The sequence below is a fragment of the Pseudomonas sp. Irchel s3a18 genome (assembly GCF_900187535.1).
Taxonomy (GTDB): Bacteria; Pseudomonadota; Gammaproteobacteria; order Pseudomonadales; family Pseudomonadaceae; genus Aquipseudomonas.
Window position 1 is genome coordinate 57,672 of sequence record NZ_FYDV01000001.1, and the last position, 115,343, is coordinate 173,014.

Genomic DNA, 115,343 nt, shown 5'->3' on the forward strand with positions numbered 1-115,343 from the left:
GTTGTGATGGCGCTTGCAGCCTTGGGTGAATTTTCAGAGTCCGGTACTGCAAATGATTTAACTTTTGCCTGTACCTGTTAGTCCATTTCGCTTTACCGTTGTCGTCCCTATAACAGGAGTTACAGTATGAAGCTTGCCCTCATGATGAGCACACTGTGCATCGCCTCCCTGGGAATGGTGGGGTGTTCGAGCACTATCACCAAGCCTGAGGATTATTCCGGCTTTCTCAAGGACTACAGTCAGCTCAAGGAGGCCAAGTCGCCTTCGGGTGTGGACGTGATGCGCTGGGTCGACCCTAAGCTCGACATCAGTCAATACACCAGCGTTTACATCGAGCCCACCCAGTTCTACCCGCTGCCAAAGCCGACGGAAAAAATCCCTCAGACCACACTGTCGGGTATTACTGGTTACTACGACCAGGCGCTGAGGCGTGAACTGGCCAAGTCTTTGCCGTTGGCTAACGCGCCAGGTCCGGGCGTGGTCGTGGTGCGTGCGGCCATCACCGGCGTCAGCAGCAGCACCGAAGGCCTGAAGCCTTACGAAATCATTCCGATTGCACTGGTGGCGGCTGCCGTCAGCACCGCGACCGGTATCCGCGATCAGGAAACCGACCTGGCCACCGAAGCCGTGTTCCTCGATGGCGGCAACAACAAGGTCATCGCCGAAGTCGTGCGCAAAGGCACCGGCAAGTCCCTGGAAAATGATTCGCAAGTCATGACGGCCAACGATGTGAAAAACGTCATGGATGGTTGGGCCCATGACTTGAACCAGTCTTACGTGAAGCTCAAGGCCCAGTAAAAGCTTCGCGGGCAAGCCCTAATGCCAGTCAGTTAAGAAGGTGAAGTCGAATTTGTAGGAGCGAGCGTGCTCGCGATGAACTCAAGAGCAACGCGTTCAATCAGAAAACACGCGTTATCGTTAATGTCCATCGCGAGCACGCTCGCTCCTACAAAGGCTGGCGTTCGCTTAACTGACTGGCATTAGGGCAAACCCGCTCTCAAATAGTCCGCGTATGCAGTAAAGCCGCTCAATCCTGCGTGAACGCGGCCTCTGTGGCGAGGGAGCAAGCTCGCTCGCCACGGAGCAGGTGTCCGGCATCCCCTCACTCCCCGACAAACCACCGGTAGTACGGGTTGGCGCCATCCCCTCGCATCACCTCACGAATGTCCCTGGCCCAAGCCTCGCGGTCGCCGTCGTAGGCGTGCAGGCTGGCGCGATAGAACTGCATCAGGCGTTGTTGATGGGTATTCATTCGCTCGGTAAACGCGGAATCGGCATGAAGCAGCGGCGGCGGCTGACGCAGCGCCAGCAGGGCCGGCAACACGCGGGTGATTTCCCGGGCTCGGACCCAGGGGGCGTATTCGATGCGCGGCTGGTCATCGGTGACGGGCAGGGCCTGGCCGGCAAACTGTGTCAAACCCTCACGGTCGGTGACCCAGGTGGCCATCAACGCAGGCGCCGAACTCACGCCGACATCCTGCAAGGTGCTGCGTACGCTCTCTTGGGCAAAACGCTCACTGATGCGCGCGGCGTCCAGTTCGATCGGTTCCAGAGAACCTACCAGCAGCATTTCGTGGAACTCGCTAGTCCAGACGTTGGCATAGGGAAACACGTCGAGGAAGCTACGCACCAGCGCGCGTGAGTCATCGATATTCTGGGTGGGCAGCGGCAGCCATTGGGCGACCAGGCCGTTTTTCTCCAGGCGCCTGGCGGCCAGTTCGTAGAAGTCGCGCGAATACAGGTTGACCACGCCCGCGGCCGAAGGCGGCGGTGGTTCAAGGGTGATCAGGTCGTACTGTTGTTCGCTACGCAGCAATGCCTGGCGACCGTCGCGCAGGTGTACCTCCAGTGCCGGGTCGGTGACGGCATTGAAGTTGCCTTTGAACAGGGGCGCGGCCTTGACCACCGAGGGCAGCAGTTCAGCCACCACACGATGCTCGAGCCCCGGATAACGCAACAGCGCGCCGGCGGTGATGCCGGTGCCGAAGCCGATCACCAGGGCCGAGCGCGGTTCGCCGTTGTGGATCAGCAACGGCAGCAGGGCCTGGATACGCATATAGCGCAGCGACGGCATGGCATCGCCAGTGTTCGACACGCCCTGAATGTACAAGCGCTGGAATGTGCGCTCACGCTGCCCCTGGGTAACCACCGCCACTGTGCCGCCGCGACCTTCTTGATAAAACGCCAGTTCGCCATTGCGCGCCCCGGGCAGCAGGCTGGCGAGCTTGTCGACCGGGGTCAGCCACGCTACGACCAGGGACAACAGGCCCAGGACGATCACGCCTTGGCGTGTGCCTTTCTTCACGGCGTGGCCTCGGCTGACGGCGACGTAACCGACGGCGGCGGCGATGATCGCCAGCAGCCCCAGGGTGCGCACCAGGCCGAGCAAGGGAATCAACAGGAAACCGCAGAGCATCACACCGATAATGCCGCCCAGGGTGTTGAAGGCCACGACGGCGCCGACGTCCCGGCCGACACGATCACGGCCCACGCTCAGGCGCAATGCCAGGGGGAAGGCGGCGCCCAGCAGCAAGGTTGGAACAAACACAATGCTCAGGGCCGCGACGGCAAAGCGTACGCTCATGGCGCCCAGTTCACTGGCGCCGAGGGCCAGCGCGGTGGCTTCACCCTGGGTTTGCAGGTAGATCAGCCAGCGACCGAGCAGCGCCACTTCGAGCAAGGCCAGCAACCCGGCGCCCGCAATCAGCCCACCGAACAGCCCCCATGGATCGCGGACCCGGTCAACGCGCCGGGCCATCCACACGCTGCCCAGAAACAGGCCACACAAGTAGGTCGCCAGCACGACGGCGAACGCGTAGGTGCGCGTACTCATGAACTGCACGATCGATTGCGACCAGACCACTTCATAGCCCAGCGCGACACCGCCGGCGATCGCGTACAGCCACAGGGCCAGGCGTGCGGGGGCGGCTTGTTGCGTGACGTGAATGGAGGCTTCGATGGGTGTCAGTGGCTGGCGCTGGAACCACAACAGGGCCCCGGCGGCGGCCAGCAGGTTGAGCATGGCGGCGGCGATCGCACTGCCACGTACGCCAAGGGTGGCAATCAGTACGAACCCGGTGAGCAAGGTCCCGGCGATGGCGCCTGCGGTGTTCGCCGCATACAGATGGCCGCCAGCCTTGCCCAGGTGCCGGGGATCGGCCGCCAGGGCGCGCACCAGCACCGGCAAGGTCCCGCCCATCAACACCGCCGGAATGCCTACCAGGGCAAACGGCAACACCCAGGCCACCACACCGATGTGCTGCTCCAGCCAGGCAAACGGGCTGGCCGCCAGGCTCATGCCCACCGTGGCCCCGACACCCAGCAGCGCCACCAGCACTTCGAGCCCGGCGTAGAGCAGGACCGGGCGCTGCACGCGGTCGGCCAGGCGCCCGAACAGCCAGCCACCCAGGGCTAATCCCGCGAAGAATGCGCTGATGCCGGTGGTGATGGCATAGACCTCCACGCCAACCACCAGCGACAGTTGCTTGATCCACAGCACCTGATACACCAGCGCGGCTGCGCCGGAGACGCACAGCAGCAGGGCGGGGATCAGCAGCGCTGGGGCGCTGGCGTGAGGGGCGGGTATGGCCGACGACTTGCTGGCGACACGTGAGGACATTGCGGATTGCCTTGTGAAAAATCGGGTTGCGCACAACCCGGTAACCGACAAAAAGAAATAGGGCCGCTCACCCCACCAGGGGTGAGCGGCGGTCTTGCAGGAGTTACTGTGCCGCTTGTTGCGCTTTCATTTTTTCCGCGATTTTTGCATCCACGGCCGCACGAACCTGGTCAATGCTGAAGCTGGCCGGGCGTTGGCTAGGTGGGTACTCGATGAAGGTCTCCAGGAACTTTGCCGATTTCGTGGTCGCGACAGCGGCCAGGTAGACGTTTTTGGTCAACCAGTCGTAGTACTGATCGGACACCACGTCGGCGCGTTCATACGGGTCCATGCGCAGGTTGAGGATTTTCGGCACGCGCAGGCAGACGAAGGGTTCGCTCCAGACCCTGAAGCCTCCGGGCTGGCGTTGCTCGCAGAACACCGCTTTCCAGTTGTCAAAGCGCATCGACACCAGCATGCCGTCGTCGTTGAAGTAGTAGAACTCCTTGCGCTCGCCTTTGGGCTGTTGGCCGGTCAGGTAAGGCAGCTGGTTGTAGCCGTCCAGATGCACCTTGAAGTTGGTGCCGCCAGACGTCGGCGCCCAACCTTTGAGCAGCTTCTCTTTCACGCTGTTGTCACCGGCGACAGCCAGCAGCGTCGGGAACCAGTCCAGACCCGAGAACATCTCGTTGGAGACTTCGCCCGCCTTGATCTTGCCAGGCCAGCGAACCATCGCCGGTACGCGGTAGGCGCCTTCCCAGTTGGAGTTCTTCTCGTTACGGAACGGCGTGGTCGCCGCGTCCGGCCAGGAGAACTGGTTCGGGCCGTTGTCGGTGGTGTAGACGACGATGGTGTTGTCGGTGATCTTCAGGTCATCGAGGGTCTTGAGCAGTTTGCCCACATCGTTGTCATGTTCGATCATGCCGTCGGCATAGTCGTTGCCAGGCATGCCGCTCTGGCCCTTCATCGACTCGCGAACGTGAGTGAACAAGTGCATGCGGGTGGTGTTCATCCAGACGAAGAACGGTTTGTCCGCCTTGGCCTGCTTCTCGATGAACGCCTGGGCAGCCGCGGTGGTCTCGTCGTCGATGGTTTCCATGCGCTTGCTGTTCAAGGCGCCGGTGTCTTCGATCTTGCCGTCGGCGAAGCTGTGGATCACGCCGCGTGGCGAGTTGGCCTTGACGAATTCGGCATCGTCCTTGGGCCAGTACGGGCGTTCCGGTTCCTCTTCGGCGTTGAGGTGGTACAGGTTGCCGAAGAACTCGTCGAAGCCGTGGTTGGTCGGCAGGTATTCATCCCGGTCGCCCAGGTGGTTTTTACCGAACTGGCCAGTGGCATAGCCTTGGGACTTGAGGGCCTGGGCGATGGTGATATCGCGCTTTTGCAAGCCAACCGGAGCCCCCGGAATGCCGACTTTCGACAGACCGGTGCGCAAAGGCGTCTGGCCGGTGATGAACGACGAACGCCCGGCGGTGCAGCTGTTCTCCGCGTAGTAGTCGGTGAACATCATGCCTTCCTTGGCAATCCGGTCGATGTTTGGCGTCTTGTAGCCGACCACCCCCATGGAATAGGCACTGATGTTGGTCTGGCCAATGTCGTCGCCGAAGATCACCAGAATGTTGGGTTTTTCAGCGGCCCCGGCCGTTGCCGAAATCGCCATGACCGATGCTGCCACCAGGGCGAGTTTCGGTAGCCACTTGCGTATGCGAGTCATCTGACTTGCTCCTTTTTCTGACTGGAGTCGCGTTCTTGTTGTGCGACCAACGTTTATTGCAGTCCTGCGATACGTCTTCTACTTTTTTTGTTCGGTTGCGGGGGCGTCGAACGGGTAGATCCGGCGCCATTCGGTGGTCATGTCGACGACTGTCCACTTGCGTGTATTGGCTTCGTCCAGGGCCTTGTCCAGTCGACCGATCTTCGACTCCCGGTCGTAGGCCCACTCACGCTTTGCATCGGTGTGATGCACCAGCCCCATGAAGCGCTTGCCGGGCCCGGCGGCGGTCCACTGGAGCATTTGCAGGTCGCCGTCCGAGTTGCCGAAGGCCAGGATCGGTCGCCGCCCGATCACCGCCTGGATGCTTTCCGGTTTGCCCGGGCCGTCGTCGTTATGCGCAAGCTTGGGCAGGCGCAGGATCGAAGCATCGCCGTCTTTTAGCTGGAATTGGGTGACAAAGGTGGTACCGATCACTTGCTCCGGCGGGATGCCATAGACGTGCTCGGCGAAGGCGCGCATGAACTCGACTTCACCGCCGGAGACGATGTAGGTCTTGAAGTCCTGGCTGCGCAGGTAATCGAGCATTTCCAGCATCGGCTGATAAATCATCTCGGTGTAGGGCTTACCGGTTTTCGGGTGGCGGGCTTGGCTGAGCCAGGTTTTCGCGTTGTCCATGAAGGCCGCGGTGGTGATCCCGGTGTGGGTCGCGCCGACGATCTTCATCAAGCCTTCCATGCCACTCTCGGCCAGGGCCTTGTGGTCGTTCTCCAGCACGGCCTGGAAGGGTTGCTCGGTTTTCCATTCCGGGTGCTGCGGCGCCATGCGCTTGACTTCCTCCAGGGCGAACAGCACCTGGAAGTACATCGGTTGCTCACTCCACAGTGTGCCGTCGTTGTCGAACACGGCGATGCGTTCAGCGGGCTTGACGTAGTCCCTGGAGCCTTCGGTAGTCACGGCCTGGACAAACTCGATGATGCTTTTCTTCGAGGGGCCATCGTTCCACGAGGGCAGGGGCTCGGCGGCTTGAACCAGCAGCGGCAGGCTCAGGGCCAGGGTCAACAACAGCTTCATTCCGTGGAACTGACGCAGTGAAGTCAGGTATGTCATGACAAGTCCTTCCCGTGACCCGGGTTAAGAGGGCGCAAGGCCGATGATTGCGTATCGTTTCGCGGCGCGGTTTGAGCTTGCAGCGTAGACAAGGATTGCTTGAAGTGGGACAACGCCGCCCGTTGGCTCTGCTCCTGTGCGTAGCAACCGCGTAGCAGGGCCTGCACGTTTTCCCCGAGTCCACCGATCCGCCAACCGGGCCGGGTACGCCGGGCCCACAGGTACAGCGCGCTCAGTTGTGGCGGTTGCCTCTCCAGTTGCCCGGGAATCTGTTTCCAGGCGTAGTCGGCGGACGCCAGCGAGGCGGCATGCCGTGCCTGCCGACGGGTTTGCAGGGTATGCCAGGCACGCCGGCACCACGGCCTGGCCAGGTAACCAAGGCCCGCAACCAACAGCAGCACGACCGTCAATACCAGCCAGTACCGGGACAGGTGCATACGGCTCTTCTGGCCCAGTTGCCGGAGATCCTCGGCGATCGAGAAGACGGGTTGATAGCGGCCGTTGGCCGCGGCGTCGAAGGTGGCGGCGGGCACTTGGACGGTGCGGGCCTGGCGGGTGCCGGTATCCCACCAGCGCAGCTCGATAGCCGGCAGGCTGTGGCGGCCCTGGCGGTCAATCTGATAGGTCACGCTGTCGATGCGCTGGCCACCGTTGTGGTTGCCCCGGCCGTCGTCCAGGTTGCTGATCTGCGGGGTTTTCGGGTACCGGCTCAGGCCATCGACCTCGACCAGCACCGGGGCTGGCAAGGCCATCGCCAGCGCGCCATCGGCTTGCAGGGTGAGTTGGCGGGTGACGGTGTCACCGACTTTCAGCGGTGTCGAAGACTGGCTGATCACTTGGGTGAAGCGTACGCCCTGGGCCACCAGCACCGGTTCGCCCGGCTGGAATCCCGGCGGTTGCTGCGCCGTGAAGTGCTGGGGCTGGCCTTGGGCTGTGAGTACACCGCTGGCCTGGCCTGGCGTGGCCTGTACGGTCAGGGCGGGGATGTCGAATGCTATGGCCTGGTTCGGGGTGATCAGGTAGCTGTAACGCAGGCCGAAGAACGGTGTGCCCTCCAGGGTTTGCGTGGTGTGCTGGGCCTCGCCGTTGGGCGGCATGACCAGCGCGCCCGCAAGCTTCAAGTCAGGCAGGGTGGGAGCACTGGTAAACCAGCTGTCGGTCAGCACATCGACCTGCAACTGCACCACCGAACCGACCATCACCTGCTCGGCGGGCACTAGCCGGGTTTGCACACGCAGTTGCGGTTCAGCGGCGAAGGCGCTGACCGACAGCAGGCAGCAGGCCAGCAAACTGATTCTCATGGCGGGCTCCCGGCTTGAGCCGCGCGCTGGTCCTGCAGGCTGAACTTCTGCCGCAGGAATTTGGCGGGCGAGGTGGTCAGGTTCTGCAACCAGAGTTCATCCGAGGTGGCTTGCTGGGTCTCGACCGCTTTGCTCTGGCCCTTGCCCGAGGGTTTGTCGTATTTCACCTCGTCGGGTTTGACCTCGGGCGTGTTTTGCTCGGCGCTCTCGGTGTCTTTTTGCAGGGCCTTGGCCAACGCCAGGTTGGCGGACGCTTGCGGGAACTGCGGTTGCAGCTTGAGCGCCTGGGTGTAGGCGTCGATGGCCTGGTCGAACTTGAAGCGCCGCACGTAAATGTTGCCCAGATAAAAGTACGCCTGGGGGGTCTCGAGCCGGGCGAAGCTGGCCAGTGCCAGGTCATAGTCGGCGGCGTTGTAGGCGGCAATGCCTTTCCAGTATGGATCGTGGAACCGCTTGGCAGCGGCAGGGAAGTGCTGGTGCTCGAACGCCCAGCGGCCTTGTTGGTCGGCGGTGAAGAACGCATCGGTCAAGGTGTTGGCGCGGGCCGGTGCCGGTTGCAGTGCAAAGCCCAGGCCGAGTAGCAACGCGGCCATCCAGTTCAGGCTCCAGCCCCGACGCACACTGAAAAAGGCCAGCAACAGCAGCGGCCAGCACAGCCAGTAGCCGGCGTCTTTCCAGTGCAATTCACGCTGTTCGGCGCTGGCGCTCTGGAAGTGTTGCTGGGCATGCAGTTCGATCCAGTCCAGGTCGTCGTCGTTGAGGGTCAGGCTGCCCAGCGGTGCATCGGTGGCCGAGGCCAGTTGTTTGAGCGCCGCTGGATCGAAGCTGCCCAGCACCGGACGACCGTTGCGGTCGGTGCGCGGTTGGCCGCTGGAATCCTTGACCACCCCACCGTCGGTACTGCCCAGTGCAAGAATCAGCACTTGCAGCTGACTACCGTCCAGCTGCTTGCCCAGCCCCGCCAGCTGTGTCGTATCGGCACCGTCGGTGATCAGCAACAGGGTGCCAGGGGCTTTCTCGGCGGCCAGCAAGCGCTTGGCCTGGTCGATGACGGCGCCGACGTTTTTCCCCGGCTTGTCGATCAGACTCGTACCGAGGGCCTGGATGAAGGTGTCGAGCAGCGCCGGGTCGTCGGTCGGTGGCAGCACCAGGTGGGCGCTGCCGGCGTAGGCGATCAGGCCGGTGCGGGCGCCGCTGCGCCGCTGGATCAGGTCATGCACCTTGTGTTTGGCGGCTTCCAGGCGCGTGGGCGGCACGTCGCTGGCATCCATCGACGGCGACAGGTCGAACGCGATGATCAAGGGCGCGCGGTTCTCCAGGAAGTCCGGTCGATCCTGCTCCCAGGTTGGCCCGGCCGCAGCGATGGCGCCCAGCACCAGCAGGGCGCAGACCAGATGCACCGGGTGCAGGCGATGGGGATCGTCAGGGGTGATCAGCAGATGGGGCAGCAGGTGTGGGGCAATGTTGCCGCGCAGCCGCCGTTGCAGGTCGCGGCTACGGCGCCACAGCAGGGGCAGCAGCGCGCCGAACAGCGCCAACAGTAACCAGACCGGGCGCAGGAAGTGGAAGTCGCCGAGGTTGATCTCCATCTCAGGCCTCCTGCCGTTGACGGGTGCTACTCAGGCGTGGCCGGAGCAGGGCGAGCAAGTGGTACAGGGCCAGCAGGCCGATGGCCGCGCTCAGGGGGAGCCAGAACAGGTCGCGCTTGGGCTGGTGGCTGAAGGTTTTCACCTGATGCGGGGTGATCTTGTCGAGGGTTGCGTAGACCTGATCCAGCGCCTGCCGGTCTTCGGCACGGAAGAACCGGCCGCCGGTGGCCGTGGCGATCTGTTGCAAGCCTTGCAGGTTGACCTTGGCTTCGCCGCTGGCGTCGGGGTCGCCGATGCCGATGGTGTGAATCACCACCCCTTTGGCGGCCGCCATGCTGGCGGCGTGGTCCGGGGTGATCGCGCTGCTGGTGTCGTTGCCGTCGGTGAGCAGGATCAGCACTTTCTCCGGCTCATGGGCCTGGTCGAGCATCTTCAGGGCCAGGCCGATGGCATCGCCGATGGCGGTGTTGGGCCCGGCCATGCCGATGCCAGTGTCGTCCAGCAGCAGCGACAGGCTGGCGTGGTCCAGGGTCAGTGGTGCTTGCGGGTAGGCACCGCTGCCGAACACGATCAGGCCGAGGCGATCCTCCTTGCGTCGGTCGATAAAACCGTGGACCACTTCCTTGACTGCGGCCAGGCGGTCGATCTTCTGCCCGTTGGCGTCGGTGTAGTCGGTGGTTTCCATGGATTGGGAAATGTCGATCGCCAGCATCAGGTCGCGCACCGGTTGCTGGCGCTCGATGGGTTTTTCCACCAGCACCGGGCGCGCAACGGCCGCGACCAGCAGGGCCCAGACCATTGCGTTGAGCAGCAATTGCCAGCGGTTGCCGCGAGTGCCGGCCTGGCTCGGTACCTGGCCGACGGCGCGGCTCATGGCGCCGAAAAACGGCACCCGCACCGCACTGTGGGCTTCGCGGTAGTCAGGCAGGTAGCGATAGCCCAGCCAGATCGCCGGGAGCAGCAACCACAACCACGGGTAGTCAAACTGCCACATGATGATGCTCCACCCAGTGTTTGCAGGTGTTGAACAGTTGCTGGCGCTGTTCGTGCGGCAGAGCCCGCAGGGCGGCGTCCGGGGCGTAGGCCAGTTGGGCAAGTTGTTGACTGAAGTCTGGAGGGAGGGGCTGTGCACTGTGCCGCTGCAGGAAGGCTTGCCAGTCCTCTTTACCTAGCGCCGCAGGACCCGGTGGGAGCGGGTTTGCCCGCGATAGCGTCCGGTCAGCTGACACCAATTTTGAAGGTGACGGCCTCATCGCGGGCACGCCTGCTCCCACAGCGGTTGCGTTCGGCATCGAGAGGGCGACTCTCTTGAGCAACTCCGGTAATTCACGTAACGCATTCAGGTCATCGCTGCATTTTTGCAACTGCGTCAACCGCATCAATGCCTCGCGCCGATAACGATCACGCCGCCACTGCCAATAACGCCGCGCCCCGACCAGCAGCACCGCACCCATCAACACGGCCAGCAACACCCACCAACCCCAGGTTTTCGGCATGTAGCTGACCGGTGCCGGCAGCGCCAGCTCCTTGAGTTGCTCAATGCTCGGGACGTTGGGGTTCATCGCCGCCCCCCGGCCAGCTTGCCCAGTTCGGCGCGCAGTTGTTCCTGAGCATCGGTGGCGGTGCTGAACATCATCAATGGCACCTGACTGCGACGCAGCAGGGTCGCGACGTCCTTGAGGCGTCCGCTGAGAAAGTCCCCCAAAGGCTGATGAACCTGGCGCTGTTCCACGGCCAGCTCCACCTGCAACTGGCCTTGAGTCACCAGCAGGCGGCCGTTCTTCGGCAAGTTCAGCGCCATTGGGTCGTAGATCTGCATGGCGATCACGTCGTTGTGGGCACTGAGCTGGCGCATCAGTTGCAAGGTGCGCGGGCCCGCGCCGGCGAAGTCGCTGATGATGCAGATCAGGTGATCATGACCGGCCAATGCCAGGCATTGCTGCAGGACCTTGTCGAGTTGGTCTTCGTCTTCACGGTCGGGGTTGCGTGCGCTGAGCTCCTGATTCTGCCGGGCGATGCGGCTGCACAGCGCCTCGACGCGCTTGCGGCTGCGCAGCGGGGCGACGCTGTCGATACGCTGGTCGTTGAACACCAGGCCGCCGACCCGGTCACCGGCGTTGAACACCATCCAGGCCGTCAGGGCGCCGAGTTCGGCGGCAAGCGCCGACTTGAAGCTGCGCTGCGAGCCAAAGAACATCGACATGCGCTGGTCCACCAGAATCAACGCCGGGCGGTCCCGCTCCTCGGTAAAGGTGCGGACCACCGGTTTGCCGGTGCGCAGGGACGCACGCCAGTCCAGGTGACGCAAATCATCGCCAGGCTGGTAGCGGCGCAGCTCATCGAAATTCAAGCCGCGCCCGCGCAACCGCGAAGCGTGATTACCGGCCAGGATGCTGCCCCGTGGGTGGCGGGCGAGAAAACTCAGGTCATGGGCCTTGAGAGCCAACGCCATCAATTGCGCCAGCGACACATACACCAGGCCGTCCATTTCCTGAGTATCCATCGCTCAACCCTCAGGCCGGGATCGCGACGTTGTCGAGCAGGCGGTCGAGCACCAGGTCGGCGGTGACGCCGTCGGCCACCGCGTCGTAGCTCAATTGCAGGCGATGGCGCAACACCGGATGCACCACGGCCCGGACGTTGTCCGGCGTGACGAAGTCTTGCCCCTGCAGCCAGGCGTCGGCCCGGGCACAGCGGTCCAGGCCGATTCCGCCCCGGGGGCTGGCGCCAATGGCAATCCAGCGGCCGAGGTCGGCATCGTAGTTGGCGGGATGGCGGGTGGCGTTGATCAGGTCGATCAGGTAGCGGTCGATGGCCGGTGACACACTGACGGCGCTGACTTCGCGGCGTGCGGCAAAGATCACCTCCTGGCTCAGGGCAAAGCCTTGCACCACAGCGGTCCTGGCGCCCAGGGCCTGTTCTTCTTCGCGCAGCAGGCGCAGCACCTGGCTTTCGTTGTCTGTGCTCGGGTAATCGAGCAGTACCTTCATCAGGAAACGGTCCATCTGGGCTTCCGGCAACGGGTAGGTGCCTTCCTGCTCGATGGGGTTCTGGGTTGCGACCACGATGAACAGCTCCGGCAACCCATGGCTGTTGCCGGCGACGGTGATCTGCCGCTCTTCCATGGCTTCCAGCAAAGCGGCCTGGACCTTGGCCGGGGCGCGGTTGATTTCGTCGGCGAGGATCAGGTTGCCGAACAACGGGCCTGGCTGGAACTGGATCTGATTCTGTCCGTCGACCTGATGCAGCACTTCGGCGCCGGTGATGTCCGATGGCAGCAGGTCCGGGGTGAACTGGATCCGGCTCATCTTCGCGTCCAGGTGCTTGGCCAGCGCTTTCACGGTGCGGGTCTTGGCCAGCCCCGGCAGGCTTTCGAGCAGCAGGTGCCCGTTGGCCAGCAGGCCGATCATGATCTGGCGAATGACCTGCTCCTGGCCAAGCACCGCCTCGGCAATACTGGCTTGCAGGGCGTTGATGTCAGTGAGTGCTGTCATTGGAGCGGTCCTTTGCGTGATCGGGTTAAAACACGAACGACGGATTCACCAGGATCAACCATAGGCGCAAGTTCCGGCGCCTGCTAACAAGATCATCCGCGTGAATGTCCGGATTACCAGGCGTACTGCAAGCGCAGGGTCCAGGTGTTCACATCGGGCGAGCCGGTGCGTTCGGCAACGGTGTCGGTGTAGGCGATCAAGCCACCGAACTGCGGCGAGAGCATGAAGCCCATGCTGGCGCCCAGCAGGCCGTTTTCCTGTTTGTTGTCCTGCCAGTCGCCATTGATCCGGGTTTCGCCGCCCCGGCTGTAGGTGGCGTCCAGCGAAGCCCAGAGGGCGCGGTTGAAGGTATAGCTGTAGTGACCTTCGACGGCGTACAAGGCTTTTTGCTCAAGGGTGCCGTCGCCTTGGTAGTCGTCGTTGTCAGTGAACATCGACACATAACCGTTGATCTCCAGCCAGGTCGGGCCAAGGGGAGTGCCGAAGGCGATTTCCGGCTTGAAGGCCCAGCGGTTGGAACCGATGTTGATCACCCGGTTCTTGTCGTAGTCGCCGGTGGGCGCGGTGACCCACAGCGCGCCGGTGACGAAGGTTTCCGGGGTCCAGTTGGCGAACTCTTCCTGGGTCAGGGCCGGGCCGCCAAAGAGATTGTGCACCAGGACGAACTGGGTATCGGCCATGCCGCCGTTGTGCTTGGTGCCCTTGAAGAACTCGGCGTTGTCGAAGGAGGCCGAAATGTCCGCGTAAGGCTGCAGGATCTGGATCGCGCTGTTGCGCCCGTCCACGGAGAACGAGCGGGCGAAACGGGCGATGTACAGGTCCGCGTTGACCGACAGGCCGTCGATTGGCAGCGCGGTGTCGATCGGGGTGTTGGAATCGATCCGGTTGTAGTAGCCAAATACCATGTTCAGGTCGGTTGGCAGGTTCTGCCAGTCCCGGGCGTTGTCGGCGAAACCGAGCAGTGGCGTCAGCGTCAGTGTGGCGGCAACGACACGCCCCAGTGTTGTCGATGAACCCATGGTGTTGCTCCTTGCATTATATGGTTCGGCCGGGCCGCGGTGATCAGTTGATAGGGGTCAACGCCGGCAGCTTCCACTGGCCGTTGGCGACTTCAGGTTTGGGCAGGTACAGGCGCAAGATGGCGAAGAACGGGCCGTGGGGCGCCGGCAGCCAGTTGCTGCGTTGATCCTTGAGCGGCTCGGAATGCTGCAGATAGAGCGTCACGCCGCCATCGGCATCGCGCTTGAGGATGGGCAGCATGCGCGAGTTGATCAGGTAGCGTTTGGAGTGGTTGGCCACCAGCAGCTTGGTCTTGGCGTCATACAGGGTCAGCGACCAGAAGGCGTCGGCCGGTGGCAGCTGGTCCTTGGCAAAATGCAGGGTGTAGCTGTGCTTCGCGCCATTGACCGACTTGCCTGCGTTATCGACGAAGTACCCCATGTAGGCAGCTTCATCGGCGGAGTTGCCAAAGATCCCCATGTTGGCGCCGGCGTAGCGGTACAGGTAGTTGTTGTTCAGGTGATCGCGGGTGCCGAAGAAATCGCCACTGGTGACCTGATGGGTATCGACCTGGTCTTTCTTGAACGCGGCGAACTCGGCCTTGGCATCGCTGATGCCGTCTTCCAGCGCCTTGCGTTGTTCGGCGGTGAGGGCCTTGAGGTCGAACGGCTGGCCGGCAACGATGCCGATGGTGGCGAAACGCGCCAGCAGGTCTTTCTCGGAGTCCTGTGCCGGGGCAAAGGCGAGCATGAAGTTCAGGTAGCGGAACAGTTCCGGGCTGTCGGTCATGCTGGCGGTCGGTTTCGGCCAGCTGATCTTCGCCGGGGTGGCCGGTGCCGGTTGCTTGAGGTACTGGCTCAGGGTCTGGACCTTGTAGCCGTTCTGGATTTTCCTGACCTTTTCCAGGTCCTTTTCATCGAACAGCTGTGTGCGGTACAGCGCATAGGCGATATTGCTTTCGCTGCGCACCACGCGGTCGATGTCCACCGGCTGCTGACCTTTCCAGTCGGGCCCGACGACCATGAAGTGACCGCCACGGTTGCCGGTGCTACGGGTGCCCAGGTAGGCGAAATTCTGGGTGTAGAGGTCGATCAGCTGGACCGAGTAGTAACGCTCCTCGGCGATCTCTGGCAGGGTCAGGACCAGCGGTTCGGCGCGCAGGTCCATCCACACGAACGAGTAGGGGGTGTCCGAGTTAGGCGTGATGATCGCCGTGTCCTTGGGGGTGAACACCCGGGCGGTATTGCCGATGCGGTTGAACGGTGCCTTGAAGTTCGGCCCACCCTTGTCCACGGCCTGTGCGTATAACGTTTTGTACATCTCCACCACCGGGAAGCCATACAGATAGGCCTCCTTGGCAATGCCCCGTGCTTGTTCCGGGCTGGCGCTGAAGTCGGCCCAGGCGCCAGGGCTCAGTAGCAGGGCCAGGCCCGCGAGTAAAAGGCGGGTCGGTTTTACAAGAGTCATTGCACAGTCCTATGGCTAAGCACGTTGCGGATGTTATTTGCCAAACGTGACGTTGATACCGGCGAACAGGGTGAACTGCGGCAGGCCGTCGCCCTTGCGCGCGACCGTCCACTGCGGTTCGAGGAACGCATTGAGGATGTTGCTATCGGACTTCCACGCCTTGCCCGCACCGAAACCGATGGGGATGTAATGGGTGTCGTTCTTCAGGTCGAAGGTCCAGATACCGGTCGAGCGCAAGTACCAGCCCTTGGGCAGGTTATGCATGAAGAATGGCTGCAGGGTTGCGGTTTCAACGTGCTCCCGGTCGTGATCGCCGGCGAACGAGCTCTGGTACTGCACCAGCGCGCCGAGCAGGCCTCGTGGCGAGGCGTCGATGGCCACGGCGGCCAGGCCGGCCTGCCATTTGCCGGTCCCCAGCTCGTCCTGTTCCGCGGTGGGCGCGGTGAGTTGCGGGCCGATACCCAGCTGCACGCCTTCGGTCTTGAGCAGGAAGATATCGAACAGGTTCAGGTCACCCATGCCCGTGCTGTAGCCGTTGTGCGGATCGGGACGGGTGCTGATCGGCAGGGTGAGGCGCAGCAACTGGGGGACAGGGATCACGTCGTTGGCGGCCATCGGCAGGGCGCCCCGCAACAAGGCGTCATTGGTGTGGACGTTGGTGTCGTACAGGCTGGGGGTGTAGTAATCCTGGAGGTTGAGGCCGGGGGCAAGGCTCAACGGGTTGTTACTCTTGTTCGCGGTCTCGGCGTTGTCCGCCAACGCGCCAGCGGCAGGCAGCAGTGTGGTGGCCAGCAGCAGGACTTTGCGTGACATTCCCTTTGACATCGTTCCCTCGTATCCCTGGTGGCTCGATCATTGCTTCAGTGCTTGATGGCCGATTGCTTTGTAGTATTTATTCTGGAGAACCGTAGGGCGCGTCAGGTTACGTTAGCATTAAACACGGTAACGACCGCTCGTCGTCATTGGATATTTCAATGTGTGTCGCAGTTCAGCTAAATTTTTTTAAAGTAACTTGTTTTAATTCATTTGGTTAGGCGTGAAAGTTCCGGTAATGCCTAAGAGGCTGGGGCGAGGCCTTGGGTGCGTGTTCAACGGAAGTTGGGTGCAGATGCCGGTAATGGCATTTACGACCCAGTCCAAAGGGCGCACACCCGACGAGGTTCGGGATTTCTGCCTTGGGGGTCGCCACTTTCTGAAGATCTTCCCTGGAGAAGCACCCCTTTGGCTGATATCGACCCACGGAGCCTGATAAACGCCTCCGGGCGCCCGTTTTGATGGCTGCACGGGGTCTTTGAGGTGTGGCATTGGAATAGGGGGCGTCGTTGGATTGAAGCCTGCACTTACCTTAACCCAAGTCATCAGAGTGTCATTATGGATGACGTATGGATGCGTTCTGTAATGACGGAGTTGGCTCGGACAACCTCCGGAATGAAATTCCGCCTAGTTGATCAAGTGTCAATTAAGTGTCCTCAACGTTCAGCTGAGGAGCCGCTCCCGGCGCTGAATAGGGTAATTCGCTCAAGCCCCTCTCAGTGCTTGCCCGACTGCCAGAACCAGGCCGGCTGAAATCTGCTGAGATTGAACTTCGGTAAGTTCCCCTGAAAAGTACCCGTCAGAAGTGGAGTTTTCCCCTGGTCGGATCAAACGGAGAACTTATACCGCGCAACAGGATGTACGCAGTGATGAATTCGATGCTATCGAGATGTTCTGTAACTCGAAGCGCCGTCACAGTTTCAATAGTAAGTTGTCATTGGCGGGGCTCAAAAATCGCTGCAAAATTAACTTGCAAGGTATCTAGCGAGTTTAGGGTGATTCATGCTTCCAGCAAAAATATATCGCACTTTGTTACGCATCGTAAGTTGCGCTTTCGACAAGCGCACGCTCATTGTAGTGCTACCGGCAGCATAACGCTGTTGAAAACAAGGAGCGTTGAGATGGTTCGTAATAAAGATAATACAGTGACCAACGTTAGGGCATTACTGGAACGGAGGCAGCTCCTGCAGGGAGCCGTAGCGGGTGCGGCAGTTCAAACGAACACTGGGCTCGTCGACTCGAATGGCGATCCACTCATGCAAAGCCACGTGTTACCTTCCAGCATGCCTGAGCAATTCTATGATGCCCTGCGACACAGCATTCTCGGTGGGGTGAATCTTGTCCCTGTCGTCGGTGGACTTCTATCATACTTGGGCGCGCTATTCATACCAGACACCGGTGAGTCGCCGGAGCAGATGTGGGGGCGTCTGATCGATGCGAAAATTTCAGATGCATTGATGAGAACGGTTCAGCGGGATCTGGTTGGTCTTTCGAATGTGAGCAGGCTATACAAGACTGCTGTTGAAACCGGAAACAATCAGACGATCCTCGCACAGAGCATTGCGGCCAATACGCAGTTCACCGCCATGCTGCCGGGGTTTCAACTCAGTGGAGAGGAATCGGCACTGCTGCCCCTGTTTGCAATTGCCGCCACTCTCCATCTAGCCTTACTTAGAGACATGGTGCTAAAGGGTAAGGAAATTGGCCTCGAGGACGCGCATGTGGCCAGACTCGCAGACGAAATGATCGCCCTGATCAAACAGTACTCCACGTATGTGGACACTCATGTAGCCGCTGCAATCGACAAAACACGACGCGATAATCCGAACGGAGTCGGTTGGTACGGCAGGAACATGCCGCTGTCAGCCATGCTGGAAACAAAGGCTCACTATCAGATCACTGTCATTGATTTTCGAGATACATGGAGCGGGTTTGACCCGATTCGTTTTCCTGGCAAGTCTCTCATAAAGCTTGATCGCGAAGTGTACACGCCAGTCCTCGGTTGGTGGGACTCCAAGAATCGTGCTCCTGATGCGATCCCGGTATGGGAGCGTCCGCAGTCGCCCTTGAATGCGCTTAAGGTATGGGACAAGAGTCAATGGCGCACGCGTTTCATCTTCGGCTTCGAAGAAAGCTATGCGGACGGTAGCAGAACCAGTTCCGGCTCAAAGGACGGTGTTGTCCATGACGTTCCTGTTGGACGCTACATCGACGAGGTCGTTACGCAATCTACTGCAGGTGTCTTCCACATGAACTTTCGCAGCGCTGGACGCTGGACAGGGGTGGGAAGAGCCCCCGATGGGACCTCACCCCGCGTATTTCGAAGTGCCTTTTCCGGGCACAGGCTGTCCTCGGTTCGAGCCATAGGCCAAGGAGAAAGGGCGGCTGAAGGGGCTGTGAGTGGTTGCGTACTCGGATTTCAGTTGATCGATCAGGGCGCCACCTCGATATCCCTAGCAGCGTTCGACGCGATCGCTCCAAAGATCGCACCGCAGTTACTTGAGTGGATAGCTAGATGACAGGATTTGATCATCTGTCGCGCCGGACGATCGTGGCACAGACAACGTGACAATGCCGACGGTCAGAGGGTCGTTGGTGACCGCCTGACCGTCGGCAAACTCGCTCTCCCAGTGCAGGTCAACGCGGTCATTAATCAGCACCGTGCCGTGAGAAAGCGCTACCTGCACCTGGATCTTGATAGAGCCATTTATCAGTTCACACTGACATAATGCTCGACGGCGAAGTGCCGACATGCCGGGATAGGCTCGATGACGCATTCGTGGTTAACTTTGCGTCCTCGCACCACCAAGCGATGATTCATAATCACTCCATTCAAAAGGATACCGCTCATGGCTCAAGTCACCCTCAAAGGCAACCCGGTTCAAGTCAACGGCCAACTGCCTCAAGCCGGTACCAAGGCACCAGCCTTTTCCCTGGTGGCAGGCGATCTGTCCGACGTGACCCTGGCGAGCTTCGCCGGCAAGCGCAAAGTACTGAACATCTTCCCAAGCGTTGACACTCCGACCTGCGCCACCTCGGTTCGCACGTTCAACGCCCAGGCCAATGACGTGGCCAACACCGTTGTGCTGTGCATCTCGGCTGACCTGCCGTTCGCCCAGGCGCGCTTCTGCGGCGCGGAAGGCCTGGAAAACGTCAAGAACCTGTCGACCCTGCGCGGCGCCGAGTTCATCGAGCAGTACGGCGTGGCGATTGCCGACGGCCCGCTCAAAGGCCTGACCGCGCGCGCGGTGGTGGTGCTGGACGAAAACGACAACGTGCTGCACAGCGAACTGGTCAAGGAAATCGCTGACGAGCCGAACTACGCGGCGGCGTTGTCCGTTCTGAAATAATCGCGTTTACAATTGTTAACGGCCTGGCACTGCCCAGGCCGTTTTCATTTGTGCTTCAGTAATTTAGCAAACACTCGCAATCGTCAGCTGAAGGTAAATTGCCGGTAAAGGCGCTTTGCTTATAAGCCACTAGTGCTTATCGTTCAGCCTCCTGTATCAAGATGCCCACGCGCCCAATGGTTGATCACTCCATGCAATCCTCTGCTTCCCGTAATCCTCGTCGCTGGCTGTTCGGCCTATTGGTTCTGTTGGTCATTGCCGGCCTGTGCTGGATGTTCTGGCCAAGCGCGGCGACGCAAAAGGACGGCGCCGCGGCAAAAGCCGCGAACGGCCATGCCGGCAGGGCAGGCGGAATGCGCCCCGGATTTGGCGGCGCGACGGGGGCGGTGCCGGTACGGGTGGCCCCGGCGGTGCTGGGGGATTTCCCGCTGTACTACAAGGCGCTGGGCACGGTCACGGCGTTGAACACCATTAATGTGCGCAGCCGGGTCGGCGGCGAACTGGTGAAAATCGCCTTTGAAGAAGGGCAGATGGTCAAGGCCGGCGACCTGCTGGCCGAGATCGACCCGCGTCCTTATCAGAATGCCTTGCTCCAGGCCGAAGGGACCCTGTTGCAGAACCAGGCACAGTTGAAAAATGCCCTGGTGGACCTGGAGCGTTATCGCGGCCTGTATGCCGAAGACAGTATCGCCAAGCAGACCCTGGACACCGCCGCCGCGCTGGTGGGGCAGTATCAGGGCACGGTGAAGACCAACCAGGCGGCGGTCAACGACGCCAAGCTCAACCTTGAATTCACCAAAATCCGCGCCCCGATCACCGGTCGGGTTGGTCTGCGGCAGCTCGATGTCGGCAACCTGGTGGCCGCCAACGACACCACCGCGCTGGCAATCATCACCCAGACCCAGCCGATCAGCGTGGTGTTCACCCTGCCGGAAAACAGCCTGGACGTGGTGCTGGCCCGTTACCGCTCCGGCGCCAGGCTGCCGGTCGAGGCCTGGGACCGTGGCGACAACAAGCTGCAGGCCAGTGGCCTCTTGCATAGCCTGGACAACCAGATCGACACCACCACTGGCACCCTGAAGCTCAAGGCGCGCTACGACAACCGCGACCAGGCGCTGTTCCCCAATCAGTTCGTCAACGTCCGCCTGCTCGCCGACACCCTCAAGGGGGTGATCCTGGCGCCTTCGGCGGCCATTCAGTTCGGCACCAACGGCACCTTCGTCTATGCCCTGGACGGTGACAAGAAGGTCACCATCCGCACCTTGAAGATTGGCGCCAGCGACGGCGACAACACCGTGATCCTGGAGGGCCTGAAGCCTGGTGATCGGGTGGTCCTGGAAGGCACAGACCGCTTGAAAGAGGGCAGTGAGGTCGAAGTGGTCAACGACAGCGACACGGTACCGGCATCGCCGGCGGACAGCCTGCACAGCCAGGCCACTGATGGCGCCTCCGCACCCGCTGCCACCGGCAAGGCCCTCAAGGGCGGCGCATGAACATCTCGCGCCTGTTCATCCTGCGGCCGGTTGCCACGACCCTGAGCATGCTGGCCATTGTCCTGGCTGGCTTGATCGCCTATCGGCTGTTGCCGGTGTCGGCGTTACCGCAGGTCGACTACCCGACCATCCGGGTCATGACCCTGTACCCGGGCGCCAGCCCGGATGTGATGACCAGTGCGGTCACCGCGCCCCTGGAGCGCCAGTTCGGGCAAATGCCCGGCCTGACCCAGATGGCCTCGACCAGTTCCGGCGGCGCCTCGGTGATCACCCTGCGTTTCAACCTCGAGATCAACATGGACGTGGCCGAGCAGCAGGTGCAGGCGGCGATCAATGCCGCGACCAACCTGCTGCCCAACGACCTGCCGGCGCCTCCCGTGTACAACAAGGTCAACCCGGCGGACACCCCGGTGCTGACCCTGGCGATCACCTCCAAGACCATGCTGCTGCCCAAGCTCAATGACCTGGTCGACACGCGCATGGCGCAAAAGATCGCCCAGATCAGTGGCGTCGGCATGGTCAGCATTGCCGGCGGTCAACGCCAGGCGGTGCGGATCAAGGTCAATCCGCAGGCCCTGGCGGCTAGCGGCTTGAACCTGTCGGACGTGCGCAGCCTGATCGGCGCCTCCAACGTCAACCAGCCCAAAGGCAACTTCGACGGCCCGACCCGGGTGTCGATGCTCGACGCCAACGACCAGCTGACCTCGCCCAAGGATTACGCCGAGCTGATCCTGGCCTACAACAACGGCGCGCCGTTGCGGCTCAAGGATGTGGCGCAGATCGTCGACGGCGCGGAGAATGAGCGCCTCGCGGCCTGGGCCAATGAAAACCAGGCGGTGCTGCTCAACATCCAGCGCCAGCCCGGGGCCAACGTGATCGAGGTGGTCGACCGGATCAAGGCCCTGTTGCCGAGCATCACCGATAACCTGCCGGCCGGCCTCGACGTCGTGGTGCTGACCGACCGCACCCAGACCATTCGGGCCTCGGTCACCGACGTGCAGCACGAACTGCTGATTGCCATTGCCCTGGTGGTGATGGTGACATTCCTGTTCCTGCGTCGCGCCAGCGCCACCCTGATCCCGTCGATTGCCGTGCCCTTGTCGTTGATCGGCACCTTCGGGGTGATGTACCTGGCCGGGTTCTCGGTCAATAACCTGACCTTGATGGCCCTGACCATCGCCACCGGCTTTGTGGTGGATGATGCGATCGTCATGCTGGAAAACATCTCGCGCTACATTGAGGAGGGCGACAGCCCCTTGCAGGCAGCGCTCAAGGGCGCCAAGCAGATCGGCTTTACCCTGGTCTCGCTGACGTTGTCGCTGATCGCGGTGTTGATCCCGCTGCTGTTCATGGCGGACGTGGTCGGGCGGTTGTTCCGCGAGTTCGCCATCACCCTGGCGGTGGCCATCCTGATTTCCCTGGTGGTCTCGCTGACCCTGACGCCGATGATGTGCGCGCGCCTGCTCAAGCGTGAACCCAAGCCTGAAGAGCAGGGCCGTTTCTACCGGGCCAGCGGTGCGTGGATCGACTGGCTGATCGCAGCCTATGGCCGGCAGTTGCAATGGGTCCTCAAGCACCAGCCGCTGACCCTGTTGGTCGCCATCGCCACCCTGGGCCTGACGGTGGTCCTGTACCTGGTGGTGCCCAAGGGCTTCTTCCCGGTGCAAGACACCGGGGTGATCCAGGGTATTTCCGAAGCGCCGCAGTCGATCTCGTTCGCGGCCATGAGTGAGCGTCAACAGGAATTGGCCAGGGTCATCCTGAAGGACCCAGCGGTGCAGAGCCTTTCTTCCTATATCGGCGTGGATGGCGACAACGCCACGCTCAACAGCGGCCGCTTGCTGATCAATCTCAAGCCCCACCGGGAACGCGACCTGAGCGCGACCGAGGTCATCAGCCGCCTGCAGCCGCAACTGGACACCCTGGTGGGCATTCGCCTGTTCATGCAGCCGGTGCAAGACCTGACCATCGAGGACCGGGTCAGCCGCACGCAGTACCAGTTCAGCATGTCGTCTCCGGATGCCGAACTGCTCAGTCAGTGGAGTGGTCGCCTGGTCGAAGCGCTGGCCCGCCAGCCCGAGCTGACCGATGTCGCCAGCGATCTGCAGGACAAGGGCTTGCAGGTGTACCTGGTGATCGACCGGGACGCGGCCTCGCGCATCGGGGTGTCGGTGTCCAACATCACGGACGCGCTGTACGACGCCTTCGGCCAGCGGCAGATCTCGACCATTTACACCCAGGCCAGCCAGTACCGCGTGGTATTGCAGGCCAGGGATGGCGAGAAAATCGGTCCGCAGGCGCTGGAGCAGATCTACGTCAAGAGCACCGACGGCGGCCAGGTCCGACTGTCCAGCCTGGCCCGGATCGAAGAGCGCCAGGCCCAGCTGGCGATTGCCCATATCGGCCAGTTCCCGGCGGTGATGGTGTCCTTCAACCTCGCGCCCGGGGTGGCTCTGGGGCAAGCGGTGGCGTTGATCGAACAGGTCGAACAGGAAATCGGCATGCCGATCGGGGTGCAGACCGAGTTTCAGGGTGCGGCCCAGGCCTTCCAGGCTTCGCTGTCGAGCACCTTGCTGCTGATTCTGGCGGCCGTGGTGACCATGTACATCGTGCTGGGGGTGCTGTACGAAAGCTACATTCACCCGATCACCATTCTCTCCACCTTGCCTTCGGCCGCTGTCGGCGCCTTGCTGGCGTTGCTGCTCAGTGGCAACGACCTGGGGATGATCGCCATTATCGGCATCATCCTGCTGATCGGCATCGTCAAGAAGAACGCGATCATGATGATCGACTTCGCCCTGGAGGCCGAGCGCAATCAAGGCATGGACCCGGCGACGGCGATCTATCAGGCGGCGTTGCTGCGGTTCCGGCCGATCCTGATGACCACCCTGGCGGCCCTGTTCGGGGCGGTGCCCTTGATGCTCGCCACCGGTTCCGGCGCTGAACTGCGCCAACCCCTGGGGTTGGTGATGGTGGGCGGCTTGTTGGTCAGCCAGGTATTGACGCTGTTTACCACGCCGGTGATCTATCTGTATTTCGACCGTCTCGGTCGACGCTGGCGGCGTGCGCCTGAGCGTCTGGAGTCGGTAGAGCAGCCATGAACCTGTCTGGACCTTTCATCAAGCGCCCGGTAGCGACCATGTTGCTGAGCTTGGCAATCATGCTGCTGGGTGGCGTCAGTTTCGGCCTGTTGCCGGTGTCGCCTTTGCCGCAAATGGACTTCCCGGTGATCGTGGTCCAGGCCAGTTTGCCGGGTGCCAGCCCCGAGGTCATGGCGTCCACCGTGGCCACGCCGCTGGAGCGATCCTTCGGTGCGATCGCCGGGGTCAATACCATGAGCAGCCGCTCCAGCCAGGGCTCGACCCGGGTGATCCTGCAATTTGACCTGGACCGCGACATCAATGGCGCGGCGCGGGAAGTGCAGGCGGCGATCAATGCCTCGCGCAACCTGCTGCCCAGCGGCATGCGCAGCATGCCCACCTACAAGAAGGTCAACCCGTCCCAGGCGCCGATCATGGTGCTGTCGTTGACCTCCGACGTGCTGGAAAAAGGCCAGCTGTATGACCTGGCCTCGACCATCCTCTCGCAAAGCCTGTCCCAGGTGCCGGGTGTGGGTGAAGTGCAGATCGGCGGCAGCTCCCTGCCGGCGGTGCGCATCGAGCTTGAGCCGCAACTGCTGAACCAGTACGGCGTGGCCCTGGATGACGTGCGCAACACCATCGCCAACGCCAACGTGCGCCGGCCCAAGGGCTCGATCGAAGACGACCAGCGCATGTGGCAGGTGCAGGCCAACGACCAGTTGGAACGGGCCAAGGACTACGAGCCGCTGATCATTCGCTACCAGAACGGATCGGTGTTGCGCCTGAGCGATGTGGCCAAGGTCTCCGATGGCGTCGAGGACCGCTACAACAGTGGCTTCTTCAACGACGACTCGGCGGTGTTGCTGGTGATCAACCGCCAGGCCGGCGCCAACATCATCGAGACGGTCAACGAGATCAAGGCCCAGTTGCCCGCGTTGCAGGCCGTGTTGCCGTCCAGCGTCAAACTGAACCTGGCGATGGACCGCTCGCCGGTGATCAAGGCGACCCTGCATGAAGCGGAAATGACCCTGCTGATCGCCGTGGCGCTGGTGATCCTGGTGGTGTTCCTGTTCCTTGGCAACTTCCGCGCCTCGTTGATTCCCACGCTGGCGGTGCCGGTGTCATTGGTCGGCACCTTTGCGGTGATGTACCTCTACGGGTTCTCCCTGAACAACCTGTCGCTGATGGCGCTGATCCTCGCCACCGGCCTGGTGGTGGACGATGCCATCGTGGTGCTGGAGAACATCTCCCGGCACATCGATGACGGTATTGCGCCGATGAAGGCCGCCTACCTGGGGGCCAAGGAAGTCGGTTTCACCCTGTTGTCGATGAACGTGTCGCTGGTGGCGGTGTTCCTGTCGATCCTGTTCATGGGCGGGATCATCGAGAGCCTGTTTCGCGAGTTCTCGATCACCCTGGCGGCGGCGATCGTGGTGTCGCTGGTGGTGTCCCTGACCCTGACCCCGATGCTCTGTGCCCGCTGGCTCAAACCCCACACGCCGGGTCGGGACAACCGCCTGCAGCGGGGCAGTCGCAAGGCCAACGACTGGATGGTCAAGCACTACGCCAGCAGCCTGGACTGGGTGCTGCGGCATCCGCGACTGACCCTGTTCAGCCTGTTCATTACCATTGGCGTCAACGTCGCGTTGTATGTGGTGGTCCCGAAAACTTTCCTGCCCCAGCAGGACACCGGTCAACTGATCGGTTTTGTCCGGGGCGACGACGGGCTGTCCTTCAGTGTGATGCAGCCGAAAATGGAGATCTTCCGCCGTGCGGTGTTGAAAGACCCGGCCGTGGAAAGCGTCGCCGGGTTTATTGGCGGCAGCAACGGCATCAACAACGCCTTCATGCTGGTACGCCTGAAGCCGGTCAAGGAGCGCAAGCTGTCGGCGCAGAAGGTCATCGAGCGCCTGCGCAAGGAAATGCCCAAGGTACCCGGTGCCCAGTTGATGCTGATGGCCGATCAGGACCTTCAGTTTGGCGGCGGCCGCGAGCAACAGTCGTCCCAGTACAGCTACATCCTGCAGAGCGGCGACCTGTCGGCATTGCGCGAGTGGTACCCGAAAGTGGTGACCGCGCTCAAGGCGTTGCCGGAGCTGACCGCCATCGACGCCCGGGAAGGGGCCGGGGCGGCGCAGGTGACACTGGTGGTCGACCGCGACCAGGCCAAGCGCCTGGGCATCGACATGGACATGGTCACCTCGGTGCTGAACAACGCCTACAGCCAGCGGCAGATTTCCACCATCTACGACAGCCTGAACCAGTATCAGGTGGTGATGGAGGTCAATCCCAAGTACGCCCAGGACCCGATCACCCTCAATCAGGTGCAGGTGATCACCTCGACCGGCGCGCGGATTCCCCTTTCAGCCATTGCCCACTACGAAAACAGCCTGGAAAACGACCGCGTCAGCCATGAAGGGCAATTCGCCTCCGAAAGCGTGTCGTTCGACATGGCTGAAGGGGTGAGCGTGGAGCAGGGCGGTGCCGCGATCGAGCGGGCGATTGCCAGGCTCGGCCTGCCGGAAGAAGTGATTGCCAAGATGGCCGGTACCGCCGATGCCTTCGCCGCCACCCAGAAGAGCCAGCCGTGGATGATCCTTGGCTCGTTGCTGGCGGTGTACCTGGTGTTGGGGGTGCTCTATGAAAGCTACGTACACCCGCTGACCATTCTCTCCACCTTGCCTTCGGCCGGGGTGGGCGCGCTGCTGTCGATCTACGCGCTGGGGGGCGAGTTCAGCCTGATCTCCCTGCTGGGGCTGTTCTTGCTGATCGGCGTGGTGAAAAAGAATGCCATCCTGATGATCGACCTGGCGCTGCAACTTGAGCGCCAACAGGGCATGGCGCCCCTGGAGTCGATCCGCAGTGCCTGCCTGTTGCGCTTGCGCCCGATTCTGATGACCACGCTGGCGGCCATTCTCGGCGCCTTGCCGCTGTTGCTCAGCAGCGCCGAGGGCGCGGAAATGCGCCAGCCCCTGGGCCTGACCATCATCGGCGGGCTGATCTTCAGCCAGGTGCTGACGCTTTACACCACCCCGGTGGTTTACCTTTACCTCGACCGTTTGCGCCATCGGGTCAACCGCTGGCGTGGGGTTCGTACCGATGCTGCCCTGGAAACCGCGCTATGACTGACCGCTGCCCATTCAACCTCGACACCCTGTCGACCCGGCGCCTGGTCACGGCCCGTGGCTCGCGGTTGTTGAGCCTGTCCCTCAGTGCCCTGATGCTCAGCGCCTGCGCCATTGGCCCCGACTACCAGCGTCCGAGCGTCGCCTCGCAGGCCCACTACGAGCAGGCTGAAGGCTGGCGTCAGGCCACTCCGAGCGATGCGTTGGCGCGGGGTGCCTGGTGGGAGCTGTATGGCGATCAACAGCTCAACGGCCTGATCGACACGCTCAACCGTTCCAACCAGACCGTCGTGCAAGCCGAAGCGCAGTACCGTCAGGCCCAGGCCCTGGTGCGCAGTGCCCGTGGTGCGTTCTATCCGACGGTCGACCTGAGTGGCGGCAAAACCCGTTCCAGCCAGGGCTCCGGCAGCAGCAGTTCGAGCCTGAGCAACTCCAGCAGCGGCATCCGCAACACCTACAGTACGGAGCTGGGCGTCAGCTGGGAGGCCGATATCTGGGGCAAGCTGCGTCGGGGCCTGGAAGCCGATGAGGCCAGCGCCCAAGCGAGCTTCGCCGACCTGGCGGCTATGCGCCTGAGCCAGCAGTCGGAACTGGTGCAGAACTACCTGCAGCTGCGGGTGATCGATCAGCAAAAGCGCCTGCTGCAAGCCACGGTGGACAACTACCAGCGCTCCTTGATCATGACCGAAAACCAGTACCGCGCCGGTGTGTCCGGCAAGGATGCGGTGGCCCAGGCGCAAACCCAGCTCAAAAGCACCCAGGCCGACCTGATTGACCTGATCTGGCAGCGCGCGCAATTCGAGAATGCCATTGCCGTGCTGATGGGCTTGCCACCGGCGCAGTTCAGCCTGGCGGAAATCCAGACCATCCCGGCCTTGCCCCAAGTGCCGGTGAGCCTGCCGTCGCAACTGTTGGAGCGGCGCCCGGACATCGCCTCCGCCGAACGCTCGGTGATCGCCGCCAACGCCAACATTGGCGTGGCAAAGGCCGCTTACTATCCGGACCTGTCGCTGAGTTTGTCCGGTGGCTACAGCAGCAGTACCTCGGCCGACCTGATCAGCTTGCCGAACCGTTTCTGGTCGGTGGGACCGAAACTGGCCATGACCCTGTTCGACGGCGGTCAGCGAACGGCTGAAGTCGACCGTACCGAGGCGGTCTACGACCAGACCGTGGCCAAGTACCGCCAGACGGTGCTCGATGGTTTCCGCGAGGTGGAAAACTACCTGGTACAGCTCAAGGTGTTCGAAGATGAAGCGGTGGTGCGTCAGCAAGCGCTGGACGCCGCCCGTGAGTCGCTGCGCCTGACCCAGAACCAGTACAAGGCCGGGCTGATCGCCTACCTTGACGTGGTGGTGGTGCAGGCCACGGCCCTGAGCAATGAGCGCAGCGTCCTGAGCTTGCAGCAGAGTCGCCTGATCGCCAGCGTCCAGCTGATCGCCGCGCTGGGTGGCGGATGGGACGGGCAGTTGCAGGCCAGCGCAAGCAAATAGGCATCGATGATGGTGCAGCCCACCCCGTGGCGAGCAAGCTCGCTCGCCACATGAAAGCGCGATTTCGACCCCTTCTGGAACACACCCTTACATCCCGTAAGGGCATGTCTGGGCTTGTTACAGACTTTTCGTCCGACTACTGGCCTTTTGGCTACTTTGCAGGTGCGTTCGGCGACGGAATCAGTACAATCGCCCACTTTCGCCCCACGAGCACGGACGCAGCATGGTAGGGCTTTGTCGAGAAGTCTGATGCTCATCGGTAGCTATTCCCCCGCCCTGGTTCTTATCTCGCTCTGCGTAGCGATACTTGCGTCCTATACGGCACTGGACCTGACCGGCCGTATCGCCACGGCCAAGGGGCGGGCGGTCCACCTGTGGACGGCCGGTGGCGCCCTGGCCATGGGGATCGGGGTCTGGTCCATGCACTTCATTGGCATGCTGGCCTTCAGTTTGCCGATCAACCTGGGCTATGACTTCGCAATCACCGCGTTGTCGCTGGTGATTGCGGTGGTGTCCTGTGGCTTTGCCCTGTGGCTGGTTAGCCAGCCACGCCTGCCGGCCTGGCAACTGGCATTTGGTGCCTTGATCATGGGCGCCGGGATCAGTGCCATGCACTACACCGGCATGGCCGCCCTGCGCATGACTCCCGGCATCGATTATGACCCGACCCTGTTCGGTGCCTCGCTGGCGATTGCCGTCGGGGCATCGGCCGCGGCACTGTGGATCGCCTTCCGGTTGCGCCAGAACACCCCGTACGTGCGCTTTGCCCGGGCCGGGGCGGCGATCATCATGGGCATTGCCATCGTTGGCATGCACTACACCGGGATGGCTGCCGCGCAATTCGCCGACGGCAGCTTTTGCGGCGCCGCCCTCGATGGCTTGAGCGGCAAGGGCCTGGACAACCTGGTACTGGTCACCACTCTGGCGGTGCTGAGCATCGCGCTGCTGACCTCCATCCTCGATGCGCGCCTTGAGGCGCGTACCGCCGAGTTGGCCAATTCCCTGACCCTGGCCAACCGTGAACTGACCCAATTGGCCTTGCACGACACGCTCACCGGGCTGCCCAACCGCGTGTTGCTGGCCGACCGTATCGACCAGGCCATGCAGCGGGTGCAGGAGCAGGGCGGCTGCTTTGCGCTGATGTTCATTGACCTGGACGGCTTCAAGCCGGTGAACGACGCCTTTGGTCACCATATGGGCGACCAGTTGTTGTGCGAGGTGGGCGTTCGCCTGCGTGAGGATTTGCGCAGCCAGGACACCCTGGCGCGCATCGGTGGGGACGAGTTCGTCCTGTTGGTGCAGCTCGCCGAAGCGGACGATGCCTTGCGTCTGGCCGCACGGCAGGTGGGGCTGATCGCGCGTGCCTTCCGGGTCGGGGAGCACGATCTGCAGATCTCCGCCAGCGTTGGTATCGCGATCTATCCCGGTAATGGCACAACGCCGCAAGAGCTGCTGATGAATGCCGATGCGGCGATGTATCACGCCAAGGGCACCGGCAAGAACGGTTACCGGTTCTTCGATGCGTCGATGAACACTGATGCGCGCCGGCAGCTGCAGCTGTTGCAGGACCTGCGCAACGCGGTCGAGCACCAGCACTTCAGCCTCTACTACCAACCCAAGTTTGACGCCAGCAACGGTCAGCCGGTGGGGGCCGAAGCACTGTTGCGCTGGGAGCACCCGACCCAGGGCATGATGCTGCCGGACCGCTTCATCGAGCTTGCGGAAAAAACCGGGTTGATCATCCCGATTGGTGAGTGGGTACTCAACGAAGCCTGCCGGCAGATGCGTCAGTGGCACCTTCAGGGGTATGCCAACTGGCGCATCGCGGTCAACCTGTCGGCCTTGCAGTTCTGTCACGAAGGCCTGGTGCAAAGCGTTGCCAACGCCCTGGCGGCCCATGACCTGCCGGCAAACAGCCTGACCCTGGAAATCACCGAGACCACCGCCATGAGCGATGCAGACGCCAGCATGACGGTACTCCAGCAGCTGTCGGACATGGGGGTCGACCTGTCCATCGATGACTTTGGCACCGGCTATTCCAGCTTGATGTACCTCAAGCGCCTGCCGGCCAACGAGCTGAAGATCGACCGCGGTTTTGTCCGTGACCTGGAGCACGACAGTGACGACGCCGCCATCGTGTCGGCCATCGTCGCCCTGGGGCAGGCGCTGGGCTTGCGCATTGTCGCCGAAGGGGTGGAAACCGGCGTGCAACAGGACTTCCTCACGCAGTTGGGCTGCGATTCGCTGCAGGGTTATCTGTTGGGTCACCCGTTGCCGGCCGAGCGCTTCATGGTCGACATCCACCGCGCCGAGCAACGGGCTGCCAGCTGATCGCCGCGAACCTCGTCTGACCGGTGGGCGCTGGCTTGCCAGGGCAGGCAGCAGTGGGTTTTCCGCCCTCGGCAAGCCTGCCGGATACCGGGTTTGCCTGACCCAGGACATGCAAAAGCCGGCGCTGGCAGGTATTCTTGGCACGCAAGGCTTCAGCTCAGACCAGGGGGAGAGATCAGCATGGACAAAGTCATCGTCATCACCGGTGGCGGTCGGGGGATCGGTGCCGCCACGGCGTTGCTGGCGGCCAGGCAGGGGTACCGCATCTGCATCAACTACCAGTCCGACGAGCAGTCCGCACAGCGGGTGCTGGAGCAGGTGCGCGACCTTGGCGCCCAGGCCATCGCCGTACGCGCCGATGTCAGTATCGAAGATGAAGTGATCAGTCTGTTCCAGCGGGTCGACCAGGAACTGGGGCGCGTGACCGCATTGGTCAACAACGCCGGCACCGTCGGCCAGAAGTCGCGGGTGGAGGAGATGTCCGAGTTCCGCATCCTGAAAATCATGAAAACCAATGTCCTGGCGCCGATCCTCTGTGCCAAGCACGCACTGTTGCGCATGTCGCCCAGGCACGGTGGGCAGGGTGGCAGCATCGTCAACGTCTCGTCGGTCGCTTCGCGACTCGGCTCACCGGGTGAGTATGTCGACTACGCGGCCTCCAAGGGCGCGCTGGATTCGTTCACCATCGGCCTGTCCAAGGAAGTCGCCGGAGAAGGCATCCGCGTCAACGCGGTGCGCCCGGGCTACATCTACACCGACTTCCATGCCCTGAGCGGCGATCCGGATCGGGTCAGCAAGCTGGAGTCGGGCATTCCGATGGCCCGCGGCGGTCGCCCGGATGAAGTCGCCGAAGCGATTATCTGGTTGCTGTCGGACAAGGCGTCCTATTCCACCGGGACCTTTGTCGACCTGGGGGGTGGGCGCTAGTGTCCTGTCTCGCCAACCTTTTTGATGGCGTGTGTTGCCGCTCCGAGCCTGACATCACGGCTTGACGATTCGAAGTTATTAACTATGATTGAATTTTAATCATAGTGATGCGTGATTGCGCGGCATTGGAGTAATGATCATGGCAACCACTGCCAAAACCCGATCCGTGACGGCTCATGTCCCTGTCGAACTCGCCGAAAGGGTTGACGAGATCGCTGAGCGCCTGGAGCGTTCAAAGAACTGGATAGTCAAGCAGGCTCTGTCCGCCTGGATAGACCAGGAAGAAGAGCGCAGTCGCCTGACCCGTGAGGCCTTGGCTGATGTGGACGCTGGCCGCGTGATTGATCATCAGGCTGTCCAGGCCTGGGCCGATAGCCTCAGTACCGACTCCCCGCTGCCAGTTCCGCGCTGATGGAGTTGAAGTGGACCAGCAAGGCGCTTTCCGACATTGCCCGGCTGTACGAGTTTCTGGCCGCGGTGAACCAACCTGCTGCCGCGCATACGGTTCAACAGCTCACGGCTGCTCCAGCCACGTTGCTGGCTAATCCACGCATTGGCGAACGGCTTGAAGAGTTTGAGCCACGGGATGTGCGCAGAATTATCATCGGCCACTACGAGATGCGTTACGAGATACAGGGCTCCACCCTCTATTTGCTGCGCCTGTGGCATACACGCGAGGATCGATAGCCTGGACAACATCGAACCCTCAGAACGACCGTACGATCCGTCCCAGTGTCTCCATCGCCTTCTCAGAATCTTCAGTCCACGGGCTGCCGTAATTCAACCGGATGCAATTCCTGAAGCGCCGGGTCGGTGAAAAAATCGGTCCTGGTGCAATGCTGATGCCCTGTGCCAACGCCATCTGGAACAACTTCAACGAATCCATCTGTGCCGGCAATTCCAGCCATAGGAAGTAGCCGCCGGCCGGTTGGCTGACGCGGGTCTGGGCCGGGAAATAGCGGGCAATGGCGGCGAGCATGGCGCTTTGCTGCTCTTCGAGGGCATAGCGCAGTTTGCGCAGATGACGGTCGTAGCCGCCGTGTTGCAGGTAGTCGGCAATCGCCGCCTGGGCCGGCATCGAGGCGCACAGCGAAGTCATCAATTTCAGCCGTTCGATTTTCTGTGCGTAACGCCCGGCGGCGACCCAACCGATGCGGTAACCGGGGGCCAGGCTTTTGGCAAATGAGCTGCAATGCATCACCAGTCCCTCGGTGTCGAAGGCCTTGGCCGGCTTGGGGGCTTGCTGGCCATAGTAGAGCTCGGCGTACACATCATCTTCAATCAGCGGCACTTGATGGCGGCGCAGTAGTTCCACCAGCTCCTGCTTCTTGGCCTCGGGCATGGTCGCGCCCATGGGGTTCTGGAAACTGGTCATGCACCAGCAGGCCTTGATCGGATGGCGCTCCAGGGTTTGTGCCAGTACGCCCAAGTCGATGCCGTCACGGGGGTGCACGGGGATTTCCACCGCCTTGAGCTTCAGGCGTTCGAGCACTTGCAGGCTGGCGTAGAACGCCGGGGCCTCGATGGCCACCAGGTCGCCGGGCTCGGTCACCGCCTGCAGGCACAGGTTCAGGGCTTCCAGGGCACCGTTGGTAATCAGCAGTTCTTCCATGGGCAGCATCAAGCCGCCGACCATGTAGCGCAGGGCGATTTGCCGACGCAGTTGCGGGTTGCCGGGCGACATGTCGGTGACCACCATGCGCGGGTCCATCTCGCGACTGGCGCTGGCCAGCGAGCGTGACAGCCGTTGCAAGGGAAACAGGGTCGGGCTGGGGAAGGCCGAGCCAAAGGGTACGGTGTTCGGGTCCTTGATCGAATCGAGTACCGAGAACACCAGTTCGCTGACGTCGACTTCAGTGGACTCGTTGACCTGGCTGCTGATCACCGGCTCCGAAAACGGGCTCGGCGCGTGTGTATTGACGAAGTAACCGGAACGCGGGCGGGCGCGAATCAGACCGCGACGCTCCAGCAGGTAATAGGCCTGGAACACCGTGGAGGGGCTGACCCCGTAGGTCTGGCTGGCGTAGCGCACCGACGGCACGCGCTGGCCGGGGCCGAGCACCCCGGAGCGGATCAGTTCGGCAATGTCGTCGGCGAATTTTTCGTAGCGTTTCATCGAAAGCCCGATAGATGTCATTCAGAAAAAACGAGGTGTCTTCTTCGCGGGCAAGCCCGCTCCCACAGGTATTGCGCAGTTCTTGTGAGAGCGGGCCGGGCGGCGTTCCGCTTGCCCGCGAATGGCAGCACCGCAGTGTAAGGGATCAACGATTCATCGGCGCAACAAACCGGCTTTTCGCTTCGCTGTAGATCTGCGGCTCGTCACTGTCGGTGATCTTGAAGGTGATCTTCTGCGAACTGCTCTGTGCCTGGTCGGTGGTCATGGCCACCGACACCGGCACGTCGAGAATCTCACCTGGTGCCAGGCTCAGTTCGGTCCGGCCCTGCAACTGGAAGCCTTCACCCTCCACCAACGACAGGTGATAGTCCTGGCGCTGCTGGGTCTTGTTGATGACCTTGAGGCTGTAGATGTTCTCGATCTGCCCCTGGCTGTTCTCCCGGAACAGGCCCCGGTCCTTGCTCACGTCCAGCGACACCATGGGCCGCTCCATCAACGCCAGCACCAGCGCACCGATCATCACCAGCAGCACGGCGGTGTAGCCGATCAAGCGCGGCCGCAGCAGGTGGGTCTTGCCCCCTTGCAACTCGTGCTCGGAGGTATAGCTGATCAGGCCACGGGCGTAGCCCATTTTGTCCATGATCGAATCGCAGGCGTCGATACAGGCCGCACAACCGATGCACTCCATCTGCAAGCCGTCGCGGATGTCGATACCTGTCGGGCAGACCTGCACGCACAACTGGCAGTCGATGCAATCACCCAGGCCGGCGTCGGCCGGTTTCACGTCACGTTTGCGCGGGCCGCGGTTTTCGCCACGGGCCGTATCGTAGGAAATGGTCAGGGTGTCCTTGTCGAACATCACGCTCTGGAACCGCGCATACGGGCACATGTGCATGCACACCGCCTCACGCAGCCAGCCGGCATTGATGTAGGTGGCGCCGGCGAAGAACAGCACCCAGAACAGGCTCACACCGCCCATTTGCAAGGTCAGCAGTTCAGTGGCCAGCGGGCGGATAGGGGTGAAGTAACCGACAAAGGTCAGGCCGGTGAGGACGCTGATGGCCAGCCACATCGTGTGTTTGGCCGAGCGGCGCAGCAGCTTGTTCAGGCTCCAGGGCGCGGCCTGCAGCTTGATCCTTTGGTTACGCTCGCCCTCGGTGACCTTTTCGCACCACATGAACAGCCAGGTGAACGAACTTTGCGGGCAGGTGTAGCCGCACCACACGCGTCCGGCGAACACGGTGATCGCGAACAGGCCGAAGGCGCAGATGATCAACAGCGCCGAGAGCAGGATGAAATCCTGTGGCCAGAAGGTCGCGCCAAAGATGTGGAATTTGCTTTGCGAAAGGTCCCAGAGCACGGCTTGTCGCCCGCCCCAGTTCAGCCACACGGTGCCAAAAAACGCCAGAAACAGAAACCCCGCACCGCCAAGGCGCAAGTTGCGGAACAATCCGGTGAAGCTTCGGGTGTGAATCTGGTTGTCGCTGGATTTGGCCTTCATCTTTGGACGCGAAGGCTCGAATGTTTCTACTAATCGGACGGGGATTTTATCGCTCATGGTCTTTCGCTCATCAGCCTCCATCAGGCCCGTGAACTATGAGCGTCGAACTGTTTGCATAACAGACTCAGGTATTGGATTAAAAAGCGGATCAGATGGGGCGTCGAGCGGCCCCTGCGACAACTTGATGCACCCCGCCAGGCGCGGTAGCCGCGCCTATATCAAGGGGCTGCCGGTGTCCGTGATCTGCGTCAGGTAAATCACCGAATCACCGCCGCCGGGCTACAGGCGTCTGCGCTCGTCGACGGCGCCTGCTACGGTCAATGCGTCGGCTTCTGCTTCGGTGATGTAGAACCGCTGGCCATCGAGGTCGACCGCCGACATCAATGTCTGATCGTCGGTGATGAGGGTCACGTCGGGTGCCAGGCGAATCTCTTCGCCGTTTTCGGTGATGAAAAAACAGGTCTGATGGTCGATGCGTACCGTCATGGGATTCTCCGTTTCTTAGCCGATCTTATCCCTTGGGACGCACATCTGGCACCGTGGTTCGGTGCAGTCGATCAGTGGCCAGTGCCTCTTTCCGATGGCCGGTGCGCCGACATCGGATCGTCACCAGCGGTGCGGATAATCGGCCAGGCTTTTATGCCCTGGCGGGCGGCTCTTCACTCGGCGGGTCTCCCGCTGGCAGTTGCGGACCGGGTGGTACCGGATCCTCCTCGGGCTCAGGGGGTGGCTCGTCCGGCGGCAAGACGGGTTGATCAATGTTCGGATCAGGCGTTTCAGGCGGGATCGGAATACTCATCAGTGTGGCCTCTTTTGTGCTTGGCTTATTCGATGGACCATCGTGTCTGCGCATTGATTCCATCGAGGCAGGTGCGGATTCGACTGAACTTTGCCCGAGGTCCGATGCTCGGAACCTTAAGCAGGGTCCGCAAGGCAGGACACGACTGGCTACTAGCGCGTCCACGGGGCGTAGGGGGGATGCTCGATGACGACCGGGAAACCGACGGAACTGAACTACAACCCGCAACTGCCGCTGTCACAGGCGCTGTTGCTGCCACGCATTGCGATCGAGGACACGTCGCCCGTGATCGATGGCGGCCAGTTTGCGGTCAAGGCCATCGAAGGGCAGGTGGTGACCGTGACGAGCAAGGTGTTTGCCGACGGTCATGACCGGCTCGCGGTGCGCGTGCGCTGGCGCAATGACGCCGATGAGTGCTGGCAAAGCGAAGTAATGAGCAACCTGGGTAACAATAGCTGGCAAGGCCAGTTCAAGGTCGCGGCGCCCGGGTACTACTGGTTTTGTATCGAGGCCTGGCTCGACCCGTTCGCCAGTTTCTGTCATGAGCTGGAAAAGAAGCACCTGGGCGGGGTGTCGATCAGCCTGGAACTGCAGGAAGGCCGCAACCTGGTGCAGCACGCCTCGCAGCGCAGTGAAGGGGTTGTGAGTGAAGCACTTGTCGCCCTGCACCAGGAGCTGTCGGGCTTGCTGGAAGCCGAGCAGGTGGCGCTGTTTGTGCATCCGCGCAGCGCCGAATTGATGGCGGCGGCCGATCAGCGCCCCTACATCAGTCTCAGCCCCGAGTATCCGCTGGACGTGGAGCGCACCCGTGCGCAGTTTGCCAGCTGGTACGAGCTGTTTCCCCGCTCGATCACCGACGATCCCACCGGGCATGGCACCTTCGACGACGTGCACTCGCGCCTGCCGATGATCCAGGACATGGGCTTCGACGTGCTGTATTTCCCGCCGATCCACCCCATCGGGAGCAGCTTTCGCAAAGGCCCCAACAACGCTCTGGTGGCCGGTCCCGATGACCCGGGCAGTCCCTATGCCATCGGCAGCGATGAGGGCGGGCACGAGGCCATTCATTCGCAACTGGGCAGCCGTGAGGACTTCCGGCGCCTGGTGGCCGCGGCCGCCGATCATGGGCTGGAGATTGCCCTGGACTTCGCCATTCAGTGCTCCCAGGACCATCCCTGGCTCAAGCAACATCCGGGCTGGTTCAACTGGCGCCCGGACGGCACGATCAAATACGCCGAGAACCCGCCGAAGAAGTACCAGGACATCGTCAACGTCGACTTCTATACCCATGATGCAGTTCCCGGTCTGTGGCTGGAGCTGCGTGACATTGTGGTGGGCTGGGTGAAGGAGGGGGTAAAGCTGTTCCGGGTCGACAACCCGCACACCAAGCCCTTGCCGTTCTGGCAATGGCTGATTGGCGATGTGCGGGCGCTGTACCCCGAGGTGATTTTCCTCGCCGAGGCTTTCACCACGCCGGCGATGATGGCGCGCCTGGGCAAGGTCGGTTACTCCCAGAGCTACACCTATTTCACCTGGCGCAACACCAAGCACGAACTGGCGACCTATTTCACCGAACTGAACCAGTCGCCGTGGCGCGAGTGCTACCGACCGAACTTTTTCGTCAATACCCCGGACATCAATCCGCAGTTCCTGCACGACTCGGGCCGTGCCGGGTTTCTGATCCGCGCGGTCCTGGCGACTATGGGCTCGGGTCTGTGGGGCATGTATTCGGGCTTTGAGCTGTGCGAATCGGCGCCGGTGCCGGGCAAGGAGGAGTACCTGGACTCGGAGAAGTACCAGATCCGCGTCCGCGACTTCAATGCGCCGGGCAACATCATCGCCGAGATCGCCCAGCTCAACCGCATTCGCCGGCAGAATCCGGCGCTGCATACGCATCTGGGCCTGAAGATCTACAACGCGTGGAACGACAATATTTTGTATTTCGGCAAGCGCAGCGCGGACGGCAGCAATTTCATTCTGGTGGCGGTCAGCCTGGATCCGCATAACGCCCAGGAGGCGAATTTCGAGTTGCCGTTGTGGGATATGGGCTTGCCGGATGACGCGACCACCCACGGCGAGGACTTGATGAACGGCCATCGCTGGGACTGGCACGGCAAGTATCAGTTCATGCGCATCGAGCCCTGGCATCAGCCGTTCGGGATCTGGCGCATATCGGTTTGATGATCACTCATTGATGGGAGTTGCCCATGGCGAAGAAAACGAGGTCAGCCACCTTCAGCAATGACCCGCTCTGGTACAAGGACGCGGTGATCTATCAGTTGCACGTGAAATCCTATTTCGATGCCAACAACGATGGGATCGGTGACTTTCCCGGCTTGATCGCCAAGCTCGACTACATCGCCGACCTGGGCGTCAACACCCTCTGGTTGTTGCCGTTCTACCCCTCGCCACGGCGCGATGACGGCTACGACATCGCCGAATACCGGGGTGTGCACAGCGACTACGGGACCCTGGCCGACGTCAGGCGGTTTATTGCCCAGGCCCATAAGCGTGGGCTGCGGGTGATCACCGAACTGGTCATCAATCACACGTCCGACCAACACCCCTGGTTCCAGCGGGCGCGCAAGGCCAAGCCCGGTTCGGCGGCACGGGACTTTTATGTCTGGTCCGATGACGATCAAAAGTACGACGGTACCCGGATCATCTTCCTCGACACCGAAAAGTCCAACTGGACCTGGGACCCTGTGGCCGGCCAGTACTTCTGGCACCGCTTCTATTCCCACCAGCCGGACCTTAACTTCGATAACCCGAAGGTCATGAAAGCGCTGCTGTCGGTGATGCACTACTGGCTGGACATGGGCATCGACGGCCTGCGCCTGGACGCCATTCCCTACCTGATCGAGCGGGACGGCACCCACAACGAGAACCTGCCCGAGACCCACGAGGTGCTCAAGCAGATCCGCGCCGAGATCGACGCCCATTACCCTGACCGCATGCTGCTGGCCGAAGCCAACCAGTGGCCCGAGGACACCCGGTTGTACTTTGGCGACACTCATGGCGATCACGGTGACGAATGCCACATGGCGTTTCACTTCCCGCTGATGCCGCGCATGTACATGGCGCTGGCCCAGGAAGACCGCTTTCCGATCACCGATATCCTGCGCCAGACCCCGGAAATCCCGGCCCACTGCCAATGGGCGATTTTCCTGCGCAACCACGATGAGCTGACCCTGGAGATGGTCACCGACAAAGAGCGCGACTACCTGTGGAACTACTACGCCGCCGACCGTCGCGCGCGGATCAACCTGGGCATTCGCCGACGGTTGGCCCCCTTGTTGGAGCGCGATCGGCGGCGTATCGAACTGTTGAACAGCCTGCTGTTGTCGATGCCGGGCACGCCGACCCTGTACTACGGCGACGAAATCGGCATGGGTGACAACATCTACCTGGGGGACCGTGACGGGGTGCGCACCCCCATGCAATGGTCGATTGATCGCAACGGCGGTTTCTCCCGGGCCGACCCGGCCAGCCTGGTGCTGCCACCGATCATGGACCCGCTGTACGGTTATCCGTCGGTCAATGTCGAAACCCAGGCCGGGGACCCCCATTCGCTGCTGAACTGGACCCGGCGCATGCTGGCCATTCGCAAACAGTCCAAGGCGTTCGGCCGCGGCACCCTGAAGATGCTGTCACCGAGCAATCGACGGATTCTGGCCTATACACGCGAATACACTGGTGAAGACGGCAAGCCGGAAATCATTCTGTGCGTGGCCAACGTTTCGCGCAGTGCCCAGGCGGCGGAGCTGGACCTGTCGGCGTTTGCCGGTATGGTTCCGGTGGAGATGCTCGGCGGCAATGCGTTCCCGCCCATCGGCCAACTGAACTTTCTCCTGACCCTGGCGCCTTATGGCTTCTACTGGTTCGTGCTGGCCAGCGAGAACCAGATGCCCAGCTGGCACGTGGAGCCGGCGCAAAGCCTGCCGGACTTCACCACCCTTGTACTGAAACAGCGCATGGAGGAGTTGCTCGAGGCCCCTTCACGCACCCTTCTGGAGCAGGAGGTGTTGCCGAGTTGGCTGCTCAATCGACGCTGGTTCGCCGGCAAGGGCAGCCGCATCGACAGCGTGCACATTGCCTATGGTGTGCGCTTTGGCGATCCGCAGCATCCTGTGCTGCTCAGCGAAATCGAGGTCACCGGTAACGGGGTGAGCAGCCGCTACCAGTTGCCTTTCGGTTTCCTGGCCGAGGATCAGGTGGCGGCGGCCTTGCCGCAACAGTTGGCCCTGTCCCGTGTCCGCCGAGGCCGGCAGGTGGGGTTGATGACCGACGCGTTCAACCTCGACAGCTTTGTCCATGCCGTGTTGCAGGCGATGCAGACGCAAACCGTGCTGGCATTGGACGACGGCGAGATACGCTTCGAACCCACCCCGGGGCTGACGAAGCTGGGGCTGAGCGCAGAATCGCCGGTGCGTTACTTGACGGCCGAACAGTCCAATAGCTCGGTGGTAATCGGCGCCAGCCTGGTCCTCAAGCTGATTCGCCAGGTTTGCGCCGGCGTGCATCCGGAGCGGGAGATGGGGGGGTACCTGACGGCGGCCGGATTCCGCCATATCTCGCCATTGCTAGGTTCGGTGGTACGCCGCGACGGGCAGGGTCAAGACACGCTGTTGATGATCGCCCAAGGCTATCTGAGCAATCAGGGCGATGCCTGGGAGTGGACCCAGAGCAATCTGGAGCGGGCGATCCGCGATGAACTGGCCGATGCCGTGTCCGAACAGGAGCGACACTACAACGCGCTCGGCGAACTGAAAGAATTCGCCACTATGCTGGGGCGGCGCCTGGGGGAAATGCACCAGGTGCTGGCAGCGCCCAGCGACGACCCGGCCTTCGGTTCGCAGGTCAGCACGCACAAGGACCAAAAGGCGCAGGCCAAGGCGATTGCGCGACAACTGGACAGTGCCTTGCAACAGTTGGCACAGCACCAGGCCGCGCTGAGCCCGATGGATCGGGTGCGGGCGGGGCGTTTGTTGGGGCAGAAAAAGGCGATCCTCAAGCACATTCAGGCACTGGCGCAAAAAACTGTGGGGGGATTGCGCATGCGGGTCCACGGTGACCTGCACCTGGGGCAGGTGCTGGTGATCAAGGGCGATGCCTACCTGATCGACTTCGAGGGCGAGCCGGCGCGCCCCTTGCATGAGCGCAGGGGCAAGCACAGCCCGTACAAGGATGTCAGTGGCGTGCTGCGCTCGTTTGATTACGCGGCCGCCATGGCGCGCGGCGGGCAGGGCGTTGACAGCAGCGCGCACGCCGAAGGCGCGCGCCAGCGCGTGACGCAACGTTATGTGCGTGAATCCCGCGAGGCATTTGTCCGGGCGTACCGGCGCGCGACAGCTAGTCTTGAGCATGCCTGGCAGGATCCCGAGGCTGAAGACGCCGCGCTGGTGTTGTTCAGCCTGGAGAAGGCGGCCTATGAAGTAGTGTATGAAGCTGAAAATCGTCCCGGTTGGTTGGCCGTGCCGTTGCACGGTTTGTACGGGTTGTTGAGTGGCTTGGAACCCTTTTCTGAAGACGGTGCAGAGCTGTCATGAAGGAGCTGTCATGAAAGAGCGGGGACATATGAAAGAGGCGCTGCTTCCGGCGGCGCGGGACATCGAGGCGCTGGTGCGCGCCGAACACCAGGATCCGTTTGCGATACTCGGCCCCCATGCCGATGGCGCGGGCGGCCAGTTCATTCGGGCCTACCTGCCGGACGCCTTGAGCGTGCAGGTGATCGCCCGTGACTCCGGTGAGCAGCTTGGTAGCCTGGATACCACCGAAATTCCCGGGTTGTTCGTTGGCCATTTCGACCGGGCACAGGCTTACCTGTTGCGCACCCAATGGGCCGGCGGCGAACAGACCTCGGAGGATCCCTACAGTTTTGGTCCGTTGCTGGGCGAGATGGACTTGTACCTGTTTGCCGAAGGCAACCATCGGGAGCTCAGCGCCTGCCTGGGCGCACAATTGAAGACCGTCGACGGTGTGGACGGTGTGCGCTTTGCGGTCTGGGCCCCCAATGCGCGCCGGGTCTCGGTGGTCGGTGATTTCAACGTGTGGGATGGTCGCCGCCATCCGATGCGCCTGCGCCATCCGACCGGGGTCTGGGAGGTGTTCGTTCCGCGCCTGCAGGCGGGAGAAGCCTACAAGTACGAAATCCTCGGTGAGCACGGGATCCTGCCGCTCAAGGCCGACCCCATGGCGCTGGCCACCCAGATGCCCCCCGACACAGCGTCGAAAGTCGCCGCGCCCTTGACCATCGACTGGCAGGACACTGACTGGATGCAACGCCGCGGCGAGCGTCAGCGGTCGAGCGCGGCGTTGTCGATCTATGAGCTGCATGCCGGTTCCTGGCAGTGCGAAGTCGACGATGCCGGTGAAGTCGCTCGCCAATACAACTGGGCAGAGCTTGCCGAACGCTTGATCCCTTACGTGAAGACCCTGGGGTTCACCCACATCGAGTTGATGCCGATCATGGAGCATCCTTTCGGTGGTTCCTGGGGCTATCAGCCACTGTCGCAATTTGCCCCGAGCGCCCGCTACGGTTCAGCCGATGACTTCGCCGCGTTCGTCAATACCTGCCACCTGGCGGACATTGGCGTGATCCTCGACTGGGTGCCCGCGCACTTTCCCACCGATACCCACGGCCTGGCGCAGTTCGATGGCACGGCGCTGTACGAGTATGGCAACCCGCAGGAAGGCTTTCACCAGGACTGGGACACGCTGATCTACAACCTGGGGCGAACTGAGGTGCACGGTTTCATGCTGGCATCGGCGTTGCACTGGCTCAGGCATTTCCATGTCGACGGGCTACGGGTCGATGCGGTGGCGTCGATGCTCTACCGCGACTACTCGCGCAAGGCCGGCGAGTGGGTGCCCAACCGCCATGGCGGACGGGAGAACCTGGAGGCCATCGATTTTGTCCGCCACCTCAACGATGTGGTCGACCTGGAAGCACCGGGGGCCCTGGTGATTGCCGAAGAATCCACCGCCTGGCCGGGGGTCAGCCAGAGCACCGAACACGGCGGGCTGGGGTTCGATTACAAGTGGAACATGGGCTGGATGCACGATTCGTTGCACTACATCCAACAGGATCCGGTGTACCGCGCCCATCACCACAACGAATTGAGCTTCGGCCTGGTCTACGCCTGGTCCGAGCGCTTTATCCTGCCGATCTCCCACGACGAAGTGGTGCATGGCAAGCATTCGCTGATCGACAAGATGCCCGGCGATCGCTGGCAGAAATTCGCCAACTTGCGGGCTTACCTCGGTTTCATGTGGGCCCATCCGGGCAAGAAGCTGTTGTTCATGGGGTGCGAGTTCGGCCAGTGGCGCGAGTGGAATCACGACCAGCAACTCGATTGGTACCTGTTGCAATACCCGGAGCACCGTGGCGTGCAAAAGCTGGTGAGCGATCTCAACCAGTTGTACCGGCAGGAACCGGCGCTGCATGAACAGGACGACGTGCCACAAGGCTTCCAGTGGTTGATCGGCGACGATGCGATCAACAGCGTTTACGCCTGGCTGCGCTGGAGCAAGGACGGGTGCCCGGTGCTGGTGGTGGCCAACTTCACCCCCGTGCCCCGGCCGGCTTATCGGGTAGGGGTGCCGTTCGCCGGCCGCTGGAATGAGCTGATCAACAGCGATGCGGGGATCTATGCCGGTTCCAACTACGGCAATGCGGGCGGTGTCGTGGCCGAAGAGGAGGGCAGTCATGGCCAGGCCCTGTCGCTGGTGTTGAACCTGCCGCCACTGGCGGTGCTGATCCTGCGCCCGGAGGGTGAGTTCGCCCCTGAAGTACAGGGGTGAAACACAGGTGAAACGTCCACAGGCCCTGCCGGCATCCATGATGACCGGCAGGACCGGACGGTGCCGGTTCACCAGCGCATCCGCACGCCAAGACTGCCAATCAGCCCGTTCAGGTCATTGTCGTCCACGTCACTGCTGTAATCGGCACTGACATACAGACTCACGGTGGGTGTCACTCTGGCCACCAACCCCAGGCCCAACTCAACGGTCGATGAGTTGCGACTGCTGCTGATCTTGTCGACTTGGTCCAGGGTAACCGTGGCACTGGTATTGACCGTGTGCCACAGGTTGGTGCGCACGTAGGGTTCGACCGGCAGGCCATTGATGTCATAACTACCTTTCAAGCGTGCACCGACGCGGCCGCTCCAGGAATTCAGGTCACTGGAGGGGGCATCGTTGCCGGCGTTGCTGGCATCCAGGCTGATGCGCTGGTTGATCAATTGTGCCTGGGGCTCGATCACCCAGTTCTTGCTGATGCCGATGGGAAATCCACCCTCGACCGACAAGGTCACTGCCCGGCCTTCGGTGGCTTGTCGGTCACCCTGGCTGTTGCGGCTGTAGCCGCTGACCCGGCCACCGCTGGCGGTCAAGTCCACGTGCCAGCCGCTGGCACCGGTCAGGCTCCAGTAGGCCCCCAGGTTTTCGCCTGCGACGTTGAGGCTGTCGGTGTGCGGGTCGGCCAGTGCGGGGCCGATCAGCGTACCGCTGCTATTGCCCTGGATCTGTTGGGCACCACCCACCAGCCCCATGCGCTGCGTGCTGCCGCCATTGCCATGCACGGTCAAGAGCGCGGGGCTCTTGACGCTCGGATGGCTGGCGGTGCTGGAAAACTGCGAATTGAGTACATCCTGCTCAGCCTGGCGGGCAGGTTCGCCGTACACCCGTTGCCAGGCAGCCGGGGCCGCCTGCTCGATGGTCAGTAACTGGTTTTCAAGGCCGGGTTGGTGAATGAAGTGCCCGCTCTGCGGCACGTCGGGGGCAGGGAACGCGAACGTTGGGACATCCTGACGATACCAGGGAGTCGTCTCGTCGTCGGCGGACGACGCCTGAACCTCCATGGAGGTACACAGCAGTAGCGAAGTCGAAACGGTGTACAGGGTCAGTTTGAATTCGTGGTGGTGGAGTGAAGTGTTCATGGAGGTCTACCTTGCAATCGCATGCTGTCTCTCGTCTTGGTGTCCCTCCTACCCCGAATGAGGGGCGACCGATTTCATTGGGGCAAACCCTGGCGGCCCGCAGTGGCGGGATGTCGAGGCCTGCCCCAGGGAGATAATTCCGGGGGTAGTAAGGACTAGCTAAGAAGACCGGAGGCCTCGCGTCAAGAAATTGAACGATGAGCGGTATGACTAAATTAGGTGATATAAACGACTGAAAATTGGCGAATCTCTAAGCCGTTGTTTATCCAAAAAATCATCTGCCAAGCGTTGGTTTCGCACCTTTCGTCGGGTTCAAAGGTGCACTTCGACGGCCAGGGGCAGGTGGTCGGAGAGGTGGGTCCAGGGCTTGCTGCCGAGGATTTTCGGCTCATGACTGCTGGCATTGCGCAGGTAAATGCGGTCCAGGCGCAGCAGGGGAAACCGGGCCGGGTAGGTTTTGGCCGGTCGTCCGTGATGACGCTCGAAGGCTTCGTGCAGGTCCTCGCGCCGGGCCAGGGTGAGGTTGCCCTGAAGCTGCCAGTCATTGAAATCGCCGGCGATGATCACCGGCGCATCGCCCGGCAGCGATTCAAGCAACTGGCAGAGCAGGGCCAGCTGCAACTGGCGGTGGCTTTCCAGCAGGCTCAGGTGCACGCAGATCGCATGCACCTCGGCGTGCCCCGGTACATCGAGCACGCAATGCAGCAACCCGCGACGTTCGGGGCCGGTGATGGACACGTCCAGATTGCGGTAGTGACGGATCGGGTAACGGGACAGCAGGGCATTGCCGTGATGACCATCGGGGTAGACCGCGTTACGCCCGTAGGCAAAGTCGCTCCACATGCTGTCGGCGAGAAACTCGTACTGCGAGGTCGATGGCCAGTTGTTGTGGCGCATCGCGTGGCGATCATGCTCGCCCAGCACCTCTTGCAGGAACACCAGGTCGGCGGCGGTGCTGCGCACGGCCTCACGCAGCTCTGGAAGGATGAAACGCCGGTTGAGGGCGGTAAACCCCTTGTGGGTGTTTACGGTCAGCACCCTGAGGCGATGGGTCGCCGTCGAGGCCGAGGGGGCCGATTGCTGGTCTGAGTCGGGGTTCACATTCACTCCTCGAAATCCGCAACAGGGTATCCATGCGACTGATGCAATGGCCGGCAGTTCAGCCTGGGTCGCGCAAACGTGTCGCCGCGAGCAGCGACCACCCTGGCACGCACACAGGCACAGAGGAGGGAATGGGGACGGATGAATGCACTGTGGTCCGCTTGCGGGGGCGGGCTCCAGAGGGGGCCAGGCAACAGGCGGTCGACGAGAGGGGTAGGGCTCATGGTCATACGTCCTTGTACGGGTTGGTCATCTGTCGTACCCGCGATGCAGGCTACGTCCTGGCGACAGATCGGGGGCACTCGTTGTACCGGGGTTCAGCGATCCTGCCCCTGGACTGCCGCACGCTGAGTATTGTCCATGCCCTGCGGTTCGTCGCCCCCGCCTGCGTGCAGGTCAGTATTTTTTTTCAAAGACTGTACTGGGTGCGATCCGTGGGGCAGGGTTTCACTCATCCTCCTCGCGTTGCAGTTCGAACAGCAGCAGCGAGCGGCCGGTCACGGCGTAGGGGTGATCGAAGTCGAAGCGTTCCTGGCCACGAATCGAGGGTTGGTGGGTGTCGACCAGGCAAGTCCAGAATCCACCGTCAGGCACTTCGGGCAGGCAAAAATTGACGATGTCGTGGTGGGCGTTGACCACCAGCAACAAGGTGGCATCGGCCCCCTTGCGACGAATGCCGGTTTCCTGGGCACGACCGTCGAGCAGTATGCCCAGGCAGCGACCGTGGCTGTCCTGCCATTGTTCGGTCGACATCTCGCTACCATCGGGAGCCAGCCAGGTCACGTCCTTGACGCCGATGTCCTCGTTGTAGCTGCCGACCAGGAACCGCCCCCGGCGCAGGATCGGGTAGCTCAGGCGCAGCTTGATCAGGCGCTTGACGAATTTGAGCAAGGCCTTGCCGTCGTCGCTCAGGTCCCAGTTGACCCAGCCGATCTCACTGTCCTGGCAGTAGGCATTGTTATTGCCGTGCTGGGTCCGGGCGAACTCGTCGCCAGCCACCAGCATCGGCGTGCCTTGGGCCAGGAGCAGGGTGGCGAAGAAGTTGCGCATCTGCCGCTGGCGCAGCGCGTTGATCCCGCGGTTGTCGGTCGGGCCTTCGATGCCATGGTTCCAGGACAGGTTGTGGTCGCTGCCGTCCTGATTGTTCTCGTCGTTGGCTTCGTTGTGTTTGTCGTTGTAGGAGACCAGGTCATTGAGGGTGAAGCCGTCGTGCGCGGTGACGAAATTGACCGAGGAATAGGGTCGCCGACCGCGTTGGTTGAACATTTCCCCTGAGGCGGTCATGCGCGCGGCAAAGTCGGCGAGCTGGCCATCGTCACCTTTCCAGAATGCGCGCACGGTGTCGCGGAAGCGATCGTTCCATTCCACCCAACCGGGTGGAAAGCCCCCGACTTGATAACCTCCGGGGCCACAGTCCCAAGGCTCGGCGATCAGTTTGACCTGGCGCAGGAGCGGGTCCTGTCGACAGGCGACGAGGAAGCTGTGGCGCTCGTCGAAGCCGTCGTGATAGCGGCCAAGGATGGTGGCCAGATCAAAGCGAAAGCCATCGACGTGCATCTCCCCGGCCCAGTAGCGCAAGGAGTCAGTGACCATCTGCAGCACGCAGGGATGGCTCAGGTCCAGGGTGTTGCCGGTGCCGGAGTCGTTGATATAGAAGCGTTTGTCGTCGGGTTTCAAGCGGTAGTACGAGACGTTGTCGATCCCGCGCATGGACAGGGTCGGGCCTTGTTCGTTGCCTTCGGCGGTGTGGTTGTAGACCACGTCCAGGATCACTTCCAGATTGGCGTCGTGCAGGTGCGCGACCATTTCCTTGAACTCGGCAATCTTGCCGCTGGCCAGGTAGCGCGGGTCGGGGGCAAAAAACGCAATGCTGTTGTAGCCCCAGTAATTGGTCATGCCTTTGTGCAGCAGGTGCTGGTCATTGACGAAGGCATGGATCGGCAACAACTCCACCGATGACACCCCCAGCTTGCGGATGTGCTCCAGCAGGTCGTCGACCATCAGCCCGGCAAACGTCCCGCGCAGTGCCTGCGGCACCGCCGGATGACGCATGCTGATGCCTCGCACGTGAGTCTCATAAATGATCGTTTTGTCCCACGGTACGCTGACCCGGTGGTCGCGGCCCCAGGTGTGCGCGGGGTCGATGACCTTGCACTTGGGCACGAAGGGTGCGCTGTCCCGTTCATCGAAGCTGAGGTCGGCGTCAGGGTGGCCAATGGTGTAGCCGAACAAGGCTTCGGACCATCTCAGTTGCCCTACCAGTTGCTTGGCGTAAGGGTCGATCAACAGCTTGTGGGGGTTGAAGCGATGGCCGTTCTGCGGGTCGTACGGCCCATGCACCCGATAGCCGTAGATCAGCCCCGGATGGACGTCGGGCAGGTAGCCGTGAAAGATTTCGTCAGTGTATTCGGGCAGCTCGATGCGCTCGAGTTCTACCTCGCCGGCATCGTCGAACAGGCACAGTTCGACCTTGGTGGCGTTGGCCGAGAAGATCGCAAAGTTGACCCCCAGGCCATCCCAGGTGGCGCCCAGCGGAAAGGGCAGGCCTTCACGGATGCGCGTGGCCTCGACATGGAGTTCGGCAGTGGTCGTAGTGGGCGTGGTCATGAAGACTCCTGCGGCATGGCATCGACATGGGCCGATTCGCGGGTAATGCGGTTCAGTTAAGGATAGCGTTGCTCAAAACATCCCCCTGTGGCTTGCTCGCGCTGGGCTGTACAGCAGCCCCAAAAAACGATCGCCGAGTTCGTTCTGAAAGACCGCAGTCGCTTTGTTGGGGGCGCTTCGCGCACCCGCGCGAGCAAGCTCGCTCGCCACAGGTCTCTCACTCGCTTCCAGAGGCGACCCTCAACTGGCCGGCTTGCGAGGCGCCCGGGGCTTCTTTGGCGCGGCGCTCTTTTCGCCTGATACGGCGCCCGCCGGGCTTTTGGCCTTTGCCCCGGTCTTGGTCGCCGGGGATTTACCGGCAACAGCCACGGCCTTGGCCGGCTTTACCGGTTTGGCGGGCGCCAGGGCTTCGGCCTCGGCCAGTTTGCAGGCCATTGCCCAGTGGCGTGCTTCCTGGCCTTCGGGTTTCCCTTCGGACTCCCAGATCTGATAGGCAAATTCACGAATACGTTTGTCATCGGTACTCATCGCAATACTCCTGAGTTGAGCTCAAGGCTGGATAAACAGATTGACCGGGAAGTCCCCCAGCGCCGCACTGATCAGTAGTTCTGTGTGGTGTGTGACTTCAGGTGTTGAAAAAAGTCCCTTCAGTTTTTCAGCGCACAGGGTGAACGGTAGTTTGACCCGGGTATCGCCCCAGAGCGGGGCATCGACCTTGGGTTCGGCACTGCGTTCCAGCAGTGCGGCAACCTGTATCGGTACCAGCACAATCGCCCATTGCCCCTGGTCCTCACGGGCAAACGCCAGTACCCGTCGGGCCTGGCTGCCCAACACTGGCAAGGGCACATAGCGTCCGCGCCGGAACAGCTGCGGATAATCGGCGCGCAGCGCCAGGGTACGGGCGATCAGCGCCTGCTTGATGTGTCCGTCGCGCCAGGTCTCCAGCAACTTCCCGGGCGGGGCCATCGGGTCCAGCGCGGCCTGACGGGTGTTGAAGTCCACGGGTCGACGATTGTCCGGGTCCACCAGGCTGAAGTCCCAGAACTCGTTGCCCTGATACAGGTCCGGCACCCCCGGCGCTGTCATGCGCAGCAAGGTTTGCGCCAATCCGTTGAGTGCGCCGGCGCAGGCAATCGCCTGTGCGGTCTCGGCAATCATGGTGCGCAATGCCAGGCCTCGCGGTGTGAGCAGCAGTGTCTCGATAAAGGCGCGAGCGGCCTGCTCGTAGGGCTCATTGGCGGCGCTCCAGCTGCTTTGCAACTTGGCTTCGCGCAGGGCCTTTTGCTGCCACTGGCAAAGGCGTTCGCAGTAGCCTGTCAGACCGGGGAGGTCGTCTACACGTAACTCCAGGGGCCAACTGGCGAGCAGCGTCTGGTAGAGGATCAGCTCGTCGCCTGCCGAGGGGGCGAGCGGGTCGGTGCGCAAGGCCTGGGCGTGCGGGCGCCAGGCATTGACCTGTCCGGCATACCAGGTGCTGAGCTCGCTGAGCACGGCCAGGCGCGCGCGGCTGTCTTCGCCGCGTTTGTGGTCATGGGTGGCGGTCGTCAGCAGGTTGTCGGGAAACGCTTCGAGGCGTTGCTGGCAGGCGGCATGGAAATCGCTGGCCGGCGCACTGAATTGTTCGCTATTGAAGCCGACATCGTTGCGCGACAGCAGCACGCCGCATCGATAGAACGCGGTGTCTTCCACGGCTTTGGCCGCGGCGGGTGATGTCAGTTGCTGGAAGCGCACACAGGCGTGCTTGAGGATCTTGCGCTGACGGCCCACCGCACGCTTGCGCCAGGGCTGGCCGCCCAGCCACAGCGCAATATTGTCGAGCACCGGCCAGTCGGCTTCACTCAAGGTCTGGCGTGCGCCGGTCATGGCCTGCTGGAAAAAAACCTCGTCCTCGGTCGAGCGCCCGAGCGGGCCGATGTACGTGCGGTACACCGGGAAATGCACGATCAACGCCTGCAGGGCCCGTCGAATGGCGCCCAGGGTCAGGTCGCGGCTCATCACGTCATCCCGGGCCACTTGCAGCAGGGCCTGGGCGACACTTTCACAGTCACCGGCCAGCGAGCCGTTGAGGATTTGCTGGCGAGCCAGCTGGGCTTCTTCGATAAAGGCCGGCGGCCGTTCGCTGTGGCGCTGCCACAATTGAGCCAGGGGTTGCGCGCCTTGGGGGGCGTGTTGCAGCAGCGACAGCTGATTCATGAATTCATAACCGGTACTGCCATCGACCTTCCAGTCGCGACGCAGGATTTCGCCGGCGCCGAGGATTTTCTCGACGTAGAGGGGGATGTGCCGCCCAGGCGAAAGCGCGTCGACTCGGCGCCTGAGCTTGCGGCAGTAACCCCGTGGGTCGGCGAGACCGTCAATGTGGTCGATGCGCAAGCCATCCACCAGGCCGCTGGCGATCAGCTCGAAGACCTTGGCGTGGGTGGCCTCGAACACGGCCGGGCGTTCGACCCTCAACGCACCCAGCTCATTGATGTCGAAGAAGCGTCGCCAGTTGATGTCGTCGGCCGCGGTTCGCCAACTGGCCAGGCGATAGCTCTGGCGTTCCAGCAGGTTGTGCAGGCGCTGGAAACCCTCCGGCTGGCGGGCGTCATGCAGGGCCAGGTTGAACGCGATGCAGCGCGCGATCCCGGGCTCTCGGGCCAGTGCCGCCAGCGCTTGGTGCAAGGGGCCGGCGAGGGCGCGGGCGTCGGTCTGGTAATGCAGGGTGGTGAACTGGTCAGCCAGGGCCTTGAGGAAGGCGGCCTGATCGGCGCTCAGTGCATCGTCGGGTTTGAGCAGCAGGGCGTAGTCGGTGGGGCAGATCGGGAAACAGTGCTGAGCGTGCCGGGCATGGAAGCGGCCCTGTTCAGGATCAAACTGTAGCGTCAGGGTGCCGTCCTGCAAGGCGATGCCGTAATCGCTACCCAGAAACGGCAGCAATAGTTGACCTTCGAGCAAAGGGTCCGGTGAGTGCCACTGGATGTCGAAGAATTCGCCATAGGGGCTGAGCCGCCCCCACTCCAGCAGATCGAGCCACCAGGGATTGTCCGCGCCGCCGACGGCCATGTGATTGGACACGAGGTCCAGCACCAGACCCATGTGCCTGGCGCGCAGGGCTTGCACCAGGCGCTGCAACGCGGCCTCACCGCCCAGTTCGGGGTTGACCCGGCCGGGGTCGACCACATCGTAGCCGTGCGGCGAGCCGCTGCGCGCGCAGAGCAGGGGTGAGGCGTACAGATGGCTGATGCCCAGGTCGCTGAAGTACGGCACCAGCGGCACGGCGTCATCCAGGGTGAAGCCGCGATGAAACTGCAACCTGAGGGTTGCCCTTGGCGGTGGCGGGGACACCTGGGTCATTGATCACGCTCAACGGCCTGCAGGCGTGCACAGGCGAGCATCTCCAGGCGTCGCGCAGTGTCGGTATCGTCCAGCAGTTTTTCGCTGTCCACCGGCAGGCGTCGACACCAGTTCGGGTGGCTGTCGAGGGTGCCAGGCAAGTTGGCCTGTTCATCAAGGCCCAGCGCATCTTCCAGGGGCAGCAGTACCAGGGGTGCGCGGGTATGCCCGAGGAAGCGTGCACTGGCATCGAGCACTTGATCGGTCTCCAGGGTTTCCTCGCGGAAGTTCTGTGGGTCCTGGCTCAATGCGCCGCGCAGGCCGTCCCGCTCGCGCTGGCGGTGTGCGCGCCATTGCCGCTCGCCTTGGTCATCGATCAGCCCCAGGCGGGCGCTCCACTCGATGTCGCGGCCATGCCACCAGCCGTTGAGCGTTGGCAGGTCGTGGGTGCTGGTGGTGGCCAGCGCGTTGTCGGGCCAGTCGAGAATCGGGCGAAAGCGCGCGCCGTGGTCCTGCTCGAACAGCAGCACGCGCATGCCCAGGATCGAGCGCGAGCTGAGTTTCTCCCGCAGGCCGTCGGGTACGGTGCCCAGGTCTTCACCGAGCACGATCGCCTGGTGCCGATGGGATTCGAGTGTCAGCAAGCGCAGCAGGTCGTCCACCGGGTAGTACAGGTAGGCCCCTTCACTGGGCGGCGCGCCCAAGGGGATCACCCACAATCGTTGCAGGCCCATCACATGGTCGATGCGCAACCCTCCGGCGTGGGCGAAGTTTGCCCGCAGCATTTCGATGAACGCGCGAAAGCCGTTACGCACCAGTCCCTCGGGAGAAAACGCGGAAATCCCCCAGCCTTGACCGGTGCGGTTGAGAATATCCGGCGGCGCGCCGACCGTGAGCGAGGCCAGCAATTCGTCCTGGCGACTCCAGGCCTGGCTGCCACCCCCGTCGGCGCCCACCGCCAGGTCGGCGATCAGGCCAATCCCCATGCCACTGCTGCGGGCCACGTTTTGTGCGCGTTGCAGGCAGCGGGCGATCAACCACTGGCAAAAGGCGTAGTAGCCGATGCGGCCGGCGTTTTGTTCGGCAAAAGCGGCCAGTTCGGCACTGCGCGGGTTGCGCCAGGAAGGCGGCCATTGTCGCCAGTCGAGGCTTTCACCGCGGTCCGCGCACGCCTCCTGGAGTGCCTCGAAGCGGCAGTGGTTTTCCAGGGCTTCGCCACCGCTGTGGCGAAAACTGCTGAAATCGGCGTGCAACGGGTGTTCGCCTTGCGTGAACCCTTCATACAGCGCTTGCAGCACCTGTTGCCTGGCCTTGGCCGCCGCCGGCCAGTCGATCAGTGGCAGGCTCTCCAGGCGCTTGAGTTCGTCCCACAGTTCGGTGGCGTCAATGGCCATGCGCAGCGCACGTTCGCCAAGGATTTCGCCGGGCGCGGCATACAGGCTGTTGAGGAACAACCGGCTGGATGGCGAGTAGGGGCTGTAGCGCTGCGGGTCGTTGTTGAACATCGCGTGTATCGGGCTGATCGCCAGTGCCTCCGCGCCCCGTTCGCCGGCAACCCGGGCGAGGTTCTCCAAGGCCTGTGTGTCGCCGATACCACCGTCGCCAGGGCGTCGTAATGCATACAGCTGCACGCTCAAGCCCCAGGCCCGAGGTGTCGGACTGTCCACCGCCGCCGCCACGCTATGGCAGTGCAAGGGGGCTACGGCGAGGGTGAAGGCATGCCCGGCAATGCTGACATCCTGATACCCCACGGGGATCAGTCCTGGCAGGACGGCATCGTCGTCGAGCCTGAGGTTGAGGGTCGCGCCGTCTTCCAGGCGAATTTCACAGGGCGTGCAAGGCGCAAAGTAGCGCGCGAGGTCGAGCCCGCGCCCCACATCGACGGTCATCAGCGGCGGCAAGTGCGTGCGGTCCTGGGCCTGTTGCAAGGCTTGCAGGCTGGCGTCGATTTCCTGGGCGCTGCCGGCCGGGTGCCCAAGCCCAGTGAGGACCGCCCGCAACACCGATGGCGCGACTTTTTGCGGCCGGCCATTGGCGTCGATCCAGTCCACCGCCAGGCCGGCGCGGCTGGCGAGGATTTCCAGTTGGGCGTCGCTCATGGGCGCTCTCCAGTAGGGGATGGCAATGCGGTGCCCGCCGTCAGGCTGACCACCGCACAATGGGGCGCCAAGGTGCCCTGTTGCAGCTGTTCGAAGGTATGGGGAGGGTAGTCGAAGATCAACCGGGCATGGGCGGGCGGCAGATGGGCAACCCCGGTACTCCCCAGGTTCACGTTTATGCACAGCAGGCTGCCATCGCCCAATTGCCAGCGGGCGCTGAGGGCGCCGGTTCCCAGCACCGTGGTCTCCAGGGCCCGGGCACCGGGCAGGCGCGGGATGATTTCCCGGTGGCGGATGCGCAGCAGTTGTCGATAGAGCTCATGGGTGGCACGCCGGGATTTGGATGGCCCCGGGGTCAAGGTCGGGCGCGAGCCGAGAAAGGTGAGCGGGGCGTTCGGATCGGGAATCTGTTCACGGCGATGCGGGTCGGCGAACGCGGCGAAGGCGGCGAACTCGTTGCGTCGCCCTTCGCGCACCCGTTCGGCCAGTTCGCCCTGGTGGCTGGTAAAAAACAGGAAGGGTTCGGCGGCGGCCACTTCGTCGCCCATGAACAACAGTGGGATCATTGGCGACAGCAACACCAGAACGGTGGTCGCCTGCAGTGCCTGCGGGGCGCTCAGTTGGTGCAGGCGTTCGCCAAAAGCCCGATTGCCGATCTGGTCATGGTTCTGCAGAAACAGCACAAAGGCGCTGGGGGGCAGATGGGCGCTGGGTTCGCCACGGGGCTGGCCGTGGCGATTGAGGTGGCCCTGATAGACAAACCCCTGGCTCAGGCAGCGGGCCAGTTGCTCGGTGGGCTGCTCGGCAAAGTCGGCGTAGTAGGCGTCGGTTTCGCCGGTCAGCAGGACGTGCAGCGCATTGTGGCCATCATCGTTCCATTGGGCGTCGAAACCCTGCTCCAGCAGGCTGGCCTGGTTGTGTTCGTTCTCCACGGTGAGCCAGACGTGCCGGGGCGGGTCGACCTGCTGGCGCACCCGGGTCGCGAGTTCCTGCAGAAAGTCCGGATCCTCGATGGCATGCACCGCGTCCAGGCGCAGGCCGTCGAAACGGTAGTCCAATACCCACATCAGTGCATTGTCGATAAAGAAGTCGCGCACCTGGCGCTGGCGAAAATCGATGGCCGCGCCCCAGGGGGTCTGCCGGTCTTCGCGAAAAAAGCCCTTGGCATAGCGGGGCAGGTAGTTGCCGTCCGGGCCGAAGTGGTTGTAAACGACATCGAGCATCACCGCCAACCCCAAACTGTGGGCGGTATCGATTAGGTGCTTGAGGTCTTCGGGCGAACCATAGGACGACTGTGGCGCATAGGGCAGCACGCCGTCGTAGCCCCAATTACGCTCGCCGGGAAATTGCCCCAGCGGCATCAGCTCGATGGCCGTGACGCCCAACTCCACCCAGTGCGGCAAATAGCGTTCGACCTCGGCAAATCCGCCCAGCAGGCCGACGTGCAGTTCGTAAATCACCGCCTCGTGCCAGGGCCGGCCTTGCCAGTCCGGGTGCCGCCAGCGATAGGCGAGGGGATCGACCACCACGCTGGGAGATTCGGGACCTGCGACCTGGGCCCGTGATGCAGGGTCCGGCACGTCCAGTTCGCCATCGATGTTGAAGCGGTAATGGGTGCCTGCCGGGCACCGGGTGTCGGCCACGAACCAGCCGTCCGCCCGGGGCAGCAGGGGCAAGGATTGCCCCGTGGCAAATTCGACACTTACATGAAAAGCATCGGGCGCCCACAACGCAAAGCGGGTGCGCCCGGTCTCCAGCATGACGGCGCCGTGGGGCCAGGTTTCCAGAGTCCGTAGCGGCATTCGAGGACCCCTCTCATGGCTTGACCGGCTTGCCCAGAGCCTTGGCGACCAGCTGCTCGTAGAGTTCGGCGTAGGGTTCGACCGCCTTGCACCAGTTGAAGGGCGCGGCCATGGCCCGGCAGCGCATGGCATTGAGCAGGGCGGGGAAGGCAAAGACCTTGAACGCCCGGCTCAGTGCTTCCTCGTAGCTGGCCACGGTGGACTCGTCGAACAGAAAGCCGGTGACGCCGTTCTCGATGGTGTCGGCCAGGCCACCCGTGTTGCGGGCCACCGGCAACGAACCAAAGCGCTGCGCGTACATCTGGCTCAGGCCGCAGGGTTCGTAACGCGACGGCATCAACAGGAAATCACTGCCGGCGAACATGCGCCTGGCATCGGTTTCATTGAAGCCGATGCGTACGCCGATCTGCCCTGGAAAACGCAGGGCCAGATTGCGCATGGCTTGCTCCTCTTCCGGCTCGCCGCGACCGATGATTGCGATTTGCCCGCCAGCTTTGACGATGTACTCAGCGACGCCCTCCGTCAGGTCCAGGCCTTTCTGATAGACCAGGCGCGAGACCACCGCAAACAACGGACCTTCGGACTCTTTCAAGGCAAACAGCTTGCGCACATGGGCCGCGTTCACGGCCTTGCCTTCCCAATCACCGATGCTGAAGGGGCAAAGCAGGTGCGGATCGGTCGCCGCATCCCAGCTCTCATCGATGCCGTTGGGGATACCGCTGAGCAGGCCTTGCTGGGTCTTGCTGGCGAGGAAACCATCCAGGCCGCAACCAAACGCCGGGGTGGTGATTTCCTGGGCGTAGGTCGCGCTCACGGTGGTGATATGGCTGGCATAAGCCATGCCGGCCTTGAGAAATGACAGTTTGCCGTAGAACTCCATGCCTTCCTGTTGCAAGGCGTGTTCGGGAATGCCCAGCTCCGGGCAGGAAGCCAGGCTAACCACACCTTGATAGGCGAGGTTGTGGATGGTGAACAGGGTCGGCGTGCGTTGCCCGCGCCAGTGCATGTAGGCCGGGGCCAGCCCTGCGGGCCAGTCGTGGGCGTGCACCAGATCCGGGCACCAGTGCAGGTGCGCCAGGTTGGCCGCGATATCGGCGGCTGCCAGGCCCAGGCGGGCGAACCGGATATGGTTGTCCGGCCAGTCACGACCGTTGTTGGCGCCATAGGGCGAGCCTTCGCGTTCGTACAGCTCCGGGCAGATCAGTACGTAGATCACCAGGCCGTCGGGCATGTCCATGCGCCCGATCTTGCAGGCCGGCAGAGCGGCGTGGCCACCCAGTTCGCCAATGATATGAATCGGGTTGTCGCTGTGCATCACTTGCGGGTAACCGGGGAGCAGCACCCGCACATCGTGCAGGTGGGCCATGGCGCGGGGCAGTGCGGCCGACACGTCACCCAGGCCTCCGGTCTTCACCAGGTCGGCGATTTCCGAGGTCACGAACAGCACTTTCTTTTTGTTCGGATTGTGACGTTGAGCAGGCAGTACCGTTTTTGAACCCGGAGCCAGGATGGCCATGGACCTCGATTCGTCGATGGCTTGGTGAGTACGTTCTTCCTGGATGTCTAAAGCGGCACTGTTCATGTGGTTCTCCCGTTTTATTGATCTGGTTCAGGCATCTCACCCGTGATGCAAGTGGCCGGTTCCCGTGGCCAGGCGCTAAAGCGCTACACAACGTGCGGCAAACGCGGCCCGCTGCGGTGAAGCTCGAAGGCTGTTCTGGACATTGCAAGGATTGCACCAGTCACCGACCCCTCTTAACACCTGACCCGTGCCGGCGGTGGAAAGTTTCGGGTTTTTCGCCGAAATATGACCGACCGGTTTCCATTTGCGAACAGGAGTCTAGGTCAGAACCTAGAGCCATGTGGAAGGGTTTTACGAATTGTTCGACAATCGGTTTTCGGCAGCAAAGTACGACACGAAGATTGTGACAATTGCACCGCCGAGGTGCGGTTCCGGAGGGCTGGACGGCCAAAAAAGGACCACTGAATGCCTGAAGGTAGCGCAAGGGGAAAGGCTCGCCGCACCTTTATGGTGCGAATGACGTGATCAACCCTCATCGCGCAAGGCGTACCCATTCGCGATACGTCTTGCAGTTGGACTTTCAATGCGCAGGACAGCTTTTAGTTGATGGCTAAGTGCCCTGTTAACAGTGCGACGTAGGCCGCAAGTACAACTGTACTGATATTTAATATTTAAATAAGACCCTGCTTGTCGATCCACGCCAGACAGTGAACAACCCTTACTCTTCAGATAGACAGGTCATTGTTTTGGGTTGTTTTGTGGAGCAGTTCAATTTGACGTCAAAAAAACACTAGACGTCCGATTTGAAATTGTGTCAGTTTTCTTTCGCCTTCATTGGGCGAGTGATAGGACGATCTCGCCAGAGATTGTCGCTATCGGACAAAAACTGTTCCATTGCAAAACAAGGAAGTGTGTTTATGTCGAAAGTAAAAGTTAAAGCTATTGAATCGGCGGCCGCCCCCAGTACTGCCTGGTCGCAGATCGATAGTTTCAGCCATCAGTATGACCGTGGCGGTAATCTTGTGGTCAATGGCAAACCCTCTTATTCCGTTGATCAGGCCGCGACGCAGATTCTGCGTGACGGTGCGTCCTGGCAGGACCTCAACGGTAACGGCAAGATCGAACTGACCTACACGTTCCTCACGTCGCCGGGGTCCAGCTTCGCCGCGCTGCAGGTCGGTAGGTTCAGCCAGTTCAGCACGCTGCAAAAAGACCAGGCGGTACTGGCCATGCAGTCGTGGGGCGATGTCGCCAATGTCAGCTTTACCCAGAAAGCCACGGGTGGCGACGGTCACATGACCTTCGGCAACTACAGCGACGGTAGCAGCGGTGGCGCCGCTTTTGCTTTTCTCCCCGAACCTGGCAGTGTTTATAACGGTCAGTCATGGTACCTGACGGGTGACGGCTACAACGTCAACAAGACCCCCGGCCTGAACAACTATGGCCGGCAGACCCTGACCCACGAGATCGGCCACACCCTGGGACTGGCGCACCCTGGTGACTACAACGCCGGTGAAGGCAACCCGACCTACGGCGACGTGACCTACGCCGAAGACACCCGCGGCTACAGCGTCATGAGCTACTGGAGCGAAAGCAATATCGACCAGGACTTCAGCAAGGGCGGCTCGACGGCGTATTCGTCCGGCCCGCTGATGGACGATATCGCGGCCGTGCAGAAACTCTACGGTGCCAACATGAGTACCCGTACAGGGGATACCACCTACGGTTTCAACTCCAACGCCGGACGGGACTTCCTCAGTGCGAGTTCGTCGTCGGACAAGGTAGTGTTCTCGGTGTGGGACGCGGGCGGCAAGGACACCCTGGACTTCTCCGGCTTCACCCAGAACCAGAAGATCAACCTCAATGAGGCCTCGTTCTCTGATGTAGGAGGTATGCTGGGCAACGTGTCCATTGCCAAGGGCGTGACTGTCGAAAACGCCATTGGCGGATCGGGAAACGACTTGCTGATTGGCAATGCCGTGGCCAATGAGCTCAAGGGTGGTGCCGGAAACGACATTCTCTATGGGGCGGGAGGGGCGGACAAACTCTGGGGTGGTAGCGGTTCCGACACCTTTGTGTTTGCCGCCAGTTCCGATTCCCGGCCGGGGGCGGTGGATCAGATCCTCGATTTCGTCAGCGGCCTGGACAAGATCGACCTGACCGGCATTACCAAGGGGGCAGGCTTGCACTTTGTCAGTGCGTTCACTGGCGCGGTGGGTGACGCGGTATTGAGCACGGTGTCGGGTGGCAGCAGTCTGGCCATCGACTTCTCCGGGCATGGCGTGGCTGACTTCCTGGTCAGCACCGTTGGCCAGGCAGCCACCACGGATATCGTGGCCTGAGTCGATGATCAAGGGGGCAGCGCTGGTGCGCTGCCCTTTGTCCTTGCCGGCTGGCCAGCGAAGGGCGAGGCTGCATGGGCTATAACCTGGAATCACACACCTTATGACAATTAACGCCTTTACCTACAAGGCTATGGCCTGGCTGATCGCCACGCTGATAATGTTTTCTGGAGATGTTGGCATGGCGAGCAGCCTGAGATTAGCGGACCCCTCGGAACTGGCCGGTACCTGGCAGGTTCACCTGCGACAGCAGCCACAGAACACCTGTGCACTCAAACTTGAGCCGGATCAAACCCTGGGCGGCGATGTTCAATGCCTGGCCGGCTGGCTCGGGCAACTCCCGGTCGGCTGGTTCACCGAGCCCGATGGTATATCGCTGACCAATAAGGACGGCAGTCGGATTATTCATCTTGGCCGACAGCAAAATGGGCGCTACCAGAGTAATAAACAATCGGATCCCGCCATTGTGTTACAGCGTGACTGAAGTCGAGAGTACAGCTGTAGGCTGAATAATTATCCCTGCGTGGATACATGCATTCATTGCCGTTATTAACGGTCGGGTAAATAACCCCAGCGCTCTAGCGTCATCAGAGGGCGTTCGTTCGCCTGTCAGTTGCCTGTATTAAAAAAATGCCTGGACTCGCTTCGCGGCAGTTTATTGGATCCGTGTCGAACTTCGACACGCTATATCAGCTCGGGAAAGACTAATGAGTATGGCGAAGACCACGCCCACTGCACCGCTATTGAAAGCGCTGGGCGACTATAAAAACATTTTGATCAGCGTGGGCTGCTTTACCGCGTTGATCAACCTGCTGATGCTGGTGCCGTCGATCTACATGCTCCAGGTGTATGACCGGGTGCTCTCGTCGCAGAACGAAACCACCCTGGTGATGTTGTCACTGATGGTGGTGGGGTTCTTCGTGTTCATCGGGCTGCTGGAGATCGTTCGCAGCTTTATCGTGATCCGCATCGGCAGCCAGTTGGAGCGGCGCTTCAACCTGCAGGTCTACCAGGCGGCGTTCGAGCGCAATCTGTTCAAGGGCGAGGGCAACGCCGGCCAGTCACTGGGCGATCTGACCCATATCCGCCAATTCGTCACCGGCCCCGCATTGTTTGCCTTCTTCGATGCACCGTGGTTTCCGGTCTACCTGTTCGTGATCTACCTGTTTAACGTCTGGCTGGGTGTATTCGCCACCGTTGGCGCCGTGCTGCTGATTGGTCTGGCGTTCCTCAACGAAGCCATGACCAAAAAACCGCTGGCCGAGGCCGGAGGCTATTCGCAACAGTCCACCCAGTTAGCCACCAGCCACCTGCACAACGCCGAGACCATTCAAGCGATGGGTATGTTGGGAGCGCTGCGCAAACGCTGGTTCCAGGTGCATTCGCGGTTTCTCGGCTTGCAGAACCAGGCCAGCGACACCGGTGCGGTGATCAGTTCGTTGAGCAAAACCCTGCGCCTGTGCCTGCAATCACTAGTGCTGGGATTGGGTGCGTTACTGGTGATTCAGGGCCACATGACCGCCGGGATGATGATCGCTGGCTCCATTCTGATGGGACGGGTGCTGAGCCCCATCGATCAGCTGATTGCGGTGTGGAAGCAGTGGAGCGGGGCGAAGCTGGCTTATCGGCGCCTGGATGCCTTATTGCGAGAGTTCCCGCCCAGTGACGAGGCAATGGCGCTGCCGGCGCCAAAGGGGCAGGTCAGTTTCGAACAGGTCAGCGCCGCCCCGCCGGGCCAGCGGCAGGCGACGTTGCACCGAGTCAGCTTCACTCTCGGTGCCGGGGAAGTGCTGGGTGTGCTGGGTGCCTCTGGTTCCGGCAAATCCACACTGGCCCGGGTGCTGGTGGGTGTCTGGCCGACCCTGGCCGGCATGGTGCGCCTGGACGGCGCGGACATCCATCGCTGGAATCGCGACGACCTTGGTCCCTACATCGGCTATTTGCCCCAGGACATCGAACTGTTCAGCGGCACAGTGGCCGAGAACATCGCGCGTTTTCGCGAGACGGATCCACAGAAAGTGGTCGAGGCCGCGCAGCAAGCAGGTGTGCATGAGCTGATCCTGCGCCTGCCCCAGGGCTACGACACCCGTCTTGGGGAAGACGGCAGCGGATTGTCGGGGGGCCAGAAGCAGCGCGTGGCCTTGGCTCGGGCGCTGTATGGCGGCCCGAGCCTGGTGGTGCTCGACGAGCCGAACTCCAACCTCGACACCGTCGGTGAGGCGGCGCTGGCCAGTGCCATCGCACAGATGAAAGCCCAGGGTATCAGCGTGATTCTGGTGACCCACCGTTCTTCGGCGTTGGCCCAGGCGGACAAGTTGCTGGTGCTCAACGAAGGCCAGTTACAAGCCTTCGGCCCCAGCCAGGAAGTGCTCAAGGCGCTGTCCGGCGTACAACCACAGCCACAGCCGCCACGGGACTCACCGGCCGGGCTGAGCATGAGCCGCCAGTACCAGACACCGACCCGGAGTTCCGGGGTATGAGCAAGGATCGCGACATGACAATCGAACAGGCTTACCTGCCGGAGCGCCCTGAACGAGACGCCGGTTTTTTCGCCCGCATGGGCTGGATACTCGCAGTGGTCGGTGCTGGCAGCTTTTTCCTGTGGGCCAGTCTGGCGCCACTGGATCAAGGGATCCCGGTGCAGGGCACGGTGGTGGTGTCTGGCAAACGCAAGGCCGTGCAGTCGATGAGTGGCGGGGTGGTCACGCGGATTCTGGTGCGTGAAGGTGAAACGGTGAAACAGGGCCAGCCATTGTTCCGCCTCGACCAGACCCAGGTCGAGGCTGACGTGCAGTCGCTGCAAGCCCAATACCGGATGGCCTGGGCCAGCCTGGCACGGTGGCAGAGTGAGCGTGACAACCTCAAGCAGGTGAGCTTTCCGTCAGAGCTGAGCAACGACCCCGACCCGCGTCTGGCGCTGGTTCTGGAAGGCCAGCGACAACTATTTAGCAGCCGACGTGAAGCCTTTGATCGTGAGCAGGCCGGGTTACGCGCGAACATCGATGGCGCCACCGCGCAACTCTCCGGGATGCGGCGGGCGCGCACCGACCTGACGGCGCAGGCCGAATCCCTGCGCCAGCAATTGGTTAACCTGCAGCCCTTGGCGGACAACGGTTACATCCCGCGCAACCGCTTGATGGAATACCAGCGCCAACTCTCCCAGGTGCAACAGGAACTGGCGCAAAACAGCGGTGAAAGCGGGCGCGTGGAGCAGGGCATTGTCGAGACCCGCCTCAAGCGGCAACAGCATGCCGAGGAGTACCAGAAAGAGGTGCGCAGCCAGTTGGCCGAGGCCCAGCTCAAGAGCCTGACCCTGGAACAGCAACTGACCTCCGCTGGCTTTGACCTGCAACACAGTGAAATCGTCGCCCCGGCCGATGGCATCGCGGTCAACCTCGGGGTGCACACCGAAGGCGCGGTGGTTCGCCCCGGCGACACCTTGCTGGAGATCGTGCCGCAAGGCACCCGCCTGGAGGTGGAAGGCCACCTGCCGGTCAACCTGATCGACAAGGTCGGCAGCCAGCTGCCGGTGGACATCCTTTTCACCGCGTTCAACCAGAGCAAAACCCCACGGGTTCCCGGCGAGGTCAGCCTGATCTCGGCGGACCAGATGGTCGATGAAAAAACCGGCGTGCCGTACTACGTACTGCGTAGCAGCGTCAGCGACGTGGCCATGGAAAAACTCAACGGGTTGGTGATCAAACCGGGCATGCCGGCGGAAATGTTCGTGCGCACCGGTGAACGCTCGCTACTCAACTATTTGTTCAAACCTCTGCTCGACCGGGCAGGCTCCGCATTGACCGAGGAATAAGGATGTCCCGTCGCATGAGCAAGCTTTCCATACTCGGGACCGCCATCGCACTGCTGGTGTGCACACAGGTTCAGGCCATGGGGCCATTCGATGTCTACGAGCTGGCGTTGCGTAATGATCCGGTGTTCCTCGGCGCCATCAAGGAACGCGATGCGGGCCTGGAGAACCGCACCATCGGTCGTGCCGGCCTGCTGCCAAAGCTGTCGTACAACTACAACAAGGGCCGCAACAACTCCAAGGCCACCTACCTGGACGAAAACCGCCGCAATCGTACCGATGATCGCAACTACGACAGCTATGGCTCGACCTTCACCCTGCAACAGCCACTCGTGGACTACGAGGCCTACGCGGCTTACCGCAAAGGCGTGGCCCAGTCGTTGTTTGCCGATGAAACCTTCCGTGGCAAGAGCCAGGAGCTGCTGGTTCGAGTGCTGACGTTCTACACCCAGGCATTGTTTGCCCAGGACCAGATCGACATCGCACAGGCGAAGAAAAAGGCCTTCGAACAGCAGTTCCAGCAGAACGAGCACCTGTTCCGCCAGGGTGAGGGCACCCGCACCGATATTCTTGAAGCGGAATCGCGTTACGAGTTGGCCACTGCCGAAGAGATCGAGGCGCGCGACGAACAGGACGCCTCGTTGCGTGAACTGGGCGCGCTGATCGGAGCCCCGGACATCGACATCAACGACCTGGAGCCCTTGGGCGAGTCCTTCCAGTCTTTCAACCTGCAACCGGCCAACTACGACAGCTGGCACGAACTGGCGCTGAGCAACAACCCGAACCTGGCCTCCCAGCGTCAGGCGGTCGAGGTGGCGCGTTATGAAGTGGAGCGCAATCGCTCGGGGCATTTGCCCAGGATCAGTGCCTATGCCACGGCGCGGCAGAACGAATCGGAAAGCGGCAACACCTACAACCAGCGCTATGACACCAACACCATCGGCATTGAAATCAGCGTGCCGCTGTACGCCGGTGGCGGGGTCTCGGCCTCGACCCGCCAGGCCAGTCGTTCGATGGAGCAGGCCGAATACGACCTGGACGCCAAGACCCGGGAAACCCTGATCGAACTGCGTCGCCAGTTCACCGGCTGCCTGTCGGGCGTGAGCAAACTGCGCGCTTATCAAAAGGCCCTGACTTCGGCCCAAGCGCAGGTGGTTTCGACCAGACAAAGCGTCCTCGGCGGCGAACGGGTCAACCTCGACGTGCTGAATGCCGAACAACAGGTGTTCAGCACCCGTCGCGACCTGGCCCAGGCCCGTTACGACTATTTGATGGCCTGGACCAAGTTGCGTTACTACGCCGGCGTCCTGGGTGAAGCGGACCTGGCCAAAGTGGACGAAGCCTTCCGCTCGCGTACGACAACCCGCTAACGAGCGCACCGCCCCGAAGCAGGGGGACTCAACAATAACAACACCAGAAAAGCGAGTTTTTATGAACACGGATGTACGTCGTTACCGTGCAGGGCCCATGGCCACCCGTTCGTTGTTGCTGATGGCAGCGCTCCCGGCGGCGGTGCAGGCCGCTTATCTTGATCCGGGGCAACCCCAGGATGCAGCCAGTTGGCGCACACCGGAGTACCAGGAGGACTGGGGCCTGGATCGCATGCAGGCGAATCAGGCTTACGCCGCCGGTATGACCGGCCAAGGCGTGAAAATCGGCGCCATGGACTCAGGCTTCGACCCCAACCATCCCGAGGCCGCGAGATTCCGTCCGGTTGTCGCCAACGGTATCGACGTCGGGGGTACGCCGTTCAGTGTCAGCGGTGTGCTCAACAGCAACAACGACTCCCACGGCACCCATGTCACTGGAACGATGGGCGCAGCCCGTGACGGTGTCGGCATGCACGGCGTGGCGTTCAACGCGCAGGTGTATGTCGCCAACACCAACCAGAACGACAGCTTCCTGTTCGGTCCAGGCCCTGATCCGCGCTACTTCAAGGCCGCCTATGACGCCCTCGCCGATGCCGGCGTGCGGGCGATCAACAACAGCTGGGGCAGCCAGCCCAAGGACGTCGATTACAAGACTCTCGAAAGCCTGCATGCCGCCTATGCCCAGCACTGGAACCGCAACACCTGGATCGATGCCGCGGCCGATGTCTCGCGTCGCGGGGTGATCAATGTGTTCAGCGCCGGCAATAGCGGTTATGCCAACGCCAGCGTGCGCTCGGCGCTGCCGTATTTCGAGCCAGACCTGGAAGGTCACTGGCTGGCAGTGTCGGGGCTGGATAAAAACAACCAGCAGAAATACAACCAGTGCGGCATCGCTAAATACTGGTGCATCAGCACCCCGGGCGCAAAGATCAACAGCACCATCGTCGGTGGCGGATACGCCAGTTACAACGGCACGTCGATGGCCGCGCCTCATGCGACGGGCGCGTTGGCCCTGGTGATGGAACGCTACCCGTACATGAGCAACCAGCAAGCCTTGCACGTGCTGCTGACCACCGCGACGCAGCTCGACGGTTCAATCACCGACGCGCCCACCGACCGGGTCGGCTGGGGCGTGCCCGACCTGGCTCGGGCGATGCGTGGGCCTGGGCAACTGCTCGGCGAATTCGACGCGAACCTGGGCGTCGGTCAGCGCGATGTGTGGAGCCATGACATTTCCGATAAGGCGCTGCTGCAGCGCCAGGCGGAAGATGCCGCCGAGCGCAGCGCGTGGCAACAGACACTCAAGGACAAGGGCTGGGAACACGGCATTGCGACCGACGCCAGTCAGCAGGACCAGACCGACTACGCCGTGGGCACGGCGCGCGCCGCCGCGGCCGCCCAACGCCTGTATGCCGGCAGCCTGATCAAATCCGGCGCCGGTCAGTTGGAGTTGACCGGCAACAGCACCTATCGCGGCGCAACCACCGTCAATGGTGGCTTGCTGACGGTCAATGGCTCGCTGAGTTCAGCGGTGACGGTCAACGACAGCGCCACCCTTGGCGGGTCCGGACGCGTTGGAGGCTTGACTGCCCGCAGCGGCGCCACCGTTGCCCCCGGCAATTCGATCGGGACCTTGCAGGTGAATGGAGACGTGACACTGGCACCGGGCTCGACCTATGCAGTGGAGGTGTCGCCTTCGGGCAGCGACCGGATCGTGGCAACGGGGATGGCCACGGTCCAGGGCGCGACGGTCAGTCTCGCGCTGGAAAACAGCCCGACACTGCTGAGCGCGACTCAAGTGCGCAGCTTGTTGGGACAGCGTTACGACATTCTGCACGCGGCAGGCGGCGTTCAAGGCCAGTTCGGGGCGGTGCTGCCCAACTACCTGTTTATCGGCGGCAGTCTCGACTACTCGGCGAGTGACGTGCAGTTGGCGATCGAACGCAACGGTACGTCGTTCGCCAGTGTCGGGCAAACCCCGAATCAACGTTCGGTGGCCGCTGCCGTCGAGCAACTGGGCACGGGCAACCCGGTCTACGAAAGCCTTTTACTGTCGCCGTCGGCCGCACCCGCGCAGCAGGCGTTCCAGCAGCTGTCAGGAGAAATCTATCCGGCGCTCGACACCTTGCTGATCAACGACAGCCGTTACCTGCGTGATGCGGTGGGGGAGCGCTTGCAGTATCAGGCGCCGGGTAGCAACGGTTGGGTCAAGGCACTGGGCGCCTGGGGGACGAGCGACGCGCACGACGACCACGCGGGGTCGACATCATCGATTGGCGGCTTGTTGGCAGGGGTCGACGGGGAGCTGGCAGAGGACACGCGACTGGGACTGGTGGCGGGGTATAGCGACAGTTCGCTGAACCTGGGCAGCGGCACCCATTCCCGGGCGCAGGTCGACAGCTATCACCTGGGCGCCTACGCCGGGCGTGAGCTGGGCGCGCTGCGCCTGAGCCTCGGCGGGGCCTACAGCTGGCACCGCGCGGACATCAAGCGTGACCTGCATTACGGCGACGTCAGCGCGAAACAGAAGGCCAAGGTCGATGCCGGCACCACCCAGCTGTTCACCGAAGCGGCCTACCGCCTAAACCTGCAACCGCTGGCACTGGAGCCCTTCGCCCATCTGGCCTATGTACACCTCGATACGGACGGCTTCAGCGAAAAAGGCGATGCCGCCGCGCTGCAAAGCGGCGAGGACACTCGTGATGCGGTGCTTGGCACCCTGGGGGTGCGCGCGCTGAAAACCTTCAACCTGTCCGGTCAACAGGCGCTCGACCTGGCGGGCACCCTCGGTTGGCAGCACACCTTGAGCGACACGGATTCGCAGGATCACCTGGCGTTCGCCAGCGGTGGCCCGACGTTCGCGGTGGAAAGTACGCCATTGGCGCGCGATGCCGCCCTGGTCGGTGTGCAGGCAGGGCTGGCGCTGGCCAGGGACGTGCGCTTGAACCTCGATTACAGCGGCCGTCTGGCCAGTGACGAGAGCAGTCATGGGGTAGGGCTGAGCCTGAACTGGCAGTTCTGACCCACGCAGCAAACCCGGCCGGGAACGGTCGGGCAATAACAACAACAGCAAAACAACTAAGGATGGTGGTTGGATGAACGTGCAACCGGTTCAAGCAAACGCAATATTCACCTTGAAAACCCTCAACCGCGCCTTGCTCTGTGCGCTGGCGACCCTGGGAACCGCCCAGGCCGCGCCCTATGAGGAAACCGGCAAGGTCGGCGATGCCAACAGCTGGCGCAGCGCCGAGTTCAATGCCGAGTGGGGCCTGGGAGCGATCAATGCCCAGGACGCCTACGCCGCCGGCTACACCGGCAAGGGGGTGAAACTGGGGATCTTCGACCAGCCGGTGTACGCCCCGCACCCGGAGTTTTCCGGTGAAAACAAAGTGATCACCCTGGTCACGCAAGGTATTCGCGAATACACCGACCCGTACATCCCGGTCAAAGCCGGCGATGCCTTTCTGTATGACGGATCGGCATCGGTGGGTTCGGACGGCAAGCTAGGTTCCCACGGCACCCACGTCGGCGGGATCGCCGCTGGCAGCCGCGACGGCAGCCCGATGCACGGCGTGGCGTTCAACGCGCAAATCATCAGCGCCGACAACGGCGATCCGGGCCCGGAAGACGGCATCATCCTGGGCAACGACGGCGCGGTGTACAAGGCCGGTTGGGACGCCCTTCGCGACAGTGGCGCGCGAATCATCAACAACAGTTGGGGCATCGGCATCACCGACCGCTTTGACCAGGGTGGTCGCGATCCGGCATTCCCGCACTTCACGGTGAACGACGCTCAACTGCAGTTCGACCAGATCAAACCCTTGCTCGACACCAAACAGGGCGGTGCCTACCGTGGCGCCATCGATGCCGCCCGCAGCGGCATCGTGACTATTTTCGCCGCCGGCAACGACTACAACCTCAACAACCCGGACGCCATCGCCGGCCTGGGCTATTTCGTCCCGGATATCGCCGCCAACTGGGTTACCGTGGCCGCGTTGCAAAAGAATCCGGACGTTGCCAGCGCCGACCCGTACATCATCAGCACCTTCTCCTCGCGTTGCGGCTACACCGCAGGTTTCTGCGTGTCGGCACCGGGCAGTCGCATTTACAGCGCGGTCATTGGCGGTACCAACGCCGACAACCTGACCATGGATTACGCCAACAAGAGTGGGACCTCGATGGCCGCTCCCCATGTGGCGGGCGCTGCGGCGGTGTTGATGGAGCGCTTCCCGTACATGACCGGCGCGCAGGTCGCCAGCGTGCTGAAAACCACCGCCACCGACATGGGCACACCGGGCATCGACTCGCTGTACGGCTGGGGCATGATCAACCTGCGCAAGGGCATCGACGGCCCCGGCATGTTCGTCGCCGACGCCGATATCCCGCAGGAATTTCGCGTAGAGGGTGCCTATGGCAACGGCCAGTTCGTCGCCGATCTGCCGGGCATCGGCGCGGTCATCGATGCCGGCAAACCCACGCAACGGCTGTGCACTGACCTCAGCTGCGGCATGGATGTCTGGGGCAACGACATTTCCGGTCACGGCGGCTTGACCAAGCAGGGTATCGGCACGCTGGTGCTGACCGGCAGCAACACCTACAGCGGCCCGACCCTGGTCAATCAGGGGCGACTGGCGATCAATGGTTCGCTGGATTCGACGGTGACCGTCAACGACAGCGGTATCCTTGGTGGTTCCGGGCGGGTCGGTGCACTGCACGCGAACAGCGGCGGCACGGTGGCACCGGGTAATTCGATCGGCACCTTGAACGTGGCCGGCGATGTCACCTTCGAGCCGGGTTCGACCTACGCCGTGGAAGTTTCGCCTACGAGTAGCGACCGCATCGTCGCCGGTGGCCAAGCCACCGTTCAGGGCGCAACCGTCAGCCTGTCCCTGGAGAACAGCCCAACCCTGCTCAGTACCACCCAGGTACGCAGCCTGCTGGGCACCCAGTACAACATCCTGCAAGCGGCTGGCGGTATCCAGGGTCAGTTCGGCGCGGTGTTGCCCAACTACGCGTTCCTCGGCGGCACCCTCGACTACTCGGCCACGGTTGTGCAACTGGAAGTCGGGCGCAACGGCAACAGCTTTGCCAGCGTCGGCCAGACCCCGAACCAGCGTTCGGTCGCCGCGGCCACCGAGCAACTGGGTGCCGGCAATGCCCTGTACGAAACCGTGCTGCTGTCGCCGGACGCTGCCAGCGCACAGCAAGCGTTCCAGCAACTGTCCGGGGAAATCCATCCGGCCATCGGCACCTTGCTGGTCAACGACTCGCGCTACCTGCGCGATGCCGTGGGTGAGCGCTTGCGCGATTACAGCCTGTATGACGCTGCCACCCCCGGTAGCGACGACAACAACGGCTGGGTCAAAGTGCTCGGCGCCTGGGGCAAGACCGATGGCGACCAGGGTGATGCCAACTACACCCATTCCATTGGCGGCCTGCTGGCCGGCGTGGACGGCTTGATCGCCGAAAACACCCGCCTGGGCTTCGTCACCGGTTACAGCGACAGTTCATTGAGCATGGGCGACGGTACCCATTCCTCGGCTTCGGTCGACAGTTATCACCTGGGGCTGTACGCCGGGCATCAGCTCGACGCGCTGCGCCTGAGTGTCGGTGGCGCCCACAGCTGGCACCGCATCGACAGCCAGCGGGAACTGCAGTTCGGCGACGTCAGCGCCAAGCAGAAAACCAAGCGCGATGCGCAAACCACCCAGGTGTTCACCGAGGCCGCTTACCGCCTGGACCTGCAACCGATGGCCCTGGAACCCTTCGCCAACCTGGCGTACGTGCACGTGGGCAGTGACAGCTTCACCGAAAAAGGCGGGGCGGCAGCGCTCAAGGGCGGCGACGACAACCGCGATGCCGTGCTCTCTACCCTCGGCCTGCGCGCCAGTCAGCGCGTGGCGCTCAGCGCTCAGCAGTCACTGGACCTGTCCGGGACTCTGGGCTGGCAGCACAACCTGAGCAACATCCACAGCGAAGAGAGCCTGGCCTTTGCCAACGGTGGCGGTACCCCGTTCAGCGTGCAGAGCGTGTCCATGGACCGCAACGCCGCGGTGGTGGGTGTACGCGCCGGCCTGGCGTTGGCGCGGGATGTCAGCCTGAACCTGGACTACAACGGCCTGCTGGGCTCCAACGACAAGACCCACGGCGTGGGACTGACCCTCGACTGGCAATTCTGATGGCCGCCTCACGCGCACAACCGCAACACGCAACCGCACTGACCAAGAGGCAAGACCATGGGTGTTTTTGATTACAGGAACTTCAGCGGCGAGGCCGGCAAGGCGCTGTACAGCGATGCCATCGCCTTGACGCTTTACGCCTACACGCCGACCGGCCAGCCGCTGGCGTCCGGCTGGACGCCGGTCACGGCCGGGCAATTGGGTTACCAGGGTACCGTGGGTGCCCAGGGTACTTTCTTTGGCGAGCAGGCCGGTTTCACCAGCGCCGAAGCTGAGGTGCTGGCCAGGTACGACGGGGCGGGCAAGCTGCTCGGCCTGGGCATTGCGTTTCGCGGCACCGGCGGCCTGGGGTACAGCGACACCTTCGGCGACATGAAGAACAACCTGCTGGCGGCCGTAGGTCCCACGGATTACGCGAAGAACTACGCCAAGAGTGCCTTCGACACCTTGCTCAAGGACGTTGCCGCGTTCGCCACCAGCCAGGGCCTCAGTGCCAGGGACGTGCTGATCAGCGGCCACAGCCTGGGCGGCCTGGGCGTCAACAGTGTCGCCGAGCTGAGCCGTGACCATTGGGGCGGCTTCTACAAGGACGCCAACTATGTGTCCTTCGCCTCGCCGACCCAAAGCTCGCCCGGTACCCAGGTGCTGAACATCGGCTATGAAAACGACCCGGTGTTCCGTGTACTGGATGGCACCACCTTCACCGCTTCGTCGCTGTACAAACACGACCAGCCCCAAGCGTCGGCGACCAATAACCTGGTCAACTTCAACGACCATTACGCCTCCACCCAGATGACCCCGTTCAGCATCGCCAACCCATCACACTGGGCGGCCCACGGCTCACTGGGTTATGCCGATGGCCTGAACCGGGTGATCGACTCGGCGTTCTACGACCTCACCCACAAGGACTCGACGATCTTCGTCTCGACCCTGTCCGAGAGCGCCCGTGGCAGCACCTGGATCGAAGACCTGGGCCGCAGTGGTGAAGCCCACACCGGTAGCACCTTCATCATCGGTACCGACAGCAACGACCTGCTGCGCGGCGGCAAGGGCAATGATTTCCTGGAAGGGCGCGACGGCAACGACAGCTTTCGCGATGGCGGCGGCTTCAACATCCTGCTCGGTGGCCAGGGGCAGAACCTGCTGGAACTGCAACAGCCGCTGCAGAACTTCAAACTGGCCCATGACGGCGACGGCACCTTGTACCTGCGCGACAGCTACGGAGGCATCAGCCTGACCCGGGACATCGATGCGCTGGTGATCAAGGCGTCAGGGATGTTCAACAAGGACGTCAACTACAGCGTCACCGACCAGGGCTTGCTCAGTGGCACTGATTTGACCCGTTACAACCACTCGCTCAATGGCGATGCCTATGGTAACTCGCTGGTGGCCAGCGCCGACGGCGACTGGCTGTTCGGTTTGGCGGGCAACGACCACCTGCAAAGCGACCAACAGCAGGTTACCTTCGTCGGCGGCGCGGGCAATGACGTCATGTCGGCCAGTGGCGCCAACAACACCTTCCTGTTCAGCGGGGCGTTCGGCTTCGACGCCATCAGCGGTTACCAAGGCAGCGACAAGCTGGTGTTCATGGGCGTGCAGGGTGCGGGGCAGGGCTACGACTACAGCCAGCATGTCTCGCAATCGGGTAACGACACCTTGCTCAAGGTTGGCGACTACGCCGTGACCCTGGTGGGCGTTGGCCTGGACAACCTGTCAGGCGCGGGGATCGTATTTGCATAAACGCAACGCAAGGTAATACGCAGGAACGTCCCGCCCGGCGGGGCGTTCCGGCTGCGTGAGCTATCTCTGACAATTCCAACAACGAGAGAGGCAATACCATGGCTGTCTATGACTACAAGCACTTCACCGCATCAGAATCCAAGGCGCTGTTCAGCGACGCGATGGCGATCGCGCTGTATGCCTATCACAACCTCGATAACGGTTTTGCCACCGGCTATCAGCACAACGGATTCGGCCTCGGGCTGCCGGCCACGCTGGTCACGGCGTTGATCGGCGGCACGGATTCGCAAGGGGCGATCCCTGGTATCCCATGGAACCCCGATTCGGAAAAAGCCGCGCTGGAGGCGGTGCAAAAGGCCGGCTGGACACCGATCACCGCCACGCAGTTGGGCTACGACGGCAAGGTCGACGGGCGCGGCACCTTTTTCGGCGAGAAGCCCGGCTACACCACCGCCCAGGTCGAGATTCTCGGAAAATACGATGCCCAAGGACAGCTCACGGAAATCGGCATCGCCTTTCGTGGCACCAGTGGTCCTCGCGAGTCGCTGATCAGCGACTTCAGCGGCGACGCGATCAATGACCTGATGGCTGCGTTCGGCCCCAAGGATTATGCGAAAAATTATGTCGGGGAAGCCTTTGGCGCGTTGCTCAAGGACGTTGCCGCCTTCGCCGTCGCCCATGGCCTGAGCGGCAAGGACGTGCTGGTCAGCGGCCACAGCCTGGGCGGGCTGGCGGTCAACAGCCTGGCGGACTTGAGCGGCGATCACTGGAACGGCTTCTACCAGGACGCCAACTACATCGCCTACGCGGCACCGACCCAGAGCAGCAGCGACAAGGTGCTGAACATTGGCTATGAAAACGACCCGGTGTTCCGCGTACTGGATGGTTCCGACTTCAACCTGGCGTCAGTGGGTGTCCACGATACGCCTCAGGATTCGGCCACCAACAACATCGTCAACTTCAATGACCACTACGCCTCGACGGCGTGGAACCTGTTGCCGTTCTCCATTTTCAACATCCCTACCTGGATTTCCCACCTGCCCACGGCCTACGGCGACGGCATGACCCGGGTGCTGGAGTCGGCGTTTTATGACCTCACGAGCAAGGACTCGACCCTGATCGTCGCCAACCTGTCGGACCCGGCACGCAGCAGCACCTGGGTGCAGGACCTCAACCGCAACGCCGAAACCCACAAAGGCAGCACCTTCATCATCGGCAGCGACGGCAACGACCTGATCCAGGGCGGCAAGGGCACTGACTACCTTGACGGAGGCGAAGGCAACGACACTTTCCGCGATGCCGGCGGCTATAACATCATCGAGGGGGGCGGCGGCTACAACAGCCTGGACCTGCAGCAGTCAGTGAAAAACTTCAGTTTCGCCAACGACGGCGCGGGCACCTTGTATATCCGCGACGCCAACGGCGGTATCAGCATCACCCGTGATATCGGCAGCCTGACCAGCAAGGAGCCGGGGTTCCTATGGGGGGTGTTCAAGGAGGACGTGGTTCACCGGGTCAGCGATGCCGGCCTGCTCTCGGACAAGGGCCTGACGCACTACGCGTCATCGGTGAAGGGCGATAGCGGTGCCAACACCCTCACGGCGCACGCCAGTGGCGACTGGTTGTTCGGACAGGACGGCGACGATCATCTGGTCGGGGGCCAGGGCAATGACGTGCTGATTGGTGGTGCCGGCAACGATCTGCTGGAGTCGGGCGGTGGTAGCAACAGCTTTGTGTTCAGTGGCAACTTTGGTCACGACCGGATCCTCGGTTTCCAGGGCAGTGACACCCTGGTGTTTCTCGGGGTCGCGGGCGTGGGGCAAGGGGATCCACTGCAGGGTCATGCCACAGCGGTGGGTGCCGATACGCTGCTGACCTTCGGCAACGACTCGGTGACCCTGGTGGGGGTGGGTCTGGACCACTTGGGCAGCACCAACCTGGTGATCGCCTGAGGTAAGAAAGCCTGGCGCGCGGTAGAGCGCGCCGGGCCGATCAAGGCTTATTTGTAGTGAATCACGATGCCTTTGAGTTTGCGCCCCTGAATGGACTGGATATCCCGGTCCCACAGCGGGCCGCTGACATAGGCCGACACTGGCTGGATCCGGTCATACACCACCACGACGGCATCACCGCCCATCGCGGCGGCTTCGGTGCGCAGCTTCTGCTCGATATCGGTCACTGGCGGTGGAGGCTCGACGCTGGCGTCAACGATCACTTCACCCACCCGGACATGGGGTCGCGTGGGTTCGACGCGCAGCACTTGCACCGACTCGGGCAGGGTGGGCGCAAAGTGCTCGCCGCCCACGTATTGGGTGGAGCTGGCGTTGATGTTGGCGCAGGCACTGAGGCCGAAAACGGTCAGGGCAATGGCCAACACCTTGAAACCCCGCACCGGCAGTGCGAAGTCCTTGAGGCTCAGGGGCGATTGATGGGTGTTCAAGCGGATACTCCTCTCTGGGGGGCGGCCATCAGGCTGTCAACGCTCCAAAGCATAGACACACTGGGCTGACCGGCCAGGCAGGCAGTGGATTTTTATCCGCTATGCCCCCGGCACTGGCGCCAGGGCATGCTCATGGGTGGCCCCGGCACCTTGTCGGTTTTGCGACAGGCGATCATTTTTCCTTGCGGATAGTGGCGACCTCGTCGGCCCTGACCTTGACCATGGCGCCGGAAATATCCTCGAACTCGAAGAAACCGTCCTTGGTGTGGGTGTCGGGCATGTCCTTGGTCAGATATTGCGTGCCGTTCTGCAGGGTCACGACGGTGGGTGTCGAGCAGCCCGACAGCGCCAGCAAGGCCACGACAGCAAACGACAACCCCTGAATGCGGATGTTCATAGCAAAAACCTCTCGTTCGAAAAACACATCATCGTCGCGATGCCTGGGCACCTGGCCGATTTCAACAGGCCGTTGGTCTACTGTGATCCCGGAAAGTTCGGTCACCCCCTGAAAAACGCCCGGTACCTCAATCAAGCGTAAACCCTGTGCAAGGAGCTGAAGCGCTCAAATGACCGCCATTGATCTTTTTCCGTTTGCCAGCAGCGGTGCCAGGCTGGTATCTGTACGCATAACCAGTATCTGCACGGCATGGCGCTCTCTTTGTGACACTCAATCCGCTCGATGATCCCTTCTACTACCTGAACAACTTTCAGCGAGTGCTCGCCTGGCTCGAGCAGCGCTATGCCGACGTGCTCAATGGACAGGAGCAGCAATTCATTGCCGATTTCGGCCGCTTGCCCCGTACCTCCCAGGCGTTGCTGGTGCGGATGGTGATGCGTAAGGGGCTGCATTTTCGCCTCGGCAAGTTGCAGTATCCCGAGATCGGCGACAGTGCCGAAGCCGCCGAGCCCTTGCTGGTGCTTGGCTGGGTGGACGAACGGGCACCGTTGTCGATCGACGACCTGTTCGAGGTGCTGCTCAAGCCGGAGATTGTTCAGTGCTTTGGTGCACTCATTGAGCAACCCAAGGCGAAAAAGCCGCAGTGGCTAGCGGCATTACGTGAGCGCTTCGACGAGCCACGGGCCTTCAATGACTGGTACCCGGCACTGGATGACCGGCTACTGAGCCTGACCATCATGGAGCTGGCCGACCGCTTGCGCTTGATGTTCTTTGGCAACCTGTACCAGGACTGGTCGGAGTTCGTGCTGGCCGATCTGGGCATCTTCACCTACGAGAGCGTCGAGTTCTGTACCGAATCCCGTGGTTTGCGCAGCCGCGACGACCTGGAGGTCTACCTCTATCTGCACCAGTGCCAGCAACGCTTTGAAGCCGGCGAGGAGGTCACGCAGGTGGTCGAACAGATCCACGCACTGCAAACGGCCAACCCCTGGCTTGAGCAACGGCGCGGCAAATTGCTGTTTCAGCTTGGGCAACACTGTGAGCGGGTGGCCGATTGGCCGGCAGCGCTGGCGATCTATCGCCAGTGCAGGTATGCCGGGGCCCGCTTGCGGCTGATCCGGGTGCTGGAGCGGTGCGCCGAGTTTCAGTTGGCACTGGAGCTGGCAAGCCACGCCGAGCAGGCACCGGAGAGTGCCGCCGAGCACCAGCAACTGCTGCGGGTCCTGCCCAGGTTGCGGCGCAAACTGGGCGGGCCGCCCGCATCACGGAGCAAGGCGCGGGAGGTTGAGCGCCTGGACCTGACCCTGGAATGGGCCGACCCGGCGTTGTCGGTGGAGTGCCTTGTCCAGGCGCATCTGGATGATCCCCGTGGGCCGGTGCATTACGTCGAAAACAGCCTGATCAATTCGTTGTTCGGGCTGCTGTGCTGGCCAGCGATATTCGCGCCGTTGCCCGGGGCGTTTTTTCACCCGTTCCAGCGCGGGCCTGCGGACTTGCTCAGCGAAGACTTCCATGCCCGGCGTGCGGACCTGTTCCAGGCCTGCCTGGCAGAACTTGCGGACGGGCGTTACGTCGCGACCATCCGCCAGCGTTTCCGTGACAAATACGCGGTACAGTCGCCCTTCGTGTTTTGGACCGTGCTCACCGAGGCGTTGCTGGAGCAGGCCCTGGCCTGCCTGCCCGCCGAGCACCTGAAACTCTGGTTCGAACGCCTGCTGCAGGACATCAAGGCCAACCGCGCCGGCATGCCGGACCTGATCCAGTTCTGGCCGCAGCAGAAAACCTACCGGATGATCGAGGTCAAGGGCCCGGGGGATCGCCTGCAAGATAACCAGCTGCGCTGGCTGGAGTTCTGCCGCGAGCACCAGATGCCCGTCGCCGTCTGCTATGTGCAATGGGCGGAGCCTGAAGGGTGAGCTATGGCATTGCGGTGCGTGCCCTGTGTGAATTCACCGCCAAGACCGGTGATCTGGACCTGCGCTTTACCCCGTCACCCACGGCGCTGGAAGGCATCGTCGGTCATCGCACCGTGGCCTCGCGGCGCAGCGCGTCCTATCAGAACGAAGTCGCGCTGCAAGGCCAGTACCGGCAGTTGACCGTCAAGGGCAGGGCGGACGGTTACGACCCCGGGCAGAACCGCCTCGAAGAAATCAAGACCTACCGGGGCGAACTGGAGCGCATGCCGGCCAACCACCGGCAGCTGCATTGGGCACAAGCGAAAATCTACGGCTGGTTGATGTGCCAGAAGCTGCAATTGGCTCACATCAACCTGGCACTGGTGTATTTCGACATCGTCGGCGAACAGGAAACCAGCCTGGTGGAAACCTGGAGCGCCACGGCGCTGGAGGACTTCTTCAACGTGCACTGCGGCTTGTTCCTGCACTGGGCCGAGCAGGAAATGGCCCATCGCGATGCCCGCAATCAAGGCACGCAGGCGCTGCGTTTCCCGCACCCGGACTTCCGGCCCGGGCAGCGCCATCTGGCGGAATCGGTGTTCAAGGCCGTCAGCACCGGGCGTTGCCTGATGGCCCAAGCCACCACCGGCATCGGCAAGACCCTGGGCACCCTGTTCCCGATGCTCAAGGCCTGGGTGCCCCAGCAGCTGGACAAAGTGTTCTTCCTCACGGCCAAGACACCGGGACGCAAGCTGGCGCTGGATGCCGCGCAAGTGCTGGTCGATAGCAGCAATGGCTTGCCGTTGCGCGTGCTGGAGATGGTTGCCCGCGACAAGGCCTGCGAGCACCTGGACAAAGCCTGTCATGGCGAGTCCTGCCCATTGGCCCATGGCTTCTATGACCGCTTGCCGGCGGCGCGGGCGGCGGCGAGGAAGCTCACGCTGCTCCATCAGGCCGCGCTGCGCGAGATTGCCCTCGAACACCAGGTATGCCCGTATTACCTGAGTCAGGAGATGGCCCGCTGGGCTGACCTGGTGGTTGCCGACTACAACTACTATTTCGACTTCAGCGCGCTGCTGTTCGGCCTGGCCCAGGCCAGCCAGTGGAAGGTCGCCGTGCTGGTGGACGAAGCCCATAACCTGGTGGAGCGCGGCCGCCAGATGTACAGCGCCAGCCTCGATCAATCGACCCTCGACAGCGTGCGCAAAACCGCGCCCGAGGCACTGAAAAAGAGCCTGCAGCGGGTCAACCGCGAGTGGAACGCCTTGCACAAGGAGCAGGTCGCGCCCTATCAGGCGTACGCCAGTGTGCCGGACAAGCTGCTGCAAACGCTCGCGTCCTGTACCGCAGCCATTGGTGATTACCTGAACGAACATCCCCGGGGGCTGGATGGTGCCTTGCAAGGCTTTTACTTCGACGCGTTACAATTCAACCGGGTGGCCGAACTCTTCGATGAACAGTTTCTGTTCGACATCAGCCAGCGTGAAACCAGGGGCAAGCGCAACTTGTCCCGGTTGTGCCTGCGCAACGTGGTGCCGGCCGGGTTCATTCGTCCACGGCTGACGGCGGCGCGCAGTGTGGTGATGTTTTCCGCGACCCTGGGCCCGCAACGCTACTACACCGACATGCTGGGTCTGCCGCCGGGCACGGTATGGGTCGAGGTCGAATCGCCGTTTCGCGCCGAGCAACTCAAGGTGCGGATCGTCAGCCAGATCTCCACCCGCTTCGTACACCGCCAGGCCTCCCTCGGGCCGATTGTCGAGCTGATGGCCCACCAGTTCATGGCGCGTCCCGGCAATTACCTGGCGTTTTTCAGCAGCTTCGATTACCTGCAACAGGTGCAGCAACTGCTCGCCGAACAGTGGCCGCAGATCACCCAGTGGGCACAGTCGCGGGGTATGGACGAGACGCAGCGCCAGGCCTTCCTCGACCGGTTCACCACCCGTAGCCAGGGCATCGGCTTTGCCGTATTGGGCGGCGCCTTTGGCGAAGGTATCGACTTGCCGGGGGCGCGGCTGATCGGTGCCTTCATCGCGACCCTGGGGCTGGCCCAACTGAACCCGGTCAACGAGCAACTCAAGCAGCGCATGGCCGTGTTATTCGGTGCCGGCTACGACTACACCTACCTGTTTCCCGGAGTGCAGAAGGTGGTGCAGGCGGCCGGGCGAGTGATACGTACCCAGCAGGACCAGGGGGTGGTGATGCTGATCGATGATCGCTTCGGCGAGCCCAAGGTCCAGCAGTTGCTACCGCGCTGGTGGTCGGTCGACGGTCGGCGCTGAGGCCCATTGAAACTCGAACAGGGTACAGGGGTAACCGTCGATGGGTTGCTGCTGACGAGTGAAATCACCCCCCGTCAGCTGCGGGATGACCCTGGCCCAGAACGCCCGGGCCGGCAGGTTGGCGTCGAGGTGGAAAATCTGCCAGTGCCCGGGTAACTGATCGAGCAGGGCCGCCACCGCATAGGCCCCCACCCCACGACCGCGATAGCGGCGGCCGACGAAGAAGTAACCGATGTTGTACTCGACGCCTTCGCAGTGCGCCTCGTCATCCACGGTGACGAAGCCGGCCAGGTCCCCGTCCACCTTGATCAGGAACGCCTGGGTCGACGGCTTGCGCCAGTAGTCGGGCTGGGGCTGTAGGTTGAACAGCCCATGGCGACCGAACTTCAGCGGCAGCCACTCACTGAAGTCGTACAGGTAGAACTGCATCAGGTTTTCGATGCACTCCAGTTCGTCCCGCTGTGCGCGCTGCAGTTCAATGGCGGCCATGGTGCGCGGCTCCTGATTACGACCCTGCCTATGATCTTAGTGTCCTGTCTCGCAAATACTGTTCCTTTTTGACGGCGTCACAGGACACTAGCGCAAAATCACGTAGACCTTTCTGACGTCCGTGAGGTTTTCCCAGGTGCCCTCGAACCCGGCGGCCACCACGAAGGTACTGCCGGCCTCGAAGGTGCTGCTGTTGCCGGCGCTGTCGGTCAGTCGCACTTGGCCTTCGAGCAGATGGCACAGCTCGTCGTAATCGCAGTGGCACCGCTCCTTGTGCGGGCCGGCCTCCCAGACCCCGGCCGTGAGCTGCTTGTCGTCGTTGCTGAAATGCCGCCAGGTGATGCTCTGGTAAGGTTTCTCGACGATCTGCGGATCGCTGACTTCCTGGATCAGCGCTCTGGTTGGTTGCGTGGCAAAGTCAGTGACGAACGCAGGTTGCTGGCGATGCATGGGAGGCTCCTTGTTAACGCAGTTCGCTAGTTTATTCAGGAGTCAAAACCGACCCCGAAGACATCCAGGGTTTTCAGGAACAGGTTGCGTTGGCCGCTACGGTCTTCATGGGCCAGGCCGCGTTGCGCCAGGCGCACGCCAATGAAGCGCAAGGGTTCGGGCGGAAAGCGCACCGGGGCGCGGTTGAGCATGTCCAGGCGAGTGCGGTGGCTGTCCTGGCCGTCCAGCAGGTCCAGCATCGTCGCGCCGGCAAAGCGGCTGGCAGCGATGCCCTGGCCAGTGAAACCCATGGCGTAGGCCACGCGGCGGTCATGGGTGGTGCCGGTGAACATCGTCGTGCGCGCGGACGAGTCGATGACGCCGCCCCAGGCGTGGCTGAAGCTCACGTCGGCCAAGGCCGGGAAGGTCTGCTGAAACTGCTCGGCCAGGCGCACAAAGGTTTCCGGGCGCTGGGTCAGGCCTTCGTCCAGCTTGCTGGCAAAGGGATAGATGGCGTCGAAGCCGCCCCACAGGATGCGGTTGTCGGCGGTTTTGCGCAGGTAGTGGAACTGGTTGCCGGAGTCGGCAATGCCGTGGCGCCGCTCCCAGCCAATGAACTGTAACTGCGCCTGGGACAACGGCTCGGTGGTCAGGGCGTAGTCGTAGATCGGAATGACCGTGGTGCGCAATGCGGGCAACAGCGATGGGAATACGTTGGTGGCCAGCGCGACCCGGGGGGCCTGGACGCTGCCGTAGCCGGTCTGCAGGAGTACGCCATTGCCGAGGGCTTGCAGGCGGGTGACCGGCGAGTGTTCGAACAGTTCCACGCCGTGCTCGATGCAGGCCCGGCGCAATTCGCGAACCATCTTCACCGGGTTGAGCAGCGCGTAATTGGGCTCATACAAACCGGCGCTGTAGAGTGGTGAGTCCAGATAAGCCTTGAGTGCCGGACCTTCCAGCCAGGTGCAGTCGATGCCATGGTGCCGGTACTTCTGCTCAAGTGCGCGCAAGCCCTCGACTTGCCATGGGGTGGTGGCTACGTTGAGTTTGCCGGGGCGTTCGAAATCGACCTCCAGGCCTAGCCGCAGGATGTCCTGCGCCAGTTCATCGAGATTGTCGCGGCCCAGGCGAATCAGGGTCTCGGCTTCCCTGGGCCAGCGCTTCAGAGCGTTGGACACGCCATGGGAAATGCTCGGTGCGCAGAACCCGCCACTTCTGCCGCTGGCCGAGGTGCCACAGGTGCGGCCCTCCAACAGGACAATACGCCCGGTGGGCATCCGTTGCCGGGCCAACAGCGCGGTCCACAGGCCGGTGAACCCCCCGCCGACGATCACCAGGTCCGCGTGGATGTCGCCGGTCTGCCGTTCGCACGCCTGGGCCGGCGTGTCGGTATCCAGCCAATACGGCCTGGGGATCGTGTGCTTGAGGCTGTGCAGGGCGGATGGGCGCATGACGGACTCTTTTTCGTGGTTAGGACGAGGGGGTAGGCAACGCCAGGATCGCCCGCGCGGCGAGCTCGGTGCCGCGGGTCGCCTGCATGGCCGCGCCGATCGCGGCAAGGCGCTGCTGCATCGAGGTGTCGTTGAGCAGCTGCGCGAGGGTGGCGGGCAGGGCGGCCAGCGGATCGGCGAAACGCGGCAGGTAGCGACCGATGCCGACCTCTTCGCCGCGCACCGCGTTGTCGTGGCCGTCCCAGCAGTAGGGAATGATCACCGAGGGCAAGCCAAAGAACAGGGCTTCGCAGAAGCTGTTGTTGCCGCCGTGGTGAATGAACAACTGGCACTCCTTGAGCACCGCCGGCTGTGGGAACCAGCTGTCCAGGTAGATGTTGTCCGGGACCTCGGTGTAGGTCTCGCGGTAGGCGCCGACGTTGATCAGGAAGCGATAGGGCAAGGTTTCCAGGGTGGCGATCAGGCGCTTGATCATCCGGGTATCGGCCGCGCCCAGGCTGCCGAAGCTGACGTAGATTAGCGGCGAGTCGTTGTGCCGCGGGAAATCGGGCACGATGTACGGCGCTTCGCGGCGCACACAACCGTCGAGGTACAGGTAGCGTTGCGGATCCAGCGGTTGCTCGCGCTCGTAGCGTACCGGGGTCGGCGACAGCAACAGGTTGAGCCAAGGTGAGTCCATCAGGAACTGGCCCGGTGGGCAGGTCGCGGTGTCGTGGCTGGCGAGAAAGCGCGAGAAGCGCTCATGGGCCGGGGCGACGGCTTTGTGGTAGTGCTCGACAAAGACCTGACGCGCCACGCTGTCGCGCTGGCTGCAACCAGACAGGTAGGGGGGCACGGCGTTGTCCGGCAACTCGGTTTCGGCACAGGAGACCATGCGCACCCAGGGGCAACCGGCATTGGCGATCGCCGGGAACATCACCACGTTGTCCAGCACGATCGCGTCCGGCTTGAGCCGGGCCAGCAACTGTTGCAGGGGTTTCTCGGCCTCGATGGCCGTGTCGATGATGGCTTCCCAGGCCGGCGCCACGTAGCTGTCGATCTGGGCCAGCGGGGTCTGGTCGAAGTAGGGGATGTTGCGCTCGATGAAGCGCTCCCAGTAATGCTGATGTTCGGCCGCCGACAGTGGGTTGGCCTCGGGAATCGGGTACTCGGCAAAACCGTACTCGGCGAAGATCCCCTGGAAATGCCCGTGACAGATAAACACCGGCCGGGCACCCAGCTCACGCAACGCCTGAGCGATACCGATGCAGTTCAGGGCCGCGCCAAAACTGGCTTCGGGGAACAGGGCGATCAGTTTTTCTTTGCGCATGGCATGGGACCGTCTGCAGCGGGTTGCCCCCGCTTTTCTTGAAGGTGTTTTTGATGCTGTCTTATTTCATGAAAAAAAGCACCACAATTTTTTCGGGGTCAAACGCGCCCGAAAGGATGGCGATGGGGGATACCACGGTTGGCGGTTTGTGGGCGTTGCGCCGCGGACAGCCGTAGGTGCAGGCGCATCAGGTCGGCGGCGATCTCCATCTGCCCCCGTTCGATCTGGGCAATGATGTGCAGGTGTTCACGCAGGGCTTCGTGCAGGCGGTGCACGCTGACACTCGGCAGCAGGTTGGGCAGGCGGCGCAGGCTTTGGTGCTGGAGCAGGGCGTCGCTGACGAAACGGTTGCCGCAACTCTGGCCGATCAGTTCGTGAAAGCTGATGTCCAGTTCGCGGAACTGCTGGAGGTCGAAGTCCTCGACCGGTGTCGCCAGCAGGGTTTCCATGCCCGCGCGCAGCAGCGTCAGGCGTTGCGGGTCGGCATTGAAGTGGGGGCTGAGCAGGGCTTCGGGCTCCAGGATCAGGCGAAATTTCAGGCTTTCGTCCAGGGCCGCGAGGCTGTTGAGTGAAGGGCGGAACAGCCAGGACTGGCCGGGGCCGCGCTCGATGGCCTGGCTTTCGCTCAGTTGGGCCAGGGCTTTCTGGGCCGCGGGGCGGCCGATGCCGTAGCGGCGCATCAGTTCACTGATGCTGATGCTGTCACCCAGGCGCCCGGCCATGCGGTCGCGCAGTACCGAGGTGGCCAGTTCTTCTTCGGCGGCCTGGGGCAGGGCGCTGTTGAAGGGCTGGCCGGCGGGCGGGGCAACCAGGCGATAGCCCTTGCCCGCTTCATGGCTGAGCAGGTTTTCTTCGTGCAGGACTTTCAATGCCCCGCGCACCAGAGTGCGCGAGACCTGGAAGGTGCGGGCCAGGGCTTGCTCGGAAACCGGGTCGCCAGGCACCACTCCTGTCTCCTGAGTGTGCTCGAGAATGCGCCGGGCCAGTTCCAGGTGATTGGTGCGAGGTTTCTTTTCGATTGTCGTGCTCAAGGGGGTCTTCTCTGGTCGGTCACTGCGTATTCATGTACGGATCTTATGTCATGGGCAGCCTGTCAGTCAGGCGCGAGAAAATCATTGACATCCTGCTATGCTGGTCCTAATTTTTAAAAAAATACACAGCAAGCCGTTTCTTATTTTTTGCCGCACTGCCTTCGAACACAACAATAACAGTCGTTAGGTGAGCATTATGAGAAAGCTGAAGCACCTTGTTTGCGCAGGACTGGCCGTTTCCGTTGCAATCGCCTCATCAGCCGCCAGTGCCAAGGATATGGTCATCTCCATCTGGGACGGCTACATGGCCCCCGATGCGCTGGACAAGTTCAAAGTGGCCAGCGGTGTCACGGTCGACAAGGCCTTGCACGCCACCAACGAAGAGATCATGGGCAAGCTCATGGCCAATGGTGGGGAGGGCTACGATGTGGTCTTCGTGTCCTCGCCCTTTGCCGAAGTCCTGCACAAGCAGGGGCTGCTGGCGGATATCGATCCGGTCAAAGTCCCCAACCTGAAAAACCTTTACCCCGAAGCCACTGACCTGGAATACGACCCGGGCAACCAGTTCTCGGTGCCTTATACCTGGGGCACCACCGGAATCTGCTACCGCTCCGACAAGGTCAACCCTGCGCCCAGCAGCTGGAATGACCTGCTCAACCCCAGCGATGCCCTCAAGGGCAAGGTGACCCTGCTCGCCACCGACCGTTGGATGCTCGGCGCCGGGTTCCTGGCCAAAGGCTGGTCGGTCAATGACAACGACACCCAGCATATCGGCGCGGTACGTGACCAACTGATCGCCACCAAGAAGCGCATCCTCGCCTTCGACGACACCACCTTCTACTCCAAGCTCGCCTCCGGCGAGTCGCTGATGGCCCATGCGTGGGACGGCTGGTGCAACTACGGCACCCAGGCCAATGCAGCGATCCGGTTCGTGGTGCCCAAGGAAGGTTCCGACCTGTGGGTGGACACCATGGTGGTGCTCAAGGGCTCGAAGCATCAGGACGAAGCCTTCAAGTTCATCAACTTCATGCTGGACAAGGGCAACCACGCCTGGGTCGCCGAAAACATTCTCTACAAAGTACCGAACCAGGCCGCCATGGCCGGGTTGTCCGCCGACCTGCTCAAGCAGTACCCGAACCTGAGCATCGCCCCGGCCGAACTGCTGAAGATGGAGCAGTTACGCGACCTCGGTGGCACCACGCAGAAGGCCTATACCCGGGCCGTCACCGAAATCATGGCGGCGCAGAACTAGCCCGCGGATTCTGACCGGGGCATGTCGCTGCATGCCTCGCCATTCTTGGCCACCTTGCTGCGTGCGGGGTCGGAGGATACGGGTAATGAGTGCATTGCATGCCGACAGGCGTCTGTCGGCCTGGCTGCTGACGCCTGGACTGGGCTGGCTGCTGGTTTTCCTGGTGGTGCCGTGCCTGTTGGTACTGGTCTACAGCTTCGTGGAGCGCGGTGCCTATGGCGGCATCGACTGGGTGTTCAGTTGGGAAAACTACCAGCGCGCGCTCGATCCGCTGTACCTGGGGATCGTCCTCAAGTCGGCGAAGATCGCCGGGCTGGCGACCCTGTTCGCAGTGCTGATCGGCTACCCGGCGGCGTATGCGATAGCCCGGGCGCCACGGCGTCGGCAGGCGGTGTTCCTGTTCCTGGTGATGCTGCCGTTCTGGAGCAACTACCTGATCCGCACCTATGCCTGGATCGTGCTGCTCAACCGCGAAGGCCTGGTCAATCGCCTGCTGCAGTTGCTCGGCTACAGCGGTGACCCGATCAATCTGCTGTACACCGAGGCTTCGGTGGTCCTGGGGCTGGTCTACAACTACATCCCCTTTGTGATCCTGGCGATATTTTCCTCGCTGTCACGGATCAACAGCGAACTCTGGGATGCCTCCAGGGACCTCGGCGCCTCGGGCTGGATGACGTTCCGCCGGATCATCCTGCCGCTGAGCGTGCCGGGTATCGCGGCGGGCGCGGTGTTTGTCTTCGTGTTGAGCATCGGCAATTTCATCACCGCTGACCTGTTGGGCGGCAAGCAGGTGCAGATGGTCGGCAACCTGATTTACTCGCAGTTCCTCACGGCGCGGGACTGGCCGTTCGGTGCCGCGCTGAGCTTTTTCCTGATCGCCATCATGCTGATCCTGTTGTTTATCCAGGCGCTGGTCGCCCGGCGTGCCGAAGGAGGTCGCCCATGAGCCAGCCACGAACGGTCGGCGGGTCGTTCCTCAGCGCGCACCTGGGCGTGGTCTATGCCTTTCTCTATGTACCGATCCTGGTGTTGATCCTGCTGTCGTTCAACAAGTCCGGACTGCCGACCGCCTGGGGGGGCGTGTCCTTCAAATGGTACGTGTCGCTGGCCAACAACACGGCGATCCTATCGGCGGCGCTCAACACCCTGATCGTGGCGCTGTCGGCGACCTTGATTGCCTGCGTGCTCGGCACGTTGCTGGCCTTGGGGGTCGAGTTGCGGCGCAAGGGCAATGACAAGGGCCAGGTGGTCGACACCCTGCTGATGGCACCGATGATCATCCCCGACATCGTGCTGGCCATCGCTTTGCTGAGTTTCTTCAACCTGCTCAAGGTCGGCCTGGGCCTGCACTCGATCATCGTCAGCCATGCGGTGTTCAACATTGCCTTTGTCTGCGCCGTGGTGCGGACCCGGCTCAAGCATTTCGACTATTCGATCCTCGAAGCCTCCATCGACCTGGGCGCGGGCTGGTTCACCACCTTTCGCCGAGTCCTGCTGCCGGTGATTTTCCCCGGTGTGCTGGCGGGCGGATTGCTGGCGTTCACCCTGTCGGTGGATGAATTCATCATCGCCTTTTTCAACTCCGGGTCCGGCCAGGCCTCGACCACGTTGCCGATGCAGATCTACGCCATGATCCGCTTCGGCGTCACCCCCGAAATCAATGCCCTGGCGACGCTGGTGATGCTGGTCAGTATCACTGCGCTGCTGGCCTCCCAGCGTCTGAACAAGGCTCCGCGCACCCATGAATAGCTCATCTGCGGTACTGATCCTGGACAAGGTCAGCAAGTCCTACGGCAATGGCCTGGCAGTCAACGAGGTGTCGTTGAACATCCGCGAGAACGAGTTCTTCGCGCTGCTCGGGCCTTCAGGCTGCGGCAAGACCACGTTGCTGCGCATGCTCGCCGGATTCGAGATTCCCAGCGCCGGCTGCATCTACCTCGATGGCCTGGACATCTCGCCGCTGCCGCCCAACAAGCGGCCGTTGAACCTGATGTTCCAGTCCTATGCGCTGTTTCCCAACATGACCGTGCGCAAGAACATTGCCTATGGCCTGGAGATGGAGCGCCTGCCGGAGGCGCAAATACGCCAGCGGGTCAATGAGGTGCTGAGCACCGCACAGCTTACTGAACTGGCCGATCGCAAGCCCGATCAACTGTCCGGCGGGCAGCGCCAGCGGGTGGCCCTGGCCCGTGCGCTGGTCAAGCGCCCGCGGGTCCTGTTGCTCGACGAACCCTTGGGGGCGCTGGATAAAAAGCTGCGGGAAAAAATGCAGCTGGAACTCAAGCGCCTGCAACACGAGAGCGGCATCACCTTCATCGTGGTCACCCATGATCAGGAAGAGGCCCTGGTGATGTCCGACCGCATGGCGGTGCTCGACGGCGGCAAGGTCTGCCAGTGCGGCAGCCCCAGCGAGCTCTACGAAAACCCCAACAGCCGTTTCGTGGCCAACTTCATTGGCGTCAGCAACCTGTTCGAAGGTCTGCGCGGTGCCGAGCAGCGGGTGATGGTCAACGGCCACGAACTGAAGGTCGAGCCCCAGCCCGGCGCGGTGCGTGGCGAAGCGGTGGCGGTGGTGGTGCGGCCTGAGCGCCTGCAAGTACTGGGGGGGCAGGGGGGTGAGTGCGACAACCAGGTCCAGGGGCAGATCGTCGAAGTCGCCTATCACGGGCTGGATACCAACCTGCACGTCAAGACCGCGCTCAGCGACAAGCCGCTGATTGTCCGCGTGCCGTCCTCACAATTCGAGTTTGCCCACTTCTCCAGCGGTATGGACATCCGGCTGGGCTGGCAGGCCCGGCACGCCCGCGTACTGACGCACTGAACAATAACAAGACCAGGCAGGAGTAGCTCTCGATGAAACAGAAAGTGATCGCCTTCTTTCCGGAGGCCGCCTACGGCCCGGCCCTGAACTCCGTCGGTATAGCGCAGGCGTGCGAAGCCCTGGGGCACAAGGCGGTGTTCCTGACCGACCCTGGCATGAGCGGGGTGTATGCCGGTTATGGGTTCGAGGAATACCCGGTGAACATGTCGGCGCCGATGCCCGCCGAGGACATGGCCCGTTACTGGGTCGACTTCATCAACGGTCACATTCCGAATTTTCGCAAGACGCCCCTGGAGCAGATCGACAACTACGTGAAGGAGTGCTGGGCCGCCATCGTCGAAACCGCCAAGTGGGCGCAAAAGGACCTGCCGGCGGTGCTGGACCGGGTCAAGCCGGACCTGATCTGCGTCGACAATGTGATTCTGTTCCCGGCGATCAAGCAATACGGCAAGCCGTGGGTGCGGATCATCTCCTGCTCGGAGAACGAGATCGACGACCCGGACATCCCGCCGCACCTGTCGGGCATGAGCGTCGACGACAAGGCCGGTCATGCCCGATTTCGCCAGCGCTTCGACGCGGTGGTCGGGCCGATTCACCAGGACTTCAACCAGTTCCTCAAGGACCATGGCGAGGCACCGTATCCGCTGGGGATGTTCTTTGAAGCGTCGCCCTACATGAACCTGTTGCTGTACCCGGACGCGGTCAAGTTCGAGCGCCGGCATCCACTGCCAGCAGAGCAATTTCACTACTTGCAGGGATGCGTGCGCAGCGACACCGCGTACCAGATCCCGGCGTTCCGCGCCCACCCTGACAAACCCCTGATCTACGCCAGTTTCGGCAGCCTGGGCTCGGGTGACGTCGAGCTGCTCAAACGCCTGATCAGTGCACTCGGCGAGCTGCCCTATCGGGCCCTGGTCAATGTCGGCGAGCACCTGGACGAATACCACGACCTGCCAGACAACGTGCAGATCGCCAACTGGTTCCCCCAGCCCTCGGTGATCGCCCAGGTCGACGTGGTGATTCACCACGGCGGCAACAACAGCTTCACCGAGTGCCTGTACTTCGGCAAACCGGCGATTGTCATGTCCTACGTCTGGGACGGCCACGACAACGCCATGCGCGCCGAAGAAAGCGGCCACGGCTTCAAGCTCGACCGCTATGACTGGGACCCGGCGCAACTGGCCGGGAAACTGGCCGCCTGCCTCAGCGACCCGGCGATGCGCCAGCGCCTGCAGCGCACCAGCGCCCAGATGCAAGCGCGCAAGGGCCCGGAAGACGCGGCGAAGATTCTCGACAAGGTATTGAACGATGAGTGATGCGAACACCACGGCGGGGTTCACGCCGTACCTCGAAGACGTGAGCCGCCGCACCGACCTGGTGGACTGGGGCGTGCAGAGCGACGCCCTGGAAGGGGTTTCCCGTTCCAGCGGGCGCCTGCTGTTCAAAGGCCCGGACAACCGCCCGGAAACCGGCCTGTGGGTATGCACGCCGGGCCGCTGGCGGCTGTCGATTCCGCGCGACGAGCTGTGCCATTTCCTGGTCGGGCGTGCCACCTACCGCAACGACGACGGCGAAGTGATCGAGGTCTACCCCAACACCCTGGTGCTGTTCCCGGCCGGCTGGACGGGCGAATGCGACGTCCGGGAAACCCTGCGCAACGTTTATATGCTTGTTTGAGCGGCAAGTTTTTAGCGGCAAGCGGCAAGCTGAATCGTACTGACCTTGAGCTCGCGGCTTAGCGCTTGCACCCTTTTTTCCTCAGGAGAACGCAATGACTACACCAACCCCGTTCCTGTATGACCCGTTGAAGATCACCGAGGTAAAGGACTGGGGCGTGATCCCCACCATGCTTGAGGGCGAGTCCCGCGTGTCCGGCGTGGTGCTGCACAAGGGCCCCGAAGGCCAGTCCGAATGCGGCCTGTGGATCTGCACGCCGGGCACATGGTTTTGCCATGTCACGAGCGACGAGTTCTGTCATTTCATGGAAGGCCGCTGCACCTATGTCCACGAATCGGGCGAAGTCATCGAGATCAAGCCCGACACCATTGCCTTTTTCCGCAAGGACTGGAAAGGCGTGTGCACCGTCCACGAGACCGTGAAAAAGGTCTACATGATCAGGTGAGCGACATGAGCGATGCCCTTGCACTGCCGCGGGTCCACGACGTCGAGCGCGACCAGGCCCGGGCGCAATTCCTGGCCCGGGCCGGGTTCGCCAATGCGCCGTTGCAAGCATTGCCGGCGGATGCGTCCCGACGCCGGTATTTCCGGCTGATGGGGGCTGGCCTGTTGTTGATGGACTCGCCCCCGGACAGCGAGCCGGTAGGGCCCTATGTGCAAGTGGCGCGTTATCTGCGCCAGTCGGGGCTGTCCGCGCCGACGCTGGTGCAGGTCGACGAGGAGGCCGGCCTGGCACTGATCGAAGACTTTGGCCAGGACACTTACACCTGCTTGCTGGCGGCCGGGCACCAGGACGAGCCCTTGTATCGGCTGGCGGTCGATGCGCTGCTGGCCTTGCACCGGGCTCAGGCGGTCAGTGGCGATCAACTGGCACCTTACGATGCCGCCCGCTTGAGTGACGAGTACGGGCTGTTCATCGACTGGTATGCGCCCCTGCTGATCGGCCAGGCGGCGGCCCAGGCCCTGCGTGAACCCTATATGCAGCTGTTCGCCCACGCCTTGCAGGACGTCGCCCTGCGCCGAGAAACCCTGGTGCTGCGCGATTTTCATGTCGACAACCTGATGCTGCTCAACGGCCGCAGCGGTGTCGCCGCCTGCGGTTTGCTGGATTTCCAGGATGCCCTGTCGGGCTCATGCGCCTATGACCTGATGTCATTGCTCGAAGACGCCCGGCGTGATGTACCCGAAGCCTTGCGCGTGGCGCTGCTCAGTCACTACCTGGTCAGTCGCGCCGACATCGATGCCATGCGCTTTCTGAGTGACTACCGCCTGCTGGCCGCACAACGCCACGCCAAGGTGCTGGGGATTTTTGTGCGCCTGGCCGTGCGCGACGGCAAACCCCATTACCTGGCCCATTTGCCGCGCGTCCTGGGTTTGTTTGCCCGGGCGCTGGAAAGCGAAGCGTTGCAGCCGCTGCGCAGGTTGCTTGATCAACGGATGCCGGGCTGGCGCGCAGGACTGCTCGAGCGTCTTGCCTGACGTTCTCCCTATTGATTGGTTCAAGGATTGCCCATGAGCACGTTTCAAACCGAGACCCCGTTGTGCTTCATCACCCCCGACTTCCTCACGCCGCTGAGCCAGCGCCTGCGCGAGATTCTCGACCCGGCGACCTTGCAGCCCGTCGGGCAGATCGCCCTGTGCGACGAGGCCGATGTGCAGGCCGCTGTCGAGGCCGCGAATGCGGCGCAACAGGCGTGGCGCAAGGTCGATGCGAAAAGCCGCGCCGCTCGCTTGCACCAACTGGCCAACACCCTCGAGCAGTCCACCGCGCGCAACCGTGAAGTGGCGCGCCTGATGACCCTGGAAATGGGCAAGCCGTTTCCCGAGGCCATGGGCGAGCTGGCCAACTGTGCGCCGATCTTTCGCTATTACGCGGAAATGGCCCGGGATGACGCCGGCAAGGTCGCCGGCACCACCCAGATTGGCTCGTTCCAGCATGTGCGCTACGAACCGTTGGGCGTCAGCGTGCACATCATGCCGTTCAACTTCCCGATCCTGTTGATGTGCTGGACCGTCGCCGCCTCCCTGGCGGCGGGTAACGCCTGCATCGTCAAGCCGGCGGAAACCACGACCTTGTGTACCTTGAAGTTCATGGAGCACTTCAGCGGATTGCTGCCGGGGTTGGTGTCCTGCGTGCCGGGGGATGCGCATACCGCGCAATGCCTGGTGCAGTCGGCGGGGACCCACGGCGTGGCGTTCACCGGCAGCGTCGCGGCGGGCAAGGCGGTGGCCGTGGCCTGTGCCGAGCGCATGAAGCCTTGTGTGATCGAGGCCGGCGGCAGTGACCCGATGATCATCTCCCGGCATGCACCGCTGGAAGTGGCCGCCGTCGGGGCAGTGACGGCCGCCTTCCACCTCAGCGGTCAGATTTGCACCTCCGCAGAGCGCTTTTTTGTGGTCGACGAGATCCATGACGCCTTTGTCGCCCGCTTTGCCGAGCGCACCCGGGCCCTGCGCATCGGTCATGGCCTGGAGCGCTCGGAGATCGGGCCGATGGTCAGCGAGGCGGCGCGGGACAAGGTCATGCGCCTGGTCAACGATGCGCAGGCCAAGGGCGCGACCCTGGTGTGTGGCGGGCGGATTCCGGCGGATCAGCCGGTGGGCTGGTTCTATGAACCGACCATCCTGACCGGCGTTACGGCCGACATGGCAATCTTCCACGAGGAATGCTTCGGGCCGGTGGCGGCGATCTGCCGGGTCAGCGACTTTGACCAGGCGGTGCGGCTGGCCAACGACTCCCCCTTTGGCTTGGGCGCCTCCTTGTTCTCCACGGACCTGGCCGAAGCCATGGAGGCCGCCGAGCGCCTGGAGGCCGGCATGGTCTGGGTCAACAACCCGCTGATCGACAACGACGCACTGCCGTTCGGGGGCTGGAAAATGTCGGGGCTGGGGCGCGAACTGGGGCGCCAGGGGCTGGACGCGTTTCGCCGTTCGAAGATGGTGATCATCGATCACCAGCCCCAGGTACAGGACTGGTGGTACCCGTACGCGGATGACGTGTTTTACCGCTGAAGGATGATGCCTGCCCCCGACGATAGCGCCGGGGGCAGGTGGGCAGTGCCGGTGTTGTCAGCCGAGCATTTCCCGCAGGCGATACCACATCATGCCCAGAGTCAGGAGCGGTGTGCGCAAGGCCCGTCCGCCCGGGAAGGTGAGGTGGGGCACCGCGCTGAACACATCCATGCCCTGGCTGTGTCCGGCGTGGATGGCCTCGCCCAGCAGGCGTGCGGTCCAGTGGGTGACGTTCAGGCCATGCCCCGAATAGCCCTGGGCGTAGTACACGTTCGGGTGCTGGGGCAGTCGTCCGACCTGGGGGAAGCGGTTGGCGGAAATACCGATCCGGCCGCCCCATTGATAGTCGATGCGCACCTTGGCCAGTTGCGGGAACACCTTGAGCATTTGTGGACGCATGTACGCGGCAATGTCCGCCGGATCGCGCCCTGTGTAATGGCAGGCGCCACCGAACAGCAGGCGTCGATCGGCGGACAATCGGTAGTAGTCCAGGCCGACTTTCTGGTCGCACAGCGCCATGTTCTGCGGGATCAGCTCGGCGGCAGCCTGTTCCGACAACGGCTCGGTGGCGATGATGTAGCTGCCGGCGGGCAGCACTTTTCCACTGAGCTTGGGCTCGAGTTCCTCAAGGTGGGCATTGCAGCCCAGCACCACACGGCCGGCGCGCACCGATCCGCTGGCGCAGCGCAGGGTCACGGTACTGCCGTGGATAATCTCCAGCACCGGGCTGTGCTCGAAAATCCGCACCCCCAGGGACTCGGCCACCCGCGCTTCGCCCAGCACCAGATTGAGCGGGTGCAGGTGACCCGAGCCCATGTCCACCAAGCCCCCCGCGTAAACCCCGGAGTTCACCACCTGGCGTATATCCTGGGGGCTGATCAGGCGGGTTTCATGGGCGTAGCCCTGGGCATTGAGGGTCTGCTGCTCTTGCGCGAATGCGGCGAATTGCGCCGGGGTATTGGCCAACTCGCAGAAGCCCCAGCGCAGGTCGCAATCGATCGCGTGTTGGCGAACGCGCTCGGCAACCACCTGGACCGACTCGATGCCCGCGCGCTCCAGATACCGCACGCCGTCCTCGCCGACGTAGCGGGTAAACCCGGACAGGTCATGGCCGATGCCGCGGATCAACTGGCCACCGTTGCGTCCGCTGGCCCCCCAGCCGATCCGCCGGCCTTCCAGCAGGATCACCGACAGCCCGCGTTGGGCAAGCTCAATGGCGGTGTTGACGCCGGTAAAGCCACCGCCGATCACGCACACGTCGGCGTCAAAGTCGGCGGTCAGCGCCGGGCGTTGCAGCATCCCGTGCGCACTGGCCGCGTAGTAGGAGCGGGCGTGTTCCGCCGCCGGATTGATCAACGTTGCCTGATTCATTTATTGGACTTCACTTTGCTCCAGGAACGGGTCATCAGACGCATGATTTCCGGAGACGAGGTGGTCGAGATGTAGAGTTTGTCGAGCACGGCCTGAGGCGGATACACCTCTGGGTTGTTGATCAGTTCCGCGTCCATGAACGGCTTGGCGGCCGGGTTCGGGTTGGCGTAACCGACGGTGGCGCTGACCTTGGCAATCACTTCGGGGGCCAGCAGGTAGTTGATGAACTCGTAGGCCTCTTTCGGGTGGCCGGCATCCGCGGGAACTGCGAGCAGGTCGAACCACAGGTTGCTGCCTTCCTTGGGAATCGAGTAGGCGATGTTCACGCCATTGTTGGCTTCCTTGGCGCGGTTCGCCGCCTGGAATACGTCCCCGGAATAGCCGAAGGCGATGCAGATATCGCCGTTGGCCAGGTCCGACACGTATTTGGAGGAGTGGAAGTAGGTGATGTAGGGGCGAATGGTCAGCAGCTTGGCTTCGGCCTTTTTGTAGTCTTCGGCTTTTTCGCTGCGTGGGTCCATGCCCATGTAGTTGAGGATCGCCGGGTACACTTCATCGGGCGAGTCCATCATCGACACGCCGCACTGGCTGAGTTTCTTCAGGTTCTCGGGTTCGAACATCACGGCCCACGAGTCGATGTGATCGACCCCCAGTACCTGCTTGATCTTGTCGACGTTGTAGCCGATGCCGTTGGTGCCCCACAGGTACGGCACCGAGTGCGCGTTACCCGGGTCGTTCTTCTCCAGCAGTGTCAGCAGCTTGGGGTCGAGGTTTTTCCAGTTGGGCAGCTGTTCGCGGTCCAGTTTGAGGAAGGCCCCGGCCTTGACCTGGCGGGCCAGGAAATGGTTGGAAGGCACCACCACGTCGTAGCCGGTGCGGCCGGCGAGCAGCTTGCCTTCCAGGGTTTCATTGGAGTCGAACACGTCATAGACGACCTTGACACCGGTTTTCGCCTGGAAGTCGGCGAGGGTGGTCTCACCGATATAGTCGGTCCAGTTGTACACGCTGACAGTGGGCTGGGCCTGTGCAACCGCACTGCATAACAGCGCCAGCGCGGCGGGGGCGACGGATTTCAATAGACGCATTGCGACACCTCTTTGAATGATTGTTTTCGGATCGTATCCACGCTTTGCGTGGTAATGCCTCAACGGATGCTCTGCGTCCGCTTCTGGGACGCGAAGCGTCCCGGGCTGCGTTCCCACGCAGGAGCGTGGGAACGATTCGCCTCAGGGATCAAACGCTCAGCAGCAGGAACTCGCGCTCCCAGGAGCTGATCACCCGCTTGAAGTTTTCATGTTCGGCACGCTTGACCGCAACGTAGCCGCGCACAAACTTGCTCCCCAGGTAGCGCTCGATGGCCGGGCAGTCTTCCATGTGTGCCAGCGCATCCTCGATGGTGATCGGCAGGCGCAGGTTGCGGCGCTCGTAGGCCCGGCCTTCGACCGGTGCGCTTGGCTGCAGGCCTTCGATCATGCCCAGGTAACCGCACAGCAGGCTGGCGGCGATGGCCAGGTACGGGTTGGCGTCGGCGCCCGGCAAGCGGTTTTCCACGCGCATGGCGTCGGGGCTCGAGGTCGGCACGCGCAGGCCGACGGTGCGGTTTTCCACGCCCCATTCCACGTTGACCGGCGCCGAGGTGTCCGGCAAAAAGCGACGGAACGAGTTGACGTTGGGCGCGAACATTGGCAACAGCTTGGGGATGTACTTTTGCAGGCCGCCGATGTGGTGCAGGAACAGTTCGCTCATCTCACCGTCGTCATTGGCAAAGATCGGCTTGCCGGTGGCAATGTCCACCACGCTCTGGTGCAGGTGCATGGCGCTGCCCGGTTCATCGCCAATGGGCTTGGCCATGAACGTGGCGGTGACGTTGTGCTTGAGCGCCGCTTCGCGCAGGGTGCGCTTGAACACGGTGATCTGGTCGGCGAGGTCCAGGGCGTCGCCGTGACGGAAGTTGATTTCCATCTGCGCCGGGCCGTCTTCATGGATCAGCGTGTCGAGGTCCAGGCCCTGGAGTTCGCACCAGTCGTAGACATCTTCGAACAGCGGGTCGAATTCGTTGGCCGCGTCGATAGAGAACGACTGCCGACCGCTTTCGGCGCGGCCCGAACGGCCCAGCGGGGCCTTGAGCGGCAAGTCCGGGTCTTCACAGCGTTGCGTCAGGTAGAACTCCATTTCCGGCGCGACAATCGGCTTCCAGCCCTTGTCGGTATACAGCTGCAGCACTTTCTTCAGCACGTTGCGCGGTGACAGTTCGATCGGGTTGCCGAACTTGTCGAAGGTGTCGTGGATCACGATGGCAGTTGGCTCGATCGCCCATGGCACCACGAAGACGGCGTCGGAAACCGGCTTGCAGACCATGTCGATATCCGCCGGGTCAAGCAGGTCGTAGTAGATGTCGTCGTCGACAAAATCCCCGGTTACCGTTTGCAACAGCACACTTTCCGGCAGGCGCATGCCTCGCTCATGCAGGAACTTGTTGGTGGGTGCAATTTTGCCGCGTGCAATGCCGGTCAGGTCGCTGACGACACACTCGACTTCGGTAATCTTGTGATCTTTCAGCCAGGTAAAAAGCTGATCGAAAGGGGCGTTCATAAAGACCTCATTGTTGGTTTTATCAGCGCCAGGGTTGGCATTCCCGAGCGGGAAGGCTTCCCCTGTAGCGCGTTGACGACTATCTTGGGCGACGCTTGCCGTTCCATCTATCCACTTTAAGCAGTCGCAAAGCGCACCAAAAGAGTGCGCACGGATCTCCCCATGACAGCGTCAACGCCCTTGCACGTACAGGCTTTCAACACCGCCGATGTCGCCGACCAGATACGCGCCACACCGGGGTGGGTGCAGCACTATCAGCAGATGTCGCCGGGGCATTTCGCCGGCCTGGTGCGCTACCTGGACCTGCAGGGGGTGGAGATCTACGAGGAATGCATGAACACCCGGGTCGAGCAGAACTTCAGCGCGCCCCCGGGGGCGCTGGCGTTCTGCTTCGACCGCAGCGACAACGCGCTGTATGTGCTCAATGGCGAAAGCCGCAACATCTGGATCACCCCGGAGAACTACCAGGAAGTGGCCGTGGTGTTCGGCCCGGAGTTCGTGCAGCGCCATGGCCTGGGCATCGAACGCCTGGAAGGCTTGTTCATGTCCCCGCTCAACTCCCAGCAGAACGCGCTGTTCAGTCGCTGGCTCAGCGGGACCCTGACCCGGCTCTCGCACACTATCGACCCACCCAGCCGGGAGGCCTTGACCCAGCAGTTGCTGGACGACTGCCTGTTTATCCTCGACAACGCCTGCGTTCGCCTCGACCAAGGGGCATTGCAGCGGCGGGCGGGGGAGCGGGCGATCATGAAGCGGGTCGGCGAGTGGGCCGCCGATACCCCGGAAGAACACCTCAACCTGCTGGAGTTGGCCCAGGTCGCCGGGGTTTCATTGCGCCAGTTGCAGCACGCCTTCAAGACCTACACCGGTATGGCGCCGACCCAATGGCTGCGCCTGCGCCGCCTCAACAGTGCCCGCCGCGAACTGCTCGCGGGCAGCATCAGCCAGACCACCGTGGCCGAAGTGGCGATGCATTGGTCGTTCTGGCACCTGGGGCGGTTTTCCAGCAGCTATCGGGCGTTGTTCCAGGAGTTGCCGAGTGACACCTTGAAGCGCTCATGTGTCACTCAGATGACCGGACGCGTGCGGCGTTAGCCGGTGGTGGTTGTCTGCTCACGCACTCAATACAGAGCCTGCCTACAACCAACAAAGAAACGTCTGATTTATCTTCTCTCGCTCCTTGCCTAGGTTGCTCGCCCCGCAGACAAGGGGGTGTGTGAGACTGATAGCGTTGTTCCAGCGCATTGCGCCAGGGCGTCCGACAGCTGCATGCCTAGCCGTTCGGGCAGTACCGGCTACCGACGATGCATGCGCTTGATCGGGATCAACGAAAAAAGGCGCCAGAGGTTCAGTCTTGGGTCAATACTTGCTATATGCCACTCAGGAGTCAGACCATGGGCCAGTATCAACGCTTGTTATTGATCATCAACCCGACCCTGCGCCAGTCTCCGGCGATCCAGCATGCCGGTGCCCTGGCCATGGCCAGTGGCGCGATCTTGCACATTGTCGCGCTGGTCAAGTCACTGCACATTCTGGCCCTGCTCGAGGAGGGGGATCGGGCCACGGCGCGAGCCGCTTATCTGAAGGACCAGGACGATTGGCTGCATGACCAGGCGCAACGACTGCGCGACACCGGGATCGCGGTGACGGCCGAAACCGCATGGTCCGACGACCTCGAGCGGGACATCCTGGATCACGTCACCGAGTGGCAACCCGACCTGCTGATCAAGCAAGTGCAGCACGAGTCGGTGCTCAAGCGCACGTTCTTCACCCCGATCGATTGGCATTTGTTGCGCCACTGTCCGGTGCCGATCTACCTGGTGGGCGCGCAAGGGCATGCTTTGCCTCGCAAGATCGTGGCAGCGATCGATACCGCCACCGACTCGCCGCAGCGCAACGAGCTCAACGAGCGGATCATTCAGCAGGCTGAACGCCTGGCACTGCAGTGCGATGCCGAACTGCACCTGCTCGCGGCCTCTGACATCAGCGCGGAGTTCCTGGGCGACGCGGGTGGAGGCGGGCTGATGCTGGGAGAGCTGACACTGCAGTTGCGGCGGGATCTGGAGCGGTCGTTTCAACGGAGCGCCGATCACTTCGGCGTGCCCCCGGACCGTCGCCATTTCATCAAGGGCGGTCCGGTCAGGGTGCTGGCCGAGTTCGCCCACCAGCATCAGATCGACGTGATCGTGATGGGCAGGAACCAGTCATCAGGCCTTGAGAAACTGATCGGCAGCACCACCGAACACGTGCTGTATCAGGCATCCTGCAGTGTGCTGGCAGTCTGACGCACAGGCCTGATTTACATCCTGCATCAAGAGCCGCTTCCTCGGCGGAAACCGTGCGCATGCACCGCAAGAATCTCTATCTCAAGCTTGGGATCAACTCGCAGTCGGAGTTGTTCGCACAGTTCATCGAGTGGCTGCGTCAGGACTGAGCGGTCACACGCTCGATTGCTTCGCAAAGTTCGCTGGCGAATCTGACAAGCCATCGGCGCTGAACTAAGCTGCGCTGCATGTCCGGCCATGGGGATGACCCGGATAACGATCATTATGGATGTCGCCCTGGAACCGGTGGCGTAAGGAGCTGGAACATGGGGAGCAGGGCGCTGGCAATGTTGCTCGCGGCGTTGGGGGTGTTCTGGTCGGTGGCGTTGTGGGCGGCTGATGAACCCCAGGCGACGGACCCGACGGCGGAGCTGAAAGTCGCCAACCGCAGCATCATGGTGTTTCGCGCCACCGTGCTGGGTGAGGCACCCCGGGCACGGGTCAACCGAGCGAGGGTGGTGATCAACGAGGCGCTGGCCGAAGGTGAGAACCTGGATGTCAGCCTCGACACGATCCAGAACAGCTACCTGGTGCTGCTGGGCAACAAACGGGCCTTTATCGTCGCGCCCAAGGACGTCGATACACTGCAGTTCGCCTCGGTGCAGCAAGCGGCCGAGAGTGCGGCGCAGAATCTGCGCCAGGTGGTGTCCGAGACCCGGGAAGCCCGCAGCCTGGACATGATACTCAGGGCCTTGATCGCCGTAGGCATTGCCACCGGTATCTATATCGCACTGCTCTGGGGCCTGTTTTACCTGCGTCGCAAGCTGCTCGAACGCTTGCCCGAGTTGATGCAACGGCATACCGCGGCCCTGAAAGTGGGACGCGTGCAGATCATCGACGCCAACTACCTGTACCCCTTGGTCGGTCGGCTGTTCTGGCTGGTGCGCTGGGCGCTGGTGCTGTTGTTCAGCTACGAATGGCTGGGGTTCGTGCTCTCACGCTTTCCCTATACCCGTCCCTGGGGCGAGCGCCTGAACAACTACCTGCTGGACGTGGCCCGCTACCTGTTCGAAGGCATCATCGGCGCGATCCCGGGGCTAGGCGTGGCGCTGGCGATCTTCTTCATCGCCCGGGGCGCGAGCAGTTTGAGCAAGCGGATCTGGCGGCGCATGGCAACGCCAGGAACCTTCAGTTGGCTGAACCACGAAACCCTGCAACCGACCATGCGCCTGACCTCCCTGGCGATCTGGCTGTTCGCCCTGGCGATGGCTTATCCCTACCTGCCAGGCGCCGGCACCGATGCGTTCAAGGGTCTGTCGGTGTTGCTCGGCCTGATGATTTCCCTGGGCGCCAGCAGCGTGATCGGGCAGGCCGCCGCCGGATTGATCCTGACCTATACCCGCACCTTGCGCCCTGGCGAGTTCGTGCGCATCGGCGACCATGAAGGCACCGTGACCGAACTGGGCATGTTCACCACCCGGATCCGCACCGGCCTGGGGGAGGTGCTGACCATCCCCAACTCGATGATCACCAACACCGTGACCAAGAACTACTCACGCACCGTGCAGGGGCCCGGCTACGTGGTCGACACCACCGTGACCATCGGCTACGACACCCCTTGGCGGCAGGTGGAAGCCATGCTGTTGGAAGCCGCCAGGCGCACCAACGGTGTACTGGAGGTTCCCGCGCCCCAGGTGTTCCAGACCGCACTGTCGGATTTCTACCCCGAGTACCGCCTGGTGGCCCAGGCCATCCCCAGCCAGCCTCGTCCGCGCGCCGTGCTGCTGAGCGAACTGCACGCCAACATCCAGGATGTGTTCAACGAGTACGACGTGCAGATCATGTCGCCCCATTACCTGGGCGACCCGTCCGAGGAAAAACGCGTGCCTCGTGACCAGTGGTTCAAGGCGCCGGCGCACACCCCTGACCCGTCTTGAGTGTGTTGATTCAGGGCCACTTTCCCGTCGGCGGAAGGGCCTGGGGGCAGACGTCGCGGTGCGTTTGCGCACGCCCACCGTGTGCAGGGCTTGATAAATAGCCATGGAAAACCACACTTCAGAGGAGGAATCTGGATGAGCGTGGGCGCTTGATTGCGTCAGGAGGTGTTCAAATGACTCATAGCCCCTCAGTTCAAACCATCTTGCGTGACCGTGCCGCCGCCGGCCAGCGCCTGGTGGAACCGCTGCTCAGATACGCACAACAATCCGACGTGATTGTCCTGGCCTTGCCACGGGGCGGGGTGCCGGTCGCCTATGAAATCGCCACGGCCCTCAAGGTCCGGCTGGACCTGATGCTGGTCCGCAAGCTGGGGGTGCCCACCCACCAGGAGTACGCCATGGGCGCGATTGCCAGTGGCGGCATTCAAATCGTCAATCAGGATGCGTTGCGGGCCAACCGTATCGAGCAAGGCACCTTCGATGCGGTGGTCGCCCGGGAAACCCGGGAGCTGCTGCGTCGTGAACAGGCCTACCGGGCGAAGCGTGCGCCACCCGTACTAAAGAATCAGGTGGTGATTCTGGTGGACGACGGCCTGGCGACCGGCGCCTCGATGATGGCCGCGATACAGGCCGTGCGCCGGCACGGGCCAGCGCGCATGGTGGTGGCGGTACCGGTGGCGCCGCTGGACACGCTGGAGGCATTGCGCGACGAAGTGAACGAGCTAGTGTGCCCGATCATTCCCGAGTGGCTGGTGTCGATCGGGTACTGGTACCAGAACTTCGAGCAAACGTCGGATCAGGAGGTGATCGATCTGCTGCAACGTGCCTGGCAACGGGAGGCCGAGAGCGGTGCAGGCCCTGAAGGGCAAGCCAATGCGTGAGGGCCTAGCCTGCCGGCAGGGTGCCGGTCGTGTAGGTGGTGAGTGCTGACGCCTCCTTCAGGGTGTTGGAGGCCAGCTCGCCAAAGGATGCCGCGGGATCGACATAACGCAGGGCCGACTTGACGTCCTTCCAGCCCACATAGTTCATGATCGCCTTGATATCCCAGCCATTGGCGGATGCCCAGGTGGCGAAGCCCCTGCGCAACGAGTGGCTGGTGTAGAACGGCGCGGGGACGCCGGTGCGTTGAAAGACCCGGCGCAGCAAGGGGATCAGGCTGTTGGTGTTGAACCCGTCCTCGGCCAGGTTGCCCCAACGATCGAGTTTGCGAAACACCGGCCCATAAGCCATGCCAGCGGCGGTAATCCAGTTCGAATACGCCTCGACCGGGCAGAGTTTTTTCAGCGCCGGGGTGCGAAAGGTGGTGCCCAGGTGCTGGCGATCGCCTTTGCTGTGGGGCAAGTAAAAGGTGATCCCGGAGCCTGGCTCGACCTGGACATGCTCGACCCTCAGGCGTGACAGCTCATCGCCGCGAAACCCGCGCCAGAACCCGATCAACACCAGCGCGATATCGCGCCGATTGCGTAGCACGGTCGTCAGGTCATGCCGCTCGGCGGCCTGTTGCGCTTCGTGCTCCAGCCAATTGACCGCTTGCTCCAGATGCTGCAGGAGCAGGGGAGGCGCCTGCTTTTCCCGGGCCGGATGCAAGGTCCGGATGCCCTTGATCATTTGCCGCACCGCCGGCGTCTTCGTCGGGTCGGGAAACCCCTGGGTGATATGCCACTGCGCCAGGGCGGCCAGGCGCTGCTTCAGCGTACTGATGGCATGCTGATCGGCGTATTCGGCCAGGTAACGCACGATGCTGTCGCCGGTCGCCGGCAGGAACCCGCCCCAGGTCACTTCGAAGTGCTCCACCGCCGCCCGGTAGCTGCGCCGGGTGTTTTCCCGAGTACCGGCTTGCAGGTAGCGGTCTACCTTGTTCATCTCGAACTCTCCACACGGCAAAGGTGTTTTTTGCCCATGGAAGTAGAACGCAAAATCCGGAAAACATCAAAATTCCATAAAAAATAAAGGCTTGGATCTGATGTGGGTAGCGAAGCCAGGTGCCTTTGGCGGGCTGCGTTGGATTGGCACCGCCTGGTGTACCTCAGGATCACGTCTTTCGTCCTCATTTTTGATCGAACTGGGCGCGTGGATCATCGTGGCATCGACGATAGTGTCCTGAGGGGCAGGCGCGCGAACTGGCCGCATTGGCGTGATTTCATACAGCGCCTCTTCCACCGCTGGGTCGCTCAGGGATAACCCGTACCTGATCCAACTCGGCGAGGAGCCATTCGCGGCGGGTTTGCTTACGCTTTCCGGCATATTCGAAGTCGGAAAGGCTCATCAGACTCATGGGCGACTCGGATCAGGTGTGAGGGTGTATTTCAGTACATCTGAGACTTGTTTGGATATTTCCTTACTTTCACTCTATTTATCGAAAGTATCCAAATTGTTTTTTAATGTGTCGCGGTTGGAATTGTTGCAAATATATACCGAGGTATTGAGAGTGACTTGCGTCGGGCCTATATTTCAATCCGCCGATTGCAGTGATCATTGTTTTTGCGAGAAAAACAAAACAACAATCGCCCCACTCAAACCTAGCCAGGAATTATTCCATGCGAAAATACAAATCTTTATTTGCGGGCCTGCTTCTCGCCGGGTTGCTCAGCCCACTCTCCAGTTATGGGCAGCAGGTGGAGGCCAAGTCCGACATTCGAGCGTTTGCCTCATCTCCTCAATGGCTGACAACAAAAGTTTATATAGAAGGAGCCCCGGAAGTAGACGTCAAGGATAAATATCCGGGCGTGGTTGGAATATCAATGTGGGATCCTGAACGCAATCGTTATGAATTTTTTTATACCGATACAGGACAGTCAAAGTATGACAACGGCGGCGGCGGTTACTTTCTTGTCACCGGCGATAAAAAAACCCATATTCTGGTACCTGATACAGGCTCGGTCAAAACCGTGGTCAGGAGACTGGAAAAACTGAATAACGAAGAGTTCACCTATTCGCGGGAGGTGCCTCGCGACATGGTAGAAACCAACGCCCCTGTTCGAATTTATGTGGTCCATGCGCCCTACACGGGACCTATAAAGACCTCTATGTCCCACTAAATACACGCCAACAAACTTTCATAAGACCATTGTTTCGATACTGCCAGGCACCCGCATCAAATGATGCCGCATTTGAACGACACCCACAAAAAACCAACCATAAAAAGGCAATGCAACATGAGAATAAAATTCAAATCATTGTTGATGTGTACATTTCTGTTGTCCGCAATTTTCTCGGCTGGCGCCAATGCTCAACCCGCAGCGCCCCCGGAGGTAAAGCATGTTGTCGCCACACCAGATAATGCAATCATGCTGACTGTGTTCCTGAAGCACGATCAATCACGCCCATTAGGGGAGCTGAGAGCTCAGATGGCCAAACAGGGGTTTTACAAGGCGTTTCCTCCTGCGGGGGTAGAGGTTGTCAGTTGGAATATAACCATGGGCATCGGACACGTCATCGTTCTACGCTTACCCGCCTCACGCTTGGCAGCGGTAAACCTCGCACTCGAAAACACCGCGTGGGGAAGTTACACGACAGAGTTCTTTCCTACATATGATTACAAAGCAATAGCACAGGCAGAACTAAACAAGGTACGACAAGCCAATCCTGCCCAGTAATTCCAGAACAGGTGCACAGCGTCTGCAGCATGCCGAGGCGCTTGCATCCCTCCTAGGGAGGGTCTGAAGTACTCATGTATTTCTGACTGACTGCAGCGCCTGCTGATTTTGAAAGCACCCAAACGATCCTAGCCCCTCGTTTCTGGCTTTTTGGCCACCGCGAGCACTTCGCAGCAGCCATTTTCCGCATTACTGGCGCACCTCTCCTGCAGTCGTCAGTCAATACCGGCGCGCCATCCACAGGTGCGACAGTGCGTACAACGTCACCAACTGCGCGGAGTTCTTCGCCAAGCCACGAAAACGTACCCTTACATAACCAAACTGGCGCTTGATCACCCGAACGGGTGCTCGATCTCAGGTTCTCCTCGCCATCCAGCAGTTTGTCGACCTGGGTGACGTCCGCGACATTGACCGCCTGACCACCACTTTGCGTCACACACCGTGGCGAGCGCACACGCCCGCAACCCTCTGCGCCCGGGCCTTTGCGCGGGAGCAGCTTTTTCCTCGCCAGCAACGACAAAAATCATAATTTCGTAAATTCCCGCCTCCCAACAGAATGCCGCCAACACCCCCTTGTACCGATAGCCGCAACCGTAAAACAACAATGATCAGCCCCAGAGGCGGCAGCCATGGTCGATCTGAATCAACCCAACTTTCAGAAGTACACAGCCATGACAGTTGAAAAAAGACACATAGATACCCTTGTCGTTGGCGCCGGTCAGGCCGGCGTGGCCATGAGTGAACACTTGAGCCGACTGGGCGTCCCGCACCTGGTTCTTGAGCGCAACCGCATCGCCGAAGCCTGGCGTACGGGGCGCTGGGATTCGCTGGTGGCCAACGGCCCGGCCTGGCATGACCGCTTCCCTGGTCTTGAGTTCCAGGGCCTGGACCCGGACGCCTTTGCCGGCAAGGAACAGGTCGCCGATTACTTCGAAGCCTATGCCCGCAAGTTCAACGCACCGGTACGCACCGGCGTGGACGTGCAGAAGGTCGAGCGCAACAGCGGTCGGCCGGGCTTTACCGTCGAAACCTCGGAGGGCGTGATCGAGGCCAACCAGGTGGTGGTGGCGACCGGTCCCTTCCAGCGTCCGGTGATCCCGCCGATTGCCACTGAAGTGCCAGGCATCACGCAGATCCACTCGGCCCAGTACCGTAATCCGCAGCAACTGCCAGAAGGTGCGGTGCTGGTGGTGGGGGCTGGCTCGTCGGGCGTGCAGATTGCCGATGAACTGCAACGCGCCGGCAAGCAGGTCTATCTCTCCGTGGGGGCGCACGATCGCCCGCCGCGCGCCTATCGCAACCGCGACTTCTGCTGGTGGCTGGGCGTGCTCGGCGAATGGGATGCGGAAGTGGTCCAGGCGGGCAAGGAGCACGTGACCATCGCGGTCAGTGGTGCGCGTGGCGGCCATACGGTTGATTTCCGCCGGCTGGCCCATCAGGGCCTGACACTGGTCGGCCTGACGAATTCGTTCGCCGATGGCGTGGTGACCTTCGAATCGAATCTGGCGGACAACATTGCCCGCGGCGATGAGAACTACCTGGCGCTGCTCGATGCGGCCGACGCCTACATTGCGCGCAACGGCCTGGACCTGCCGGAAGAACCGCAAGCCCGCGCCTTGCTGGCGGACCCACCGTGCCTGACCCAGCCCATTTTGCAACTGGACCTGGCCGAGGCCGGGGTGACCTCGATCATCTGGGCCACCGGTTACTCGGTGGACTACAGCTGGCTGAAGGTCAACGCCCTCGACGCCAGCGGCAAGCCCCGGCATCAACGCGGGGTGTCCAGCGAGCCGGGGGTTTACTTCGTCGGCCTGCCGTGGCTGACGCGCCGGGGCTCGGCATTTATCTGGGGCGTGTGGCACGACGCCAAGCACATTGGCGACCACATCGTTAAGCAGCGCACCTACCTCGCTTATCGCGACGCCTCGCAACGCCAGGCAGAGCCCGAGCCGACGTCCGTTTCACCGGTCCACGCCACCAGCCTCATGGGAGTCCGTTAATGCCTACTCATACCCGCATCCGCATGTTCAACACCCAGGACACTTACCCCAACCAGACCCTGGACAACGACCTGTGCCAGGCCGTGCGAGCCGGCAACACGGTGTATGTCCGTGGCCAGGTGGGGACCGATTTCAACGGCCAACTGGTGGGCCTCGGTGACCCCCGCGCCCAGGCGGAGCAGGCCATGCGCAACGTCAAGCAACTGCTCGAGGAAGCCGGCAGCGACCTTAGCCATATCGTCAAGACCACCACCTACCTGATCGACCCGCGTTATCGCGAGCCGGTGTACCAGGAGGTCGGCAAGTGGCTCAAGGGCGTGTTCCCGATCTCCACCGGGCTGGTGGTCAGTGCCCTGGGGCAGCCGCAGTGGCTGATGGAAATCGATGTGATCGCGGTGATCCCCGAATAAGGAGTCAATCATGACCTTTTCCATTGTCGGACGGTGTGCCGAGACCGGTCAGCTGGGCATTGCCATCAGTTCCTCGAGCATCGCCGTGGGGGCACGCTGCCCCTGGCTGCGCGCCGGGGTCGGCGCGGTGTCGAGTCAGAACATCACCTTGCCGGCCCTGGGGCCGCAGATTCTGGACGGGCTGGCCGCCGGACTGTCCCCGGACCAGGCGCTGGACCGGGGCTTGAGCAGCAATGGCTTCAGCCAGTACCGCCAGGTGGCGGTGGTCGATGCCCAGGGCCGCACGGCGCTGTTCAGCGGCAACCATGCGCTGGGCACGCACAACGCGCTGGCCGGCGTGCAATGCGTGGCGGCCGGCAACCTGTTGGCCAGCCGCGCCGTGATCGACGCCATGGTCACGGCATTTGAAAGCAGCGAAGGCTGTCTCGCGGCGCGCTTGCTCAGTGCGTTGCAGGCCGGCCAGGACGCCGGCGGGGAAGCCGGGGCGGTGCACTCGGCGGCGCTGTCGGTGGTCGGTGACCTGACCTGGCCCATCGTCGACCTGCGCGTGGACTGGGCCGAGGACAATCCGATCGGCGAACTGGCCAGGCTCTGGGACGCCTATCAGCCTCAACTACAGGATTACCTGACCCGCGCCCTCAATCCGACCCTGGCCCCCAGCTATGGAGTGCCCGGCGATGAGTGAGCTGCGCAGCCGGGCCCTGTTGGCGCAGCTGGTGGGCTTTGCCACGGTCAGCCGCGACTCCAACCTGGAGTTGATCGCGTTCGTGCGTAACTACCTGCACGGCCTGGGTGTGGATTGCCAGCTGATCTACAACGCGCAGCGGACCAAGGCCAACCTGCTGGCCACGATCGGCCCGAGGGTGGCTGGCGGCATCCTGTTGTCCGGGCACACCGACGTGGTTCCGGTGGACGGGCAGGCCTGGACGGTCGAACCGTTCTGCCTGAGCGAGCAGGGCGGCAAGCTGTACGGGCGTGGCACGGCGGACATGAAAGGCTACCTGGCCTCGGTACTGGCCGCCGTGCCGGTGTTTCTCGACAGCCAACTGCGGCGCCCGGTGCACCTGGCGTTTTCATACGACGAAGAGGTGGGGTGCCTGGGCGTCCGCAGCCTGCTGGAGGCCCTGCCAGCGCATATCCCGGCGCCGGCGCTGTGCCTGATTGGCGAGCCGACGGAGCTCAAGCCAGTGCTCGGCCACAAGGGCAAGCTGGCGATGCGGTGCCATGTACGAGGGGCGGCCTGTCATTCGGCCTACGCGCCGTATGGGGTCAACGCCATCGAACAGGCTGCGCGGCTGATTGGCCGGCTGGGGGAGATCGGCGCGCAGCTGGCCGATCCTCGGCGGCATGACGAGCGCTTCGACCCCGCGTACTCCACCGTGCAAGTCGGCGTGATCGAGGGCGGCACGGCCTTGAACATCGTGCCGGCCGATTGCCGCTTCGACTTCGAAGTACGGGCGCTGCCGGACTTCGCCCCGCAAGGGGTGGTGGAGGCGCTGCAAGGATACGCCGAGCAGACGCTGCTGCCAGCGATGCAGGCGGTGAAGGCCGACAGCGCCATCCACTTCGAAACCCTGTCGGCTTATCCGGGCCTGGCGACACCGGTGGACAGCGCCGCCGCCCGGCTGATCGCCAGGCTGTGTGGCAGCGATGCCTTTGGCACGGTGGCGTTCGGTACCGAAGGGGGCTTGTTTGACCAGGCCGGCATCCCCTCGGTGGTCTGCGGCCCCGGCAGCATGGAGCAGGGACACAAACCCGACGAGTACGTCAGCGTCGAGCAAATGGCGGCCTGTGACCGCCTGATGGATCGCCTGGCGGTCTACCTGAGTGAACCGGACGATGAATAACGACAAGGTAATGACGGTGAACGATTTCAATCAATGGACAGCCCTGGCGGCACGGCAGCGCTTGATCGACACCGCGCTGATCGACGGCGCGCCCTGTGAAGCTGCGGAGGGTGCACGGCTGGCGGTGATCAACCCGGCGACCGGCCAAGTGCTCGCCGAGGTGGCGGCCTGCGCTGAGCAGGATGTCGACCTGGCCGTGCGCAGCGCCCGGCGGGCTTTTGCCCAAGGCCCTTGGGCGCGCATGGCACCGACTGAACGCAAGGCGGTGTTGCTGCGCCTGTCGCAGTTGATGCTAGCCCACCGCGAGGAACTGGCGCTGCTCGATTCGTTGAGCATGGGCAAGCCGGTAATGGACGCCTGGAACATCGACGTGCCCGGCGCTGCCCATGTGTTCGCCTGGTATGGCGAGAGCCTGGACAAGCTGTATGACCAGGTTGCGCCCACGGCGGCGAATGTGTTGGCCACCATCACCCGGGAACCGTTGGGAGTGATTGCAGCGGTGGTGCCGTGGAATTTCCCGCTGGACATGGCCGCCTGGAAACTCGCCCCGGCACTGGCTGCGGGTAACAGCGTGGTGCTCAAGCCTGCCGAACAGTCGCCGTTCTCGGCGTTGCGCCTGGCTGAACTGGCGCTGGAAGCCGGCTTGCCGCCCGGGGTGCTGAACGTGGTGCCGGGGCTCGGTGAGCAGGCCGGCCGCGCGCTGGGCCTGCACCCAGACGTGGATGCGCTGGTGTTCACCGGTTCGACCGAAGTCGGCAAGTACTTCATGCAGTACTCGGCGCAGTCGAACCTCAAGCAGGTCTGGCTGGAGTGCGGTGGCAAGAGCCCGAACCTGGTGTTCGCCGATTGCCAGGACCTGGATCTGGCGGCTGCGAAGGCGGCGTTCGGGATCTTCTTCAACCAGGGCGAGGTGTGCTCGGCCAACTCGCGCCTGCTGGTACAGCGCTCAATCCTTGATGAGTTCGTCGAGCGCCTGATCGTCCAGGCGCGCCTGTGGCAGCCGGGTAACCCGCTGGATCCGGCGAGCCGCGCCGGGGCCATTGTCGACACGCGGCAGACCCGGCGAATCCTGCAGTACATCGAACAGGCCACCGCCGAGGGTGCTCGCCTGGTGTGCGGTGGCCGGCAGCTGACGGTCGACGGTTCGAGCAACTTCATCGAGCCGACGATCTTTACCGACGTACACGCCGGGATGCAACTGGCCCGGGAAGAGGTGTTCGGCCCAGTACTGGCGATCACCGTGTTCGATGACGAGGAGCAGGCGATCGCCCTGGCCAACGAGCACATCTACGGGCTGGCGGCGTCCGTCTGGACCGACGACCTGAACCGTGCGCACCGCGTGGCGCGGCGACTGAACGCGGGCACGGTGTCGGTCAATACGGTGGATGCGCTGGATGTCACGGTGCCCTTTGGCGGCGGCAAGCAGTCGGGCTTTGGCCGGGACCTGTCGCTGCATGCGTTCGACAAGTACACGCAACTCAAGACCACCTGGATTCAGTTGCGCGGCTGACGGCCCAATCACCGGGCATCCGCCGTACAAACAATCGATTTGTTCTCCCTACAACAACAAAACGGAGCAACCGATGGACAGTTCCTCAAGCGTGCCGCTACACCCCCTTGCCCCGGCGCAGGCCGGCCCCCGCAAACGCCTGGGCTTCAGCGCCCTGTTGGCGGTTGCCGTGGGCCTGGTGGTCTCCCAGGGCGTGATGGTTCTGATGCTGCAAGGTGCCGGGATCGCCGGCATGGGCTTTATCGTACCGTTGGCTCTGGCCTGGCTGCTGGCCCTGAGCTACGCCTGTTCGTTCTCGGAACTGGCGCTGATGATTCCCCGCGCCGGCAGCCTGAGCAGCTACACCGAAGTCGCCATCGGCCAGTTCCCGGCGATTCTCGCGACCTTCTCCGGCTATGTGGTGGTGGCGATGTTCGCCCTGTCGGCCGAGCTGCTGCTGATGGAGTTCATCATCGACAAGGTCTACCCGCACTCGATGCCGCCCCTGAGCGTGGCCTTTGGCGTGTTGCTGCTGTTCACCGTGCTCAACCTGTTCAACATCGACATCTTTGCCCGCCTGCAGACCGTTCTGGCGCTGGTGATGATGGTGATGTTGCTGGTCATGGGCCTGGGCGCGCTGACCAGCGAAGGGGCCGGTAGTGTCTCCGCCCTGGTGGCGACATCGGGCTGGAACCCCATGGGCCTGGGGGTGATCGCACTGGCCGCGATGGCGGTGTGGGGCTTTGTCGGGGCCGAATTCGTCTGCCCGCTGGTGGAAGAGACCCGGCACCCGGAACGCAATATCCCGGCCTCGATGATGGTCGGCCTGACGGTGATCTTCCTGATCATCGCCCTGTACTGCGTGGGCGCGCTGCTCACCGTGCCGCAGGCGGAGCTGGCGAGCAATGGCCTGCCTCACTACCTGTTCGCTACCACGGTGTTCGGTGAAGCGGGGCAGGTGTTGCTGGTCACCGCCGCGATCACTGCTACCTGCAGCACCCTCAACAGTTCGTTGGCGGCGATCCCGCGCATGTTGCTGGGCATGGCCCAAAGCGGCCAGGCGTTCGGCGTGTTCAAGCGCCAGGGCACACGCAGCGGCGCCCCCTGGGTCGCAGTGCTGTTCGTGTCTGCCGTCACCGGCCTGCCATTGCTGCTGATGCACGACAACCCGGACGCAATCAATCGCCTGCTGTTGGCGGCGGCCCTGGCCTGGTTGCTGGCCTACATCATCACCCACATCAACGTGATCGCCCTGCGTCGCCGTTATCCGCATGTGCACCGGCCGTTTCGCACGCCGTTCTACCCGTTGCCGCAGCTGTTTGGCATCGCCGGCATGCTCTTTGCCATCTGGCACGTGTCACCGAGCCCCGAGATGACCGTGCCGATTTTCGCCAGCGCCGGCGTAGTGCTGGCCATCGTCTCGCTGATCGCCGTGGTGTGGATCAAATGCGTGATGCGCAAGCCACTGTTCAGGCCCGAGCCGCTGGAGCCTGCGCTGGGCAGCCGTACTGACAACCTCAATAATCAAGGAGAGCTGTAATGAACGCAAAACTCGACACCCCCCGCAGCACCCAGGACTACCAGGCGCTGGACGCGGCGCACCACATCCATGCATTCCTGGACCAGAAGGCACTCAACGCCGAAGGCCCGCGGGTGATCGTGCGCGGTGAGGGCCTGGCGTTGTGGGACAACGACGGCAAGCGCTACCTGGACGGCATGTCGGGCCTGTGGTGCACCAACCTCGGCTACGGCCGCAAGGACCTGGCCGCCGCTGCCAGCCGCCAGTTGGAGCAACTGCCGTACTACAACATGTTCTTCCACACCACCCACCCGGCCGTGGTGGAGTTGTCCGAGCTGCTGTTCAGCTTGCTGCCGGATCACTACAGCCACGCCATCTATACCAACTCTGGTTCCGAAGCCAACGAGGTGCTGATCCGCACTGTGCGTCGCTACTGGCAGATCCTCGGCCAGCCGCAGAAGAAGATCATGATCGGTCGCTGGAATGGCTACCACGGCTCGACCCTGGGGGCCACGGCGCTGGGCGGGATGAAGTTCATGCACGAAATGGGCGGGGTGATTCCGGACGTCGCGCACATCGACGAGCCGTACTGGTTCGCCCACGAAGGCGACCTGAGCCCGGCCGAGTTCGGCCTGCGCGCGGCCCGCCAGCTGGAAGAGAAGATCCTTGAACTGGGCGCCGAGAATGTCGCGGCGTTCGTTGCCGAGCCGTTCCAGGGCGCCGGCGGCATGATCTTCCCGCCGGAAAGCTACTGGCCGGAAATCCAGCGTATCTGCCGTCAATACGACGTGCTGTTGTGCGCTGACGAAGTGATCGGCGGCTTTGGTCGCACCGGTGAATGGTTTGCCCACGAACACTTCGGTTTCGAGCCCGACACCCTGTCCATCGCCAAGGGCCTGACCAGCGGCTACATCCCCATGGGCGGTTTGATCCTGTCCAAGCGCATGGCCCAGGCGCTGGTGGAGCAGGGTGGAGTGTTTGCCCACGGCCTGACCTATTCTGGGCACCCGGTCGCGGCGGCAGTGGCCATCGCCAACCTCAAGGCCCTGCGCGACGAAGGCATCGTCACCCGGGTCAAGCAGGACACCGGGCCTTACCTGCAGCGTTGCCTGCGCGAGGCCTTCGACGACCATCCGTTGATCGGCGAGATCCAGGGCACCGGCCTGGTGGCCGCCCTGCAATTTGCCGAAGACAAGGCCAGCCGCAAGCGCTTTGCCAACGAAAACGACATGACCTGGCAATGCCGCACCTTCGGCTTTGAAGAGGGCCTGATCATTCGCTCGACTCTGGGCCGGATGATCATGGCGCCGGCATTGGTGGCTAGCCACGCCGACATCGACGAACTGGTCGACAAGACCCGTATTGCAGTAGACCGCACCGCCCGCGCCTACGGTCGCCGATAAGCAGTCCGCGCCGGCTCGTGCGGGCGAGCCGGCATTCCCGAGGAACCGATCCATGTCCAGATCCTTGCGTTGCAGTGTTCCGTTTGCCTTGGCCCTGTTGTGCGGCAGTGTGTCAGCCGCGCCCCAGAGCCTCACCGTGATTTCATTTGGCGGTGCCACCAAGCAGGCCCAGGACAAGGCCTACTTCCAACCCTTCAACGCCAGCGGTGCAGGAAACATCGTCGCTGGCGAATACAACGGCGAGCTGTCGAAAATCAAGGCCATGGTCGCGGCGGGTCACACCAGCTGGGACGTGGTCGAAGTCGAAAGCCCCGAATTGCTGCGCGGCTGTGAAGAAGGCCTGTTCGAGAAACTCGACCTGACGCGGCTGGGGGATCCGGCGCATTTCGTCCCCGGCGCGCTCACCGAGTGCGGGGTGGCCACCTATGTCTGGTCGATGGTCCTGGCCTTCGACCAGAGCAAGTTGAGCAAGGCTCCGGGGTCCTGGGCGGACTTCTGGAACGTTGCCGAGTTTCCCGGCAAGCGCGGCTTGCGCAAAAGCGCCAAGTACTCCCTGGAAATCGCCTTGCTGGCCGACGGGGTCAAGGCCGACGATCTGTACAAGGTGTTGAACACGCCCCAGGGGGTGACGCGGGCCTTTGCCAAGCTGGACCAGCTCAAGCCGAACATCCAGTGGTGGGAGGCAGGCGCCCAGCCGGCGCAGTGGCTGGTGGCGGGGGATGTGGTGATGAGCGCGGCCTACAACGGGCGGATTGCCTCGGCGCAAAAGGAAGGCATGGCGCTGAGTATCGTCTGGCCCCACAGCCTGTATGACCCGGAGTACTGGGCCGTGGTCAAGGGCACGCCGAACAAGGCACTGGCCGAGGACTTCATCGCCTTTGCCAGCCAGCCCCAGACCCAGAAGGTGTTCTCGCAGAACATCCCCTATGGGCCCGTGCATCGTCAGGCGCTGGCACTGTTACCGCCTGCGGTGCAGGAGCAACTGCCAACCGCCGCCGCCAACCTGGCCGACGCACGGGCAGTGGACGCGGAGTTCTGGGTCGATCATGGCGAAGAGCTTGAGCAGCGCTTCAACGCCTGGGCGGCTCGCTAGCTAGAATGTAGGAGCGAGCTAGCTCGCGATGGATGTCAACGATAACGCGTGCGTTCTGAATAAACGCGTTGCGCTTGAGTTCATCGCGAGTATGCTCGCTCCTACCCATCGGCAGGCATCAAGCGCGGCCTCACATCAACCATTGCGCAAACTGTTCCTTGCAGTACTCCACAAACAACTGCGCAGGCTTGGTCAGCTGCGCACGTTTGAGCCAGCCGG

85 protein-coding genes and 3 pseudogenes (1 of these 88 only partly in view) are annotated in these 115,343 nt (G+C 62.4%); 49 read left to right on the top strand and 39 right to left on the bottom strand.

What is annotated here, in order from left to right; all coding sequences use genetic code 11:
• Nucleotides 1-126 precede the first annotated feature (126 nt).
• Complete coding sequence (locus tag CKW29_RS00235; RefSeq protein ID WP_095144084.1) at nt 127-798, top strand: DUF3313 domain-containing protein; 672 nt, start codon at nt 127-129, stop codon at nt 796-798.
• 304 nt (nt 799-1,102) lie between these two features.
• Here the strand turns inward: CKW29_RS00235 and CKW29_RS00240 are convergent, their stop codons facing one another.
• The 12 genes from CKW29_RS00240 to CKW29_RS00295 form a co-directional block, all read right to left on the bottom strand.
• Nucleotides 1,103-3,619 (bottom strand): fused MFS/spermidine synthase, encoded by a 2,517-nt coding sequence (locus CKW29_RS00240; RefSeq protein ID WP_095147649.1) that lies wholly within the window; start codon nt 3,617-3,619, stop codon nt 1,103-1,105.
• 103 nt (nt 3,620-3,722) lie between these two features.
• Complete coding sequence (locus CKW29_RS00245) at nt 3,723-5,312, bottom strand: arylsulfatase (RefSeq protein WP_095144086.1); 1,590 nt, start codon at nt 5,310-5,312, stop codon at nt 3,723-3,725.
• A gap of 78 nt (nt 5,313-5,390) precedes the next feature.
• Complete coding sequence (locus CKW29_RS00250) at nt 5,391-6,419, bottom strand: HAD family phosphatase (RefSeq protein ID WP_095144087.1); 1,029 nt, start codon at nt 6,417-6,419, stop codon at nt 5,391-5,393.
• Entirely contained in the window at nt 6,416-7,720 is a 1,305-nt protein-coding gene (locus tag CKW29_RS00255) for a BatD family protein (RefSeq protein WP_095147650.1), read from the bottom strand. The genes CKW29_RS00250 and CKW29_RS00255 overlap by 4 nt, the downstream gene beginning before the upstream one ends.
• Nucleotides 7,717-9,309, bottom strand: coding sequence for a VWA domain-containing protein (locus CKW29_RS00260; protein WP_095147651.1), 1,593 nt, complete (start codon nt 9,307-9,309; stop codon nt 7,717-7,719). The genes CKW29_RS00255 and CKW29_RS00260 overlap by 4 nt, the downstream gene beginning before the upstream one ends.
• Before the next feature lies 1 nt (nt 9,310).
• Nucleotides 9,311-10,303: a VWA domain-containing protein gene (locus CKW29_RS00265; RefSeq protein ID WP_095147652.1), complete on the bottom strand. Its 993-nt coding sequence runs from the start codon at nt 10,301-10,303 to the stop codon at nt 9,311-9,313.
• Complete coding sequence (locus CKW29_RS00270) at nt 10,290-10,871, bottom strand: DUF4381 domain-containing protein (RefSeq protein WP_095144091.1); 582 nt, start codon at nt 10,869-10,871, stop codon at nt 10,290-10,292. The genes CKW29_RS00265 and CKW29_RS00270 overlap by 14 nt, the downstream gene beginning before the upstream one ends.
• Complete coding sequence (locus CKW29_RS00275; RefSeq protein ID WP_256584807.1) at nt 10,868-11,812, bottom strand: DUF58 domain-containing protein; 945 nt, start codon at nt 11,810-11,812, stop codon at nt 10,868-10,870. Before CKW29_RS00275 ends, CKW29_RS00270 begins: the two co-directional genes overlap by 4 nt.
• A 10-nt stretch (nt 11,813-11,822) precedes the next feature.
• Nucleotides 11,823-12,803, bottom strand: coding sequence for a MoxR family ATPase (locus CKW29_RS00280; RefSeq protein WP_095147654.1), 981 nt, complete (start codon nt 12,801-12,803; stop codon nt 11,823-11,825).
• 113 nt (nt 12,804-12,916) lie between these two features.
• Entirely contained in the window at nt 12,917-13,822 is a 906-nt protein-coding gene (locus tag CKW29_RS00285; RefSeq protein ID WP_095144093.1) for a transporter, read from the bottom strand.
• Between the two features lie 43 nt (nt 13,823-13,865).
• Nucleotides 13,866-15,269: a DUF1254 domain-containing protein gene (locus tag CKW29_RS00290; RefSeq protein ID WP_095147655.1), complete on the bottom strand. Its 1,404-nt coding sequence runs from the start codon at nt 15,267-15,269 to the stop codon at nt 13,866-13,868.
• A gap of 33 nt (nt 15,270-15,302) precedes the next feature.
• The gene (locus tag CKW29_RS00295; protein ID WP_095147656.1) at nt 15,303-16,082 is read right to left on the bottom strand and encodes a hypothetical protein; all 780 of its coding nucleotides are present in this window, start codon (nt 16,080-16,082) and stop codon (nt 15,303-15,305) included.
• A gap of 1,121 nt (nt 16,083-17,203) precedes the next feature.
• On the opposite strand from CKW29_RS00295, the gene CKW29_RS00300 reads away from it, so the two are divergent.
• Nucleotides 17,204-18,601, top strand: coding sequence for an insecticidal delta-endotoxin Cry8Ea1 family protein (locus tag CKW29_RS00300; protein ID WP_159950198.1), 1,398 nt, complete (start codon nt 17,204-17,206; stop codon nt 18,599-18,601).
• Here CKW29_RS00300 and CKW29_RS25340 read toward each other — a convergent pair.
• Nucleotides 18,578-18,835, bottom strand: a complete 258-nt coding sequence (locus CKW29_RS25340) for a hypothetical protein (RefSeq protein ID WP_141234430.1) — start codon at nt 18,833-18,835, stop codon at nt 18,578-18,580. The genes CKW29_RS00300 and CKW29_RS25340 overlap by 24 nt on opposite strands.
• A 96-nt stretch (nt 18,836-18,931) precedes the next feature.
• Here CKW29_RS25340 and tpx point away from each other — a divergent pair, with 96 nt between their 5' ends.
• The 9 genes from tpx (at nt 18,932) to CKW29_RS00345 (ending at nt 32,565) form a co-directional block, all read left to right on the top strand.
• Entirely contained in the window at nt 18,932-19,432 is a 501-nt protein-coding gene (gene tpx / locus CKW29_RS00305; protein WP_095144097.1) for a thiol peroxidase, read from the top strand.
• Nucleotides 19,433-19,608: 176 nt separating this feature from the next.
• Nucleotides 19,609-20,925: an MdtA/MuxA family multidrug efflux RND transporter periplasmic adaptor subunit gene (locus CKW29_RS00310; RefSeq protein WP_095144098.1), complete on the top strand. Its 1,317-nt coding sequence runs from the start codon at nt 19,609-19,611 to the stop codon at nt 20,923-20,925.
• Nucleotides 20,922-24,026 (top strand): MdtB/MuxB family multidrug efflux RND transporter permease subunit, encoded by a 3,105-nt coding sequence (locus CKW29_RS00315; RefSeq protein ID WP_095147658.1) that lies wholly within the window; start codon nt 20,922-20,924, stop codon nt 24,024-24,026. The genes CKW29_RS00310 and CKW29_RS00315 overlap by 4 nt, the downstream gene beginning before the upstream one ends.
• Complete coding sequence (locus CKW29_RS00320; protein WP_095147659.1) at nt 24,023-27,130, top strand: efflux RND transporter permease subunit; 3,108 nt, start codon at nt 24,023-24,025, stop codon at nt 27,128-27,130. Before CKW29_RS00315 ends, CKW29_RS00320 begins: the two co-directional genes overlap by 4 nt.
• Complete coding sequence (locus CKW29_RS00325; RefSeq protein ID WP_095147660.1) at nt 27,127-28,620, top strand: efflux transporter outer membrane subunit; 1,494 nt, start codon at nt 27,127-27,129, stop codon at nt 28,618-28,620. Before CKW29_RS00320 ends, CKW29_RS00325 begins: the two co-directional genes overlap by 4 nt.
• 249 nt (nt 28,621-28,869) lie before the next feature.
• Complete coding sequence (locus CKW29_RS00330) at nt 28,870-30,951, top strand: bifunctional diguanylate cyclase/phosphodiesterase (protein WP_095144102.1); 2,082 nt, start codon at nt 28,870-28,872, stop codon at nt 30,949-30,951.
• Nucleotides 30,952-31,131: 180 nt separating this feature from the next.
• Nucleotides 31,132-31,878 carry an SDR family oxidoreductase gene (locus tag CKW29_RS00335; RefSeq protein WP_095144103.1) on the top strand — a complete coding sequence of 249 codons (747 nt, stop codon included), beginning with the start codon at nt 31,132-31,134 and terminating at the stop codon, nt 31,876-31,878.
• Between the two features lie 139 nt (nt 31,879-32,017).
• Nucleotides 32,018-32,290, top strand: a complete 273-nt coding sequence (locus CKW29_RS00340) for a CopG family ribbon-helix-helix protein (protein ID WP_095144104.1) — start codon at nt 32,018-32,020, stop codon at nt 32,288-32,290.
• On the top strand, nt 32,290-32,565 hold the full coding sequence (locus CKW29_RS00345; protein WP_095144105.1) for a type II toxin-antitoxin system RelE/ParE family toxin: 276 nt from the start codon (nt 32,290-32,292) through the stop codon (nt 32,563-32,565). Before CKW29_RS00340 ends, CKW29_RS00345 begins: the two co-directional genes overlap by 1 nt.
• Nucleotides 32,566-32,584: 19 nt before the next feature.
• Here the strand turns inward: CKW29_RS00345 and mapR are convergent, their stop codons facing one another.
• The 4 genes from mapR to CKW29_RS25750 all read right to left on the bottom strand — a co-directional run bounded on the left by mapR (nt 32,585) and on the right by CKW29_RS25750 (nt 36,294).
• Nucleotides 32,585-33,994 (bottom strand): GntR family transcriptional regulator MpaR, encoded by a 1,410-nt coding sequence (gene mapR / locus CKW29_RS00350; protein ID WP_095147661.1) that lies wholly within the window; start codon nt 33,992-33,994, stop codon nt 32,585-32,587.
• A gap of 145 nt (nt 33,995-34,139) precedes the next feature.
• On the bottom strand, nt 34,140-35,552 hold the full coding sequence (ccoG, locus tag CKW29_RS00355) for a cytochrome c oxidase accessory protein CcoG (RefSeq protein ID WP_095147662.1): 1,413 nt from the start codon (nt 35,550-35,552) through the stop codon (nt 34,140-34,142).
• Nucleotides 35,553-35,774: 222 nt separating this feature from the next.
• On the bottom strand, nt 35,775-35,981 hold the full coding sequence (locus CKW29_RS00360) for a DUF3203 family protein (RefSeq protein ID WP_095144108.1): 207 nt from the start codon (nt 35,979-35,981) through the stop codon (nt 35,775-35,777).
• Between the two features lie 151 nt (nt 35,982-36,132).
• Nucleotides 36,133-36,294: a hypothetical protein gene (locus CKW29_RS25750; RefSeq protein WP_176465286.1), complete on the bottom strand. Its 162-nt coding sequence runs from the start codon at nt 36,292-36,294 to the stop codon at nt 36,133-36,135.
• A gap of 186 nt (nt 36,295-36,480) precedes the next feature.
• Here CKW29_RS25750 and CKW29_RS00365 point away from each other — a divergent pair, with 186 nt between their 5' ends.
• From CKW29_RS00365 to glgB, 3 genes are read left to right on the top strand one after another with little or no spacing between them, the layout of a single operon-like run.
• Nucleotides 36,481-38,475, top strand: a complete 1,995-nt coding sequence (locus tag CKW29_RS00365) for an alpha-1,4-glucan--maltose-1-phosphate maltosyltransferase (protein ID WP_095147663.1) — start codon at nt 36,481-36,483, stop codon at nt 38,473-38,475.
• Between the two features lie 26 nt (nt 38,476-38,501).
• On the top strand, nt 38,502-41,843 hold the full coding sequence (gene treS / locus CKW29_RS00370) for a maltose alpha-D-glucosyltransferase (RefSeq protein ID WP_095147664.1): 3,342 nt from the start codon (nt 38,502-38,504) through the stop codon (nt 41,841-41,843).
• A gap of 10 nt (nt 41,844-41,853) precedes the next feature.
• Nucleotides 41,854-44,097 carry a 1,4-alpha-glucan branching protein GlgB gene (gene glgB, locus CKW29_RS00375; RefSeq protein WP_095147665.1) on the top strand — a complete coding sequence of 748 codons (2,244 nt, stop codon included), beginning with the start codon at nt 41,854-41,856 and terminating at the stop codon, nt 44,095-44,097.
• A gap of 68 nt (nt 44,098-44,165) precedes the next feature.
• Here glgB and CKW29_RS00380 read toward each other — a convergent pair whose 3' ends face one another.
• The 8 genes from CKW29_RS00380 to glgA all read right to left on the bottom strand — a co-directional run bounded on the left by CKW29_RS00380 (nt 44,166) and on the right by glgA (nt 57,739).
• Nucleotides 44,166-45,233, bottom strand: coding sequence for an autotransporter outer membrane beta-barrel domain-containing protein (locus CKW29_RS00380; protein WP_095147666.1), 1,068 nt, complete (start codon nt 45,231-45,233; stop codon nt 44,166-44,168).
• Nucleotides 45,234-45,545: 312 nt separating this feature from the next.
• On the bottom strand, nt 45,546-46,334 hold the full coding sequence (locus tag CKW29_RS00385; protein WP_095147667.1) for an endonuclease/exonuclease/phosphatase family protein: 789 nt from the start codon (nt 46,332-46,334) through the stop codon (nt 45,546-45,548).
• Between the two features lie 447 nt (nt 46,335-46,781).
• Nucleotides 46,782-48,941 (bottom strand): glycogen debranching protein GlgX, encoded by a 2,160-nt coding sequence (gene glgX / locus CKW29_RS00390; protein WP_095144114.1) that lies wholly within the window; start codon nt 48,939-48,941, stop codon nt 46,782-46,784.
• 240 nt (nt 48,942-49,181) lie between these two features.
• Complete coding sequence (locus CKW29_RS00395) at nt 49,182-49,469, bottom strand: DUF2934 domain-containing protein (protein WP_095144115.1); 288 nt, start codon at nt 49,467-49,469, stop codon at nt 49,182-49,184.
• Nucleotides 49,470-49,490: 21 nt separating this feature from the next.
• Nucleotides 49,491-52,277 carry a malto-oligosyltrehalose synthase gene (locus tag CKW29_RS00400; RefSeq protein ID WP_095147668.1) on the bottom strand — a complete coding sequence of 929 codons (2,787 nt, stop codon included), beginning with the start codon at nt 52,275-52,277 and terminating at the stop codon, nt 49,491-49,493.
• Nucleotides 52,274-54,355, bottom strand: coding sequence for a 4-alpha-glucanotransferase (gene malQ, locus CKW29_RS00405; RefSeq protein ID WP_095147669.1), 2,082 nt, complete (start codon nt 54,353-54,355; stop codon nt 52,274-52,276). The genes CKW29_RS00400 and malQ overlap by 4 nt, the downstream gene beginning before the upstream one ends.
• A complete protein-coding gene (gene treZ, locus CKW29_RS00410; protein WP_095147670.1) occupies nt 54,352-56,157 on the bottom strand; it encodes a malto-oligosyltrehalose trehalohydrolase in 1,806 nt (601 codons plus the stop codon). Before treZ ends, malQ begins: the two co-directional genes overlap by 4 nt.
• 13 nt (nt 56,158-56,170) lie before the next feature.
• On the bottom strand, nt 56,171-57,739 hold the full coding sequence (gene glgA / locus CKW29_RS00415; protein ID WP_095147671.1) for a glycogen synthase GlgA: 1,569 nt from the start codon (nt 57,737-57,739) through the stop codon (nt 56,171-56,173).
• Nucleotides 57,740-58,596: 857 nt separating this feature from the next.
• Between glgA and CKW29_RS00420 the strand changes: the two genes are divergently transcribed.
• From CKW29_RS00420 to CKW29_RS00460, 9 genes are all read left to right on the top strand, one after another.
• Nucleotides 58,597-60,021: a serralysin family metalloprotease gene (locus tag CKW29_RS00420; protein WP_095147672.1), complete on the top strand. Its 1,425-nt coding sequence runs from the start codon at nt 58,597-58,599 to the stop codon at nt 60,019-60,021.
• A gap of 103 nt (nt 60,022-60,124) precedes the next feature.
• Entirely contained in the window at nt 60,125-60,505 is a 381-nt protein-coding gene (locus CKW29_RS00425) for an AprI/Inh family metalloprotease inhibitor (protein WP_095147673.1), read from the top strand.
• A 223-nt stretch (nt 60,506-60,728) separates the two neighbouring features.
• Nucleotides 60,729-62,501 (top strand): type I secretion system permease/ATPase, encoded by a 1,773-nt coding sequence (locus CKW29_RS00430; protein WP_095147674.1) that lies wholly within the window; start codon nt 60,729-60,731, stop codon nt 62,499-62,501.
• Nucleotides 62,498-63,832 (top strand): HlyD family type I secretion periplasmic adaptor subunit, encoded by a 1,335-nt coding sequence (locus tag CKW29_RS00435; RefSeq protein WP_095147675.1) that lies wholly within the window; start codon nt 62,498-62,500, stop codon nt 63,830-63,832. The genes CKW29_RS00430 and CKW29_RS00435 overlap by 4 nt, the downstream gene beginning before the upstream one ends.
• Before the next feature lie 2 nt (nt 63,833-63,834).
• Nucleotides 63,835-65,199, top strand: coding sequence for a TolC family outer membrane protein (locus tag CKW29_RS00440; RefSeq protein ID WP_095144124.1), 1,365 nt, complete (start codon nt 63,835-63,837; stop codon nt 65,197-65,199).
• A 61-nt stretch (nt 65,200-65,260) separates the two neighbouring features.
• A complete protein-coding gene (locus CKW29_RS00445) occupies nt 65,261-68,221 on the top strand; it encodes an autotransporter domain-containing protein (protein WP_095147676.1) in 2,961 nt (986 codons plus the stop codon).
• Between the two features lie 73 nt (nt 68,222-68,294).
• The gene (locus CKW29_RS00450; protein ID WP_095147677.1) at nt 68,295-71,378 is read left to right on the top strand and encodes an autotransporter domain-containing protein; all 3,084 of its coding nucleotides are present in this window, start codon (nt 68,295-68,297) and stop codon (nt 71,376-71,378) included.
• Nucleotides 71,379-71,435: 57 nt separating this feature from the next.
• On the top strand, nt 71,436-73,118 hold the full coding sequence (locus CKW29_RS00455) for a polyurethanase (protein ID WP_095147678.1): 1,683 nt from the start codon (nt 71,436-71,438) through the stop codon (nt 73,116-73,118).
• Between the two features lie 98 nt (nt 73,119-73,216).
• Nucleotides 73,217-75,070 (top strand): polyurethanase, encoded by a 1,854-nt coding sequence (locus CKW29_RS00460; protein ID WP_095147679.1) that lies wholly within the window; start codon nt 73,217-73,219, stop codon nt 75,068-75,070.
• Nucleotides 75,071-75,117: 47 nt separating this feature from the next.
• Here the strand turns inward: CKW29_RS00460 and CKW29_RS00465 are convergent, their stop codons facing one another.
• Nucleotides 75,118-75,516, bottom strand: coding sequence for a hypothetical protein (locus CKW29_RS00465; protein ID WP_256584822.1), 399 nt, complete (start codon nt 75,514-75,516; stop codon nt 75,118-75,120).
• Nucleotides 75,517-75,730: 214 nt separating this feature from the next.
• The gene (locus tag CKW29_RS00470) at nt 75,731-75,955 is read right to left on the bottom strand and encodes a YgdI/YgdR family lipoprotein (protein ID WP_095147680.1); all 225 of its coding nucleotides are present in this window, start codon (nt 75,953-75,955) and stop codon (nt 75,731-75,733) included.
• A gap of 263 nt (nt 75,956-76,218) precedes the next feature.
• Between CKW29_RS00470 and CKW29_RS00475 the strand changes: the two genes are divergently transcribed.
• The gene (locus CKW29_RS00475) at nt 76,219-77,871 is read left to right on the top strand and encodes a VRR-NUC domain-containing protein (RefSeq protein ID WP_095147681.1); all 1,653 of its coding nucleotides are present in this window, start codon (nt 76,219-76,221) and stop codon (nt 77,869-77,871) included.
• Nucleotides 77,868-80,132 (top strand): ATP-dependent DNA helicase, encoded by a 2,265-nt coding sequence (locus CKW29_RS00480; protein ID WP_095147682.1) that lies wholly within the window; start codon nt 77,868-77,870, stop codon nt 80,130-80,132. The genes CKW29_RS00475 and CKW29_RS00480 overlap by 4 nt, the downstream gene beginning before the upstream one ends.
• On the opposite strand, the gene CKW29_RS00485 is transcribed toward CKW29_RS00480, so the two are convergent.
• The 5 genes from CKW29_RS00485 to CKW29_RS00505 all read right to left on the bottom strand — a co-directional run bounded on the left by CKW29_RS00485 (nt 80,097) and on the right by CKW29_RS00505 (nt 84,841).
• Nucleotides 80,097-80,621 carry a GNAT family N-acetyltransferase gene (locus CKW29_RS00485; protein WP_095147683.1) on the bottom strand — a complete coding sequence of 175 codons (525 nt, stop codon included), beginning with the start codon at nt 80,619-80,621 and terminating at the stop codon, nt 80,097-80,099. The genes CKW29_RS00480 and CKW29_RS00485 overlap by 36 nt on opposite strands.
• Before the next feature lie 87 nt (nt 80,622-80,708).
• Entirely contained in the window at nt 80,709-81,071 is a 363-nt protein-coding gene (locus tag CKW29_RS00490) for a cupin domain-containing protein (RefSeq protein WP_095147684.1), read from the bottom strand.
• Between the two features lie 35 nt (nt 81,072-81,106).
• Nucleotides 81,107-82,501 (bottom strand): FAD-binding oxidoreductase, encoded by a 1,395-nt coding sequence (locus CKW29_RS00495; protein WP_095147685.1) that lies wholly within the window; start codon nt 82,499-82,501, stop codon nt 81,107-81,109.
• Nucleotides 82,502-82,520: 19 nt separating this feature from the next.
• Nucleotides 82,521-83,810 (bottom strand): glycosyltransferase, encoded by a 1,290-nt coding sequence (locus tag CKW29_RS00500; protein ID WP_095147686.1) that lies wholly within the window; start codon nt 83,808-83,810, stop codon nt 82,521-82,523.
• Between the two features lie 98 nt (nt 83,811-83,908).
• Nucleotides 83,909-84,841 (bottom strand): GntR family transcriptional regulator, encoded by a 933-nt coding sequence (locus CKW29_RS00505; RefSeq protein ID WP_095147687.1) that lies wholly within the window; start codon nt 84,839-84,841, stop codon nt 83,909-83,911.
• A gap of 196 nt (nt 84,842-85,037) precedes the next feature.
• Between CKW29_RS00505 and CKW29_RS00510 the strand changes: the two genes are divergently transcribed.
• The 9 genes from CKW29_RS00510 to CKW29_RS00550 all read left to right on the top strand — a co-directional run bounded on the left by CKW29_RS00510 (nt 85,038) and on the right by CKW29_RS00550 (nt 93,603).
• Nucleotides 85,038-86,093, top strand: coding sequence for a spermidine/putrescine ABC transporter substrate-binding protein (locus CKW29_RS00510; RefSeq protein ID WP_095147688.1), 1,056 nt, complete (start codon nt 85,038-85,040; stop codon nt 86,091-86,093).
• An 85-nt stretch (nt 86,094-86,178) separates the two neighbouring features.
• Nucleotides 86,179-87,039, top strand: a complete 861-nt coding sequence (locus tag CKW29_RS00515; RefSeq protein WP_095147689.1) for an ABC transporter permease — start codon at nt 86,179-86,181, stop codon at nt 87,037-87,039.
• Complete coding sequence (locus CKW29_RS00520; protein ID WP_095077074.1) at nt 87,036-87,842, top strand: ABC transporter permease; 807 nt, start codon at nt 87,036-87,038, stop codon at nt 87,840-87,842. Before CKW29_RS00515 ends, CKW29_RS00520 begins: the two co-directional genes overlap by 4 nt.
• The gene (locus CKW29_RS00525) at nt 87,835-88,914 is read left to right on the top strand and encodes an ABC transporter ATP-binding protein (RefSeq protein ID WP_095147690.1); all 1,080 of its coding nucleotides are present in this window, start codon (nt 87,835-87,837) and stop codon (nt 88,912-88,914) included. The genes CKW29_RS00520 and CKW29_RS00525 overlap by 8 nt, the downstream gene beginning before the upstream one ends.
• A gap of 32 nt (nt 88,915-88,946) precedes the next feature.
• Entirely contained in the window at nt 88,947-90,230 is a 1,284-nt protein-coding gene (locus CKW29_RS00530; protein ID WP_095147691.1) for a glycosyltransferase, read from the top strand.
• Nucleotides 90,223-90,591 (top strand): cupin domain-containing protein, encoded by a 369-nt coding sequence (locus CKW29_RS00535; protein ID WP_095147692.1) that lies wholly within the window; start codon nt 90,223-90,225, stop codon nt 90,589-90,591. The genes CKW29_RS00530 and CKW29_RS00535 overlap by 8 nt, the downstream gene beginning before the upstream one ends.
• Before the next feature lie 94 nt (nt 90,592-90,685).
• Nucleotides 90,686-91,036, top strand: coding sequence for a cupin domain-containing protein (locus CKW29_RS00540; RefSeq protein ID WP_095144141.1), 351 nt, complete (start codon nt 90,686-90,688; stop codon nt 91,034-91,036).
• A gap of 5 nt (nt 91,037-91,041) precedes the next feature.
• Nucleotides 91,042-92,070: an aminoglycoside phosphotransferase family protein gene (locus tag CKW29_RS00545; protein WP_095147693.1), complete on the top strand. Its 1,029-nt coding sequence runs from the start codon at nt 91,042-91,044 to the stop codon at nt 92,068-92,070.
• Between the two features lie 33 nt (nt 92,071-92,103).
• Complete coding sequence (locus tag CKW29_RS00550; protein ID WP_095147694.1) at nt 92,104-93,603, top strand: aldehyde dehydrogenase; 1,500 nt, start codon at nt 92,104-92,106, stop codon at nt 93,601-93,603.
• A 57-nt stretch (nt 93,604-93,660) separates the two neighbouring features.
• On the opposite strand, the gene CKW29_RS00555 is transcribed toward CKW29_RS00550, so the two are convergent.
• The 3 genes from CKW29_RS00555 to CKW29_RS00565 form a co-directional block, all read right to left on the bottom strand.
• Nucleotides 93,661-94,974 carry an FAD-binding oxidoreductase gene (locus tag CKW29_RS00555; RefSeq protein WP_095147695.1) on the bottom strand — a complete coding sequence of 438 codons (1,314 nt, stop codon included), beginning with the start codon at nt 94,972-94,974 and terminating at the stop codon, nt 93,661-93,663.
• Nucleotides 94,971-96,059 (bottom strand): polyamine ABC transporter substrate-binding protein, encoded by a 1,089-nt coding sequence (locus CKW29_RS00560; protein ID WP_095144145.1) that lies wholly within the window; start codon nt 96,057-96,059, stop codon nt 94,971-94,973. Before CKW29_RS00560 ends, CKW29_RS00555 begins: the two co-directional genes overlap by 4 nt.
• Nucleotides 96,060-96,207: 148 nt before the next feature.
• Complete coding sequence (locus CKW29_RS00565; RefSeq protein WP_095144146.1) at nt 96,208-97,566, bottom strand: glutamine synthetase family protein; 1,359 nt, start codon at nt 97,564-97,566, stop codon at nt 96,208-96,210.
• A gap of 162 nt (nt 97,567-97,728) precedes the next feature.
• On the opposite strand from CKW29_RS00565, the gene CKW29_RS00570 reads away from it, so the two are divergent.
• The 5 genes and pseudogenes from CKW29_RS00570 to CKW29_RS00590 all read left to right on the top strand — a co-directional run bounded on the left by CKW29_RS00570 (nt 97,729) and on the right by CKW29_RS00590 (nt 102,648).
• On the top strand, nt 97,729-98,661 hold the full coding sequence (locus CKW29_RS00570; protein ID WP_095147696.1) for a helix-turn-helix domain-containing protein: 933 nt from the start codon (nt 97,729-97,731) through the stop codon (nt 98,659-98,661).
• Nucleotides 98,662-98,960: 299 nt separating this feature from the next.
• Nucleotides 98,961-99,851, top strand: coding sequence for a universal stress protein (locus CKW29_RS00575; RefSeq protein ID WP_095144148.1), 891 nt, complete (start codon nt 98,961-98,963; stop codon nt 99,849-99,851).
• Nucleotides 99,852-99,892: 41 nt separating this feature from the next.
• A pseudogene (locus CKW29_RS00580) lies at nt 99,893-100,000 on the top strand (LuxR C-terminal-related transcriptional regulator); the annotation flags it as partial.
• A 156-nt stretch (nt 100,001-100,156) separates the two neighbouring features.
• A complete protein-coding gene (locus CKW29_RS00585; protein WP_095144149.1) occupies nt 100,157-101,767 on the top strand; it encodes a mechanosensitive ion channel family protein in 1,611 nt (536 codons plus the stop codon).
• A 173-nt stretch (nt 101,768-101,940) separates the two neighbouring features.
• Nucleotides 101,941-102,648 carry a phosphoribosyltransferase gene (locus CKW29_RS00590; RefSeq protein ID WP_095144150.1) on the top strand — a complete coding sequence of 236 codons (708 nt, stop codon included), beginning with the start codon at nt 101,941-101,943 and terminating at the stop codon, nt 102,646-102,648.
• 4 nt (nt 102,649-102,652) lie between these two features.
• Here CKW29_RS00590 and CKW29_RS00595 read toward each other — a convergent pair whose 3' ends face one another.
• Together CKW29_RS00595 and CKW29_RS00600 are read right to left on the bottom strand one after the other, a co-directional pair.
• Nucleotides 102,653-103,630, bottom strand: a complete 978-nt coding sequence (locus CKW29_RS00595; RefSeq protein WP_095144151.1) for a site-specific integrase — start codon at nt 103,628-103,630, stop codon at nt 102,653-102,655.
• A gap of 153 nt (nt 103,631-103,783) precedes the next feature.
• A pseudogene (locus CKW29_RS00600) lies at nt 103,784-104,042 on the bottom strand (IS5/IS1182 family transposase); the annotation flags it as partial.
• A gap of 262 nt (nt 104,043-104,304) precedes the next feature.
• Here CKW29_RS00600 and CKW29_RS00605 point away from each other — a divergent pair.
• Nucleotides 104,305-104,805 carry a DUF4822 domain-containing protein gene (locus CKW29_RS00605; protein ID WP_095144152.1) on the top strand — a complete coding sequence of 167 codons (501 nt, stop codon included), beginning with the start codon at nt 104,305-104,307 and terminating at the stop codon, nt 104,803-104,805.
• A 117-nt stretch (nt 104,806-104,922) separates the two neighbouring features.
• On the top strand, nt 104,923-105,363 hold the full coding sequence (locus CKW29_RS00610; protein ID WP_095144471.1) for a hypothetical protein: 441 nt from the start codon (nt 104,923-104,925) through the stop codon (nt 105,361-105,363).
• Between the two features lie 219 nt (nt 105,364-105,582).
• Here CKW29_RS00610 and CKW29_RS00615 read toward each other — a convergent pair.
• A pseudogene (locus tag CKW29_RS00615) lies at nt 105,583-105,708 on the bottom strand (IS5/IS1182 family transposase); the annotation flags it as partial.
• Between the two features lie 284 nt (nt 105,709-105,992).
• Between CKW29_RS00615 and CKW29_RS00620 the strand changes: the two are divergent.
• The 8 genes from CKW29_RS00620 to CKW29_RS00655 all read left to right on the top strand — a co-directional run bounded on the left by CKW29_RS00620 (nt 105,993) and on the right by CKW29_RS00655 (nt 115,124).
• Nucleotides 105,993-107,363: an NAD(P)/FAD-dependent oxidoreductase gene (locus tag CKW29_RS00620; protein WP_095144153.1), complete on the top strand. Its 1,371-nt coding sequence runs from the start codon at nt 105,993-105,995 to the stop codon at nt 107,361-107,363.
• On the top strand, nt 107,363-107,773 hold the full coding sequence (locus CKW29_RS00625; protein WP_095144154.1) for a RidA family protein: 411 nt from the start codon (nt 107,363-107,365) through the stop codon (nt 107,771-107,773). The genes CKW29_RS00620 and CKW29_RS00625 overlap by 1 nt, the downstream gene beginning before the upstream one ends.
• A gap of 10 nt (nt 107,774-107,783) precedes the next feature.
• Nucleotides 107,784-108,458, top strand: coding sequence for a DUF1028 domain-containing protein (locus CKW29_RS00630; RefSeq protein WP_095144155.1), 675 nt, complete (start codon nt 107,784-107,786; stop codon nt 108,456-108,458).
• Nucleotides 108,451-109,620, top strand: a complete 1,170-nt coding sequence (gene argE, locus CKW29_RS00635; protein ID WP_095147697.1) for an acetylornithine deacetylase — start codon at nt 108,451-108,453, stop codon at nt 109,618-109,620. The genes CKW29_RS00630 and argE overlap by 8 nt, the downstream gene beginning before the upstream one ends.
• A 10-nt stretch (nt 109,621-109,630) precedes the next feature.
• Nucleotides 109,631-111,130 carry an aldehyde dehydrogenase gene (locus CKW29_RS00640; protein ID WP_095147920.1) on the top strand — a complete coding sequence of 500 codons (1,500 nt, stop codon included), beginning with the start codon at nt 109,631-109,633 and terminating at the stop codon, nt 111,128-111,130.
• A gap of 73 nt (nt 111,131-111,203) precedes the next feature.
• On the top strand, nt 111,204-112,649 hold the full coding sequence (locus CKW29_RS00645; RefSeq protein ID WP_095147698.1) for an APC family permease: 1,446 nt from the start codon (nt 111,204-111,206) through the stop codon (nt 112,647-112,649).
• Nucleotides 112,649-114,031 carry an aspartate aminotransferase family protein gene (locus tag CKW29_RS00650; protein WP_095147699.1) on the top strand — a complete coding sequence of 461 codons (1,383 nt, stop codon included), beginning with the start codon at nt 112,649-112,651 and terminating at the stop codon, nt 114,029-114,031. The genes CKW29_RS00645 and CKW29_RS00650 overlap by 1 nt, the downstream gene beginning before the upstream one ends.
• Nucleotides 114,032-114,083: 52 nt before the next feature.
• Entirely contained in the window at nt 114,084-115,124 is a 1,041-nt protein-coding gene (locus tag CKW29_RS00655) for an ABC transporter substrate-binding protein (protein WP_095147700.1), read from the top strand.
• 130 nt (nt 115,125-115,254) lie between these two features.
• On the opposite strand, the gene CKW29_RS00660 is transcribed toward CKW29_RS00655, so the two are convergent.
• Nucleotides 115,255-115,343, bottom strand: partial view of a LysR family transcriptional regulator gene (locus tag CKW29_RS00660; protein ID WP_095144160.1) — the final stretch only. 823 nt of this gene lie beyond the right edge of the window; only the last 89 of its 912 coding nucleotides appear in the window; the start codon falls outside the window, past its right edge — the gene reads right to left on this strand; the stop codon is at nt 115,255-115,257.

Coding starts and splice junctions, on each gene's coding strand:
- CKW29_RS00235 (WP_095144084.1), top strand. CDS start 127: ATGAAGCTTGCCCTCATGATGAGCACACTGTGCATCGCCTCCCTGGGA.
- CKW29_RS00240 (WP_095147649.1), bottom strand. CDS start 3,619: ATGTCCTCACGTGTCGCCAGCAAGTCGTCGGCCATACCCGCCCCTCAC.
- CKW29_RS00245 (WP_095144086.1), bottom strand. CDS start 5,312: ATGACTCGCATACGCAAGTGGCTACCGAAACTCGCCCTGGTGGCAGCA.
- CKW29_RS00250 (WP_095144087.1), bottom strand. CDS start 6,419: ATGACATACCTGACTTCACTGCGTCAGTTCCACGGAATGAAGCTGTTG.
- CKW29_RS00255 (WP_095147650.1), bottom strand. CDS start 7,720: ATGAGAATCAGTTTGCTGGCCTGCTGCCTGCTGTCGGTCAGCGCCTTC.
- CKW29_RS00260 (WP_095147651.1), bottom strand. CDS start 9,309: ATGGAGATCAACCTCGGCGACTTCCACTTCCTGCGCCCGGTCTGGTTA.
- CKW29_RS00265 (WP_095147652.1), bottom strand. CDS start 10,303: ATGTGGCAGTTTGACTACCCGTGGTTGTGGTTGCTGCTCCCGGCGATC.
- CKW29_RS00270 (WP_095144091.1), bottom strand. CDS start 10,871: ATGAACCCCAACGTCCCGAGCATTGAGCAACTCAAGGAGCTGGCGCTG.
- CKW29_RS00275 (WP_256584807.1), bottom strand. CDS start 11,812: ATGGATACTCAGGAAATGGACGGCCTGGTGTATGTGTCGCTGGCGCAA.
- CKW29_RS00280 (WP_095147654.1), bottom strand. CDS start 12,803: ATGACAGCACTCACTGACATCAACGCCCTGCAAGCCAGTATTGCCGAG.
- CKW29_RS00285 (WP_095144093.1), bottom strand. CDS start 13,822: ATGGGTTCATCGACAACACTGGGGCGTGTCGTTGCCGCCACACTGACG.
- CKW29_RS00290 (WP_095147655.1), bottom strand. CDS start 15,269: ATGACTCTTGTAAAACCGACCCGCCTTTTACTCGCGGGCCTGGCCCTG.
- CKW29_RS00295 (WP_095147656.1), bottom strand. CDS start 16,082: ATGTCACGCAAAGTCCTGCTGCTGGCCACCACACTGCTGCCTGCCGCT.
- CKW29_RS00300 (WP_159950198.1), top strand. CDS start 17,204: ATGGTTCGTAATAAAGATAATACAGTGACCAACGTTAGGGCATTACTG.
- CKW29_RS25340 (WP_141234430.1), bottom strand. CDS start 18,835: ATGTCGGCACTTCGCCGTCGAGCATTATGTCAGTGTGAACTGATAAAT.
- tpx (WP_095144097.1), top strand. CDS start 18,932: ATGGCTCAAGTCACCCTCAAAGGCAACCCGGTTCAAGTCAACGGCCAA.
- CKW29_RS00310 (WP_095144098.1), top strand. CDS start 19,609: ATGGTTGATCACTCCATGCAATCCTCTGCTTCCCGTAATCCTCGTCGC.
- CKW29_RS00315 (WP_095147658.1), top strand. CDS start 20,922: ATGAACATCTCGCGCCTGTTCATCCTGCGGCCGGTTGCCACGACCCTG.
- CKW29_RS00320 (WP_095147659.1), top strand. CDS start 24,023: ATGAACCTGTCTGGACCTTTCATCAAGCGCCCGGTAGCGACCATGTTG.
- CKW29_RS00325 (WP_095147660.1), top strand. CDS start 27,127: ATGACTGACCGCTGCCCATTCAACCTCGACACCCTGTCGACCCGGCGC.
- CKW29_RS00330 (WP_095144102.1), top strand. CDS start 28,870: ATGCTCATCGGTAGCTATTCCCCCGCCCTGGTTCTTATCTCGCTCTGC.
- CKW29_RS00335 (WP_095144103.1), top strand. CDS start 31,132: ATGGACAAAGTCATCGTCATCACCGGTGGCGGTCGGGGGATCGGTGCC.
- CKW29_RS00340 (WP_095144104.1), top strand. CDS start 32,018: ATGGCAACCACTGCCAAAACCCGATCCGTGACGGCTCATGTCCCTGTC.
- CKW29_RS00345 (WP_095144105.1), top strand. CDS start 32,290: ATGGAGTTGAAGTGGACCAGCAAGGCGCTTTCCGACATTGCCCGGCTG.
- mapR (WP_095147661.1), bottom strand. CDS start 33,994: ATGAAACGCTACGAAAAATTCGCCGACGACATTGCCGAACTGATCCGC.
- ccoG (WP_095147662.1), bottom strand. CDS start 35,552: ATGAGCGATAAAATCCCCGTCCGATTAGTAGAAACATTCGAGCCTTCG.
- CKW29_RS00360 (WP_095144108.1), bottom strand. CDS start 35,981: ATGACGGTACGCATCGACCATCAGACCTGTTTTTTCATCACCGAAAAC.
- CKW29_RS25750 (WP_176465286.1), bottom strand. CDS start 36,294: ATGAGTATTCCGATCCCGCCTGAAACGCCTGATCCGAACATTGATCAA.
- CKW29_RS00365 (WP_095147663.1), top strand. CDS start 36,481: ATGACGACCGGGAAACCGACGGAACTGAACTACAACCCGCAACTGCCG.
- treS (WP_095147664.1), top strand. CDS start 38,502: ATGGCGAAGAAAACGAGGTCAGCCACCTTCAGCAATGACCCGCTCTGG.
- glgB (WP_095147665.1), top strand. CDS start 41,854: ATGAAAGAGCGGGGACATATGAAAGAGGCGCTGCTTCCGGCGGCGCGG.
- CKW29_RS00380 (WP_095147666.1), bottom strand. CDS start 45,233: ATGAACACTTCACTCCACCACCACGAATTCAAACTGACCCTGTACACC.
- glgX (WP_095144114.1), bottom strand. CDS start 48,941: ATGACCACGCCCACTACGACCACTGCCGAACTCCATGTCGAGGCCACG.
- CKW29_RS00395 (WP_095144115.1), bottom strand. CDS start 49,469: ATGAGTACCGATGACAAACGTATTCGTGAATTTGCCTATCAGATCTGG.
- CKW29_RS00400 (WP_095147668.1), bottom strand. CDS start 52,277: ATGACCCAGGTGTCCCCGCCACCGCCAAGGGCAACCCTCAGGTTGCAG.
- malQ (WP_095147669.1), bottom strand. CDS start 54,355: ATGAGCGACGCCCAACTGGAAATCCTCGCCAGCCGCGCCGGCCTGGCG.
- treZ (WP_095147670.1), bottom strand. CDS start 56,157: ATGCCGCTACGGACTCTGGAAACCTGGCCCCACGGCGCCGTCATGCTG.
- glgA (WP_095147671.1), bottom strand. CDS start 57,739: ATGAACAGTGCCGCTTTAGACATCCAGGAAGAACGTACTCACCAAGCC.
- CKW29_RS00420 (WP_095147672.1), top strand. CDS start 58,597: ATGTCGAAAGTAAAAGTTAAAGCTATTGAATCGGCGGCCGCCCCCAGT.
- CKW29_RS00425 (WP_095147673.1), top strand. CDS start 60,125: ATGACAATTAACGCCTTTACCTACAAGGCTATGGCCTGGCTGATCGCC.
- CKW29_RS00430 (WP_095147674.1), top strand. CDS start 60,729: ATGAGTATGGCGAAGACCACGCCCACTGCACCGCTATTGAAAGCGCTG.
- CKW29_RS00435 (WP_095147675.1), top strand. CDS start 62,498: ATGAGCAAGGATCGCGACATGACAATCGAACAGGCTTACCTGCCGGAG.
- CKW29_RS00440 (WP_095144124.1), top strand. CDS start 63,835: ATGTCCCGTCGCATGAGCAAGCTTTCCATACTCGGGACCGCCATCGCA.
- CKW29_RS00445 (WP_095147676.1), top strand. CDS start 65,261: ATGAACACGGATGTACGTCGTTACCGTGCAGGGCCCATGGCCACCCGT.
- CKW29_RS00450 (WP_095147677.1), top strand. CDS start 68,295: ATGAACGTGCAACCGGTTCAAGCAAACGCAATATTCACCTTGAAAACC.
- CKW29_RS00455 (WP_095147678.1), top strand. CDS start 71,436: ATGGGTGTTTTTGATTACAGGAACTTCAGCGGCGAGGCCGGCAAGGCG.
- CKW29_RS00460 (WP_095147679.1), top strand. CDS start 73,217: ATGGCTGTCTATGACTACAAGCACTTCACCGCATCAGAATCCAAGGCG.
- CKW29_RS00470 (WP_095147680.1), bottom strand. CDS start 75,955: ATGAACATCCGCATTCAGGGGTTGTCGTTTGCTGTCGTGGCCTTGCTG.
- CKW29_RS00485 (WP_095147683.1), bottom strand. CDS start 80,621: ATGGCCGCCATTGAACTGCAGCGCGCACAGCGGGACGAACTGGAGTGC.
- CKW29_RS00490 (WP_095147684.1), bottom strand. CDS start 81,071: ATGCATCGCCAGCAACCTGCGTTCGTCACTGACTTTGCCACGCAACCA.
- CKW29_RS00495 (WP_095147685.1), bottom strand. CDS start 82,501: ATGCGCCCATCCGCCCTGCACAGCCTCAAGCACACGATCCCCAGGCCG.
- CKW29_RS00500 (WP_095147686.1), bottom strand. CDS start 83,810: ATGCGCAAAGAAAAACTGATCGCCCTGTTCCCCGAAGCCAGTTTTGGC.
- CKW29_RS00510 (WP_095147688.1), top strand. CDS start 85,038: ATGAGAAAGCTGAAGCACCTTGTTTGCGCAGGACTGGCCGTTTCCGTT.
- CKW29_RS00515 (WP_095147689.1), top strand. CDS start 86,179: ATGAGTGCATTGCATGCCGACAGGCGTCTGTCGGCCTGGCTGCTGACG.
- CKW29_RS00520 (WP_095077074.1), top strand. CDS start 87,036: ATGAGCCAGCCACGAACGGTCGGCGGGTCGTTCCTCAGCGCGCACCTG.
- CKW29_RS00525 (WP_095147690.1), top strand. CDS start 87,835: ATGAATAGCTCATCTGCGGTACTGATCCTGGACAAGGTCAGCAAGTCC.
- CKW29_RS00530 (WP_095147691.1), top strand. CDS start 88,947: ATGAAACAGAAAGTGATCGCCTTCTTTCCGGAGGCCGCCTACGGCCCG.
- CKW29_RS00535 (WP_095147692.1), top strand. CDS start 90,223: ATGAGTGATGCGAACACCACGGCGGGGTTCACGCCGTACCTCGAAGAC.
- CKW29_RS00540 (WP_095144141.1), top strand. CDS start 90,686: ATGACTACACCAACCCCGTTCCTGTATGACCCGTTGAAGATCACCGAG.
- CKW29_RS00545 (WP_095147693.1), top strand. CDS start 91,042: ATGAGCGATGCCCTTGCACTGCCGCGGGTCCACGACGTCGAGCGCGAC.
- CKW29_RS00550 (WP_095147694.1), top strand. CDS start 92,104: ATGAGCACGTTTCAAACCGAGACCCCGTTGTGCTTCATCACCCCCGAC.
- CKW29_RS00555 (WP_095147695.1), bottom strand. CDS start 94,974: ATGAATCAGGCAACGTTGATCAATCCGGCGGCGGAACACGCCCGCTCC.
- CKW29_RS00560 (WP_095144145.1), bottom strand. CDS start 96,059: ATGCGTCTATTGAAATCCGTCGCCCCCGCCGCGCTGGCGCTGTTATGC.
- CKW29_RS00565 (WP_095144146.1), bottom strand. CDS start 97,566: ATGAACGCCCCTTTCGATCAGCTTTTTACCTGGCTGAAAGATCACAAG.
- CKW29_RS00570 (WP_095147696.1), top strand. CDS start 97,729: ATGACAGCGTCAACGCCCTTGCACGTACAGGCTTTCAACACCGCCGAT.
- CKW29_RS00575 (WP_095144148.1), top strand. CDS start 98,961: ATGGGCCAGTATCAACGCTTGTTATTGATCATCAACCCGACCCTGCGC.
- CKW29_RS00585 (WP_095144149.1), top strand. CDS start 100,157: ATGGGGAGCAGGGCGCTGGCAATGTTGCTCGCGGCGTTGGGGGTGTTC.
- CKW29_RS00590 (WP_095144150.1), top strand. CDS start 101,941: ATGACTCATAGCCCCTCAGTTCAAACCATCTTGCGTGACCGTGCCGCC.
- CKW29_RS00595 (WP_095144151.1), bottom strand. CDS start 103,630: ATGAACAAGGTAGACCGCTACCTGCAAGCCGGTACTCGGGAAAACACC.
- CKW29_RS00605 (WP_095144152.1), top strand. CDS start 104,305: ATGCGAAAATACAAATCTTTATTTGCGGGCCTGCTTCTCGCCGGGTTG.
- CKW29_RS00610 (WP_095144471.1), top strand. CDS start 104,923: ATGAGAATAAAATTCAAATCATTGTTGATGTGTACATTTCTGTTGTCC.
- CKW29_RS00620 (WP_095144153.1), top strand. CDS start 105,993: ATGGTCGATCTGAATCAACCCAACTTTCAGAAGTACACAGCCATGACA.
- CKW29_RS00625 (WP_095144154.1), top strand. CDS start 107,363: ATGCCTACTCATACCCGCATCCGCATGTTCAACACCCAGGACACTTAC.
- CKW29_RS00630 (WP_095144155.1), top strand. CDS start 107,784: ATGACCTTTTCCATTGTCGGACGGTGTGCCGAGACCGGTCAGCTGGGC.
- argE (WP_095147697.1), top strand. CDS start 108,451: ATGAGTGAGCTGCGCAGCCGGGCCCTGTTGGCGCAGCTGGTGGGCTTT.
- CKW29_RS00640 (WP_095147920.1), top strand. CDS start 109,631: ATGACGGTGAACGATTTCAATCAATGGACAGCCCTGGCGGCACGGCAG.
- CKW29_RS00645 (WP_095147698.1), top strand. CDS start 111,204: ATGGACAGTTCCTCAAGCGTGCCGCTACACCCCCTTGCCCCGGCGCAG.
- CKW29_RS00650 (WP_095147699.1), top strand. CDS start 112,649: ATGAACGCAAAACTCGACACCCCCCGCAGCACCCAGGACTACCAGGCG.
- CKW29_RS00655 (WP_095147700.1), top strand. CDS start 114,084: ATGTCCAGATCCTTGCGTTGCAGTGTTCCGTTTGCCTTGGCCCTGTTG.